Here is a 113,128-nt window from a genome sequence, read left to right as displayed (position 1 = left end):
GCCCAGTCCGCCACCGCGCGGGCCGCCGCGACGGCCACCCCCTGACGGCGCGCCCACGGCGCCGTCCAGTAGCCGATCGCGGCGTGGTTGCGCGACGGCCCGACCGGCAGCATGCTCGCCCCGCCGAGCAGGCGGTCGGTGGCCGGGTCGACGACCGCCCAGGCCGCGCCGCCCGCCTGCCAGGTCGCCGGGGCACCCTCGGCGATCCACCGGCGGGCGTCGTCGGTGGTGTGCGGCGACGCCAGATCCGGCAGGTACCGCGCGATCTCCGGGTCGTCGCAGGCCCGCGCCCTGTCCTCGATGTCCGCGTCGGTCCACGGGCGCAGTCGCACCGCGCCCCCGTCGACGACCGCCTCACTCATGCCAGGTCCTCCCGCACCAGCGCCGCGGTCCACGCGTCACGCCGCTCGCCGCGGTGCGCGCACCCGCTGCGCTGCACCCCTTCGAAGCTGAAGCCCGCCTTCTCCGCCACGCGGCGCGAGCCTTCGTTGCCGACGTGCGCCTTCCACTCGACGCGCACCACGCCCAGCTCGCGTAGCCCGTACTCGGCCGCGGCGCGCAGGGCGGCGGTCATGTAGCCGCGGCCGCGAGCGTACGGCGCGGTGACGAAGCCCACATCGGCGACCTCGGGGTCCTTGCCGATGCGCAGGTCGAGCTGCCCGACGTAGGTGTCCTCGGCGTCGGCGACGACCCAGCAGGCGCCCTCGTGGCGCTGCCACCAGCCCGGCGCGTACTCGGTGGCGAAACCGGCCGCCATCTCGTGGTCGTAGCCGAGCGGGACGGTGGTCCAGCGCAGGGTCTCCGGGTCGGTGCAGGTGGCCAGGACACCTGCGGCGTCCTTCAGCTCGGCGGGGCGCAACGTGATCTTCTCGCCCGCCTCGGTGACTGTGTGCAGCACGGGCTGGGGCGCGTCGTAACGGAAAGCCATGGCGGCAACCCTGACATACCCGGGGCGCTGGGCGCACGCTGGTTCTAGGGCGATGACGTGCGGGAACTTTGGGACTTCTTGTCCGATCTTGGTGGCTCTCTCCCCCAGGGGTGACGATTCCGCGTCCGATGCGCCTACGATGGGTCGGCAGACTGTCTAGGGAGCGTTGAACACCCGTGTCGATTTTCGAGAAGATCCTGCGTGCCGGCGAAGGGCGCATGCTTCGTCGGTTGAAGGCTATCGCTGAGGCCGTGAACTCCATCGAGGAGAACTACACCGACCTCACCGACGCCGAACTGCGGGCGCTGACCGACCAGTACCGCGAGCGTCTGGCCGACGGGGAGACCCTGGACGACCTGCTCCCGGAGGCTTTCGCCACGGTGCGGGAGGCGGCCAAGCGGGTGCTGCACAAGCGGCACTACGACGTCCAGATCATGGGCGGCGCCGCGCTGCACTTCGGCAACATCGCCGAGATGAAGACCGGTGAGGGCAAGACCCTGGTGTCGACGCTCCCGGCGTACCTCAACGCGCTGTCGGGCAACGGCGTCCACGTGATCACCGTGAACGACTACCTGGCCCAGCGCGACGCCGAGTGGATGGGCCGGGTGCACCGGTTCCTCGGCTTGACCGTCGGCGTGGTGCTGCCCAACCGCCCCGCCAACGAGCACCGCGCGGCGTACGAGTGCGACATCACCTACGGCACGAACAACGAGTTCGGCTTCGACTACCTGCGCGACAACATGGCCTGGTCCGCCGCCGACATGGTGCAGCGCGGCCACGGCTTCGCGATCGTCGACGAGGTGGACTCGATCCTCATCGACGAGGCGCGGACGCCGCTGATCATCTCCGGCCCGGCCGAGCAGTCGCAGCGGTGGTACGGCGAGTTCGCGGCGGTCGTCGCCCGGCTGGAGCGCGGCAAGGACGGCTCCGGCGACTACGAGGTGGACGAGGCCAAGCGCACCATCGCCGTCACCGAGCGCGGCGTGTCCCGCGTCGAGGACCGCCTGGGCATCGACAACCTGTACGAGTCGGTCAACACCCCGCTCGTCGGTTACCTCAACAACGCCATCAAGGCCAAGGAGCTCTACAAGCGCGACAAGGACTACATCGTCTCCGAGGGCGAGGTCCTGATCGTCGACGAGTTCACCGGTCGCATCCTGCACGGCCGTCGTTACAACGAGGGCATGCACCAGGCGATCGAGGCCAAGGAAGGCGTCGAGATCAAGCAGGAGAACCAGACCCTCGCGACGGTCACCCTGCAGAACTACTTCCGCATGTACGAGAAGCTCTCCGGCATGACGGGTACCGCCCAGACCGAGGCGGGCGAGTTCAACAAGGTCTACAACGTCGGCGTGGTGAGCATCCCGACCCACCGGGCGATGGTCCGCCAGGACAAGTCGGACGTCATCTACAAGACCGAGAAGGCCAAGTTCCAGGCCGTGGTCGAGGACATCGCCGAGCGCCACGCGACCGGCCAGCCGGTGCTGGTCGGCACGGTGTCGGTGGAGAACTCCGAGATCCTGTCGCAGCTGCTGCGCCGCAAGGGCATCCCGCACTCGGTCCTCAACGCCAAGTACCACGCCCGCGAGGCGGAGATCGTCGCGCAGGCCGGCCGCAAGGGAGGCGTCACGGTCGCCACCAACATGGCCGGTCGTGGTACCGACATCCTGCTCGGCGGTAACCCGGAGTTCCTGGCCGCGGCGGAGCTGCGCCAGCGCGGGCTCACCGAGGAGGAGCACGGCGACGACTACTACAAGGCGTACGAGGAGATCCTCCCGGGCTGGGAGGAGGCCTGCAAGGCCGAGGCCGAGGAGGTGCAGGCCGCGGGCGGTCTGTACGTGCTGGGCACCGAACGCCACGAGTCCCGCCGTATCGACAACCAGCTGCGCGGCCGTTCCGGCCGTCAGGGCGACCCGGGCGAGTCGCGGTTCTACCTGTCGCTGCAGGACGACCTGATGCGGCGCTTCCGTTCCGGCGCGGTGGAGGCGGTCATGGACCGCTTCAACATCCCCGAGGACGTGCCGATCGAGTCGAAGATGGTGACCCGTCAGATCCGCAGCGCGCAGACGCAGATCGAGGCCCAGAACGCCGAGATCCGCAAGAACGTGCTCAAGTACGACGAGGTCATGAACAAGCAGCGTCAGGTGATCTACGCCGAGCGCAAGCGCGTGCTCGACGGCGAGGACCTGAACGACCAGGTCCAGAGCATGATCGACGACGTCGTGACGGCGTACGTCATGGGCGGCACGGTCGGCACCGGCAAGGAGTACGCCGACGACTGGGACCTCGAGCAGCTGTGGACCAACCTCAAGCAGCTCTACCCGGTCGGCGTCTCGCTCGACGAGCTGGAGGAGGAGAGCGGCAGCACGCGCAACACGTTCGACGCCGACTTCCTGCGTGAGCGGCTCAAGCAGGACGCGCACGAGGCGTACGAGCGCCGCGAGCAGCAGCTCGGCTCGGAGGCGACCCGGGAGCTGGAGCGCCAGGTGCTGCTGGCCGTCATCGACCGCAAGTGGCGCGAGCACCTGTACGAGATGGACTACCTGCAGGAGGGTGTCGGCCTGCGCGCGTACGCCCAGCGCGACCCGCTGGTCGAGTACCAGCGCGAGGGCTTCGACATGTTCGCCCAGATGATGGAGGGCATCAAGGAGGAGGCGGTCGGCTTCCTGTTCAACCTGGAGGTCCAGGTCGAGCACGAGCACGCCCCCGCCCCGCAGCAGGAGGGCGTGCCGCTGCCCGACTCCGAGTCCCACGTCGAGATCAAGGCCCGTGGTCTGCAGCGCCAGCAGAGCCGTGGGCTGCAGTACACCTCGCCGACGATCGACGGTGCCGCCGGCGCCGGCGCGCCGCAGGTGCAGCAGGCTCCGGCCCTGGGCATCGGCAACAACAACAACGGCGACCGCCGCCCGTCCCCGCGCGGTGGCCGTGGCGCGGTGGCCGCGCCGGCCTCCCGCAACTCGCCCTGCCCCTGCGGCTCCGGCAAAAAGTACAAGCGCTGCCACGGCTCCGCCGAATAGCTGGCGCCCGCCTCCGCGGGCGCGGCGATCGGCTCTGCTGCTGGCGCCCGCCTCCGCGGGCGCGGCGATCGGCTGTGCTGCCGGCGCCCGCCTTCGCGGGCGCGGCGATCGGCCTTTGAAGCCGACCGCATCGGCGCGTCGCTACATCGCTGCGCGATGTCACGCTCCTTTACCGATGCGGTCGGCGGCCGATCGCGGGTCGGTGGTTGGGGCTGAAGACGAACGGGAGGACCGCCTGGATGGCGGTCCTCCCGTTTTTGTGCGGCGCCCGACTGCCCCTGCCGTGCGCGCCGCACTCCTCCCCTCCAGTGGTGGTGGAACCCGGAACGGCCGCCGCCTGGTGCCGTGCGGGCAGGCGTCCGCCCCGGGAGTCGTGGCTGGAGGAGCCGGTCAGAGCAGGACGGTGAGGGCGGTGCAGCGCCAGGTGGTGCCGTCGCGCTCCAGCCGGTACGCGATCGACCAGGTGCTGTGGCCGTCGCTGAGCACGGCGGCGACCTCGGCGACGCCGGGCCGGGGCTCGCAGGTGCGCAGCTGTCGGCGGCGGACGGGAGTGCGCGCGGTGGCGTTGCGCCGCGACAGGCGCATCTTGGCCAGGCGGCGCACCGCGCGGCTCAGCTCGTCGAGCACGTCGTTGGCCTCGGTGACGCGCAGCAGCGGGCGCAGCTGGCTGGGGGCGCGGAAGCCGTTGAACAGCTCCAGGCACAGGTTGAGGAAGCGCAGCGCGGTGGTGTGGCACTCGGGCGAGGCCCCGGCGATCGCCTCGGGCGGGATCACCTCGCGTGGCTCGGGCCGGACCGGCCGGTAGGTGGTGGGGCGCAGTTCGTCGTCGAACGGCGGGTCGAGCAGCGGCGCGCGGTGGATGCGGACCGCGCCCGGCGCGATGGCGGGCGGCGACGCTAGCACCGTCATGGGTTCACCACCTAGATCTTGAGTTTGCTTGAGTTTGCCTCCGTTTGAAATTCTGTGGCTACGGATGGGGCACGGTCAATGCCTGTGGATAACTCTCAGTCCTCGCCGCCGGACAGGGGGTTGTCCTTGACGTACTGCTGCGTCTCGTCGTAGAGCTTGCCGATGAACTCCTCCAGCCGGGCGCGCTCCACGCGCCACTGACCACGGCCGCCGAGCCTGATGGCGGGCAGCTCGCCGCGGCGCACCAGCGCGTAGATCTGCGCCGCCGACGTGCTCAGCTCCTCGGCGACCTGCTCCAGGGTGAGGAAGCGCGGCTGCGGCTGATTCATGGCGGGGTTCTCCTGAGGGGTCTGATGCTTCAACTTGCTTTAGTTTGCCATCGGATGGCGGGTGACGGTGTGCCCGGTGCCGGACATGCGAGACTGTCCCCGACAGGTCGGACGAGCCGGAGGTGACCGAGTGGCGGCAGAATTCGTACGGGTCTATCTGCCCGCGACCGTGCCGCTGGTAGCGGCCCTGCAGGAGTCGGGCGAGCTGGGCCGCCCACCCGTCGCGGCACACGCGGTCACCCCGGCACTGCGCGAGTGGTACGCCGAGGGCGACGAGGAGGAGCTGGAGTTCGTCGCCTTCCTGCGGGCCGCCCAGGACGCCCTGCGCCTGCTGCGCGACGATCCGAGCGCCCCGCGCCGCCGCGTGGTGGTCTCCGTCGACGTGCCCGCCGACCAGGTGACCGCCGACGGTCGCGAGCTCGGCACCAGCACGGTGCGGCTGCGTGACGCGGTCCGCCGGTCCGCCATCGCCTCGTTCCACGTGGACGAGCCGGAGGCCGAGCCGGTCGTGGCGGCGGCCGCCGAGGTGGTCGAGCGGGCTGCCGGGGGCGACCCGGACGCCCAGTTCACCGTGGACTCGGCCGAGGATCTGGACCTCCTCTGGTACGCCCCCGAGGAACTGGCCGACCTCCTGGCCTCCTGACCGGTAGCCACCGCGCTGCCACGCCCGCCGGCCGACACACCCGTTTTAAATCGACGCTGGCCTATCTAGAGGACTGGAACGGAAAATCCGTCCTCTAGATAGGCCAGCGTCAATGCTAGGTGGGGGCGGGCGCCCCGTCAGTTTGCGTCGGCGGTGACCTTGGGCAGGGTACGGCCGTAGGCCACCATCGCCGTGATGGCGCCGACGAAGAACACGACCAGGCAGGTGTTCAGCCGCGAGTCGGCCGCCATGTTCTCGAACAGCTGGTCGCCGGTGACGTCCGTGCTGGCCATGCTGAGCAGCCACGGCGCGCCGAGGCGGGTGAACAGCTCGGCGATGGCCAGCATGAGCCCGGCCGCGCCGCCCGCGAGCAGGTAGACCGGCCAGCGGGGCGGCTGCCCGGCCTGGCGCGACAGCGCCCGCAGCCGCCAGAACGCCAGCAGCCCGGCGGTGATGCCAGAGACCAGGGACAGGGTGAACGCGACCCAGCCGTTGGCGGCGTACCGCCCGGCGGGGGTGCCGTCGTCGCCGAACAGGCGCAGCAGCGGGTCGGCGAAGCGGTGCGCCACGAACGCCAGGACCATGACGGACAGGGCGGCGATGACCCCGGCGCGCAGCAGCGGGCGGTTGCTCCAGGCACCGAGCGCGCCGCCGAGGGCGCCCGCGAGGCCGACGGTGAGGGCGAGCACGCCGCCCGCGCCGGCGGGGACGCCGAAGACCAGCAGCGCGGCGGAGGTGGCCACGGCGCCGGCGAACAGTCCCGCGCCGATGCCCGCGGCGAAGCGTACGCCGGTGGACGGGGCCTTGCCGTGGGCGTCGAGCCAGCCGGTGGTGAACAGGGAGACGGCCACGCCCGCGACCAGGCTGGCCTGGACCAGGCCGGGCAGGGCGACGGCGGCCAGGGCGAGGTTGAAGTCGGTGCTGCCCGGCGTGAACGCGGTCCGGTTGACCAGCAGCGACAGCAGTAGCCAGGCCAGCGCGGAGAAGGCGAGCCAGGTCGGCGCGGGTGCCACCGGCACGGCCGGGGTGGGCGTGGCCGGAGTGCCCCGCCGCTGTGCCGGGGCGGGGGTGTCGACGGGCTCGGATGTGGCGATCGCTGGCTCGGTCATCGTGGTCTCCTGACGGGCGGCGGTGGGCCGGTCGCGGCCGTGGTGCACGCCGCCGCGGCGGGCCCTGGTCGCGGGGGCCTGGGACGGCAGGCGAAGGGGGTCGGGGTGCTCTGGCGACCTAGCCTAGCCATGCCGGAAGGGTGGGTATCGTGGACCGGGAGGGCTGGCCCGGCCACGTGGAACGGATCACATGGCAGCGCTCGCCCGATGTCACGGGCGTGCTTTGCATGCGAGTATGCAAACGACGTTGACATCCCTTCCGATCGAAGGAGCCATCGATGGATGCCGTATCCCTGGTGCCCGACCCGCACAACGAGCCGGTGCGGACCTACGCCCCTGGCTCCAAGGAGCGGGCCAACCTGAGCAAGCGGTTGAAGGAGCTGGCCGCCGACCGGGTCGACCTGACGATGACCATCGACGGGCAGCAGCGCATGGGTGGCGGCCAGGCGATCGACGTCGTCCAGCCGCACAAGCACTCGCATGTGCTGGGAGTCACCCACAATGCCACCAACGCCGATGCGGTGGCGGCGGTGACGGCCGCGAAAAAAGCCGCCCCTCTTTGGCGTGATATGTCCTTCGACGACCGGGCGGCGATCTTCCTCAAGGCGGCCGACCTGCTCGCCGGACCGTGGCGGGACACCCTCAACGGCGCCACCATGCTCGGTCAGTCCAAGACCGTCCAGCAGGCCGAGATCGACTCCGCCTGCGAGCTGATCGACTTCCTGCGCTTCAACGTGCTCTTCGGCCGCAAGCTGCTGGCCGAGCAGCCGATCTCCTCGCCCGGGGTGTGGAACCGCTTCGACCACCGCCCGCTGGAGGGCTTCGTCTACGCGATCACCCCGTTCAACTTCACCGCGATCGCGGGCAACCTGCCGGCGACCCCGGCGCTGATGGGCAACACCGTGCTGTGGAAGCCGGCGCACACCCAGCAGTTCGCGGCGCACTTCATCATGCGGCTGTTCGAGGAGGCGGGCCTGCCTCCGGGCGTGATCAACATGGTCACCGGCGACGGCCTGGCCGTCTCCGACGTCGCCCTGGCCGACCCGGACCTGGCGGGCATCCACTTCACCGGCTCGACCAAGGTCTTCCAGCACCTGTGGAAGCAGATCGGCGACAACATCGCCGGCTACCGGTCGTACCCGCGCATCGTGGGTGAGACCGGCGGCAAGGACTTCGTCATCGCGCACCCGTCGGCCGACCCGGATGCGCTGGTCACCGCGCTGGTGCGGGGCGCCTTCGAGTACCAGGGCCAGAAGTGCTCGGCCGCCTCGCGGGCGTACGTGCCGCGCTCGCTGTGGGAGGCGGGCGTGCGCGATCAGCTCGAGGCCGACACGCGGTCGCTGACCTACGGTGACGTGAACGACTTCGCCAACTTCGGCGGCGCCGTGATCGACGGGCGCGCGTTCGCGCGGCACGCGGCGGCGATCGAGAAGGCCAGGGCGTCGGAGTCCTGCGAGATCCTGGTCGGCGGCACCGTCGACGACAGCGAGGGCTTCTTCGTCTCGCCGACGGTCATCGTCTGCGACGACCCGGCCAACGAGGTCTTCACCACCGAGTACTTCGGGCCGATCCTGGCCGTGCACGTCTTCGACGACGCCGACTTCGAGGCCGTGGTCCGCCAGGCCGAGAGCGTCGCGCCGTACGCGCTGACCGGCGCGATCTTCGCCCAGGACCGCCGGGCCCTGGAGTGGATGGCCAAGGAGCTGCGCTTCGCGGCGGGCAACTTCTACCTCAACGACAAGCCGACCGGTGCCGTGGTGGGCCAGCAGCCCTTCGGCGGCGGCCGGGCCTCGGGCACCAACGACAAGGCGGGCTCCTGGCACAACCTGGTCCGCTGGATGTCGCCGCGGACCATCAAGGAGACCTTCGTGCCGCCGAAGGACCACCGGTACCCGCACATGGACACCGACAACCCGCGCGCCTGACCTGCGCCGATACGCCGCACCCGCCCCACCGGGCGGGTGCGGCGTGGTGCTATGCGGACAAATCGGATGAAGGTTACGGTTGATGGGTGACCTACCACCCGTCAGGTGACCGGGCCGGTCCGCACGTGGGCGATCCCCGCGCTCGCACCGGCTCTCCCGAGGACGGGGCGGCCGTCGCCGAGGGCGAGCGCAGCTTCGGCGAGCAGGGCGGGCGACTCACCTACGGGCGGTACCTGCGGATTCCGCAGCTGCTGGCCCAGCAGCAGCCCGAATCGGACCCGCCGGCCCACGACGAGCTGCTGTTCATCACCATCCATCAGGTGTACGAGCTGTGGTTCAAGCTGCTGCTGCACGAGTTGGCCGACGCGCGCGACCATCTGCTGGCGGGGGAGACCTATGTGCCCCGGGTACGGCTGGAACGCTGCCAGGTGATCGAGCGGTTGCTGATGCAGCAGGTCGACGTGATCGACACGATGACCCCGCAGGACTTCCTGACGTTCCGGACAAACCTCGCACCTGCCTCGGGCTTCCAGTCGGTCCAGTTCCGGGAGATCGAGTTCCTGTCCGGGCTGAAGGACCCCGGCTTCGTGGAGCGGCTGCGCGACCTGGATCCCGTGGAGCGGCGACGGCTGCGCGCCCGGTTGGCTGAGCCGAGTCTGTGGGACGGCTTCCTGTCACTGCTGGCCGCGCACGGTTTCGCGGTGGACACACCGGAGCGGCGACTTGCCTCGCTGGCGGCCGTCGCCCACGATCGGGGGCGCTATGGGGCGCTGTGGGACGTCGCCGAGGCGCTGCTCGCGCACGATCAGGCGTGGGCGCTGTGGCGGGCGCGGCACGTGCTCATGGCAGAACGGCAGATAGGCACCAAACCGGGCACCGGGGGCTCGGCGGGGGCGCCGTATCTCAGGTCACGACTTGATCTCAGGTTCTATCCGGACCTCTGGGCGCTGCGCGCCACCCTGTGAAACGGGCCGAATACGCTACGTGCGAGAATATGTCCGATTAGTCGGATGTGGTGGCGCCTAATCATGGAAGATCACCCACAAGGCGTCGGCAGTCCGACAAGATCGACACGCCGAAGAAATATGCGGCTTTTGCGCGATCCCGCCAGGCAGGCAGTCCGAGGCAGGAAACGGACATATTACTGTCTGATCAGACAGTCGAAGCTGGACTGTCCGGCGCGAACAGTCCACTGTGTATGAGCGATATCCTGGACAGAAGGCTGCGGAAGTGGCAGCGTTGAGACATGGCAGAGGTAGGAATCAACGCTACTGCGGCGGCCGTGCTCGGTCTGCTGCACGATGGCCCGATGACCGGTGGCCAACTCATGGCCGCGGCCGAGCGCAGACTCAGCCCGTACTGGTCCATGACGCGGTCTCAGGTCTACCGCGAGCTGCCGGTCCTCGCCGAGCTCGGCTATGTCAAGCTCGGCAAGCCCGGCCCCAGGGCCAGCCAGCCCTATGCGATCACCGCGTCGGGCAAGCGGGCCTTCGCCCGCTGGCTGAACGAGGAGCCCGGCCGCGAGCTGGTGCGCAACCCATACGCGCTGCGTGTCGCGTTCGGATCCACGCATGCGACCAACCAGTTCGACTCGTTGCTCAACAGCGCGAACACCCACCACACCGAGGCCCTGGCGGAAGCCCGCGAGCAGGCCAAGGAGGCGAAGAAGGAAGGCGACGAGTTCACCGCGGCTGGGCTGGAGTTCGCCGTCGCCTACCACAAGGCGGCACTGAACTGGCTGAAGAGCGCGATCGCTAAGTGAGCTGAGGTCGCGCCGTCGCCAGCGCCGCGCGCAGCCCGGCCGCGGCAGCAGACGTCGCACCCAGCGCATCCAGGGCGAAGAGGCCCGCTCCCACCACCGGCGGCGCAGCCACCACGGCTAGCCGAACAGCCGACGAGTGGGCCTTCACCCCTTCGTAGACCGCGTCGTTGAGCAGCGCGTGACCGGCCCGCAGCACCCCGCCGCCGAGGACCACCTCGTATGGCAGGTCGCGCAGGCCGAGCCGGTCCGCGGCCACGGTCGCCAGGGCCGTGATCTCCGACGCCTGCCGGGCCACCACCCGCCGAGCCACCGCGTCACCGGCGGCGGCCACCGTGAACAGCACCTCGCTCAGGCTGTCCAGCCGCGCCGACGGCAGCTCGCCCAGGTGCACCCCGGCGATCACCGCATGGACCGTCTCTCGGCCGAAGTGCGCCGCCACCGCCTCGACCAGCGCGGTGGCCGGGCCCCGGCCGTCCTCGCCGCGCGCGGCGTGCCACATCGCCAGCGACGCCAGGTGCTGGCCGCCGCCCCAGTCGCCGGAGATCATGCCGAGCGCGGGGAAGCGCGCCGTACGCCCGTCGGCGGCACGCCCGACGCAGTTGATCCCGGCCCCGCACACCACCGCGACCGCGTCAGGGCTGTCGGTGCCCGCGCGCATCAGCGCGAACGTGTCGTTGTCCACCCGGTACGACTGCGCCCAGCCGGTCGCCGCGATCGCCGCCGCGGCGACGTCGACCTCGATCGGCAGATCGACGCCGGACAGGTACACCTCGGCGCGGGCCACCGGCACCGTCGGCGGCATCTCCGCCGCCCGCAGTGCCGCCGCCACCAGCCCGTCGACCAGCTTCACGGCCGCGTCGACGCCGAGGGTCTGCGGCGACGAACCGGGGCCGCGCACGAAGCCGTGCACGCGACCGTCGGTGTCGGCCAGCACGACGTCGGTCTTGGAGTTGCCGCCGTCGACGGCCAGGAACAGTTCGGTGGAGTTCATCGGGCCCACGCCAGGTGCGCGGAGTTGGCGGCCAGCAGCTTGTCGGTCAGGGCCTCGGCCTGCTCGTACTGCCCGACCAGCGGGTGGGCCAGCAGCGCGTCGTAGACGCGGTCCCGACCGCCGTGCACCGCCGCCCGCACGGCCAGCTCCTCGTACGCGGCCACGCCGGAGATCAGGCCCGACATCAGCGGCGGCACCGGCGGGGCGGCCAGCGGCACCGCACCGTCGTGGTCGACCCGGGCGCTCACCTCGATCACCGCCGCGTCGGGCAGGAACGGCAGGTGGCCGTCGTTGCGCAGGTTGACCGCGTGCACGCCGCCGTCGCCGGTGACCAGCGAGGTGATCAGGCCCACCGCGGCCTCGGAGTAGAACGCGCCGCCGCGCTGCGACAGCAGGTCGGGCTTGGTGGAAAGGGTCGGGTCGGCGTACATGGCCAGCAGCTGGGACTCCATGCCGGCCACCTTCTCGCCCCGGGTCGGGGCGCCGCGCTCCTCGCGCACGACCAGGTCGTGGGCGTAGAAGTAGCGCAGGTAGTACGACGGGACACTGCCCAACCGGGTCAGCAGGTCGGCGGGCAGCTGCACCTGGTCGGCCAGCGCGGGCAGGTGGTCGCGCAGCAGCTCGGGCAGCCGGTCGACGCCGTCGACGTACGCGGCGCGCTCCCAGGTCAGGTGGTTGAGGCCGACATGGTCCAGGGTGACCTGCGCCGGGTCGACGCCGAGCAGCGCGGCGAAGCGCCGCTGGAAGCCGATCGCCACGTTGCACAGGCCGATCGCCCGGTGCCCCGCGTCCAGCAGCGCCCGGGTGACGATGCCGACCGGGTTGGTGAAGTCCACGATCCACGCGCCCGGGTTGGCCAGCCGGGCGGCGCGCTCGGCGATGTCGAGCACGACCGGCACCGTACGCAGCGCCTTGGCCAGGCCGCCCGCGCCGGTGGTCTCCTGCCCGACGCACCCGCAGTCCAGCGGGAACGTCTCGTCGCTGATCCGGGCGGCCTGCCCACCGACCCGCAGCTGGAGCACCACCACGTCGGCGCCGCTCAGCCCCGCGTCCAGATCGGCGGTCCAGGTCAGCGCGCCGGGGTGGCCGTGGTGGGCCAGCAGCCGCCGCGCGTACGGCCCGATCACGTCGAGCCGGTCGGCGGCCGGGTCGACCAGCGCCAGCTCGGTGACGGCGAGGCTGCCGGCGAGCCGGGCGAACCCGTCGACCAGCTCGGGGGTGTAGGTGGAGCCTCCACCCACGACTGCGATCTTCATGTGGCTACTCCAGGTTGCGGGGGTCAGGCCGGGGTCAGCGCGTAGCGCAGCGAGTCGATGAGGGCTTCGCGCACGGCGCGCAGCCCGGCGTCCGTGGCGCCCAGCAGCACCGCGTCGTCGGGCAGCGCGGTCACCGCCACCGGGGTGCGCAGCGGGGTGTCGCGGTGGAACGCCTCGACGACCAGGTCGCGCAGCGTGTCGCCACCGGCCTGGGCCACCTCCCCGGCGAGCACCACCAGTGGCGGGTCAAGCAGCGCGGCCACCGCCGCCAGCGCAACCGCGATCCGGTCGGCCAGCGCCGTCAGGAAACCCGCCGCGTCGGCGCCGGAGTCGGCCACCGCGGCGGCGACCGCGTCCTCGGCCGTGGCTCCCGTGATGCCGTACGTCGCCGCCAGTGCCAGCACCGCCGGGCCGCCGACCAGCTCCTGCATGTCGCGGGGCTGGCCGCCCAGGCCGACCGGGACGTAGCCGATCTCGCCCGCGCCGCCGGTGGCGCCGCGCAGCAGCGACGGCCCGAGGTCGATGGCGCAGCCCAGGCCCGCGCCGAACCACAGCAGCACGAAGCTGTCGGTGCCCTTGCCCGCGCCGCGGTGGCGCTCGGCGATGGCGGCCAGGTTCACGTCGTTCTCGGCGGCCACCGTCAGGTCGAGCCTGGTGGCGAGGTCGCCGACCAGGCCCGGCCGCTGCCAGCCGGTGAGGTCGATGTGCCGGATCGTGTCGGTGCCCGGGTGGTACGACCCCGGCACGCCCAGCTGCAGGTGGGTGAGCCGGTCCGGGGTCAGCCCGGCGGTGGCGCACAGGTCGGCCAGGATCAGCCGGACGGTGTCGACCGGGTCGTCGGCGGCCGCGGCGAGCCGCTCCTGGGTGAACTCGGCCTGGGCCAGCACCGCCCCGGTGAGGTCGCACAGCGCCGCGTCGTACGGCGCGTGCGCGGTCTCGGTGGTGTCGCGCACCGAGATGGCCGCGACCACCGCGGCGCCCGGGTTGATCGCGTAGACCTCGGCGTTGGGGCCGGGGCCGCCGCTGGTGTGCCCGACGACCACGGCCAGCCCGGCCTCGGTGAGGGTGCGCAGCACGTCGGAGGTGGTCGGCTTGGACAGACCGGTCAGTTCCCGTAATTCGCCCCGGGTGAGGGTGCCCCGATCGAGCAGCAGCGCCAGCGTGGCACTCTCGTTCATGGCGCGTAGCAGCTTCGACGATCCAGCCAGCCGTGACACAGCCCGCCCCCTGGGTTCACTGATCGTTGGGTCTACTGATCATTGGGTGCACTGATCGGTTGAAGAACGTTCACAATTGGCAACCAACTTTACTATCTTGGTTGCCTGCCGCGTTGTCAAGCGCGGTCCCAGGCGGCGGGCCTCGGGCGGTTATCGGTAGCGGTCCCTACTAGTCTTGTCCTGTGACTGCCGACTACGCCGATCAGCTCAAGTCCCTCGACGCGACCATGCGCAACATCGAGTCCGTGCTCGACATCAACCGGCTGCGCCGCGACAAGGAGCAGCTCGAGCAGGAGGCTTCGGCGCCCGACCTCTGGGACGACCAGGCCAAGGCGCAGGATGTCACGTCGCGGCTGTCGTACGTCAACGGCGAGATCGGGCGGCTCGAGCGGCTGCGCGGCCGCCTGGACGACGCCGAGGTGCTGCTGGAGCTGGCGCAGGCCGAGGGCGACGCGGGCTCGCTGGCCGAGGTGGGCACCGAGCTGACCTCGCTGGCCAAGGCGATCGAGGAGCTGGAGGTGCGCACCCTGCTCTCCGGCGAGTACGACTCCCGGGAGGCGCTGGTCGCAATCCGGGCCGGGGCCGGCGGCGTGGACGCGGCCGACTTCGCCGAGATGCTGCTGCGCATGTACCTGCGCTGGGCCGAGCGGCACGGCTACCCGACCGAGGTCTACGACACCTCGTACGCCGAGGAGGCTGGCCTGAAGTCGGCGACCTTCGCGGTCAAGGTGCCATACGCCTACGGCACGCTCAGCGTCGAGTCGGGCACGCACCGCCTGGTCCGCATCAGCCCGTTCGACAACCAGGGACGCCGCCAGACCAGCTTCGCCGGGGTCGAGGTGCTGCCGGTGGTGGAGCAGACCGACCACATCGACATCCCCGAGGGCGAGATGCGGGTGGACGTCTTCCGCTCCAGCGGCCCCGGCGGGCAGAGCGTCAACACGACCGACTCGGCGGTGCGGATCACCCACCTGCCGACCGGCATCGTGGTGTCCTGCCAGAACGAGAAGTCCCAGCTGCAGAACAAGGCCTCCGCGCTGCGGGTGCTCCAGGCGCGGCTGCTGGAGCGCAAGCGCCAGGAGGAGAAGGCCAAGATGGACGGGCTGAAGACCGACGCGGCCGGGTCGTGGGGCGACCAGATGCGGTCGTACGTGCTGCACCCGTACCAGATGGTCAAGGACCTGCGGACCGAGTTCGAGACGGGCAACCCGACCGCCGTCTTCGACGGCGAGATCGACAGCTTCGTGGAGGCGGGCATCCGCTGGCGCAAGCAGCGCCAGCTCGAGACGGCCTGATCAGCTCGGCGGCACCGGTTTTAAATCGACGCTGGCCTATCTAGAAGACGGATTTCGGTTCTCCGTCCTCTGGATAGGCCAGCGTCGATGCTAGGGCGGGTCGGCGCGTCGGGGGGATCACCCCGCATGAGTGCGCACCATCGTCTGGACGGACCGATTGACTACTCACCGTAAGCGTTGATCACGAGTCGATCACGGAATTTTCCAGGAACATTCACGGCAATACCGTCAAGCGAGCCACGCCGGACTTGGCGAAGCCGCAACACCGCGTAGACTCTCGCCCGTGATTCGACTTGAGCACGTGACCAAGACCTACCCGAAGGCGTCCCGGCCCTCACTGGACGACGTGTCGGTCTCGATCGAGAAGGGAGACTTCGTCTTCTTCATCGGTCCGTCCGGCTCCGGCAAATCAAGCATCGTCAAGCTGATGCTGCACGAGATCAAGCCCAACAAGGGCAAGGTCTTCGTGAACGGCAAAGAGATCAGCTCAATGCGCTCCTGGAAGATCCCCAGCTTCCGGCGTTCCATCGGCTGTGTGTTCCAGGACTTCCGCCTGCTGCCGAACAAGACGGCGTACGAGAACGTGGCGTTCGCCCTCGAGGTCATCGGCAAGTCCAAGGCGGTCGCGCGCCGGGTGGTGCCCGAGGTGCTGGAACTGGTCGGCCTGGGCGGCAAGGAGCACCGCTACCCGCACGAGCTCTCCGGTGGTGAGCAGCAGCGTGTCGCGGTCGCGCGGGCGTTCGTGAACCGTCCGCTGATCCTGCTCGCCGACGAGCCCACCGGTAACCTCGACCCGGACACCTCCATCGAGATCATGCGGTTGCTCGACCGGATCAACCGGACCGGCACGACCGTCGTCATGGTCACCCATGACTCCAACATCGTGAACCAGATGCGCCGCCGCGTCATCGAGATCGAGGGCGGCCGGATCGTTCGTGACCAGGCTCGAGGCGTCTACGGCTGATCGGCCGCGGGCCGTCTCCCGGCCCGCCCGCTGCCTGTCCTGACGATCTGACCGTATTTACCGGAGGAATCCCCCCGATGCGTGCGAAGTATGTGCTGGCCGAGGTGCTGGTCGGCCTGTGGCGCAACGTCACGATGACGGTCGCCATGATCATCACAATGATCGTGTCGCTGACCATGCTCGGCGCCAGCCTGCTGATGTACCTGCAGGTCGACGAGATGAAGGGGCACTACTACGAGCAGGTCGAGGTGTCCATTTACCTCGACAAGGGCGTCGCCGAGGACAAGATCGCGGCGATCAAGGCCCAGCTCGACAGTGACCCACTGGTGAAGCCCGGCGGCGTCATCTACGAAGACCAGGCGATGGCGTACGAGAACTTCAAGGAGCAGTTCCACGACACCCCCGACCTGGTCGCCGCGATCGGCCCGACCGAGCTGCCCGCCTCCTTCCGGGTCAGCCTGAAGGACCCGCAGCAGTTCGAGCAGATCAACACGAAGTACGCCGGCCTCGACGGCGTCGACAACGTGGTGGACCAGCAGAAGCTGCTGCAGAAGATCTTCGACATCCTGGGCTCGATCCAGACCATGTCGCTGGTCGTCGCGGGCGCCATGGGCATCGCCGCGCTGCTGCTGGTCGCCAACACCATCCAGGTCGCCGCGTACAGCAAGCGCCGCGAGGTCGCCGTGATGAAGCTGGTCGGCGCGTCGAACTGGTTCATCCAGGCGCCGTTCGTGCTGGAGGCCGTCTTCGCGGCGGTGCTCGGCTCGCTGCTGGCGTACGGCATGCTGGTGATCGGCAAGATCGTGCTGATCGACCACAAGCTGGCCGCGCTCACCGACCTGCTGCTGCCGGTGAGCTGGGGCAACGTCAACCTGATGCTGCCGATCCTGGCCGGTATCGGGTCGGTCGTCAGCGCCGTCACCGCCTGGGTCACCCTGCGCTTCTACATCCGCGTCTAGTTCGCGGACCGCACCGGAAACCGGCCCGCCGACGGGAGTCAGCTCCCGCGGCGGGCCGGTTTTTTTGTCACTCGCCCTGCTCGGTATGCGTTTTTATGACGATTCACCCTTTATATGCGAAGTAGGGTGTTTCCAGGCGAGACGCAGGAGGTTCCGTGGGCTGGCGTCGACTCATACCGGTGCTGCTGTGCACCGTGGCAGTGGTGCTGACCGGGCTGCCCGCGGTCGCCGCGCCCGACGACCCGAGCGGCGACATGAAGCGCATCGACAAGGAGCTGGCCAAGACTGGCGCGCTGCTGGAGTCGGTGTCCGAGCAGGCGCGCACCGCGGCCCGGCAGCTCGCGGAGACCAACGCGGCGCTGCCCGCCGCCCAGGAGCGCATCGTGAAGGCGAAGACGGCGGTGGTCGTCGCCGAGACGAAGGCCGCCACCGCGCGGCGTAAGGCCGACGCGGCCACTGCCGCCTGGCAGGCCACCGACCAGCAGTACCAGCAGTCCGTGCAGCAGGTGCAGGCCGGCCGCGACCGGATGGCCCGCTTCGCCGTCGCCACCATGCACGGTGCCAATGTGGCCGAGTTCAACCTGCTGCTGGCCGCCACCCGGCCGCAGGAGTTCCTGATCCGGGGCGACCTGATCCGCCAGCTCGGCCAGATGCGCAAGGAGGCCATCGACGGCTACATGCTGGCCCGCCGAGACGCCAAGCAGGTGACCAACGAGGCCGAGCTGCGCCGCCGCACCGCCGAGGAGGCCAACCGGGTCGCGCAGACGACGCTGAAGGAGGCGCAGGAGGCCCGCGCCGAGGCCGAGCAGGCCGAGCGCGATCTCCGGGACCTGTCCGAGCGCCGGGAGAAGGCGGTCGCGGCGGCGGAGGCGCAGAAGGCGGACGTGCAACGCCGCTACGAGGAGGTCAAGCAGCAGAGCGAGGAGATCGCCGCGCAGCTGCGGGCCTGGCAGGAGCAGTACGGCCAGTTCGTGCCGGTGCTGCGCGCGGGCGCCAAGCTGCTCATGCCCACCCGGGGCTGGAAGTCCAGCGACTATGGCATGCGCTTCGACCCGTACTACCACACCTGGCAGCTGCACGCCGGGGTCGACATCGCGGCCGACGGCGGTCAGCCGATCTACGCCGCGGGCGGTGGCACCGTGTCGACGGCTGGTTGGAACGGCGGCTACGGCAACTACACCTGCATCACCCACGGCCGCACCGACGGCCACGTCATCTCGACCTGCTACGGGCACCAGTCCAAGATCCTGGTGTCGGTCGGGCAGAAGGTGCGCGGCGGTCAGCTCATCGGCCGCGTCGGCACCACCGGCGCCTCCACCGGCAACCACCTGCACTTCGAGGTACGCCGCGACGGCGACCCCATCCAGCCGCTGAACTGGCTGCCCGGCTGTCTGTGCTGATGGCGCCCGCCTCCGCGGGCGCGGCTTCCGTCCCCGGAAGCCAGTGGCAGCCGCGCGTGGCCACATCGCTTCGCGATGCCACGCTCCTTTACGGCAACCACTGGCGGACGGAAGCGGTCGGTGGGTGCGGTCGGGGATATCTCGATCGCGGGTCGGTGACGGTGATCGGTATTGTTGTCGGGTTGCCCGAACCGGTGAGAGGAGGCGGTTATGCCGCGGGAGCAGGGACGCAAGGTCATCGCGTCCAACCGCAAGGCGTACCACGACTACACCATCCTCGAGACCGTCGAGGCGGGCATCGCGCTGATGGGCACCGAGGTGAAGTCGCTGCGGCTGGGCCGCGCCTCGCTGGTCGACGCGTTCGGCCAGGAGCGCGACGGCGAGCTGTACCTGCACCAGCTGCACATCCCTGAGTACGCGATGGGCACCTGGACCAACCACGCCCCCCGGCGCACCCGCAAGCTGCTGCTCAACCACAAGGAGATCGTGCGTCTGATCACCAAGACGCGCGAGGGCGGCCTCACCCTGGTGCCCCTGTCCATGTACTTCAAGGACGGTTGGGCCAAGGTCGAGCTGGGGCTGGCGAAGGGCAAGAAGGAATACGACAAGCGCCAGGACATCGCCAAGCGCGATGCCAACCGTGAGATCAGCCGGGAACTCGGCCGTCGGATCAAGGGCCGCAGCTGATTACTGCCCGGTTACCCGCGGGTGACGTGGTGACCGACTGGATTGGGTCGGATAGCTGATCGTGGCGGTGGCGGCGGGGCGGTAGCGTCGCCGGACGTGAGCAAGCATCGGCTTCGCGAGGACGACGACACCACGCTGCTGCCGCCGACCGTCGAGGAGCTGGCCCGCAGCGAGCACCGCGGCACCCGTTCCCGGTCCGGCCGCCAGCCGGTCATCATCGCCCTGGCCACCGCCGCGTTGCTGGTCTCGGGTGCGGCCGCCTGGGCGCTGGTCAAGCCGTCCGCCGACCCGTCGCTCGAGTTCCCGATGACCGGGCCGTCCGCGCCGGGCGGCGCCGGCTTCGTCGACGGGTTCGGGGTGGTCACGCCCAGCCCGCTGCCGACCCTCAAGGCGCAGCCGTCCGGCGCTCCGTCCGCTCCCACCTCGCCTACCACCGCGGCCAGCCCGTCGGTCGGCGCCACCGCCTCGGGTGCACCGCTGGTCAGCCTGTCGCCGTCGAGTGCGGCGGGGGTGGAGGCACCCGGCGCGGGCAATCCCGGTGGCGGCGGCACGACCACGGCGCTGGCGGCGACCTACTCGCTGGACCCGTGGTGGCGAGGGTTCACGCTCGAGGTCACGGTCAGGAACAACGGCAGCGCTTCGGCCGACTGGCGGGTGCGTGTCCAGTTCCCGGCCGGCACCGACAACCAGAACTGGGCGGTCTGGTCGACCGTGGCGACCACGGCACCGGACAACGTATGGGTGTTCGCCCCGCTGTACGGCAAGCTCGCCCCGGGCACCTCCGTCAAGTTCGGCATGACCGGGCTGCGCGCCGGCACCGGCGACGACTTCACGCTGCTCTCGTGCACGGTGGAGGGCGGCAGCTGCACCGGGAGCTGAAGGCGCTCCTTAACAACACCTGAAGTGGTAACCGATTACCCCTCGGGCGTCTTACGATTCCCGCCGTGACCGTGCTGCGGCTCGACGTCGAACTCGCGTACCCGGTGGAGCTGGTGTGGCAGGCGCTGACCGAGCGCCGCCTGCTCAGCGAATGGTTCCTGCAGACCGACCTGGCCCCGGTGCCCGGCGCCACCTACCACGCCTATCCCGCGCCCGACCTGCCCGGCTTCACCGCCCCGTTCGAGGTTGACGTGGTCGACGCCGTGCCGCCACACCGGCTGGTGCTGCGCTGGCGCGGGGAGCAGACCCACTCCGACGTGGTCTGGGAGCTGTCCACCAGCCTCACCGGCTGCCGCCTGCGGATCAGCCAGGGCGGCTTCCTCGGCCTGGGTGGCCAACTTCGCCGAGCCGAGCTGCATCGGGCGTATCAGCTGCTGTTCGAGCAGCGCCTGCCCGAGCTGCTGGAACGGCTGAGCGCGGACGAAGCGGCCGGTCCGGTCCGGCGTCGCCGCAGCGTCGACATCTACGATGCCGCCGACATGCCGCGCCGCCCGCCCGCCGTGATGACGGTGGCCTTCGACGAACCCACCGAGGACGCCCCGCCAGCCGCGACGCCACTCACCGAACCGGCGCCCCTCGCCCCGGACGAGTTCGCTCTGGACGAGTTCAATCCGGGCAAGTTCGCTCTGGACGAGTTCGCCCCGGACGAGTTCAATCCGGGCAAGTTCGCTCCGGGCAAGTTCGCCCCGGACGATTTCGATCCGGGCGATTTCGATCGGGGCGAGCCGCCCGTCCCGCCGCGCGGCGGTCTCGTCCGGCAGGCGCTGAGTATGCCCGTGGACCGGCGGCTGCGGCTGCTGTCGGTGGTCGCGGCGATGGTGCTGACCATCCTCGCAGTCACCGCCCTGGCCACGCTGATCCTGCGCCCGCCCGGCGGTCCCGCGGTGGCGACCGGCCCCGGCCGTGGCCCCGACACGGGCGTGCAGGCCGGTCCGTCCACCAGCGGCTCCGACGGTACGGGCTCACCCGCGCCGTCGACCGCGCCGACCCCGTCCCCGAGTGTCGCCGCGTCACCGTCTCCGAGCGCCGCGCCCAGCAGCGCCACGGCGCCACCGACACTGACGGCCACCTACCGGACCACCGAGGACTGGGGCGACGGTTACATCGGCGCGGTCACCATCGAGGCGGGTTCGACCGCGGTGGACGGCTGGACGGCCGTGCTCGAACTGCCGGACGGCGCCGAGGTGACCAGCGCATGGGACCGGGTCCAGTTCCAGCAGTCCGGACGACGGGTGGTCTTCACTCCGCAGCCGGTGCACCGGCGCATCGAGGGCGGGACGACGTTCACGTTGTCGTTCCAGGTGGGCCACGCGGCGAACCGGGGCCGCCCGGATTCTTGCAGCGTGGACGGGGTGCCGTGCGGATGACCATCGGGCGCCTGACAGCCGCCGATCGGGGGCTACGGTGATCATCGTGACGCTTCTATAGTCGGAGCGTGACTGAGCTGACCATCGATGTGGACCTGGCCCACCCGCGGTCTCGGGTGTGGCGGGCGCTCACCGACGCGCGCCTGCTCAGCGAGTGGTTCATGCCCACCGACCTGGTCGCCGTGCCAGGCCACACATATCGCGCGTTCCCCCCACCGGGGCTGCTCGGGTTGGCGTCGGCCTTCGACACCGACGTCGTCGAGGCGGTGGAGGCCGAGCGGTTGGCGATGCACTGGCGCGACGACCACACCCATACCGAGATGACCTGGACGCTGTCCGACGCCGACGGTGGCTGCCGACTGACGGTCCTGCAGACCGGCTTCTTCGGGGTGGACGGGACGCGTCGTCGCCGCGAGCTGCGCCGGACGTACCAGCTGCTGTTCGGTGAGCGGTTGCCCACCGCGCTGGACCGGCTCGCCTCCGGCGAGGTCGACCTCGGCGGCGTCGTCGCCACCCTGCACACCGCGATCCCGCGCCGCCGTGACCCGGTCGCTCCCGCACCGGTCGCGCCGCCCGCGCCCAACCGGCGGATGCGGCTGCTCTCGCTGATCGGGGCCGCGGTCCTGGTGGTGCTGGCCAGCAGCGCGGTGGCCGTGATGATCGGCAACAGCGGCGGCGGTGAGCCGGTCGCGGTCGGCGAGGAGCAGTACGGCCTGGGCGTCGGCGTGCAGCCCGCCGGCTCACAGCCCGCCGCCACCGCCACCCCGTCCGTCACCATGACGCCCGGCACCACCGTGGGCAGCACCTCCCCGTCGCCGTCCGGGCTCCCGGCCAGCGGCAGCCCGGTGCCCGAGGTGACCGTCACCACCGGGCCGAACGCGCAGCTGACCGCCGGGTACAAGACGATCGCGCTGCTGGGGCTGGGTGGCTTCGACACCGAGGTGACCGTGCGCAACCCCGGCACGCTGGCCGCCGACGGCTGGACCGTGGTGCTGACCATGCCCAGCGACCGCACCGTCGAGAACCGGACCACCGCGAAGGTCCAGTCGACGCAGGCGGGCGCACAGGTGACGATCGTGCCGGTGGCGGCCGCCCGCAGCCTCGCCCCGGGCGCCAGCGTCACCTTCTCGATCCGGTTCCCGGCGCTGCTGGCCGTCGGGCAGTCCGCCAAGGGCTGCACGATCAACGGGTTCGCCTGCGCCGCGGGCTGACACCCCGGGGATACCGGAATGACAGCGCCCTCGGGGGGCGTTAGGCTTGGGGTACACGGTGATCGTCGCCGTGCGCACCACTACGGGGGTGACAGGTTTCGACATCGTACGTTGAGGCAGGAGAAGCGAGCCGAGGAAGCCGACGTCGTCTCGAAAATCGTCGTCGGAAACGTATAAGCGCCAACGCTAAGCGCGCTGACTACGCACTCGTCGCCTAAGACGAGTAGCTAGTCTGTCGGTCCAGGAGTGCCCATGGCCTGGTCACCGGCATCAGCTAATGGGCTGGCCGAGTTGGCCCCGTCGCGGGGCTGCCGAGGCGAGATCAATCGCGACTGGGCCCGTCACACCGTCTTGCTCATGTGATCGGTGGGGCCGAGTAGAGACATAGTGAGCTGCGCTCGGAGAAGCCCTGGCAATGCGGCGATGGACCCGGGTTCGATTCCCGGCACCTCCACCCGTCGAGGCCGGTGCCACCACACGGTGGCACCGGCCTCTGCCGTTCCCCCGCCCCTGCCCCCGCCCCGCCCTCGGCCCCGCCCCGCCCCGGTCCCGTCCGTCCCGCCCGAGATCGGCGCGATTGCCGGGCAATCGGGGGGTGGGAGCGTTTACATACCCACGATTGCCGGGCAACTTAGACGATCTTGGGGACGGTCAGTGGGCGGCGGGGCCGGTGGTGCTGTCGTCGAGGTAGGCCAGGACGGCCAGGACGCGACGGTTGTCGTCGTCGGACTGGGCCAGGTCGAGCTTGGTGAAGATGCTCGCGATGTGCTTGCCGACCGCGCCCTCGGAGACGTACAGGCCGCGGGCGATCGCGGTGTTGGAGCGCCCCTCGGCCATCAGTCCGAGCACGTCGCGCTCGCGGGCCGTCAGGGCCGCCACCGGCGCCTTGGCCCGGCCGCCCGACATCAGCCGCGCGATCACGTCCGGGTCCATCGCGGTGCCCCCGGCGGCCACCCGGCGCACCGCGTCGAGGAACTGCTCGGCGTTGAGCACCCGGTCCTTGAGCAGGTAGCCGATGCCACCCGAGCCGTCGGCCAGCAGTTCCCGGGCGTACAGCTGCTCGACGTGCTGCGACAGCACCAGCACCGGCAGCCCGGGGATCTCGCGCCGGGCGGCCAGCGCGGCACGCAGCCCCTCGTCGGTGTGCGTGGGCGGCAGCCTGACGTCGACGACGGCCACGTCGGGCCGGTGCGTGGTCAGCGCGGTCAACAGCTCGGGGCCGGTCTCGACGGCCGCGACCACGGTGGCACCGTGCGCCTGCAGCAGCTGGATCAGGCCCTCTCGGAGGAGGTAGAGGTCCTCGGCGAGGACGACGCGCATGGGATCTCCATGGTGAGCCGGGTGGGGCCGCCGGGCGGGCTGTCGACGGTGAGGACGCCGTCGAACATACCCAGGCGGCGCTCGATGCCGCGCAGTCCGCTGCCGCGAGCGGGGTCGGCGCCGCCGGTTCCGTCGTCGGCGACGGTGATCCGCAGCACCGCGTCGGCGGTCAGCTCGACGGCGACGGCGTTCGCACCGGCGTGGCGGGCCGCGTTGGTCAGCGCTTCGGCCACGGCGAAGTATGCGGCCGACTCCAGCGGCGCGCTCAGCCGCTGCGGCAGGTCGGCGGTGACGGTCACGGGCAGCGGGGTGTCCAGCGCCAGCGCCCGTACGGCGTCGGCCAGGCCGCGCTCGGCCAGCACCGGTGGATAGATCCCGCGTACCAGCTCGCGCAGCTCACGCAACGCGGTCTGGGCCGACTCCCGACCCCGCGCCAGCAGCGCCTTGGCGGCGGCCGGGTCGGTGTCGACCAGCTGCTCGACCGCGCCCAGCGTCATGCCCAGCGCCACCAGCCGGGCCTGGGCGCCGTCGTGCAGGTCACGTTCGATCCGGCGCAGCTCGGCCGCCTGCGCGTCGACCGCGTCGGCGCGGCTGCGGGTGAGCGTCGCCACCCGCTGCGCGAGCTGGGCGCCCCTGGTCGGGGCGAGCAGCAGCGCGGTCCAGCGGCCGTGCAGGCGCAGCACCAGCGGGGACAGGCGGCCGCCCAGCCAGGCCAGCAGCAGGCCCGCCGGGATGGCCGCGGCGGCGGAGCCGCCGAGCTTGCCGTACCAGTCGTTGCCGTAGTCGGGGATGGGCAGGAGCGTCATCCACAGCCGCGGCATGGCCAGCCCCCAGATGCCGTACACCACCAGGAACGTGGGCGGGACCAGCAGCAGCAGGGCCACGATCGGGTCGGTTTCCAGCCAGAGGATGTCGCGCCAGGTGGCCCGGTCGCGCGTCAACCACAGCAGCCGCTGGTGGAACGCGGCCATCTGCTCGGTCTGGTACAGGTGTTTGCCCACCTGGTACATGCCGTCAGGACGGCGGACCAGTGGCGGCCGGGGCAGATAGGGGCGCGGCACCGGCACGTCCGACCAGGTCCCGGCGAGGTGGCGGCGCCAGTTGGCCAGCCAGCGCATACAGCTCAGCGCGGGGGAGATCAGGAAGATGAGTCCCAGCCCGTAGCCGAACAGCAGCCCGAGCACGGTCAGCACCAGCAGCGGCAGCCCCAGCAGGCTCAACCCGAGCAGCGAGAGCACCCGCATCCCGGACATGCCCTGTCGTTGGAACCAGCCCTTGGCCCGGCTGCCCAGCGTCTGCCGCCACCGCCCACCCCGAGTGAGCAGCGCGCGGCTCAGGTACCCGGAGGCCCGCACGGCGGCCGGTGCGAGCACCGGACCGAGCAGCAGCGCGAGACAGCCGAGCACCCCCGCGGCGACCCCGCGGTCCACGCCGGGCACCGCTGCCCAACTCGGCAGCCCACGCCACAGCAGCACCGGTCCGCCGATCAGCAGCGCCGCCGGAAGCAGCGCGAGCAGTCCGCCGGTGAGCGGGTTCAGCAGCTGCCAGCGCAGGTCACGGAAGGTGGCCATGTCACCGAGCACCCACTCCAGCCGCTGCATGAACCGGGGCAGCCGGGGTCCACGGTAGAGCTGCCGGTCGTGCCGGTAGTAGCCGTCGGGCTGCCGCTGCGGGGGCGGCGGCTCGGGCACGTAGTCGGCGGGGGCGGCCACGCCGGTCCAGCGGTCCAGACGCGTGCGGGCGTACCCGGTGAAGCGGCGCGCCAGCAGGATCGGGCCCGGCAGCAGGAAGATCATGCCCAGGCCGAACCCGGGCAAGAACGCGGCCAGCTGTCCGATCAGCACCAGCAGCCCGGCGGCGGCGAGACCCGCCAGCTGCAGGCCGCGCAGCATCGCCAGCCCGTGTACGGCAGCCCGCTGTCTCATCACCCGGCCAGTCTGGCGGCCGCCGCGCCGCGCGCACAGTGCCCGTGAGACCCGTCATGGGGGTGGGGCTGGCACCACCCCCATCGTGGTGCCGGACGCATTGCCGCCCCGCGTCGCCGTCCCTAGCGTCGTCGCCATGACCGTCATCGAAGTAACCGACCTGACCAAACGGTACGGCGACCGTACCGTCGTGGACGGGGTGAGCTTCACCGTCGCCGAGGGCGAGATCTTCGGCATCCTGGGCCGCAACGGCGCGGGCAAGACCACGACCGTCGAGTGCGTCAGCGGCCTGCGCCGCCCCGACGGCGGCACGGTGCGCGTGCTCGGCCTCGACCCGCACCGCGACGCCGACCGCGACGGGCTGCGCCGGGTGCTCGGCGTGCAGCTGCAGGAGGCGGCGCTGCCCGAGCGACTGCGCGTCGTCGAGGCGCTGGACCTGTTCGCCTCGTTCTACCCGAACCCGGCCGACCCCCGGGCGCTGCTGGCCGAGCTCGGCCTGGAGCAGGTGCGCGACACCGCGTACGGCAAGCTGTCGGGCGGTCAGAAGCAACGGCTGTCCATCGCGCTGGCGCTGGTCGGCTCGCCGCGCATCGCGATCCTGGACGAGCTCACCACCGGCCTGGACCCGCAGGCCCGCCGCGACACCTGGGCGCTGATCGAGCAGGTACGCGCCCGAGGCGTGACCATCGTCCTGGTCACGCACTTCATGGACGAGGCCCGACGGCTGTGCGACCGTATCGCCGTCATCCACGAGGGCCGCGTCGCCGCCGTGGACACCCCCGAGGGCCTGGTCGCCCGGGTCGCGGCCGGGCAGCGGGTGTACTTCCGCGCCCCGTCGACCGTGGACGAGGCGGCGCTGGCCGCCCTGCCGGGGGTCGACTCGGTCGGGCACGAGGGCGGCGAGCTCGCCGTCGCCGGGCGCGACGTGCTGCTGACCGTCGTCACCGAACTGGCCCGCCAGGGCGTCACCCCCACCGAGCTGCGGGTCGAGCATGCCGGGCTGGAAGACGCGTTCATCGCACTGACAGGAGCGACGGCATGAACAAGCTGGTACGGATGGAGGCGCGCCTGTTCCTGCGCGACCCCGCCGCAGTGATCTTCGGCATCCTGCTGACCCCGCTGATCCTGGTCATCCTGGGCAGCATCCCCGGCTTCCGGCAGGCCGACCCGGCCCTGGGCGGCCACCGCGTCATCGACCTGTACGTCCCGATCCTCATCGCCATGGCCCTGGGCATGATCGCGCTGAACATGCTGCCCGCGCAGCTGGTGACCTATCGCGAGCGTGGAGTGCTGCGGCGGCTGTCGGTCACCCCGGCCCGGCCGCGTGACCTGCTCGCCGCTCAACTGCTGGTGCACCTGGTGCTGATGGCGTTCGGCACCGCGGTGCTGCTGGCACTCGGGCGGCTCGCGTTCGGGGTGGCGCTGCCGGACGACCTGGTGGCGTTCACGGTGGCGCTGGTGCTGTCGGCGGCGGCGCTGTTCGGCATCGGGCTGCTGGTCGCCGCCGCCGTACCGGGCGTCAAGGTGGCGCAGGGGATCGGGTCGGTGCTGTTCTTCCCGATCCTGTTCTTCGGCGGGCTGTGGGTGCCGCGCGAGGTGATGCCGTCCGGCCTGCGCCACGTCAGCGACCTGACCCCGCTGGGCGCCGGAGTGCAGGCGATGGCCGACGCCGCGGCAGGCCACTGGCCGCAGCCCCTGCACCTGGCGGTCCTCGCCGGGTACGTGCTGGCCACGTGGGTGCTGGCGATCCGCCTGTTCCGCTGGCAGTAGGAGCGGCGCGTCCCGCCGGGCGGACTCCCGCCCGGCCGGCCCGCTCGGCCGTGTTGCTGCAGTTTCGGGGAAGCTGCAGCAATGCGTCCGTGAATTCGTGCAGTTTCCCCGAAACTGCACGAGCCAGCGTGGCACAGCACGACCCAGCGTGGCACAGCACGACCCAGCGTGGCCCAGCACGACCCAGCGTGGCCCAGTGTGACGCGGCTGGGGCCCTCGCGCTTGGCTGAACGATCGTTCAAACCTGGGCAAAGGGTAGACATGCCCGCGAACCGGCGTGACCATCGAACGTAAGGACGTTTCGCGGTCCCGGGGGTGAGCTATGGCCACCGATCCACTGGACGAGATGAGAGCCGCCGTACTGGGGCCCGCACAGGGGCTCGGCGAGGTCGTCAAGGACGCCCCGCGCCTGGTCCACCGGGTGCGGGCGCTGGAGGACGACCGGCGCGCGCTGCTCGACGCGGTCTCCGCCCGTCCGCTGGACCACCGCAGCGAGGAACAACTCGCCCAGCGGCTCACCGAGTACCGGCAGCACAGCGCCGACGTGCTCTACCAGGCCTACGGGATAGACCTGGGCGGGGAGACCTAGGCCCGCGCCAGCCAGGCGCCCAGCGCCTTCGAGCACTCGGTCACCGCCGCGGACCAACTCACGTTCGCCTGCCCGTCAGCTTCGTCGCTGACGTGCTTGACGACGCGCACCGGCACCCCGAACGCCGCCGCCGCGGCGACCACCGCGTAGGCCTCCATGTCGACCAGCCCCGCGGTACGCGCCAGCGCCTCGCGCAGGTCCGGGTCGGCCACGAACACGTCGCCGGTGGCCAGCACCGGACCTTCGTCGGCCAGGTCGATCGGCGCGCCGAAGACCTGTCCGGTCAGCGCCGCGATGGTGGCGGAGTCGAAGTCGTGCTGCACCACCCGGCTGATCAGGTGGATCCCGGACAACCCGGGGTGCAGCGCACCGGCCGTACCCAGGTTGATGATCTCCTTGGGCAGTGGACCCGCGGCCAGCGCCCGGGTCACCGACATCGCCGCGCACACCTTGCCGACCCCGGTCAGCAGCACCGGGAACGGTGAGTCGAGGTGCTCCGCCTCCTCCGGCAGGGCGACGGCGAGCAGCGGCAGATCGGGGCGGACGACGCCGGAGAGAAGCATCCGCAGATTCTAGAAGCCGTCGGTGACGCCCGCGTGACGGGCGGGTCAGACAGTGTCCAATCGCCGACAGTGGCCATATCCGTCGCAGAAGCCGTGCCGAGACCCTAACCATGTCGGGTCCGGGCGGATATCGTGCCAGTCATGGCGTCGGGAGAGCCACACACCACGTGGCATGACAAGGCGGGGAAGGGTTCGGGGCGATACGGGGTGGAGTCACTGACCGGGCACCTGCTCGTTGCCCTGCCCACACTGAACGACCCGAACTTCGAGCGTACGGTCGTCTTCGTGCTGGCCCACGAGGCCGACGGAGCGCTGGGGGTGGTGCTGAACCGCCCCACCGAGGCGCCGGTGGGCGACGTCCTGCCGGGCTGGGAATCGCTGCTGCGCGAGCCCGGGGTGCTCTTCGAGGGCGGCCCCGTGGGCACCGACTCGGCGATCTGCGTGGCCCGTGCGCGGGCCGGGGTGGCCGGTTTCGTCGGCTTCAGCCGGGTGATGGGCCAGATCGGCACGGTGGACCTCAGTCGCGACCCGGCCCGCGTCGGCCAGCGCCTGGAGTGTGTCCGCGTCTACCACGGGTACGCGGGCTGGGCCGCCGGCCAACTGGAGCAGGAGATCGCCGAGGGCTCCTGGTTCGTCTTCGAAGCCCTCCCCAGCGACCCCTTCCGTACCCAACCGGAAGACCTCTGGCCCCTCGTCCTCCGCCGCCAGGGCGGCCTAACCTCGGCCCTGGCCAACTACCCCCCCAACCCCACCCTCAACTGACCCACCCCACCCACCCGGTTGATCATGAACTTATGGTCGGGTTCGACGGTGTGTCATGCCCCCGACGCCGTGATCAACACGCGGGGGGATACCCGTTTTTGCAGGGGGGCCGGGGCCGTGTACTATTTCGCAGGTGCCCGAGCGACGGAAACGGCAAACGGGGACTTACCAGTAACAAGGGGCCGTGGCGCAGCTGGTAGCGCACCACACTGGCAGTGTGGGGGTCAGGGGTTCGAGTCCCCTCGGCTCCACCTAGGAAACGCCCAGGTCGAAAGACCTGGGCGTTTCGCTTTTTCTGGGCTGTGATCTCTGTCGTGCCACATCCGTGCCACATCCATGCCACATCGCAGCGGCTGAAGCCCCACGATTCCGCCGAACGGGGTCAGGCCCTGGCCCTAGCCAAGCGGACGCCAGACGTGACGTCGCCGCCACTCGTCAGTACCGGCGCGGAACTCCTGGAAGAACCGAACGGCTTCGACAACGTCAGTGGTCTCCGTGCGGAAATGCCGTTCGGCCGACCCCTCGCGATGCTCCAGCGCATAGGTGCCGGTCGGTACGCCAGCCGACCGCCCGTAGCCGACCTGCGCGTACCAGCCGTCAGCTCGCTCCAGCACGGCGTAGAAGTCGCCTGCACTGAGCCGCCGCACCGTCCAGTCCAACCGCTTGTCGTCAGGATCGGGAACAGTGGGCGATACCGCAGAGGACAGGGTGAAGGGCGGGGCGTAGCCAGGGGCGTTGGGGTTCAGGACGTGAAAGCCGGGCTCGTAGCAGACCAGGCCATGTTCTGCCGCTAGCCGCAGGACGGCACTACCAACCTCATCTGCTCGCGACCACACACACGAGATGGCGAGTACGTAGTCAGATGGTTCTGGTGTGTAGCTCCAGACGCCGAGATCATCGATGTCGTCGATGCTCAGGTTTTCGAGCGGTGGGAACATCTCAAGCAGCGCGGCCCGCAGTGCTGGCACGCGGGAGTGCGCGTCGAAGACGTCCGGCTGTCCGTCAGCCCACCGTTCAAGTTTGATGCGTGCATCGTCGGCGGTAATCGACTCGGACTCGTGCCAGACGTAGAGGTCGAAGCTCATGTTGCCTTCTGCGGTTGTTGCCGGTGGGGCGCTCATAGTAAGGCTCGTGCGGCAGATGGAAACTGCCCTGTCGGCAAACGCAAAAGCCGCCGACCCGTGGGCTTGCCTTGGGCAAACCACGGATCGGCGGCCAGTTTAGCCTTTGATCAACTTCAGTCGTTCCCCGCGCCTCCTCAATCAGCATGTCCAGCGCTGCGACCGACCCGGCCGTAGCCGAACACGCGCTGGTCGGACGGATCGATCTACAGCCCGATGCGCCGATGGCAGTACTCAGCGACGGTGCTGCGCGGGCCATCGACTTCGACCTCATGACGTGGGCCGAACTGTTGTCGGCTGCTGTGCGCGGCCCGGCCTAGACTTTCGATTCGGCTTCGCGGTCAGCGGCAGATCTCGGCTGCATGCCACGGCATCTGTCGATTCGAGCCTGCGCCGGTGGGCGGTTCCGGTAGAGGGCCGTCATTGACGTGTACGCTATTCGCGTTCCAATCGATCCAGGCGAAGTGTCGGCGGGTACCTTCCCAACCAGCCGACATGACAAGGGGATCACGTGCGGTGCCAACAAACGTCTTACGTGCTTGGTCGCCAGCGAGGTAATCGATCACTACTCCCCATTCGTAATACCCCCGACATGCCGCGACTTGAAAGACAAGCTCGGCCGGATCGCTTCGCGACACGATGAATGTGCGGCCGAGCGGCTCGGTTCGTGGCATAAACGTAGGGTCGGCTATCTCTCCCGACGTGTCGCCGTACACCCCTCGATCGAGCACGCTGCCCCGATCGAGCAACACTTCAAAGAGTCGTACTGGCGGACCACCACCGCAGCCAGGATTGAATTCCAACCCCCAGGATGGATTTTGGGTCGAGCGCTCATGTATGACGACACTTACGCCAGTTACGTAGACTGGCCGATCGTCTGGTGTGGTGAGATTGATGCGTAACTCACCTTTGTACCAAGGGGCCGCCTTGACCTGCTCCACTACCTGCAAGAGGGGATCGCGGCTTGGGGTTAGGCGTTCGGCAAGTTTTACCAGGTCCGGAGCATTCCCGAATCCGGCGACGCCCATCGAGGTCAGGCACGAAAGTCCTTCGCCACCCGGCATGGGCCATGAGCTGGAGACCACGAGTGTGGTTTCGCGTCTGGGCCAGATCGCATCAATCAGCTTTTGGCCTAGTGGCGTGACCAGTGCCGTGACAACGATAAGGAGGAGGGCACCGCACGCCGATAGCACCTTGGCATTGGGGCCAAGTTTCGAGCGGTCAGACCTGGGTGTCGACGATCGCCCTTTAGCCTTGGCCACACTATCAAGTTAGCTCCATTGGGCCTGCAGGGATGCCGTATCGCCAGCCATGACTGGCTAGTCCGTGATCGCAAACATTCACGGTGTTGGCCGCCGGTAGTGTCGGCATCGTGACCGGGGATGGTTTCACGATCAAACTGACCATGACCAGGCGCTTCACTCGTAGAGATCTTCTCACCCCGATTATGCTGCTCTTCTGGCAGCCGCTCGGGATCGTTTACTCGACACGCTAGGGAAGTGGGTCGGCCAGTCGCGGACGACGGGCAGCCGGGGGTTGACCGACCAGCAGCGGCGGCGGATGCGGCAGATCGTGCGCCGGGGCAGCACCAGTTCGGTGGGATGTCGCGCCCGAACGGCACGGTCTGATCCGACGGGACAGGGTCGCTGCGGCTGTCGGAGCCGGGTGCGTTGAGCGTGGTCGGGCCGGCGCGGCGGGCAGCGCACGCATGTTTCTCTGAACCACACCATCGCTCTGGCTCGCGGCAGTCACCGAAGATCCGCTGCTCCGCGTTCGGCTCTTGCTGCCAGCAGCGAAGCGCTTGACCCTCACCTGGCGTCAGGCTGCATAGTCGGTCGCGTGGAAGAGCACTGGACCGTAGGACGCGTGGCCGAGTTGGGCGGCGTGAGTGTCCGCACGCTGCATCACTACGACGAGATCGGGCTCGTACGGCCGTCGGCACGGACCGCGGCCGGGTACCGGGCCTATTCGGCGGGCGACGTGGAGCGGCTGCGCGAGGTGCTGGCCTACCGTCGGCTGGGGTTCGGGCTGCGGGAGGTCGCGGACTTGGTCGGCGACCCGTCCACCGACGCGGTCGCGCACCTGCACCGACTGCGCGGCCTGCTGCTGGAGCGGCGCGATCGCGCTGATGCCATGGTCGCGGCCATCGACAGGGAACTCAGGGCACGAGGGAAGGGACTGACGGTGACACCAGAAGAGCAAATGGAGATGCTCGGTGCACGGCTGTACGACGCGATCGGCGGTGCCTACACCGCGACGCGGCGCACCGAGCCGCGGATCGCCGCGCAGATCTGGGACGCGCTCGGGGACGCACAGACAGTGCTGAACGTCGGGGCCGGCACCGGCTCCTACGAGCCCTCTGATCGTGACGTGACCGCGGTGGAGCCGTCGGCGGTCATGCGGGCGCAGCGTCCCGCGGGCGCGGCTCCGTGCGTGGCTGCCGCTGCGGAGAGCCTGCCGTTCGAGGACCAGTCCTTCGATGCCGCGATGGCCGTCTCCACCGTCCACCACTGGGGGGACCCGATCGCCGGGCTGCGCGAGATGCGGCGCGTGGCCCGTCGCGTGGTGGTGCTCACGTTCGACACCGACGAACCCGGATGGCAGGACCGGTTCTGGCTGACCCGCGACTACTTGCCCGAGTTCACCACCGTCCTCGCAGAATTTCCCTCGCTTGCCGGGATGGCCGACGCAATCGGCGCCCGCGCGGAGCCGGTCCCCGTTCCGTGGGACTGCGCCGACGGCCTGTTCGAGGCGTACTGGCGCCGACCGAGGGCGTATCTGGAGGATCACGTGCGCCGTGCGATGTCGGTATGGACGAGGGTCGGGCCCGACGCCGAGCAGCGGGCGATGCGAAGCCTCGACGACGACCTCGCCTCCGGTCGGTGGGCCGAGCGCAACCGCGACCTCGCCGACCTCGACGCGGCAGATCTCGGCCTCCGCCTGCTCGTAGCTTGACCCGGACCATCGTGCCAACATGATCTGTGCGGGGCTGAGCCGCGACGCCATGATCTGTGCGGGGCTGAGCCGCGACGCGATAATGACGCGATGATCAACCGAGAGCCGCGGTGGCTGGACCGCTATCAGAACGGGCAGCACGACCAAGTCTGGTACGAGTTCAGGCAGCTGGGCGGCACCATCCGGTCGCACCCCGAGCTCCTCGACGAGGCGCAGCTCGTGTGTGACGAGATGGCCCGCCGCGCCCGGCACAACATCGAGCTCATCGTGCGACGTCTGACCGACGAGGGCTACCGGTTCCACGGCAATGACGACCAGGAAACCCCCTGCGTGGCCCACCATCCGCCGACGCCGGCCGCCGACGAGCACGCGAGGTGGTTGGAGCGGCGATTCGGGGCCGTACCGCTGACCCTGCTGTCATGGGTCCGGCTCGTGGGGGACGTATGGCTCGTCGGGACACATCCGGAATGGACGAGTTCGGCCGACGCCGACCCCCTCGTGTTGGAGGTGGAAGGGACACGGCACAGCGACGAGTCCATCCGCGAGTACTTCGACGACGCCTGGAGCGCTCGGCGGGACTCACGACTGTTCGTGCTGCCGCTGGCACCGGACAAGTTCCACAAGCAGAACGTCAGCGGGGGCAGCCCCTACGGGATCGTGCTGCCGGACGGGTGCGTCGAGGGGCTGTTCTCCTGGGAAACCACCATGCCGTTCGTGGCCTACCTCAACTGGGTCTTCGGCGAAGGCGGCTTCCCCCTGCCCTCGGGCGACCGCGATCAGTGGCGTGTCAGGCACCGCCTGGTCAAGGACATGCTGCGACTGTAGGCCGGTACGAAACCGCTGGCCGTAGCTGTCCGCGCGTTCCTCGACACTCTCTAGCAGCGCTGGTCAGGCCGACTACGACTCGTATCCGGACCCCGGCGGGACGTCCCCGGCACCGCGGGAGCCCAGCGTTCCGGTCCTGCTCGGGCGTGCCTACTGCGCGGTGGATTCGCCCGTCGCGGCGCGGGCCCGCGCCACGAGTGCCTCGATCCGTTCCGCGTAGCGCCGCGCGTCCTGCTCCGTCGGCGCCGACTGCCACGGCACCAGTACGCCCGCGGTCGGCCGCTCGCCCGACGGCGTCGCCCGCGATGCGACCGGGCGCGGCTCGGCGGTGACGTAATACATGATCACTGGGGCGAAGTAGCGGCCGCCCCGGCCGTTGGACTGCTCGACCACCGGCACCCGGGCCACATCGGCGGCGGGGATGCGCCAGGTCCGCGCCATACCGCGGACCACCAGGACGGACTGTTCGGTGTACACCCCGAGCCGGACCGCCCGTACGGCGAGGACCGTCATGGCGGCCGCCCAGAGCAGCGCCGCCATGACGGCGAGCAACTTCGATTGCGGCGCTACCAAGGTCAGCAGCACCCACGCCCCGATCACCGCCGCGAGCAGCGAGGTCGCCGCCAGCACGCCGTTCTGCCAGCCGCTGCGGGCCGTCTCGTCGGTCATGCAAGCCAACGTACCGACGGTGTGCGACCCTGTCCCTCCCCAAGGGCCGCGCGCTGGTGCCCGCCCGCGCCGCGCTGGTCGACACCGTCTACGGCGGGTCGTCCACGGTCTGACGCACCGCCCGGCGCGCCGCGGGTGCCTGATCCGGCCGCGTCAGCTCACGGAGTGCCCGTGCCCGGATCCGTGCCCGGTGCCTTGTCCTCGGGGCCACCGCTGTCGCGGGCGTCGCTGCCGAAGCGGCCGCGGATGTCCTGGCTCGCCTTGCCGAGCGTGTTGGAGACCGCGTCGGCCAGCAGATGCCCCACGTCACGGACATCGGCGCGTACGGCCTCGTCCTGTACCGCGTTGCTCGTGGTCTTGAACAGGTCCTCCACGGCCGTGCCGAGCTTGTTCAGCGCGTCGGGCCACGCGTCGGGGCCGGACTGCTCGAAGTGCAGCTTGAGCTTCAGTCCCAGTCCCTGGAGTCGGTCACCGATCTCGTTCCACTCGTTCGCCATGGTTCCAGCATGCCCCGCCAGGACAACCGCCAACCGGCGCGCGGGGGACGGCGGGGTGAACGGGTGCGCCGTACAGTCGGGCGATGTGAGCAGACATGTCCCGTTCCAACGGGTGCACAATTTCCGTGATCTCGGCGGCTACCGCACCGCCGATGGCAGGACGGTGGGCTGGGGTCGGCTGTACCGGTCGGACTCCCTGAGCAAGCTCGACGACGCCGACTGGGCCGCGTTCCTGGCGCTCGGTGTCCGCACCGTGATCGACCTGCGCTACCCATGGGAGATCGAGCGCAACGGCCGGGTTCGCGGGCACGACAGCTTCACCTGGCACAACCTGAGCATCGAGCAGCGGCCCTACCGTCAGGCGGAGCTGGGGCCGGAGGTCGACCCGGTGCCCTTCCTGGCCGGGAAGTACGCCGAGGTGGCCGAGGACGGCGTGGCCGAGCTGCGCGTTGCGCTGGAGCTGATCGCGGCCGCGGACGGCGCGCCCACGGTGTTCCACTGCGCCTCGGGCAAGGACCGGACCGGGATCGTCGCCGCGCTGGTGCTGTCGTTACTGGAGGTGCCCGAGGACGTCGTCGTCGCCGATTTCGCGCTGACCGAACTGGCCACCGAGCACCTGGTGGCCGACATCACGGCCCGGATGGGGCGCCCGCCGATCTGGCCGGGGTACGGCCGGGCGCCGGCGGAGATCATGCGGTTGTTCCTGGCGGACCTGACCAGGGCGTACGGCTCCGTGCGCGGCTACGCGGAGCAGCGCCTGGGCGTGGACGAGACGATGGTTCAGGCCCTGCGCGACCACCTGCTCGAACCTCGGCCCTGACGCCTGACGCCTGACGCCTGACGCCCATCCTGGGTGCGGAGCACGGGCGCCGAGCGCGGGCGAGGGCGCTCGAGGCACGCGTCAATGCATTGACGCTGGCCTATCCAGGGGACGGATTTCGCGGAATGTCCTCTGGATAGGCCAGCGTCAAGGTAAGAGCGGGCCGGTCGGCCGAGTCAGCGGGTCACGGGGTCAGCAGTGAGCGGACTCGCTCCGGCCCCACCGCCAGCAGCAGCGTGGGCAGGCGCGGGCCGGTGTCCCGGCCCACCAGCAGGTGGTACAGCAGGGCGAAGAACTCCCGCTGCGCCACCTTCAGCTCCGGCGTCGGCTTGACGTCCGGCGGCAGCCCCAGCATCACCTTCGGCACGCCGTACACCAGCGTGGTCAGGCCCTCGAGTGACCAGTGCTCGTCCAGCCCGGCCAGCAGCAGCCGCAGCGACTCCCGCTCGGTCTCGCCCAGCGCCGCCAGCCGCTCGGCGTCGGGCGCGGCCAGCACCCGGGTGCGCTGGTCGGCGGGCACGTGGGTGGTGATCCAGCGCTGGGCCTTGTCCAGGCGCGGCCGGGTCTCGGCCAGGGAGGCGACCGGGTCGGCCGGGTCGAGGTCGCGCAGGATGCGCAGGGTCTGCGCCTCGTCGCCGGTGGTGACGTCGACGATCGAGGCGAGCGTGCGGTACGGCAGCGGGTGCGGCGTGACCGGCAGCAGCCCGGCGGCGGTGCCCACGGCGCGGGTGTACGCGGCGGCGTCGGCCGGGGTGGCGGTGTCGTCGCCGACCTTGCGGCCGAGGGTGTCCCACTCGTCGTACAGGCGCTGGATCTCCTGGTCGAACGCGATCTTGAACGACTGGTTGGGGCGGCGGCGGGCGTACAGCCAGCGCAGCAGCGGCGGCTCCATGATGTCCAGCGCGTCGGCCGGGGTCGGCACGCCGCCCCGCGAGCTGCTCATCTTGGCCATGCCGGAGATGCCGACGAAGGCGTACATGGGGCCGATCGGCTGCTCGCCGCCGAAGATCTCACCGACGAGCTGCCCGCCGACCTGGAACGACGAGCCGGGGGAGGAGTGGTCCACGCCCGAGGGCTCGAAGACCACGCCCTCGTAGGCCCAGCGCATCGGCCAGTCGACCTTCCACACCAGCTTGCCCCGGTTGTGCTCGGACAGCCGGATCTGCTCGGTGTGCCCGCACACACAGGTGTAGGCGAGCTCGGTGGTCTCGTCGTCGTAGGCGACCACGGTGGTCAGGTCGCGGTCGCACACCGAGCAGTACGGCTTGTACGGGAAGTACCCCGCCGCCGTGTTGCCGTCGTCCTCACCGGCGGCGCCCGAACCCTCGGCGGCCTCCGCGGCGGCGGCCGCCTCCTCCTCGTCGAGCTTGCCCTGCTGGGCGCCCGCCGCGCGGTTCTTGGTGCGGTAGCGGTCCAGCACCGCGTCGATGCGGGCCCGCTCGCGCATGGCCAGCAGGATCTGCTCGCGGTACTTGCCGGAGGTGTACTGCTCGGTCTGGCTGATCGGGTGGTACTCCACCCCGAGCTGCGCCAGCGACTCGATCATCGGCGCCTTGAAGTGCTCGGCCCAGTTGGCATAGGTGCTACCGGCCGGGGCGGGCACCGAGGTCAGCGGCTTGCCGATGTGCTCGGCCCAGGACTGGTCGATGCCGGGGACCCCGGCCGGGACCTTGCGGAACCGGTCGTAGTCGTCCCAGGAGAGGACGTGCACGCACTCGTACCCGCGGCGGCGGATCTCGTCGGCGACCAGGTGCGGGGTCATCACCTCACGCAGGTTGCCCAGGTGGATCGGGCCGGACGGGCTCAGGCCGGACGCGCAGACGATCGGTTTGCCCGGCGCGCGACGCTCCGCCTCGGCGATCACTTCATCCGCGAAGCGGGAGACCCAGTCGGCCTCGGGGCTTACAGCCACGACCAGCACGTCCTTTCCGTGAGAACGCTGGTGGGAGGCGTCGGCGGTCCGCCGTCCAGGCGGGCCGTCAAGGCGAGCCACTAGCGCAGAGGTGTTTCCACCATTCTCCCGGATGGCGTGAACCGGTTTTACGCCCGCCCCGGGCTCATCCCACCAGGGCGTGTGCGGGCAGCACCACCGAGGCGGCGATGCCGCGCTCCCCGGCCGGCTCCAGCTCGACCCGGATGTCGTGCCGCTGCGCCAGCCGCCCGACCACCCCGATGCCCATCTGCCGGACCGTGACCGCGCCGACCTGGACCGCCGGGTGGGCCAGCCGCTGGTTCAGTTCGCGCAGCCGCGCCGGTGGTATGCCGATACCCCGGTCCTCGATCAGGATCACCGCCCGGTCGGTCACCCGCCGCACCTCCACCAGCACCTTCGTGTCCGGGGCGGAGAACGCGGCCGCGTTGTCGAACAGCTCCGCCAGCAGGTGCACCAGGTCGTTGACGACCGGGGCGGCCACCACGAACCCCGGCTCGACCACGCCGAACTCGATCCGGCGGAAGTCCTCCACCTCCGAGCAGGCGCCCTGCAGCACCTCCTCCAGCGGGACCGGGTCGCGGCGGATGCGTGCCGACTCGCCGCCCGCCAGCACCAGCAGGCTCTCGTCGTTGCGGCGCATCCGCAGGGCGAGGAAGTCCAGCTCGAAGAAGTTCTTCAACCGCTCGGGGTCCTGCTCTTGCTGGCCCATCCGGTCCAGGCAGCCGATGAGCCGGTCGACCATGGCCTGCGACCGCCGCGACAGGTGCAGCAGCATGTCGACCGTCTCGAGGTGAGCTTCCTCGTTCGCGGGATCGGTCGGGGCGGTCATGGTGATCACTCCAGTGACGGTGACGGTTACCGGGGCGCTATAAGTGCTGGCGCAGACTCAACCACGTCGGGGGCGGGTCGACAAGCGGCCCGGCGACCGGTCAGGCTGGTGCCATGGTGGCGGTACCGGATCGGGATCGGGTCAGCGCGCTCCTGCTCGACGGACCGGAGCTGATCCTGCTCCGCCGCACCCGCCCCGAACTGGACCAGCCATACTGGGTGACGCCCGGCGGTGGCCGCGACAAGCACGACGCCTCGCTGATGGCGGCGCTGCTGCGCGAACTGGACGAGGAGCTGCGCGCGGTGGTGACCCCGCCGGTGCCGCTGACCTTCCGGGACAGCCCCAGCCCTGACGGCCGCCTGATCCGGCACCACCTCTACGCCTGCCGCCTGGTCTCGATGGACCCCGCCAACCGGTACGGCACCGAGTTCGCCAACCCGGCCAAGGGCACCTACGACGTGGACCGGGTGCCGTTCACCCTGTCCGCGCTGGCGGCGCTGAACCTGCAACCCGAGGTGCTGCGCGCCTACCTGGCCGAGGGGGTGGACCGGGTCGGGCAGGCGGCCCAGCACGGGCGGGCGGCGTACCGCCTCTGTTTCGCCCCGGACGCCTCGCCGGAACGCCTGCGTGCCGCCCTGGCCGAGGCGTACGGCGTCGAGGACGTGTCCATCGGATCCGCCGAGGAGTCGGCCGGGCCGCCGCCGCGGGTGGTGTTGCGGCTGGAGCCCGCCGCCGTCGTACTGGTCGCCGGGGACGCGCTGGCCCGGGTCACCGGCGCCAGCGAGCTGGAGCTCGCCACCCGGCTGTGCCGCCTGGCGGACACGTCCGCCCTGGTCGACGAGGGTCCGGGCCGCCGGTGGTCCGTCGCGCCGGACGGCTCCTACGCCCCCGCACACACCTGACCGCGCGGACCCACCCTGCAGTTTCGGGGAAAGTGCAGGAATCTTGGCCCGCTTTCGTGCTGTTTCCCGAAACTGCACCCTCCAGTGTCGCGGGGCGGCGCGACCCCCAGCGGCGCGGCGGCGTGGGAAGGGGCGGGTGGTCAGGGGAGGATGCGGTCGGGGCGGGTGTAGACGTTCATGGTCTGGCCGCGCAGGAAGCCGACCAGGGTCATACCGGCCTCCTCGGCCAGGTCGACGGCGAGCGTGCTCGGCGCCGACACCGCCGCCAGCACCGGGATTCCGGCCAGCCACGCCTTCTGGGTCAGCTCGAAGCTGGCCCGGCCGGAGACCAGCAGCACGTGCCCGGCCAACGGCAGCCGCCCGGCCTGCAGCGCCGCGCCGATCACCTTGTCGACGGCGTTGTGCCGCCCCACGTCCTCGCGCACGCTGACCAGTTCCCCGGCGGTGGTGAACAGCCCGGCCGCGTGCAGGCCGCCGGTGCGCTCGAAGGTCCGCTGCGCCTTCCGCAGCCGGTCGGGCAGCTCGGCGAGCACCGAGGCGGCCAGGAGCAGCGGATCGGCGGTCACGTCGTGCCGCGAACGGACCCGGATGGCGTCGATGCTGGCCTTGCCGCATACGCCGCACGAGCTGGTGGTGTAGAAGTTGCGCTCCACCCCCGCCTGCGGCTCCGGCACGTGATCAGCCAGCACGACGTCCACCACGTTGTATCCGCCGCTCTGCTCCGTCTCCTGCTCCGCGAGGTTAAGAACGGGCCCTTCACCTACGGAAAGCGATAACAGGGGGCCCTTCCTTACCTCGGGGCCGGCGCAGAGCTGGGCGGTGATCACGTCGCTGGGCGACGTGATCACACCTTCGGTGAGCAGGAAGCCGAGCGCCAGGTCGAGTTCGTCGCCGGGGGTACGCATGGTGACGGCCAGTGGACGGCGGGGGCGGCCGCGGTGACCGACCCGGATCTCCAGCGGCTCCTCGGCGGCCAGCATGTCCTGGCGGCGCGCGGACGAGCCGGACAGGTCGATCCGGGTGACGGTGCGGCGGTCGCTGGCCCGGCCCATCAGCGCGGCCGCAGCCGGACGATGACCTGCTTCGAGGTGGGTGTGTTCGACTCGGCGGCGGTGGAGTCCAGCGGGACCAGCACGTTCGCTTCGGGGAAGTAGGTCGCGGCGCAGCCTCGGGCGGTCGGGTAGGCGATCACGCGGAACGACTCGGCGACGCGCTCGCCGTCGGCCCACTCCGAGATCAGGTCCACCATGGTGCCGTCGGCGAGGTCGAGTTCGCGCAGGTCGTCGGGGTTGACGAAGACGACGCGGCGGCCCGCCTTGACGCCGCGGTAGCGGTCGTCCAGGCCGTAGATGGTGGTGTTGTACTGGTCGTGGCTGCGCAGCGTCTGCAGGAGTAGGCGGCCAGGCGGGATCGTCAGCACCGCGAGGGTGTTGGCGGTGAACCGGGCACGGCCGTCGGGGGTGGGGAAGCGGCGGCTGTCGCGGGGCGGGTGCGGCAGGGTGAACCCGCCGGGTTCGCGGACCTTCGCCTCGAAGTCGGTGAAGCCGGGCACGGTGTCGGCGATCAGGGCGCGGACGGAGCGGTAGTCCTGGGCGTACGACTGCCACGGGATGGTGGAGTCGGGCAGCAGGTGCTCGGCCAGGCCGGACACGATCGCCACCTCGGAGCGCAGCTGCGGCGAGGCCGGGGCGAGGCGGCCGCGTGAGGCGTGCACGCACGACATCGAGTCCTCGACGGTGACGAACTGGTCGCCCGCGGCCTGGGTGTCGCGTTCGGTGCGGCCCAGGCAGGGCAGGATCAGCACGGTCTGCGGGTCGGCGGTGACCACGTGCGAGCGGTTGAGCTTGGTGGACACGTGCACGGTCAGCGCGCAGGAGCGCAGCGCCGCCTCGGTGACGTCGGTGTCGGGCGAGGCGGCGGCGAAGTTGCCGCCCAGGGCCATGAACACGGACGCTTCGCCGTCGCGCATGGCGCGGATCGCCTCGACGGTGTCGTACCCCCGCCGGGACGGCATGGGCAGGGAGAGTGAGTCGCCCAATCGGGCCAGCCACGACGGCGGCTCGTGCCAGATGCCCATGGTCCGGTCGCCCTGGACGTTGGAGTGGCCGCGCACCGGGCACAGGCCAGCGCCGGGCAGGCCGATCATGCCGCGCAGCAGCTGCACGTTGACGACCTCGCGGATCGTCGCGACCGAGTCGCGGCCCTGGGTCAGGCCCATCGCCCAGCAGACGATGGTCGCGGGCGAGTCGGCGAACAGGCGAGCCGCGGCCTCGATCTGGTCGCGGGTCAGGCTGGTCGCGGTCGCGACCAGGTCCCAGTCCAGCTCGCGCACGGACTCGGCATAGGCCTCGAAATCCGCCGTGTACGAGGAGACGAAGCTCTCGTCCACCGCGCCCCACGACAGCAGCAGCGACCCGATCGCCTGGAACAGCGCCAGGTCTCCGCCGACCCGGATGGGCAGGTGCAGGTCGGACAGCGAGGTGCCGCCGCCGACCAGGCCGCCGACCTGCTGCGGGTTCTTGAACCGCATCAGCCCGGCCTCGGGCAGCGGGTTCACCGAGATGATCCGCGCGCCGTTCCGCTTGGCGATCTCCAGCGCGCTGAGCATGCGCGGGTGGTTGGTGCCCGGGTTCTGGCCCACCACCGCGATCAGCTTGGCCTGGTGGATGTCCTCCAGCGTCACCGAGCCCTTGCCCATGCCGATGGTGCTGTTCAGGGCCACGCCGGACGACTCGTGGCACATGTTCGAGCAGTCCGGCAGGTTGTTGGTGCCGTACGCCCGCGCCATCAGCTGGTAGAGGAAGGCGGCCTCGTTGGAGGTGCGGCCGGAGGTGTAGAACAGCGCGCGGTCCGGCTCGATCGCGCGCAGGTGGCTCGCGGCCAGCGCGAACGCCTCGTCCCAGCCGACCGGTGTGAAATGCGTCGCGCCTGGCCGCTTCACCATCGGCTCGGTCAGCCGCCCTTGCTGGCCCAGCCAGTAGTCGCTGCGCCCGGCCAGGTCGGCCACGGCGTGCTCGGCGAAGAACGCCGGGGTGATCCGCCGCAGCGTCGCCTCCTCGGCCACCGCCTTGGCGCCGTTCTCGCAGAACTCGAAGTGGGTGCGGTGCGCCGGGAGCGGCTCGGGCCAGGCGCAGCCGGGACAGTCGAACCCGTCGGCCTGGTTCATCTTGAGCAGGGTGAGCGCGGAACGGCGTACGCCCATCTGCGCCCCCGCGGCGCGCAGGCCGTGCATCACCCCGGGCAGGCCGGCCGCGCTGTCCTTGGGCGCACGCACGGTCAGGTCCTGGTCACCGACATCGTCGCGGGGAGGCTTCTTCGCCATACCTATGACCCTCTCACGTTTCTCGCGGTGCGTAGCCGCCGGTCGGCGTCTAGCCTGTGGCGGTCACACCGGCACCCCGGCCGGTGCGATCCCATCCCCTGGGGAGGACGATCGATGAAGGACTGGATCGCCGGTCTGCTGGCCGTACTCGGGACACTGCTGATTCTGGCCGGTGCGACGGTGACCGTCGTGAAGACACTCACCCCCGATCCGGGTGCGACCGCGGTCACCACCGACCCGCTGGGCGGCACGGCCGTGGTCGCGGGCAGCCGGTTCACCCGCTGGCTGCACCGCATCAGCGCGGCCGACCGGCTGATCGCCTGGGGCGTGGTGCTGCTGGTGCTGGCCGCGGTGGCGGCGGGTGCGATCTCGCTCAATCTCAGCGCCGCGGCGGGCACCCGCTGACCAGCGGCCCGCCGAACGTGAACGGCGGCCCGGCCCGCGTGACCGGGCCGCCAACTTACACCGTTCGGCGCGGCTAGGTGCACCCCGCGCTCCCTGGCCACCTGCGAAGGATTATTCTGCCTCCGAGGTACGCCTCAACTGATCAATCCGGGCGGCGGCGCGCAGGCGTCGTGGCGGCCGGGCCAGCCACAGGAGGCCACACGTGACCACCGTCGCACCGCAGCCGATCGCGACGCGGCCCTACCCCGTGCGAAAGCAGATCAAGGGTTCGGCGATCGCGCGACTGCTGCGTACCACGGACGCGAAGCAGATCGGGATCATGTATATGGTCACCGCCTTCGTGTTCTTCCTGATCGGTGGCCTGCTGGCGCTGCTGATGCGCGCCGAGCTGGCGCAGCCGGGGATGCAGTTCCTGACCCCGGAGCAGTACAACCAGCTGTTCACCATGCACGGCACGATCATGCTGCTGTTCTTCGCGACGCCGATCGTGTTCGCGTTCGCGAACTACGTGGTGCCGATCCAGATCGGCGCACCCGACGTGTCGTTCCCGCGCCTGAACTCCTTCGCGTACTGGCTGTACCTGTTCGGGGCGAGCCTGGCCACCGCGGGGTTCATCACGCCGGGCGGTGCCGCGGACTTCGGCTGGTTCGCGTACGCGCCGCTCAACGACGCGATCAACTCGCCCGGCATCGGCGCGGACATGTGGATCGCGGGCCTGGTGCTGTCGGGTCTGGGCACCATCCTCGGCGCGGTCAACATGATCACCACGATCCTGACCCTGCGCGCGCCCGGCATGACGATGTTCCGTATGTCGATCATGACGTGGAACATCCTCGTCACCAGCCTCCTGGTGATCATGGTCTTCCCGCTGCTGGCCGCCGCGCTGCTGGCCCTGCTGGCCGACCGGCGCCTCGGCGCCCACGTCTTCGACCCCGCCACCGGCGGCCCGATGCTGTGGCAGCACCTCTTCTGGTTCTTCGGCCACCCCGAGGTGTACATCGTCGCGTTGCCGTTCTTCGGCATCATCTCCGAGGTCATCCCGGTCTTCAGCCGCAAGCCGATCTTCGGTTACACCGGTCTGGTCGCCGCGACCCTGATGATCGCCGCGCTGTCGATGAGCGTGTGGGCGCACCACATGTTCGCCACCGGCCAGGTGCTGCTGCCGTTCTTCTCGTTCCTGAGCTTCCTCATCGCCGTACCCACCGGCATGAAGTTCTTCAACTGGATCGGCACCATGTGGCGCGGCCAGATCACCTTCGAGACACCGATGCTGTTCGCCCTCGGCTTCCTGGTGACCTTCCTCTTCGGCGGCCTGTCGGGCGTGCTGCTGGCCAGCCCGCCGATCGACTTCCAGGTGTCGGACTCGTACTTCGTCGTGGCGCACTTCCACTACGTGCTCTTCGGCACCATCGTGTTCGCCGTGTACTCGGGCATCTACTTCTGGTTCCCGAAGATGTTCGGGCGGATGATGGACGAGAAGCTGGGCAAGGTCCACTTCTGGCTGACCTTCATCGGCTTCAACGCCACCTTCCTGGTGCAGCACTGGCTCGGCGCCGAGGGCATGCCCCGCCGGTACGCCGACTACCTGCCCTCGGACGACTTCACCTTCCTGAACGGGTTCTCCACCGTCGGCGCGTTCATCCTGGGCGCCTCCACGCTGCCGTTCATCTACAACGTGTGGAAGTCCTACCGGACCGGTCCGATCGTGACCGTGGACGACCCGTGGGGCCACGGCAACTCGCTCGAGTGGGCCACCAGCTGCCCGCCGCCGCTGCGCAACTTCGACAGCATGCCGCGCATCCGCTCCGAGCGGCCCGCGTTCGACGCCAAGTTCCCGCACCTGGCGGTGAGCACGGGTACGAAGGCTCCGGTTATCGAGGCGCCCAGCTACTCGCACGGGCGGCAGGGCGGGGAGCACGAGGTTTAGTTTGTGGGCGCGCTTACTGAGCGCGCTGAGCTGAGGGCGGGGTGGCTGCGTACGCAGCCACCCCGCCCTCGCTCGTTGCGCGGTAAGGAAGGGCCCCTGCTTATCGCTTTAGGTAGAGGAAGGGCCCCTTCTCAACGCCGACCGTCGCGGGTCGACGTGATGGGGATTACTCCAGTTCACCTGGTAAATGGATTGCCCCGATGTCGGTGGGGTCAGGCACCATGGTCGGCTGGAGGTAACAACCGCAATGACCATCGAGCCTTACCGCAAGATTCTCGGCCTGCCCGGCGTACGCGCGTTGCTGCTGGTCGGGCTGGTGGCTCGGATTCCGGTCATCGCCACCGGCATCGTGCTGACGCTGCACGTCGTCAACACCCTCGGCCTCGGCTTCGCCCAGGCGGGCCTCGTCGGCACCGCGTCCACCATCGGCTCCGCGATCGGCTCGCCGATCACCGGCCGCATGATCGACCGGTACGGCCTGCGCCCCGTCCTCATCATCACCACCACCGCCCAGGCCCTGTTCTGGCTGGCCGCGCCGAGGCTCGGCTACGCGGCCCTGCTCGGTGCCGCGGTGACCGCCGGTCTGCTGGGGCTGCCCGTGTTCACGATCGTCCGGCAGAGCCTCGCCGCGATGGTCCCGGCCGACCAGCGCCGCCCCGGGTTCGCGCTGGACTCGATGGCGGTCGAGCTGTCATACATGGTCGCCCCGGCGGCGGCGGTGGCGGCGGTGAGCCACTTCGGCAGCCGCCCGGTCATGATCGCGGTCGGCCTCGGTGTGGTGCTGGCCGGGCTCGCGCTCATCCTGCTCAACGCGCCGACCCAGGCCCCGACCGAGGACGGCGTGGCCGAGGTCGCGGTGCCGCGACGCCAGTGGCTGCGCCCACGGGTGATCGCACTGTTCGCGCTGACCGCGTCGCTCACCTTCGTGCTGACCGCCTCCGACCTGTCGCTGATCGCCGTGCTGAAGGGATCCGGCCAGCAGAACTGGGCCGGGGTCGTGATCGCGATCTGGTGCCTCTACTCGCTGATCGGCGGCTTCGTCTACGGAGCGCTGCACCGCAACGTGTCTCCGGCGCTGCTGGCGGGCGGCCTGGCCGCGCTCACCGTACCGGTCGGACTGGCGGCCGGGGCGCCCTGGTGGGCGCTCTGCCTGATCCTGATCCCGTCGGGCGTACTGGTCGCGCCGGCGCTGTCGGCCACCATCGACACGCTCAGCTCGTGGGTTCCGGCCGGTTCGCGCGGCGAGGCGATGGGCCTGCACGGCACCGCGCTGACCATCGGCGTGGCCGCGGGCGCCCCGTTCGCCGGGGCGATCATCGACTCGGCCGGTCCGGGCTGGGCCTTCGCCGCCGCCGGAGCGGTCGCGCTGCTGCTCCTGGCTGGGGCGCTGCCCTTCTGGCGCTCCGCCGCGGAGCCTGCCCCCGCCTCCGTTCCCGCCGAGCCTGCCCCTGCGGTCGTTCCCGCCGAGCTACTGCAGCACGACACGCCTGCCGAGCTCGCCCCGAGCCTGTCCGCGTGATCGCGCCGGGCCGCGCTGCCGCTGGGCCGCGCTGCCGCTGGGCCGCGCTGCCGCTGGGCCGCGCTGCCGCTGGCGTGGGGCGGCTGCAGTTTCGGGGAAACTGCTGGAATCCGCGCCAAGATTCGTGCACTTTCCCCGAAACTGCAGCATTACTCCCGTGCCCGTCGGCGTCGCGTCCTTACCTCAATGCGGGGTGGGGGAGGGCTGGCAGCGGGGGCACCAGTAGGTGATGCGGTCGCCCTCGCCGTCCTTGCTGATGGGGCTGTTGCAGTTGCGGCAGGGCTGGGCGCGGCGGCCGTACACGTAGCTGGTCTCGCCGCGGCGCAGTGAGCCGGTGGTGGTCTGCGTCCAGCGGCCGCGGTTGTGGGCGAGCAGCCGCTGCGCCAGGTCGACCAGGCCGGGCAGGTCGGGCACGTCGCCGATCGGGGTCCACGGCCACACGCCGCGCAGGAACAGCACCTCGCACTTGTACAGGTTGCCGATCCCGGCCAGGTTGCGCTGGTCGAGCAGCGCCGACGCGACAGGGGCGGCCGGGTCGCGGGTCAGGCGGCGTACCGCCTCGGCCGGGTCCCAGTCCGGCCCGAGCAGGTCGGGGCCGAGATGGCCGACCAGGCGCTCCTCCTGCGCGGTGGGCACCAGCGACAGGTCGTGCAGGTGGAAGCCGACGGCGGTACGGTCGCCCGCCCGCAGCACGACGCGGATGGTGTGGGCGGGACGGGCGTTCCAGCGCTGGCCGGGGCCGTACACCCGCCAGGCGCCCTCCATCCGCAGGTGGGAGTGGAGGCTCAGGTCACGGCCGCCCGCCGTGCGTAGTCGCAGCAGCAGATGCTTGCCTCGGCTCAGCGATTCGACGACGTCGGCGCCGGTCAGGTCGATGGTGGCCAGCTGCGGCACCCGGAACTGCGAGCCGGTCAGGGTGCGCCCGACCAGCCCTTCGCGCAGCACCTGCGCGGTGTTGTAGACGGTGTCGCCCTCGGGCATGCCCCCATACTGCCGCAAAGGGGCGGGGCCCCGGTCCGGACGTCGCGGTCCGGGCCGGGGCCCCGTTCAGCGGGCCTCGCTGGATCAGGCAAGGCCGTTCTTGATGGCGGTGATCAGCTCACCGTTGCTGGTGTCGCCGAACAGCTCCCAGAAGAACGCGCCGCCCAGGCTCTGGCTCTTGGCCCAGGACATCTTGGACGCGATCGTCGCCGGGGTGTCGTAGCTCCACCACTGGCCGCCGCTGAAGCAGTACGCGGTGCCGCCGACGGTGCCGTTGGCCGGGCACTTGGTCTTGATGGTGTGGTAGTCCTCGATGCCCGCCTCGTAGGTGCCGGGGGCGGCGCCGGTGGCGGAGCCGCCCGGGGCGGCCTGGGTCACGCCGGTCCAGCCGCGGCCGTAGAAGCCGATGCCGAGCAGCAGCTTCGACGAGGGCACGCCCTTGGACTTGAGCTTGGTGATGGCCGCCTCGGAGCAGAAGCCCGCGGTCGGGATGCCCGAGTAGCAGTTCAGCGGCGAGTGCGGCGCGGTCGGACCGGTGGTGGCCCAGGCGCCGAAGTAGTCGTACGTCATCGGCATGTACCAGTCGACGTACTGCGCGGCGGCGGCGTAGTCGGTGGCGTCGATCTTGCCGCCGTTGCTGCCGTCGGCGGTGATCGCCGCGGTGATCAGGTAGCTCGAGCCGAACCGGGTCCGCAGCGCCGACATCAGGTTCTTGAAGGCGTTCGGGCCGCTCGTGTCGCAGGTCTCACCGCAGGCGTTCGGGTACTCCCAGTCGATGTCGATGCCGTCGAAGACGTCAGCCCAGCGCGGGTCCTCGATCATGCTGTAGCAGGAGTTGGCGAACGCGGTCGGGTTGGCCGCGGCGGCCGGGAAGTTCTTCGAGTACGTCCAGCCGCCGATCGAGAACAGCACCTTGATGTTCGGGTACAGCTTCTTGAGGCGGCGCAGCTGGCCGAAGTTGCCGCGCAGGGCGCCCGCGTCCCAGGTGTCGGCGACGCCGTCCACGCTGCCGGCGGCGTCGTAGGCACGGTCGTAGTCGTTGTAGGTGTCGCTGAGCACGCACTGGCCGCCGGAGATGTTGCCGAAGGCGTACACGATGTGGGTCAGCTTGGCGGCCGAGCCGCTGGTCACGATGTTCTTCACGTGGTAGTTGCGCGCGTACTGCGCCCAGTTGGTGAAGTAGCCGATGACCTTCTGGCCCGGGTTCGGGTTGGTCGGGCTGGTCGACGGGGTCGGCGAGGCCGACGGCGAGGTGCTCGGGGAGGTCGACGGCCGCGGGCTGGCGCTGGGGCTCGCGCTCGGGCTCGGGCTCGTCGGCGTGCTCGGCGAGGCCGACGGCTGGCCGCCGGTCGAGCAGTTGGCGCCGTTGATGGTGCAGACGGTCGGGGTGCCGGAGCCGGCGGTGTTGAAGCCGAAGGAGGCGGTGCCGCCCGCGGGGATGGTGGCGTTCCAGGTACCGGTCGCGGTACGGGTCTGGCCGGTGCCGCTCAGGCTGGCGTCCCAGAAGGAGCTGACGGTGGTGCCCGCCGGGAGCGTGAACGTCAGCGTCCACGTGGTCGAGGCGCTGGTGCCGTTGGTGATGACGTACTTGCCCTCGGCGCCGGTGCCCCAGTTGCTGGTCTGGGTGTACGCGGCGGTGACCGTGCCGGCCGCGTTGGCCATGGTGACGACACCGATGGTGGCGGTGGCGACCATGACTACCGCGCCGGCGAGCAGCCGGGCCCGTAGCTTGAACATGGTTCTCCTCATTGATTGACGCCGGTCCCCCCGATGGCGCCAAACAATAAGTTAAGTTTCCTTAAAAAGGAATAGGCCCTACCTAAAACCGGACCTAAATGGTCTCCACCAGGTGCACACCCGCAGCTCGGAGCTCTTCGACGGCCCGCTCTGTCGTCTCCGGAGCGACGCCGGCGGTGTACCCGAGCACCACGGTGGTGTCGAAACCCTCCCGGACGGCGTCGAGCGCGGTCGCCCGTACACAGTGGTCGGTGGCGATGCCGACGACGTCCACTTCGGTCACGTCGCGCTCGCGCAGCCAGGTCGCCAGGCCGACGCCGGCGGTGTGCCCCTCGAACCCCGAGTAGGCCGCCGCGTACTCGCCCTTGCGGAACACCGCCTCGACCCGGTCGGTGTCCAGCTCGGGGTGGAACTCGGCGCCGAACGTGTCGGCGACGCAGTGCACCGGCCAGCTCGACGCGTAGTCCGGCGGGTTGCCGAAGTGGTCGCCCGGGTCGGTGTGGTGGTCCTGCGTGGCCACGACGTGCTGCCAGCGGTGCTCGCCCGCGGCGTCGTCCGACAGCTTCGCGGACAGGTTCGCGGCCACGGCCGCACCGCCCGCCACCGCCAGCGATCCGCCCTCGCAGAAGTCGTTCTGCACGTCGACGATGATCAGTGCCCGGGTCATGGCCCGCCTCCCGCTAGCGTCCTCGGTCAGCACCCATGCTGCTCCACTGCCGCAACCGGCGCAATGATCTCTCGGTCACGCGGTCGGGGCGACCGTCACCGGGATGGCCGGGTCGCCCGCCGACAGTTTCAGGCCCTCCCACGGAATCGTGATCAGACAGTCGCGCAGGTGGGCGCGGCTGTCCTCCAGCGTGGGCAGATCCGGTGCCGGCTCGCCGCCGCGCACCAGCGGGCGCTGCAGCAGCCGGTCGCCGGGCTGCAGGTCCGGCTCGCCCTGCGACAGCACGATCTCCTCGATCGCGGTGCCGGTGGGCTTGTGCCGCCGGTACGCCGTCTTGCGCCCGCCGACCGTCGCCTTGTTCTCCGACCGCTTCACCACCGGGCGGCCCTCGACCTCGACCAGCTTGTAGACCAGGCCCGCGGTCGGGGCGCCGGAGCCGGTGACCACGGCGGTGCCCGCGCCGTACACGTCGACCGGCTCGGCGGCCAGAGCGGCGATGGCGTACTCGTCCAGGTCGCCGCTCACCACGATCTTCGTGTCGGGCGCGCCCAGCTCGTCCAGCAGCGCGCGCGAGTGCGCGGCCAGCACCGACAGGTCGCCGGAGTCGATACGGACCGCGTTCAGGCCGGGACCGGCCACCGCGATGGCGTTGCGGATGCCCTGGCTGATGTCGTACGTGTCGACCAGCAGCGTGGTTCCCTCGCCCAGCGCCGCCACCTGCGAGGCGAACGCCGCCTTCTCGTCGTCGTGCAGCAGGGTGAACGCGTGCGCGGCGGTGCCCCGGGTGGGGATGCCGTAGCGCATTCCGGCGGCCAGGTTGGAGGTCGAGCTGAAGCCCGCCAGGTACGCCGCGCGCGCCGAGGCGACGGCCGCCTCCTCGTGTGCCCGGCGCCCGCCCATCTCGATCAGCGGGCGGCCCCGGGCCGCGGTGACCATGCGGGCCGCGGCGGCGGCCACCGCGCAGTCATGGTTGAACACCGACAGGATCAGCGTCTCCAGCACCACGCACTCGGCGAAGGTGCCGGTCACGGTCAGGATGGGGGAGTTGGGGAAGAACAGCTCGCCCTCCGCGTACCCGTCGACGTCGCCCGAGAAGCGGTAGTCGGCCAGCCAGGCGGCGGTCTGCTCGTCGACCACGCCGGTGCGGCGCAGGAAGTCGACCTCATCCGGGTGAAAACGGAAGGCCGTGAGCTGCTCCAGCAGGCGTCCGGTGCCCGCCACCACGCCGTAGCGGCGCCCGAGCGGCAGCCGCCGCGCGAAGACCTCGAACACACTGCGCCGGTGCGCGGTGCCGTCGCGCAGCGCCGCGCTGATCATGGTCAGCTCGTAGTGGTCGGTCAGCAGGGCGGGCGCACCCGCACCGGCGAAATCACCCATGGCGCCACCCTAAGGCCGTCGCGCCCACGCCGCCGTTCCCGGCGGGCGCGACGCGGAACACACCGAGATCATCAGAGGTCGGTGTGGCCGCCGAGGTCATACCGGATAAGTCCGCATCTGGTAGGAGGCGGCCTCATCCCGGCGGTGCGCGAGCCTGTGTGTTGCCCGAATCAACTCGTAGGATGGGGAACGTGACCGCCGCCCCGCAGACCACTCCGGTAGATCAACCGGACGTAGACGAAGCATCTGAGTTCGCCCGTCCCTGGGTGACGATCGTGCACAACGATCCGGTGAACCTGATGAGCTACGTGACCTGGGTGTTCCAGCAGCTCTTCGGTTACAGCCGGGACAAGGCCGAGCTGTTGATGCTGGACGTGCATCAGAAGGGCAAGGCGATCGTCTCCCATGGCGCCCGCGAGCGCATGGAGCACGACGCCACCCGGCTGCACTCGTACGGCCTGTGGGCCACCGTCGACAAGCAGTGAGCAGCGAATGACGATGTTCCGCCGCGTGGGCGGTGAGTGCGTGGCGGATTTCCGCGAGGACGAGGTCCGGGTCCTGCGCAAGGTCGCCGAGGAGGTCGTGGGCCTGCTCACCGAGGGATTCGAGCGCGACGACCCGGTGGTCGAGCGACTGTTTCCCGACGTGTACCCGGACCTGCCGCGCGACTCCGCCGAGTTCCGCCGGTTCACCGAGGGCGACCTCAAGACCGCCAAGATCGACCAGGCGGCCGCGGTGCTGGCGGCGCTGCCCGAGGACGGCCGCGGCGAGGTCCGGCTCGACCCTGAGGCGGCCGAGTGCTGGCTGCGGGCCATCAACGACGCGCGGCTGGCGCTGGGCATCCGGCTCGAGCTCACCGACGACACCATCGTCGAGTACGAGCTGGAGGAGGCGCTCGCCGTGGACGCCTCGTCGGCCCGGGTGTTCCAGCTCAGCGTGTACTCGTACCTCGGCTACCTGCAGGAATCCCTGCTGGACGCCATCATCGGCTGATTGTTCCCGCTGCGGCACGGATCACTCGACCTGTCGCGCCGTGAACGCGGTTGGGTAGGCTTGTCGGCGTGCTGACCATCCAACGGGAGATCATCGAGGCGATCGTCGCCCATGCCCGCCGGGACCACCCGGACGAGGCGTGTGGAGTGGTCGCCGGGCCCATCGGGTCGGACACCGCGGTGCGGCACATCCCCATGGAGAACGCCGAGCGTTCGACCACCTTCTACCGCTTCGACGCCGGTGAGCAGCTGCGCGTCTGGCGGGAGATGGACGACCGCGACGAGGAGCCGGTGGTCATCTACCACTCGCACACGGCCACCGAGCCGTTCCCGTCGCGCACCGACGTGTCATACGCGGGGGAGCCCAACGCGCACTACCTGCTGGTGTCGACGCGCGACCCGCAGACTGCGGAGATCCGCTCGTTCCGCATCGTGGACGGGCAGGTGACCGAAGAACCGGTCCGGCTCGTTGATGAGAGCATGCAGTCCATGCGGTCCACGGAGAAGAGCGGCGACCCGCACGCCGTGCAGTCGTACATGTTCGGGCAGAGCCCGACGGCGGTCGAGTATGAGTGTCAGCCCCTGAGCTGACCCAACCCTGACCGACCTTCGTCCGACCCTTTCTTCTTCCAGGAGTGACCCATCATGGCGATCGACGTCCGCATCCCGACCATCCTGCGCTCGTACACCGGTGGCGCCAAGGCCGTGTCCGGTGCCGGTGACACGCTGGCCGACCTGCTCACCAACCTCGACGGCAGCTACCCCGGCCTGCGCGGCCGCCTCATCACGCCCGAGGGCGGGCTGCACCGCTTCGTCAACATCTACGTCAACGACGAGGACGTGCGCTTCCTCGGCTCGCTCGACGCCAAGGTCAATGACGGCGACACCGTGACCATCCTGCCCGCCGTCGCCGGCGGGGCCTTCGGCCTGGCCGCCGCGGCCGCCGTCCTCGGCCGCTGAGCCTGCCCGACCCACTGCGCGCCAACGGCGGCCAGGCACCCTTCGGGGTGCCCCGGCCGCCGTTCGCGCCTGTGTGGCCGATCTTCGTGATAGGGAGCTGACATGGCACGTTTCGACTCGCTGCTCGACGTCTGCGGCGATACCCCCTTGATCGGTCTGCCCCGGCTCAGCCCGGTCGTGCCCGACGGCGCGCCGCCGGTGCGGCTGTGGGCCAAGCTGGAGGACCGCAACCCGACCGGCAGTGTCAAGGACCGCGCGGCGATGTACATGGTGCGCGCGGCCGAGGCGGCCGGGCGGCTGCGGCCCGGTGACACGATCCTGGAGCCGACCAGCGGCAACACCGGCATCTCGCTGGCGATGGTGGCCAAGCTGCGCGGCTACCGGCTGGTGTGCGTGATGCCGGAGAACGTCTCCACCGAGCGGGTGCAGCTGCTACGCATGTACGGCGCGGAGATCATCTTTTCGCCCGCGGCGGGCGGCTCGAACCAGGCGGTGGCCACGGCCAAGCAGATCGCGGCCGAGCACCCCGACTGGATCATGCTGTTCCAGTACGGCAACGAGGCCAACGCCCGCGCCCACTACGAGACCACCGGTCCCGAGCTGGTGCGCGACCTGCCTACGATCACGCACTTCGTGGCCGGGCTGGGCACCACCGGCACGCTGATGGGCACCGGCCGCTACCTGCGCGAGAAGCTGCCGGAGATCCAGATCATCGCCGCCGAGCCCCGGTACGGCGAGCTGGTCTACGGCCTGCGCAACATCGACGAGGGCTACGTCCCGGAGCTGTACGACGCCTCGGTGCTGACCCGCCGCTTCTCCGTCGGCACCCGCGACGCGGTCCTGCGCACCCGCCAGCTGGTCGAGGTCGAGGGCCTGTTCGTGGGCTTCTCCACCGGCGCCGTGGCCCACGCCGCCCTGGCCGTGGCCCACGAGGCGGCCAAGGCGGGCCGCGCCGCCGACGTGGCCTTCCTCGTCGCCGACGCCGGCTGGAAATACCTCTCCACCGGCGCCTACACCGGCACCCTCACCGACGCCGAGTCGGCCCTCGAAGGCCAACTCTGGGCCTGACCCCACCCACCCCAGCCCGGCCAGCCACCCCCACCCCCCAGGCTGGGCTGGCAAACCCCGTCGATCATGAACTTATGGCACGGCTCGACGGTGTGTCGCCTGCGCAATCTCCTGTTGACCATGGCTGCCCAGCGGGCCGCCGATCCTGCCACACGGGCAGTTGATCAGGAAGTTGTGCACGTGACACGCCGACGAACCGTGCCATAAGTTCATGATCGACGAGGTTGGTGGGGGTGCGGTCAGAGGGCGGTGTAGGCGAGGATGATGTTGGTGAAGAGGAGGAAGGTGGCGAGGGAGAAGAGGTAGGTGGGGAGGCGGTCGCGGTGGATGGCGGCGAAACCGGCGACCATCGCGAGGATGCCGAGCACGCCGAGGGCCAGCGTCACCGGGGCGTACCAGGCGGGTGCGGCCAGGCCGAGGGCGAGCGTCACGCCGAAGCGGCCGCCGGGGATCAGGCCCAGGAAGGCGAGCACGGCGGCCCACAGCGACAGGCCGACCAGCCGCTTGGTGCGCGGTGCCGGATCGTCCTCGGCGGGCAGCCGGAATCGGGCGGAAACGGCCGAGCGCAGCCGCCCCGGCGTACGCGCCGAATCCTCGTCGGGCGCGGTACGAGCCGCGGGCATGGCGCTGTGATCGTTACCGGCCGTGGTCGCCGCGTTGCTGGACGCGTCAGCGGGGTCGGCGGTGGCGAGAGTGCCCTCGCCGTCGCGCTCGGAGTCTGACTCAGTACGCACTGTGCTCGCTATTCTCTGCCTGACCTGCCCGTCCACCGGGCCCTGCACTGAGTGCAACGGTTTTCGGCGACCGTGCGTAACGGCACGCTCGCATCGGTGTCACGTTGGCGACATCTCGGAAGGGACTGTTCCCCTGAGGGGGGTTTGGCCAAGTAGGCTGCGCAGCGTGACGGACGCGCCGATCGGCATCTTCGACTCGGGGGTCGGCGGGCTCACGGTTGCCCGCGCCATCCTCGACCAGCTGCCACATGAGCGCGTCGTCTATCTCGCCGACACCGCGCACATGCCGTACGGGCCCAAGCCGATCGCCGACGTGCGGTCGTACGCACTGGCCTGCCTCGACCAGCTGGTCGAACGCGGCGCCAAGATGCTGGTGATCGCCTGTAACACCGCCTCGGCCGCCTGCCTGCACGACGCGCGCGAGCGCTACTCGGTGCCGGTGGTCGAGGTGATCCGACCCGCGGTCCGGCGCGCCGTGGCGGCGACGCGCAACGGGCGGGTCGGCGTGATCGGTACGGCCACTACCATCAACTCAGGGGCCTACCAGGACTCTTTCGCGGCCGCACCGCACCTCAAGGTGACCGCGACGGCGTGCCCGCAGTTCGTCCCGCTGATCGAGCGGGGCGTCACCTCCGGCCGGGCCCTGCTCGGCCTGGCCAGTGCCTACCTGGAGCCGCTACAGCAGGCCCAGGTCGACACGCTCGTGCTCGGGTGCACCCACTATCCGCTGTTGACCGGCGTGATCAGTCTCGTGATGGGGGATCAGGTGACTCTGGTGTCGAGCGCGGACGAGACGGCGCGGGACGTCTTCCGCGTGCTCGTCGAGGGCGACATGGTACGGCCGGACGACGCCCCGCTGCCCGAGCACGAGCTGCTGACAACGGGCGACCAGGAGATCTTCGACCGGCTCGCGCGGCGCTTCCTCGGCTCCGCGCTGGAGCAGGCGGGAGCACGGGCATGAGCGAGCGAAGCGAGCGAATCGTGAGGCACAGCGGCTCTGAGCCTCATCGCGAATCTTCGCGGAGCGGAGATTCGCGATGAGACTGACTGTGCTGGGCTGCGCGGGCAGCTTTCCCGGGCCGGAGGCGGCCTGCTCGGCGTACCTGGTGGAAGCGGACGGGTTCCGGCTGCTGATGGACTTCGGCACCGGTTCGCTGTCGGCGCTGCAGCGCTACGCCGGGATCAAGTCGGTGGACGCGATCCTGCTCAGCCACCTGCACTGCGACCACATGCTCGACGCCTGCTCATACGTGGTGGTTCGCCGCTACGCCCCCGATGGGCCGTATCCGCCGATCCCGGTGTACGCCCCGGCCGGGGCGCCCGAGCGCATCGCCACGGCGTACAGCCTCGACGAGGGGCCGCTCGACGACGTCTACACGTTCTACGCGCTGCAGCCGGGCAGCTTTCCGATCGGCCCGTTCCAGGTCAGCGTCGACCGGGTGAACCACCCGGTGGAGACGTACGGCGTGCGACTGGAGCACGAGGGGCGGTCGCTGGTGTATTCGGGCGACACCGCGCCCTGCGACGCGCTGCTGCGCCTGGCCGCCGGGGCCGACCTGTTCCTGTGCGAGGCCAGCTACCTCGACGGCGTCGACAACCCGCCGGACCTGCACCTGACCGGCGCCGAGGCGGGCGAGATCGCCACCAAGGCGGGAGCGCGGCGGCTGCTGCTGACGCACCTGGTCACGGCCTGGGGTTCGGAGGCCGAGACGTTGAACAACGCCATGGCCACCTTCGCCGGTCCGGTGGAGATCGTCCGCCCTGGGGCGCGCTACGACGTTTGACCCCCTCACGGGCGAAAAGAGACAGTGCCACCCCTCGCGGGCGAAGCCTGCGGCAGCGCCATAGGGTGGGCGCATGACCCGACCTGACGGCCGCGCCGCCGACCATCTCCGACCGGTCAAGCTGACTCGCGGCTGGAGCATGCATCCCGAAGGCTCCGTGCTGGTGGAGTTCGGCAACACCAGGGTGCTGTGCACCGCGAGCGTGACCGAGGGCGTGCCGCGCTGGCGCAAGGGCACCGGCCAGGGCTGGGTCACCGCCGAGTACGCGATGCTGCCGCGAGCCACCACGACCCGGTCCGACCGGGAGAGTGTGAAGGGCAAGATCGGTGGCCGTACCCACGAGATCTCCCGCCTGATCGGCCGCGCGCTGCGCGCCTGCATCAACCTCAAGGCGCTGGGCGAGAACTCCATCGTGATCGACTGCGACGTGCTGCAGGCCGACGGCGGCACCCGCACCGCCGCCATCACCGGGTCGTACGTGGCCCTGCACGATGCGGTGAGCTGGCTGGCCGCCAAGAACATGCTGACCCGCAAGCAGACCGTCGAGACCACGCTGCACCGGTCGGTGGCCGCGGTGAGTGTCGGCATCGTCGCGGGTGAGCCGCGGCTGGATCTGTGCTACGAAGAGGACGTGTCAGCGGAGGTGGACATGAACGTCGTGTGCACCGGCACCGGCGACTTCGTCGAGGTGCAGGGCACGGGCGAGGACGGCGTGTTCGACCGCGCCCAGCTGAACGCGCTGCTCGACCTCGGGGTCAAGGGCTGCGAGGAGCTGACCACGCTGCAGCGCCAGGTGCTGGGACTGCCCACCCTGGACGCGGCCGGGCTGCTGGAGGTGTTCCGCAAGTGAAGGTCCTGCTCGCCACGCGCAACGTCAAGAAGCTCGACGAGCTGCGCCGCATCCTGGCGTCCTCGCCCGAACTGCTCAAGGTCGAGCTGGTCGGCCTCGACGACGTCCCCGAGTACGCCGAGGTGCCCGAGACCGGGCTGACCTTCGCCGAGAACGCGCTGATCAAGGCGCGGGAGGGGGCCAAGCACACCGGCCTGCCGACCGTCGCCGACGACTCCGGCCTGTCCGTCGACGCCCTCAACGGGATGCCGGGGGTGTTCAGCGCCCGGTGGGCGGGCAAGCACGGCGACGACCGGGCCAACCTGGAACTGGTCCTGGCGCAGATCTCCGACGTGCCCGACGAGCACCGCGCCGCGGCGTTCGTGTGCGCGGCCGCGCTGGTGCTGCCCGGCGGCGGCTCCGCAAACGGGCGCGAGCACCTGGTCAGCGGCAAGATGGGCGGGCGCGTGCTGCGTGCTGCGCGCGGCGAGGGCGGGTTCGGGTACGACCCGATCTTCGTGGCCGAGGGGCAGACGCGTACCAACGCGGAGCTGTCGGCGGCGGAGAAGGACGCGATCAGCCACCGGGGCAAGGCGTTCCGCGCCCTGGCCGCCGTGATCGCCAAGACGCTGGCCTGAGTTCGATGGACTGCCGGGTCTGCGTCGTCGGGGCGGGCCCGGCGGGCATGATGCTGGGGCTGCTGCTGGCGCGGCAGGGCATCGAGGTGGTGGTGCTGGAGAAGCACGCGGACTTCTTCCGCGACTTCCGCGGCGACACCATCCACCCCTCCACCCTGGACCTGCTCGACGAGCTCGGGCTGGGCGAGGCCATCGAACGGCTGCCCGGACGTCGCGAGCGCGGCGTGATGGTGTCGTTCGCCGACGGCGACTACCAGCTCGGCGACTTCACCCGGCTGCCGAAACCGCACAACTACCTGCTCATCCTGCCGCAGTGGGACTTCCTCGACCTGCTCGCGGCGCAGGCGGCCGAGCTGGCGAACTTCACGCTGCTGCGCTCGACCGAGGCGGTGGACCTGCTGCGCGACGACAGCGGCCGGGTCGTCGCCGTCGCGGCGGTCGGCCCGGACGGCGAGCCGGTGACGGTACGGGCCGAGCTGACCGTCGCCGCCGACGGGCGGGCCTCGGTGGTCCGCGACCGGCTCGGCCTGACGCCGGTCGACTTCGGGGCGCCGATGGACGTGCTGTGGTTCCGCCTGTCCAGGCGCCCCGACGATCCGGAGGGCCTGCTCGGTCGGGTCGGCGCGGGGGCGCTGTTCATCATGATCGACCGGCACGACTACTTCCAGTGCGGATACGTCATCCCCAAGGGCGGCTTCGACCAGGTCCGCGCCGGCGGGCTCGACGCGCTGCGGGATCGGATCGCCACGCTGGCCCCGATGCTGGCCGACCGGGTCGGCGAGCTCACCTCGCTGGACCAGATCCACCTGCTCACGGTGCAGGTGAACCGGCTGGAGCGCTGGCACGTGCCGGGTGCGCTGTGCATCGGCGACGCCGCCCACGCGATGAGTCCGGTGGGCGGCGTCGGGGTCAACCTGGCGGTGCAGGACGCCGTCGCGGCGGCGCGGTTGCTCGGGCCGAAGCTGGCCGCGGGTCGGTTGCGCACCGAGGATCTGGACCTGGTCCGCAGGCGCCGGATGTTCCCGACGCGGGTCACCCAGCGGATGCAGCGGATCATCCAGGCCCGCCTGGTCGGCGCGGTGCTCAAGGCCGACAAGCCGGTCCGGGCGCCCCGGGCGGTCAAGCTGTTCCAGCGCTTTCCCGTCCTGCAGGGCATCCCGGCCCGCCTGGTCGGCCTCGGCGTACGGCCCGAGCACCTGCGCGGCTAGCGCAGCGCGCCGACCTCCGCCTCGATCGCAGTCAGCAGGTCACGGCCGCCGACGACGGCGCGCACCTGCTCCAGCACCGGCGCCAGGAAGATGTCCGGGCCCGGGGCACCCGCGAACGGGACGAGCGCCGCGATCGCCAGCCGTCCGGCCGGGGACGGGGCCAGCGGGGCGCGCAGCTGCAGACCGCGTACGGCGGCCAGCAGCTCCACCGCGAGCAGGCTGGTCAGGTTGTCCAGCACGGTACGCAGCTTCTTGGCGGCGGCCCAGCCCATCGAGACGTGGTCTTCCTGCATACCGCTGGTCGGGATGGTGTCGACGCTGGCGGGCGAGGCCAGGCGGCGGTTCTCGGCGACGATCCCGGCCGCGGTGTACTGGGCGATCATCAGCCCCGAGTTGACCCCCGCGTCGGGGCTCAGGAACGGCGGGAGCTGCCGCGAGCGGGTCACGTCCAGCAGCCGGTCCACCCGGCGCTCGCTGATCGAGCCGATCTCGGCGGCGGCGATGGCCAGGAAGTCGGCGGCGAAGCCGAGCGGGGCGCCGTGGAAGTTGCCGGTCGACTCGACCCGCCCGTCGGGCAGCACGACCGGGTTGTCGGCCAGGCTGATCAGCTCGCGGGCGGCGATCGTACGGGCGAACTCCAGGGTGTCGCGGGCCGCTCCGGCGACCTGCGGGGCGCAGCGCATCGAGTACGCGTCCTGCACCGCGTGCTCCAGGTCGTCGCGGTGGCTGTCCATGATGGCCGAGCCCTGCAGCAGCTTGTAGATGTTGGCGGCGCTGACGCCCTGGCCGGGGTGCGGCCGGATGTCGTGGATCGAGTGGTGGAACGGCTTGTCCGTGCCGAGCATCGCCTCGATCGACAGCGCGGCGGTGACGTCGGCCATGGTGCACAGGTGCGCGAAGTCGTCGCAGGCCAGCTGCAGCATGCCGAGCATGCCGTCGGTGCCGTTGATCAGCGCCAGGCCCTCCTTGGAGCTGAGCGTGATCGGGGTCAGCCCGGCCGCGTGCAGCACGTCGGCGCCCTCCAACCGGGCACCGTCCTTGCCCAGCACCCAGCCCTCGCCCATCAGCACCAGGGCGCAGTGGGCCAGCGGGGCCAGGTCGCCGGAGGCGCCGAGCGAGCCGTGCTCGGGCACCCACGGGGTGATGTCGTGGTTGAGCAGGTCGACCATGGCCTGGGCGACGAGCGGGCGTACGCCGGAGTGGCCGAGGGCCAGCGAGCGCACCCGCAGCAGCATCATCGCCCGGACCACCTCACGCGGCATGGGCGCGCCGACGCCGGAGGCGTGTGAGCGGATCAGGGCATGCTGGAGTTCGGCGCGGCGCTGCGGGGCGATGAACGTGTTGGCCAGGGCGCCGAAGCCGGTGGAGACGCCGTACACGGGCCGGCCGTCGCGCTCGATGTCGTCGACGATCGCGCGGCTGACCTGCATCGCCTCGACCGCGGCCGGGCTCAGTTCCACTCGCGCGTCCGCGCGGGCGACGGCGGCGATGTCGGCGGGTGCGATCCCGTTCGGCTCGACGATGACGTTCATTTCGGCACTCCCTTGTGCGGCAGTTCGAGTTTCGATGAGGCGTTGAGAAGGGGCCCTGCACCTACGGAAAGCGAGTGATCCGGCCACTGCTCGTCTCGCTGACGCGAGACGACGGTGCCCTTCCTTACCACCAGGCGGGTGAGGGGGACGGCGGGGCGGTAGGCGAGGTGGAGGTGGGAGGGGGCGTCGAGGAGTTGCAGGTCGGCGGCGGCGCCGACGGAGAGTTGGCCCAGGTCGGGGCGGCGCAGGGCGCGGGCGCCGCCGGCGGTGGCGGCCCAGACGGCCTCGCTGGGGGACATCTTCATGTCGCGTACGGCGACCGCGATGCAGAACGGCATCGAGGACGTGTACGACGAGCCGGGGTTGCAGTCGGTGGCCAGCGCGACGGTCGCCCCGGCGTCGAGCAGGCGGCGGGCGTCGGGATAGGGCGAGCGGGTGGAGAACTCGGCGCCGGGCAGCAGCGTCGCCACGGTGTCGGAGTCGGCCAGCGCGTCGACGTCGGCGTCGGACAGGTGGGTGCAGTGGTCGGCCGACGCGCAGTCGAGTTCGACCGCGAGCTGCACGCCGCCGCCCATGGTGAGCTGGTTGGCGTGGATGCGGGGGCGCAGTCCGGCCGCGATGCCCGCCTTGAGCACCGAGCGCGACTCCTCGACGTCGAAGGCGCCCCGCTCGCAGAACACGTCCACCCAGCGCGCGTACGGCGCGCAGGCGGCCAGCATCTCCCCGTTGACCAGCGACACGTAGTCCGGCGGCCCGTCGGCGGGTTTCACGTGCGCGCCGAGGTAGGTGACCTCGTCGCTGAACTCGGCGGCGATGCGCAGACTGCGGGCCTCGTCGGCGGTGCTCAGGCCGTACCCACTCTTGATCTCGATGGTGGTGGTGCCCTGCCGCAGCGCCTCGCCGACCAGGCGCGCGACGTTGGCGCGCAGCTGGTCGTCGGTGGCGGCGCGGGTGGCCGCCACGGTCGTGCGGATGCCGCCGCCGGTGTACGGCTCGCCGCTCATCCGGGCCGCGAACTCCGCCGCCCGGTCCCCGGCGAACACCAGGTGGCTGTGGCTGTCCACGAACCCGGGCAGGGCGGCCGCGCCGAGGGCGTCCAGCCGCTCGTCGGCGGCCGGGGCGGCACTGGCCGCGCCGATCCACTCGACCCGGTCGCCGACCACGATCGCCGCGTCGCGGACGATGCCGAGCGGGCCCTCGCCCAGCGCCGGGTCGTTGGTGACCAGCTCGCCGATGTTGGTGATCAGAACGCGCACGCGATCGCCTCCCGAGAGTCGCCCGCCGGGCACCGGCCCGTGCTGCTCAGAACAGGCATCTGATCGCCTCCCGCAGTTCGCGCGGCACGTCGATCGCGGTGTGCCGCCCGTCGCGGACGATCTCGCGGCCGCCCGCCACCACGTGGGTGACGTCGGCGGCGCCCGCCGCGAACAGCACGCCCTCGGGCTCGATCCCGGCGGTGCGCACGCTGTCCAACGAGACGGTGACCAGGTCGGCGCGCATGCCGACCGTGATCTTGCCCGCGTCGGGCCAGCCCAGACTGGTGTGGCCGGTGGCCGCGTCGCGCAGCTCCGCCGGGGTGAAGTGCCCGCGCCGCTGCGTGGCCAGGCGTTCGTTCAGCTCGAGCGCCCGCGACTCCTCGAAGAAGTCTATGACCGCGTGACTGTCGCTGCCCAAGGTCAGCCGGGCGCCCGCGTCGGCCAGGGTCCGGGCCGGGCCGATGCCGTCACCGAGATCGCGCTCGGTGGTCGGGCAGAAGCAGGCGTACGAGCCGGACAGCAGCGCGATGTCGGAGTGGGTCAGGTGCGTGGCGTGCACCGCCGAGAACGTCTCATGCACCGCCCCGAAGTCGGCCAGCACCTGCGTCGGCGTACGGCCGTGCTCGGCCAGGCAGGCCTCGTTCTCGGCGACCTGCTCGGACACGTGCGCGTGCAGCGGCCGGCCGCCCGCCCAGGCGGCCACGGTCGGCAGTTGCGCGGTCGGCACCGCGCGCACCGAGTGGATCGCCGCGCCGACCACCAGGTGCGGCTGGTCCTCGATGGCGTCGACACGCTCGGCCCAGCGCAGCGCGTCACCGTCGCCGAAGCGCAGCTGCGGCCCTTCCAGCGGCTTGCCGTCGACCGACGCGGTCAGGTAGAGCGTGTCCAGCAGGGTGATGCGCAGGCCCGCGTCCTTGGCGGCGGCGATCAGGGCGTGGCCCATCGCGTTCGGGTCGGCGTACGGGGTGCCGCCGACGCCGTGGTGCAGGTAGTGGAACTCGCCGACGGCGGTGATGCCGGACAGGGCCATCTCGCCGTAGACCGCACGAGCCAGCCGGTAGTAGGAGTCGGGGTCGAGGGCGCGGGCGACGGTGTACATCTGGTCGCGCCAGGTCCAGAAGTCGCCCCGGCCCGCGTGGGTGCGGCCGCGCAGGGCGCGGTGGAACGCGTGCGAGTGCGCGTTGGCGAAGCCGGGGATGGTGAGGCCGGGTCGCCACTCGGCGGCTTCGCCGCCCCGGTCATCCATTGACGCTGGCCTATCCAGGGGACTGTTTTCCGATATCCGTCTTCTAGATAGGCCAGCGTCAATGCTAAGGGGGGTGGGGGCGCCGGTCGCCACGCGGGCGATGCGGCCGTCGCGGATCTCGATCAGCACGTCGGCAGCCACCCCGTCGGGCAGCCAGGCGTACTCACAGCGGATCAGCACGCCAGCTCCTGCAGCACGTCGGCCAGTGCCCGTACGCCCGCCTCGCAGTCGGCGTCGTTCGCGTGCTCGGCGGGGGAGTGCGACACCCCGGTCGGGTTGCGTACGAACAGCATCGCCGTCGGCAGCACCGCGCTCAGCACCCCGGCGTCGTGCCCGGCCCCGGTCGGCAGCACCGGCGCGCTGTCGAGCACCTTCGCCAGCCGGTCGCGCAGCCCCACGTGGAACTCCGTCTCCGGCGACACCGACTCGGCGGTCAGCTCGACCTTCGTCCCGTCCTCGCGGGCTCGGGCGCGGGCGGCTTCGTACACGGCCGCGACCACCGCGTCGACCGTCTCCGTCGAGTCCGCACGGGCGTCGAGCCACGCGCTGACCAGTGACGGGATCGCGTTGGTGGCGTTCGGGGCGACCTGCACCCGGCCGATGGTGGCGTGCCCGCCCAGCCGCCGGGCCTCGGCGTTGGCGGCCAGCACGGTCGCGGCGAAGGTCAGCATCGGGTCGCGCCGGTCGGCCATCAGCGTGGTCCCGGCGTGGTTGGCCTCGCCGTGGAAGTCCAGCCGCCACCGGCCGTGCGGCCAGATCGCGCTGGCCACGCCCACGGCCCGGTCCAGGTCGACCAGGGCCCGGCCCTGTTCGACGTGCAGCTCCACGTAGCAGCCGAGCCGGGCGACCAGCTCCGGCCGAGCCCCGGCCGGGACGGCGCCCATGGCCTGGGCCAGGGTGACGCCGTCGCGGTCGGTCAGCGCGGCGGCCGCGGCCGGGGCGATCGCGCCGGTGAGCAGCCGCGAGCCGAGGCAGGCCAGCCCGAACCGGGAGCCCTCCTCCTCGGCGAAGACGGCGACGCCGATCGGACGGGCCGGGGTGACACCCCGTTCGCGCAGCTCGTCGACGGCGAGCAGGGCGCTGACCACGCCCAACGGCCCGTCGTACGCGCCGCCGTGCGGCACCGAGTCCAGGTGCGAGCCGGTCAGCACCGCGTCACCGGCAGCCGGGTCGCCCCACCAGGCGAACAGGTTGCCGTTGCCGTCCTCCTCGACCGTCAGGTCGCGGTCGGCGGCCTGGTCCAGGAACCAGGCCCGCAGCCGCGCCTCGGCCGGGGTGTACGCGTACCGCAGGTAGCCGCCGGTGCCGGGGTCGCGCCCCACCGGGGCCAGCTGCGCCCACAGTTCGGTGAAGGTGCTCGCGCCGCGCCCGGTTTCGCTGTCGTGCGCCATGACCGGCCCGCTCACGACTCGCGCATCGGCACGCGCACGCCACGCTCGGCGGCGACGTCGACGGCCTGGTCGTACCCGGCGTCGACGTGGCGGATCACGCCCATGCCCGGGTCGTTGGTGAGCACCCGCTCGATCTTCTGCGCGGCCAGCGGCGTGCCGTCGGCGACGGTGACCTGGCCCGCGTGGATGGAGCGGCCGATGCCGACACCGCCGCCGTGGTGGATCGACACCCACGAGGCGCCGGACGCGGTGTTGACCAGCGCGTTCAGCAGCGGCCAGTCGGCGATGGCGTCGGAGCCGTCGAGCATCGACTCGGTCTCCCGGTACGGCGAGGCGACGCTGCCGCAGTCGAGGTGGTCGCGGCCGATGACGATCGGGGCCTTCAGCGTGCCGTCGGCGACCATCTCGTTGAACCGCACCCCGGCCTTGTCCCGCTCGCCGTAGCCGAGCCAGCAGATCCGGGCGGGCAGGCCCTGGAAGGCGACCTTCTCCCCGGCCATCCTGATCCAGCGGGCCAGCGACTCGTTCTCGGGGAACAGGTCGAGCACGGCCTTGTCCGTGGCGGCGATGTCGGCCGGGTCACCGGACAGCGCCGCCCAGCGGAAGGGCCCCTTGCCCTCACAGAACAGCGGCCGGATGTACGCGGGCACGAACCCCGGGAAAGCGAACGCCCGCTCGTACCCGCCGAGCATGGCCTCGCCGCGGATCGAGTTGCCGTAGTCGAACACCTCGGCACCCGCGTCCATGAACCCGACCATGGCCTCGACGTGCTTGACCATGCTGGCGCGGGCCCGCGCGGTGAACTCCTCCGGCTTGTCGGCCGCGAACGTCTGCCACTGCTCGACGCTCACGCCCTCGGGCAGGTACGACAGCGGGTCGTGCGCACTGGTCTGGTCGGTGACGATGTCGATGGCCACGCCCCGCCGCAGCAGCTCGGGGAAGATCGTGGCGGCGTTGCCGACCACGCCCACCGACAGCGGGCGGCGCTCGGCCTTGGCCGCCAGGGCCAGCTCGATGCCGTGGTCGAGTGAGTCGGCCACGACGTCGAGGTAGCGCTGCTGCACCCGGCGGTCCAGGCGGGTCTTGTCGACGTCGATGATGAGGCAGGCGCCGCCGTTCATGGTCACGGCCAGGGGCTGGGCACCGCCCATACCGCCGCAGCCGCCGGTCAGCGTAAGGGTCCCGGCCAGCGTGCCGCCGAACTTCTTCTCGCCCACGGCCGCGAACGTCTCGTAGGTGCCCTGCAGGATGCCCTGGGTGCCGATGTAGATCCAGGAACCGGCGGTCATCTGGCCGTACATGGTCAGGCCGAGGGCCTCCAGGCGGCGGAACTCCGGCCAGGTGGCCCAGTCGCCGACCAGGTTGGAGTTGGCCAGCAGCACCCGGGGCGCCCACTCGTGGGTGCGGAACACGCCGACCGGGCGGCCCGACTGGACCAGCATGGTCTCGTCGTCCTTGAGCGTGGTCAGGGTGCGGATCAGCGCGTGGAAGCTGGGCCAGTCGCGGGCGGCCTTGCCGGTGCCGCCGTAGACCACCAGGTCCTGGGGGCGTTCGGCCACGTCCGGGTCGAGGTTGTTGCTCAGCATCCGGATCGCGGCTTCCTGCTGCCAGCCCTGGGCGGACAGGGTGGTGCCGCGGGCGGCGCGAATGATCTGGTCCATGTCTGCCTACTCCATGAAGACGGCACGGCGGGTGGCCGAGCTCTCGAAGTGTTCGAGCCGACGCTGGGTGGCGGCCGGATCGATGTCGCTCATCGCCTGGAGCAGCACCATGGTCAGCACCATCGGCGCAGTGTGCAGGTCGAAGACGAGCTGGGAGCCGACCGCGGCGGTGAGCGCCACGTCGGCGAAGTCGGCGGCCGGGCTGACCGGTGAGTCGGTCACCACGACCAGCGCCAGGCCCAGGGACCTGGCCTCGGCGAGCGCGTCGCGCAGCTCGCGCGGATAGCGGGGCAGCGCGTACGCCAGCACGGCGCGCGCGCCCGAGTCGGCGGCCTGCTCCAGCCGTTCGATGAGCAGGGTGCCGCCGCTGTCGAGCACCCGCACCTCGGGGTGGATCTTGGCGGCGAAGTAGCCGAAGTAGCCCGCGAGCGGCGCGGCGGCGCGCAGGCCGAGCACCGGCAGCGGGCGGCTGGCCGCGAGCAGCCCCGCCGCCGCGTGCACGGCGGCCGGGTCGGCCAGGGTGTCGGCGAGCCGGTTGAGGTTGGCCATCTCGTCCCGTACGGCCCGCTGCAGATCGTTGGCCTCGTCCTCGACCACCGGGGCGCCCGCGCTGAGTTCGCGCAGCCGCCGCCGCAGCGCCGGATAGCCGTCGAAGCCCAGCGCCATCGCGAACCGGGTCACCGACGGCTGGCTGACCTGCGCCATCTCGGCGACCTCGGCCGCCGACAGGTACGCGGCCGTGTCAGCGTGATGCACCAGCTCGCGAGCGATGCGCCGCTGGGTCGGGGTGAGCCGGGCACCCTGCACGAGCTCACGCACGCCGGCTGCCGCCCCGGAAGTAACCCCAACATTCACCACGCCACTGTATGCAAGTTTTCATTCAGGCGCTACTGGCACGTGACCTCCTGATGCCAACTCGGGACATCTGGTGACGGGCCGCTGGGGATGATAGAAAGCGCACAGCGATTCATGTTCGTGGAAGGTGCGCCGATGCCCGACCGCAAGACGAGGATCAGGCGCGCCGTGTCGCGCACCCCACTGGCTCCGCTCGCCGCCCTGCCCAAGCGTCTGGTCAGGGTCGCCAAACACGACGCCGGGGTGCTGCGCGAGTCCGCCCGCTGGCTGGTCAAGTCCCGCGAACACCACAACTACACCTACGATCTGACCGCGCTCAACCGCGAGCACCTGGCCTGGTTCGTCAGCGTCGTCGGCGACGCGCCCGTCGCACTGGTGCGGCAGTGGATGGCCGAGATCGAGGCCGACGCGGTGCTGCGTACCCACATCGAGAAGACGACCGCGACCGCGGCCCGGCGCGGCCTGGCCGACAAGAAGGTCCGCTACGCCCGGCGCCTGGGCTGGTACGCCCTGATCCGGGCGGCCAAGCCCGCGCACGTGGTCGAGACCGGCGTCGACAAGGGCCTGGGCACCTGCGTGATCGCCTCGGCGCTGCTGCGCAACGCCGCCGAGGGGCATCCGGGGCGGGTCACCTCGCTGGACATCAACCCCGAGGCCGGATACCTGGCCACGGCGCAGCCGTGGGCCGCGGTGGTCGACCTGGTCATCGGCGACTCGATCGCCTCGATCAACGCGCTGGACCGGCCGGTCGACCTGTTCCTGCACGACAGCGACCACAGCGCCGCGCACGAGCTGCGCGAGTTCACCGCGGTCGAGCCGAAGCTGTCCGAGCGCGCGCTGCTGCTCACCGACAACGTCACCGTCACCCGGGTGCTGTCCCAGGTCGCCGAGAAGACGGGTCGTCGGTTCCTGGCCTTCCGCGAGCAGCCCTCGCACCACTGGTACCCGGGCGACGGCATCGGCGCCGCCTGGCGCTGACGGTCTCAGCACGTTAAGAAGGGCACCTTCTATATCGCAAAGCGATAAGAAGGTGCCCTTCTTACTTGCGGTCAGTGGTTCAGGAGGTGGTGGAGGGCTCGGTTGATCAGGTCGTTGCGCTCGGTGGGGGACAGGCCCTCGATGCCGAAACCGGTGAAGACCGTGTCGCGGGTCGTCACGATGCTGCCCTCCTCGAAGGCCAGCTGGCTGCGGGCGAAGTCGCTGCTGTTGCCGGGCGAGCCCGCGGGCGGGCCCGCGATCGTCCAGCCACCCAGGTCGCTCTCGAACGAGGTGTCGGCGACGGTCGCGCCGTCGGCCTTGACCGTCACGTCGTCGACGAAGACGCCCAGGCCCTGGGTGCCCCAGTCGGAGGCGTACGAGATGGACAGCTCGACCTGCTTGCCCGCGTACGGCGTCAGGTCGAATGCCAGCTCGGTCCAGCCGCCGGAGGCGCCGGTGAGCGCGTTCCAGGAGCCCGTGCTGCCCGTCGCCGAGCAGTCCCAGCCCTGGTAGTGGGCCAGGAACGGGTGCACGCCGTCGACCCAGCCCGCGGCGCAGCTCTCGCCGGTGCCCTGGGTGCTGTGGCCGGTGGTGTCCGGCAGCGTCGTCCAGTCGTCGGAGCCCACCACGTGCGCCTCGACGAACAGGTAGTCCCAGTCCGGCTCGGTGTCGAACGATGACCAGAACCGCAGCTCACCGCTGGTCTTTCCGGTCAGGTCGACGGTGTGGGTCAGCCGCTTGTAGCTGGAGTCGGCCCGGCCGCTGTAGAGGTACCAGCCGCCGGTGTGCGGGTCGTACGGGGCGGCGCCGGGGCGCAGCCAGTCGGCCGGGGCCGAGCTGCGGAACTGCGGGAACGCGGCCGGGGGCAGGAAGCTCGAGGTGCTCAGGAACGAGGCGGTGTGCCCCTGGTTCTCGGCCGACCCGGTGCCGTTGAGGGTGCCGGTGAAGCCGTTGAAGGCCCCCGCGTTGCCGCCCAGCGGGTACGGGTTGGCGTCCGGGTCGCTGCCGCCGCCGTCGACGTAGCTGTACGCGCCGAGCCAGTACTGCAGGAAGTCGTTGAGCACCGGCAGGCACGGGTACTCGCGGACGGTGCACTCGGGCTCGGTCGGCACGTTGGGGTTGTAGAAGTAGGCCCCGTCGGCCGACTGGGCGTACTCGGCGTACTGCCCGGAGAGCAGCAGCTTGCCGCCCTCGTTGAGGTAGTCGCGCACGGCCAGCTCGATGTCGAGCGAGGCCTTGGCGGTGGTGCCGCCGGGCTGGCCGAGCTGGCGCAGGATGATGTCGTCGCCGGTCTCCCACACCACCGCGTCGTAGTGCGACAGCACGCCCAGCGGGTGCGGCGCCCGCCGACCCATGGTGTCGAAGTCGTACACGTCGCTGGTGTAACCGGCGGCGGTCAGCGCAGCGGCGTAGGAGTCGGTGTACTTGGCGGCGGTGCCGGTCTGCGCCGGGCTGGCGCCGGTGACGTCCTCCGCGGCCAGGATGAGCACCCTGCCGCCGATGTCGTCGTGCACCTTGTAGGTGAAGTGCTCGCTGGCGACCGGCCCGCTCTTGCCCTTGCCGGTGAACCACACCTCGACCTGGTCGCCCGGCTTGGTGCCGGTGACCTTGCCGCGGAACTCGCCGTAGTAGTCGTTGTTGGTGTCGCCGTAGCGTTCGCCGCCGCGCCACTCCTTGACCCCGCCGGTCTTGGTGTAGCCGCCGTTGACGCGCCAGTGCACCTGCACGTTCTTCAGCGAACGCCGGATGGTCGCGGCCACCGGCTGGGTGCGGCCGTACGACACGTCGAAGGAGTCGACGACGAAGTCGGGGGTGGTGCGCCCGACCGCCGAGACCGGGTTGGCCGGGTCGGCGGCCGACTTGGCCAGCGACAGCGCGAACGGGATGTTCTTCAGGAACTCGTCCTGGATCAGCTGCTCGTCGTCCGGGAAGTTGAAGACGCTGGCGCAGTCCTCGGCGTTCCACGGGTCGTCGGGGTCGATGTTGGACGCGGTCTCGCAGGTGCTCATCTCGGGGGTGAAGCCGAGCGTGCCGTACTTGACGGCCATGTGCAGGTCGGTGTCGCCGTTGGTGGTGTACAGCTCGGCGGAGATGTCCGGGTCGTAGCCGGGGATGGCCGAGTGCGCGTCGTCGCCGGCCAGGGCCTCGTAGATGACGTCGTCGGGCGTGGGGGTGCTGACCTGCCAGCCGGCGCCGTACAGCAGCAGTTCGGCGGCGGAGTGGTAGTTGACGAAGAAGTCGAACTTGACCCGCTTGAACAGCGCGTCCAGCGCCTTGGACTCCGGCTCGGAGTTCGGGCCGCTGCCCCGGAACGTCTCGCTGGCCGGGTCGTCGGAGGAGCCCTCGTTGTCGTAGCCCCACTTGGTGGCGTAGTTGCGGTTCGGGTCCACGCCGTCGCCGGCCCCGATCACGCCGTCACCGTCGTTGTCGTGCAGGTTCTTGCGCCACAGCCGGTTCTCGCCGGTGAAGGTGAAGTCGTAGCCGTCGGGGTTGGCCACCGGCACGAACCACAGCTCACGGGTGTTGACCAGGCTGGTCAGCTCGGGGTCGGTGCCGTACCCGTCGAGGAAGTGGTGCAGCAGGCGGCGCACCATCTCCGGGGTGATCCACTCGCGGGCGTGCTGCGCGCCGAGGTAGATCACCGACGGGCGGCTGCCGTCCTTGACCGAGCGGGCGTTGCGGGTGACCTTGACCGCCGTGATCGGCTTGCCCTGCACGGTGTAGCCGATGGTCTCCAACTTGGCCAGGTCGGGATGGGCGGCGGCGGTCTGCACCAGCTCCTCGCGCAGCCCGCCGGACCCGCTGTAGGGCCGGAACACGGCCGGACCGGCCAGTCGACGCGGCGACTGCGAGGCGGGCCTGCCGTCGATCGTCTTGACCGACAGCTTGACGCCCTGGCTCGCCAGCCGGGCCGCGTCGCGCCGGGTGAGCACGACCTCGACCGACAACTTGTCGCCGGACCCGGGCTTGACCGCCACGTCCTCCCGGTCCAGGCCCAGCGCGCGGAGTCGGGCGAGTTCGTTGGCGGCGATCTCGCCGACATAGACCTCGAGCGGGTTGGCCTCGCCCGTGGCCTTGACGGTCGTCGGCGGTGCCGCCGAGCCGACCGCCTGCGCGCTGCTCGGCAGGATCAGCGCGATCGCGCCTACCACGCCGAGGCCCGCGGCCACGATCCGTGATCTTGTCATCTGTGCTCCCCCTGGGTGTCGAAGGACTTCCGAAAGAAAGCCTTCGGGTCACCGTCACATATGTCAATAGATAAGACCACGATCGAATGGGCGGAGGGGGCGCCGCTCGTCTGTACGCCACAGGTTAAGGCGCGTAGGCGGCGTGGCGGCTCAGTTCCGGCGCGTGGCGTCGGTGGCGACCAGGCGGTAACCGACGCCGCGGACCGTCTCGACGGCCAACTCGCCCTCGGCCACGGCGAGCTTGACCCGCAGCCGCTTCACCGCCGAGTGCAGGATGGACGTGTCGCCCAGGTAGGCGCCGCCCCATACGGCCTGGAACAGTCGCTGGTAGGTCCACACGGTCGACGGCGGACCGGCCAGGCAGCCGAGCAGTCGCCGTTCCAGCCGGGTCAGCGACAGTGGCGCGCCCTGCCAGCTCACCCGGTGCCCGCCCGCCTCGATGACCAGGCTGCCCAGCTGCACCCGCTCCGCGTGCACGGCGGTGACCGCCGGGGTGGGCGGTGCCTCGACGGCCGCCGGTTCGGGAAACAGGATGCCGCGCAGCTCTTCGAGGTCGGCGCAGATGAGTACGGCGCCGCAGGAGTCGAGTCGGCGCACCAAGCGCTCGCGTACCGCCAGATCGGACGATACGCAGACAACCAGCGGCACATCGGCAGCGATCACCGCAACCTCCCCAGTGGTTGCTCAAACGCCTACAGACAACCCGTTCGCATAGATCAAGTCAACTTTCCGTCGGGCAGATGGGCGACGCTGACGGCATTCTGCCCGGATCGACGGAGTACTGACAGGGACTTGCCCGCACGTGGCCATTGATAGCCGCCATTGGCTGACCGAAGCATGGCATGCAATGGCCTGCGCGGGACATCCCCGTCGCGGGCCGCTCATCCAGGGGAGGACGAGATGTCGCAAGCCAACCGGCGTAACAGCCGGTCGCGGTGGCCGCAACGCCTGGCCGCCGTATCGGTACTGCTACTGGCCGCGAGCAGCGCGCCCGCGGTGGCGCAGGCCGCACCCGCACCGGCACCCAAGGCAGAGGTCAGCGCGGCGGTGCGCGCCGCGGTGGCCGGCGGCGGGACCACCGGGTTCCTGGTGTACCTGCGCGCCAAAGCCGACCTGAGCCCGGCGGCGACCGCGCCCGGCTCGACCGAGCGCGCCACCCGCGTCTACGGCGCGCTCACCGCGACAGCGGCCAGCAGCCAGCACGACGTGCGGGCGCTGCTGGACGAGCGCAAGGTGAGCTACAAGTCGTTCTGGATCGCCAACGCGCTTTACGTGTCCGGCGACCAGTCGGTCGTCGACGCGCTGGCGGCGCAGCCGAGCGTGGCCAGCATCGTCCCGTCCAAGACGTACCCGCTGGTGCAGCCGATCCAGGGCACCGACCCGGCGACCGTCAACGCGGTCGAGTGGGGCCTGGACAACATCCAGGCGCCGCGCGTGTGGTCGGAGTACGGCGTACGCGGTGAGGGCGTCGTCGTGGCCAACATCGACAGCGGTGTGCAGTTCGACCACCCGGCGCTGGTCGGCAAGTACCGGGGCAACGTCGGCGGCTCGTTCGACCACGACTACAACTGGTTCGACCCGACCGGCATCTGCACGGGTGGCACGCCGTGCGACAACAACGACCACGGCACCCACACCATGGGCACCATGGTCGGCGACGACGGCGCCGGCAACGTGATCGGCGTGGCGCCCGGGGCGAAGTGGATCGCGGCCAAGGGCTGCGAGGTCAACACCTGCTCCGACGCGTCGCTGCTGGCGGCGGCGCAGTGGGTGCTCGCCCCGACCGACCGGGCCGGCAACAACCCGCGTCCCGACCTGCACCCCGACATCGTCAACAACTCGTGGGGCGGTGGCGGCGGTGACCTGTGGTACGAGGACTCCGTCGACGCCTGGATCGCCGCGGGCATCTTCCCGATGTTCTCCAACGGCAACGAGGGCCCGAACTGCGGCACCGCGGGCTCGCCCGGCGACTACCCGCAGTCGTACTCCGCGGGTGCCTACAACAGCAGCAACGTCATCGCGGGCTTCAGCAGCCGCGGCGCGTCGGGGGTGGACGGCAGCATCAAGCCGAACATCGCCGCCCCGGGCGTGAACGTGCGCTCCAGCGTCCCCGGCGGCGGATACGACTCCTTCAGCGGCACCTCGATGGCCTCCCCGCACGTGGCGGGCACCGTCGCGCTGCTGTGGTCGGCCGCCCCGGCGCTCAAGGGCGACATCGACGCCACCAAGGCGCTGCTGGACGACACCGCCATCGACACCGACTCGCTCGGCTGCGGCGGCACCGTCGACGACAACAACAACTTCGGCGAGGGCCGGCTTGACGCGTACGCGGCGGTCACGGCCGCCCCGCGCGGCCCGCACGGCACCGTCACCGGCACCGTGACCGACGCCGCGACCAGCGCCGTACTGTCCGGTGCCACCGTCTCGGTGACCGGCCGCACCGTCACCACCGCGGCGGACGGCTCCTTCTCGCTGACCGTCCCGGCGGGCGCCAACGAGGTCACCGCGAGCAAGTACGGCTACCACGCGTCGACCCAGACCGTCACCGTCGCCGAGGACGCCACCGTCACGCAGAACTTCGCGCTGACCCCGGCGCCGATGGTGACCGTCAGCGGCAAGGTGACCGACGGCTCCGGCCACGGCTATCCGCTGTACGCCCGCATCGACGTCGCGGGCGGCCCCGGCGTGCCGGTCTTCACTGACCCGTTCACCGGCCGCTACAGCGTCAACCTGCCCGGCAACGCCACCTACCAGTTCAGCACCGCCCCGCTGTACCCCGGCTACCGCACCGCGACCACCTCGGTGGTCCTGGCCGCGGCGGCCAAGACCGTGAACATCGCGGTCGGGGTCGACCCGGGCTGCACCGCCGCGGGCTACGCCTCGGCGTTCACCGCACCGCTGCTGGCGCAGGACTTCAGCGGCGGCAGCCTGCCGACCGGCTGGACCACCGCCGCCCGCACCGCGGACGGCAACTGGTCGTTCAACGACGCCGGGGCGCGCGGCAACCTCACCGGCGGCACCGGCGGCTTCGCCATCCTGGACAGCGACAACCTGGGCCAGGGCAAGACGCAGGACGCCGACCTGATCACCCCGGTGGTCGACCTGTCCGGCTCGGGCGCGCCGTACCTGCGGTTCAACAGCGACTACCGCGCGTTCTCCAACAGCATCGCCGACGTGGACGTCACCACCGACGGCACCACGTGGACCAACGTCTGGCACCAGACCACCACCAACCTGCGCGGCCCCCGGGTCGAGCAGATCGCGCTGACCTCACTCGCGGGTGCGGCCACCGCCCAGATCCGGTTCCGGTACAAGGGCACCTGGGCCTGGTGGTGGGAGGTCGACAACGTCGAGGTGGTCAACCGGACCTGCTCGCCGGTGCCTGGCGGCCTGGTCGCCGGGATCACCACCGACGCCAACACCGGCGCCGGGCTCAACGGGGTCACCGTCACCAGCACCGACGTGCCCGGTGACAGGGCGGCCTCGGCGGCGACGCCGGACGACCCGGCGCTGGGCGACGGCTTCTACTGGCTCTTCTCCACGGTGACCGGGACGCACCCGTTCGCCGCGACGAAGGCGCCGTACGCCACGCTCAGCAAGAACGTGGCCGTGGTCGGCGACGGGATCAAGCGGGCCGACTTCGCGCTGAAGGCCGGGCGGTTGACCATCGCGCCGACCGACGTGCAGTCGTTCCAGCCGTACAACAGCACCCGCAAGACCACGCTGACCGTCACCAACACCGGCTCCGCCGCGGCGACGGTGCAGGTGCTGGAGCGCGGCGGCGCGTTCGAGATCCTCGGCCGGGCCGGTGCCCCGCTGGTGGAGACGAAGCTGCCCGGCGGCAAGGCCTCGCGCGGGATGACCGGCGTGGCCGGCAACCGGGCGCCGGCCTCGACCCCGGCGGTGGCCGGAGCCTGGGCTCCGATCGCCGACTACCCGGTGGACGTCTTCGACAACGCGGCGGCCTCGCTGGAGGGCAAGATCTACTCGGTCGGTGGCGGTAGCGGCACCGGCAACGAGAACAAGGCCTTCCGGTACGACCCGACGACCGGTGCGTGGACGGCTCTGCCGAACCTGCCCACCGGCCGGGCCAAGCCGCAGGTGGCGGCCGTCGGTGGCAAGATCTACGTGCTGGGTGGCTGGAACAGCAGCGGCACGCCGATCTCCAGCGTCGACGTGTTCGACCCGATCGCCGGGACGTGGAGCACGTTGTCCGGGGTGATCAACCCGAAGCCGCGCTCGGCGGCGGGTATCGCCACGGCCAACGGCAAGATCATCCTGGTGGGCGGCTGCACCGACAGCAGCTGCACCGACTCCACCGACACGGTCATCTTCGACCCGGCGACGAACGTGTTCACGCTGGGCGCGGCCTACCCGCAGGGCGTCGCGTGGATGTCCTGCGGCGGCATCGGTGACAAGGTGTACTGCGCCGGTGGCAGTGGCGACGCCGACTTCGACAACGGCTTCGGCTACGACCCGGCGGGCAACAGCTGGTCGCCGATCGCGGACCTGCCGTTCGACCTGTGGGGTTCGGCGGGCACCTCCGCCGGGGGCCTGCTGGTGCTGGCCGGTGGCGTCACCGACGGCTCCACCACGGTGACGAACAAGACCATCGCCTACGACCCGGCCGCCAACGCCTGGCTCACCCTGCCCAACGCCGCCAACGCGGTGTACCGGGCCGGGGCCGCCTGCGGCGCGTACAAGATCGGCGGTTCGCCGACCTCGTTCGTCGGGTCGAAGAAGTCGGAGTTCCTCGGCGACCTCGGGCAGTGCGACGAGGCCACCGAGATCACCTGGCTGAGCGAGAACCCGGCGTCGTTCACCCTGGCCGCGGGCAAGTCGCGCACCATCACGGTCACCCTGACCGCGACCCCCGAGGCGGGCGTACAGCAGCCCGGCAAGTACGAGGCCCAGCTCGCGCTGCGCTCGGACACGCCGTACCCGGTGTCCGGGGTCGACGTCGAGATGAACGTCTCGCCGCCGCCGAGCTGGGGCAAGATCCAGGGCACCGTGCTCGGCCAGCCCTGCTCGGGCGGCCCGGTGGGCGTGCCCGCCATCGTCCGGGTGAACCTGCTCGACCTCCCGGACACCGGCTGGACCCTGCGCGCCGGGGCCGACGGCTCCTTCGCGTACTGGGTGCCGAAGGGCAACTACGAGGTCATCGTCGCCAAGGACGGCTGGATCCCGGAGGCCACGCGGCTGAAGATCGAGGCGGGCATCGTCCGCACCGCCAACTTCACCCTCGACCCCCTCGACCCCTGCTGACCCCGCTCTCGGGTGACCTGAGGTAAGGAAGGGCACCTTCTTATCGCTTTGCGATGTAGAAGGTGCCCTTCTTAACTCCGCTCGGCGCGGGTGTCGGTGGGCGGGGCTAGCGTTTCGGGCATGGTGACGCTGGAGGACGTACGGGCGATCACGCGGACGCTGCCGCGCACCGAGGAGGCGCTGGTCCGCGACTACGTGAAGTTCCGCGTCCGGGGCATCGTCTACGCCTCGGTCTCGCCCGACGAGACGATCATGGGGTTCGGCTTCCCGAAGGAGGAGCGGGCCGACCTCGTCGCCGCCGAACCGGACAAGTTCCTCCTGCCCCGCGAGTCCGACCTGCGCTTCCACTGGGTGCAGGTGCGCTTGGCCGTCATCGACGAGCAGGAGCTGTACGAGCTGGTCACCGAGGCGTGGCGGATGTGCGTGCCGAAGAAGGTCTGGCTGCCCCGCCTGGGCCTGGCGGCCGGTTGAAGCCCTGGGTTCATCGGCGCCGACACCGTACGCACTCGGTAGGTCCGGCGTTCGTCGATCTTGCTCGACACACAGGCCGCATGCTGCAGAAACGTTCCCGGAAGCGGCATGATCGCCGTATAACGGCGTGATCGCGGCATTCGGGGCAGGCCGATTGTCGCAAGGGCTTGGACAAGGGGCGCACATTGACAGCCACCACGGGCGGTCGCCGGTATGGCCGCTGGTTCTGGGCATTAGGCGCCGCTGTCGCGGTGGTGCTGATCGGCACGGCGGCAGCCGCGGGCAGCGGGCAGGAACAGGACCACGTCTCGTCGTGCGTCGTCCGTTCCGGTGACGGCCGCGGCAGCATGCGGATCGTCCGCGAGAAGGAGGGCTGCGGCAAGCACGAATACCCGTTGAGCTGGCAGGAGCGCGGTCCGGCCGGCCCGCCGGGTCCGCCTGGGCCGCCCGGAGTGCCGGGGCTTCCCGGCGTGCCTGGATTGCCGGGACTACCGGGTGTCGCCGGTCCTGCAGGTGCCGCCGGTCCTGCAGGTGCCACCGGGCCGCAAGGTCCGCCGGGGCCAGCCGGCCAATCCGGGTCCTTGGGACCGGCCGGGCCCTCGGGACCGCCCGGGCCTTCAGGGCCTGCGGGACCGAAGGGTGCTGGCGACGCATGGGTCGCGGAGCCGAGCGGCAACGCCACCCTCCCGCCGGACGGCCAACTGGAGGAGGTCGTGAGTGTCACCCTGCCCGCGGGTTCCTATCTGCTCATAGCGCGGGGGGCAGCGGGCGGCACAAACAACTACGCGCAGGTCAACTGCAGCCTTCGTACCAGCGACGGGCCGCTCACGGAGATGCGGGTCGACATTCAGGAATTGCCGCATAACTTCACCCCGTTCACCCTGACCGCGGGTGCCGTGCTCACCGACCCCACCACCGAGATCAGCCTGGCCTGCCGGTTCGCGGAGGGAGACACGCCCGACTTCGCCGGTGTCGTGGACTCGCAGTTGAGCGCGATCCAGGTGGGAACTCTGCACCAGTAGCCATGCCGCGCGCTGTCGGATCCGATCCGCATCGGATCCGACAGCGCACAGCCGCGCTCGCTCGACGGCGATCTGTATCCGGGATCAAAGGCCGCGGGCGGCGAGCCCATGCCGAGCGCCAGCAACGCGCTGTTGATCACCCCGACCGTGCCGGCCAGGCTCATGACGTCGCGGAGCACGCTGGTGCGCTCACGATAGGTCGTGCCGATCGCGCCGAGGTCGCCGATCACCGGCATGAGCAGGTAGGGCGCCACCGAGGTGGATCGCCGCGCCAGATAGGTACGCGGCGCGTCGGTGGCGGCCGCGTAGCGGTGGCCGCGCTGGCTGAACTCCACCTGCCGCAGGAACGTGGAGACAAGCCCCGTGGATTCCTTGGTGCGTGTTGTCGCGGAATCCTGGAACGCCGGCGCCAGGCTCGCCGACCGACCTACGGGCCCGACCTCGGCTGCCATCGTGGCCAGGGTTTCTGTGGCCGTGCTCCCGCCGATCACCGGGGAGATGCGGGCATCGTACGAATCCAGGCATCTCCGATGGAATGCCATATGAGTAGGGCCGGCGGGACTCGAACCCGCACTGGCGCGGACCTAAACCGCGTGCCTCTGCCAATTGGGCTACGGCCCCAGTGCAAGCATTGTCGCCCATCGCCGGACCCGGCGCTGACCCAGGTCCGGCGCGTCGGCAGCGACACGCGGCGGTCAGTCCAACTTCAGGTCCCGGCGCAGCTTGGCGACGTGCCCGGTGGCCTTCACGTTGTAGAAGGCGTGCTCGATCTGCCCCTTCTCGTCGATGACGAAGGTGGAGCGGATGACGCCCTGCACGGTCTTGCCGTAGTTCTTCTTCTCGCCGTAGGCGCCGTACGCCTTCAGCACGGCCTTGTCCTCGTCGCCGACCAGCGGGAACGTCAGCGCGTCGCGCTCGACGAACTTGGCGAGCTTGGCCGGGCCGTCGGGGGAGATGCCGACGACCGCGTAACCGTGCGCGGTCAGCGAGGCGATCGAGTCGCGGAAGTCGCAGGCCTGGGTGGTGCAGCCGGGGGTCATCGCCGCGGGGTACGCGTACAGGATGACCTTCTTCCCGCGCAGGCCGGACAGGCTGAGCGTGCCGCCGTCGGCGGTGGGCAGGGTGAAGTCGGGGGCGGTGTCCCCGGGCGCGAGCCGAACGTTCTCCGTCACATTCGCCACCCTAGCCCTTCGCCCCGCCCCGCCCCGCCGCCCCGCCGCGCCGCACCCCCAGGTGGTCCGGGACGGGGCCCACCGTTGGCGAGTTGCCGGGCAACCGGGCAGATGACCTCGCAAGATACGCCCGGTTGCCCGGCAACTCGAACGATCTTCCCGGCCCTGACCCATCCGAATGGGGAGCTGGGGACGAAGCATCTTCGAGAGCGCTGTTCTTATTGCAAGTATTTTGCAACAAGGCATAGGCTGGCCGAGTGAATCTCGCGATGCACATCAGCAACGGCATCATCGACGGACCGGTATCCCTGGCGTACGGCGTGGTCGCCGTCGCGCTGCTCGCGTACTGCCTGGGCAAGGCCCGGCACGACCTCAACGACCGCCTCGCGCCGATGGCCGGGCTGGTCGCGGCGTTCATCTTCGCGGTGCAGATGCTGAACTTCCCGGTGCTGCCCGGGGTCAGCGGCCACCTGCTCGGCGGCACCCTGGCCGCCGCCCTGGTCGGCCCGTGGGTCGGCGCGCTGTGTGTGTCCGTGGTGCTGATCGTGCAGGCGCTGGTCTTCGCCGACGGTGGCATCAGCGCGCTGGGCCTCAACATCTCCAACATGGCGCTGCTGGGCACCGCCGTCGGGTTCCTGGTGCTGACCGCGCTGATGAAGCTGCTGCCGCGCACCGCCGCCGGGCTGGGCCTGGCCGTGTTCCTCGCCTCGATCATCAGCGTCGCCCTCGCCTCGCAGGGCTTCGTGCTGCAGTACTTCCTCGGCGGCGACGTCCCGCTGACCATCGGGTACGGGCAGATCTCGGCCACCATGGCCGGGGTGCACGTCCTGATCGGCATCGGCGAGGGTCTGATCGCCACGGTCACCGTCACCACCGTCGCCAAGGTCCGCCCCGACCTGGTGTACGCGCTGCGCGGGCAGCGCCTCGACGCGGCCGTCCGCGGGACGTTCCCGCGCAGGTTCGTGCTCGCGGGCCTGGGCGTGGCCGCGGTGCTGGCCGGTGGCGTCAGCTACCTGGCCTCCAGCTCCCCGGACGGCCTCGACGCGACCACGCTCGAAGGCTGCACCGTCAACGACGCCGGCGAGATCATCGGCGGCAGCTGCATCGCCCAGCGGGCCGGGGGCCACGAGCTGGGCGGCTCGGTCCTGGCCGACTACGGCATCAAGGGACTCGACGGGTCGACCGGCTTGGCGGGCCTGATCGGCGTCGTGCTCACCTTCGCGATCGGCCTGGGCGTGTTCTGGCTGGTCCGTCGGCGTCGCGCGGCGGCCACGGCGCAGGCTCCGGCCGAGCGGGTCGGCGTGGAGGGCTGAACGATGGGCGCCGGACACACTCACCCGATGTACGTGCACAGCCACTCGGCCGTGCATCACCTCGCCCCTGAGGTGAAGATCGCCGCGGCGGTGCTGTTCACCATCGTGGTGGTCGCGACGCCCCGCGAGTTGCTGGGCGCCTTCGCGGCGTACGCGGTGATGATCGGAGTCCTGGCCGTGCTGGCCCGGGTTCCCGCCGGATGGCTCGCGCGGCGCAGCCTGATCGAGCTGCCGTTCGTGGCGACCGCGCTGCTGCTGCCGTTCTTCGCCGCCGGCCCACGCACCGACGTGCTCGGGCTCAGGGTGGCCGTCGAAGGGTTGTGGGGCGGCTGGAACATCCTGGTCAAGGGCACGCTCGGGGTGCTGATCGCGCTGCTGCTGGCGGGTACCACGCCCGCCCGCGACCTGCTGGTCGGGCTCGACCGGCTGCGCACCCCCCAGGCGATCACGCAGATCGCCCTGTTCATGCTGCGCTACCTGGACGTGCTCGCCGACGAGGCGCGGCGGATGCGGCTGGCCCGCATCTCGCGGCTGGACGACCCCCGCTTCCTGTGGCAGCTGCGCGGCTTCGCCGCGGGCCTGGGCACGCTGTTCCTGCGCGCCTTCGAACGCGGTGAGCGGGTCTACCTGGCGATGCGCTCGCGCGGCTACACCGGGCGGCTGCCCGCCGCGCTGCACGAGGGCAGCGCCGCCACCGCGGGCCAGTGGGTGGTCGGCGCGATCGTGCCCGCGGCGGCCGCCGCGGTGCTCCTGCTCGGAAGGATCGGCGTATGACCACCGCCGCACTGCACCTCGACGGCGTCCAGTACGCCTACCCTGACGGCCACCAGGCCCTGCACGGCGTCGACCTGCGCGTCGAGCCCGGCGAGCGGGTCGCCCTGCTCGGCCCGAACGGCGCGGGCAAGACCACCCTGGTGCTGCACCTCAACGGCATCCTGCCCGGGTCGGGCGCGATCGGGGCGCAGGGCGCGGTGCGGGTCGGGGACCGTGCCGTCGATCCGCGCGACCGGGCCGGGCTGGCCGAGATCCGGCGTCGGGTCGGCATCGTCTTCCAGGACCCCGACGACCAGCTGTTCCTGCCCACGGTCGGCGAGGACGTGGCGTTCGGCCCGGCCAACCTCGGGCTGCGCGGCGCGGAACTGGCCGCGCGGGTGGACGAGGCCCTGGCCGCCGTGGGCATGGCCGACATGAAGTCGCGCGCCCCGCACCACCTGTCGCTCGGGCAGCGCCGCCGCGTCGCCGTCGCCACGGTGCTGGCGATGCGCCCCGACCTGCTGGTGCTCGACGAGCCGTCGTCGAACCTCGACCCGCAGGCGCGCCGGGAACTGGCCGAGATCATCCTCGGGCTGGACGTGACGGTGCTGATGGTCACCCACGACCTGCCGTACGCGCTGCAGCTGTGCGAGCGCTCGGTGATCCTCGACAGCGGCCGCATCGTCGCCGACGCCCCCACCCGGGACCTGCTCGCCGACGACGACCTGCTCGCCCGCCACCGCCTGGAACTCCCCTACGGCTTCGCCATCCCCACCGCCCGCTGACCCGCTCGGCGGCCCCGGCGTCAATGGTCCCGGCGTCAACGGCCCCGGCGTCAACGGCCCCGGAGTTAAGAAGGGCACCTTCCTCTACGCAAAGCGATAAGAAGGTGCCCTTCCTTACTTCGACTGCTCGGCGAGGGTGGGGGGAGCGGGGACGGGGGTGGGTGGGGTGGGGGTCAGGCCGCGGAGGCGGAGCATGCCCGCGGCGGCGACGCCGACGCCCAGGGCGACCACGGCCGCGATGACGATGCGGGCCAGGTCGTCCGAGGGCTTGCCGGACAGCTCGGGCAGCGGGGCGATCGAGCGGTGGAAGACGGCGGCGTTGACCATGCCCGCGAACAGGCCCGCCGCCGCGCCGCCCAGGGCCAGCGCGAAGTCGCCCGCGGCCTTGCGGGTCAGCGAGTAGATCCCGGCCGCCAGCGCCGCGATCGCGCTGACGGCGGGCCACAGCTGCACCGTGAACAGCTGGCCGAGGATCGCGCCGACGCTGGTGTTCCCGGCGTCGATCTCGCGGCCGACCGCGTACGCCAGGGCGAGGGCGCCTGCCGCGATCGCGGCCGCGGCGAGCGTGACGGTGACCCAGCGCGGGCGGCGCGGGATGAAGCCGAGCAGCGCCACCAGCACCGCACCGGCGACCGCGATGGCCCACCAGGTCACCGGCGACGGCGGCGGCACATAGTCGAGGGTGCCGGACAGGTTCAGCGGGGTGACCTCGGTGCGCATCGGCACGGTCCAGTCGCGGATGCGGCGGGGCTGGTCGGGCGCGGCCTGGACCTCGGGCGGGTCGGTCGGTTCTGTCCAGATGACGCGCTGGTCGTGCCAGCGGTAGACCGGGTCGTCGGTGACCTTGCGCCACTCCGGCGGCAGTGTCGGGTCGGCGGTGGGGGGCGGGTCGACGTGCGCGATGGTGATGTTGAGCCAGGTGGCGGGGGAGTGGATGTTCTCGTACACCCCGTCGGGGCGTACCTCCAGGTAGGGCTCGTTCTGGTAGCCCAGCACCTCGACCGGCTTGCCGCTGTGGTTGGTCAGCTGCAGCCGCGCCCCCGCCTCGATGCTGATCACTTCGAGGCCGGGCAGGTCCGGGCTGACCGTGATGGTGGTGCGGAAGTTGGTGGCGTCGGGCGCGTCGGCGCCGTGCGCGAAGGCGGGGGTGGCGGTGGCCAGGAGCGCCGCGAGCGCGGTCCCGAGGACCGCGCCCGCGCGTCGTACCAGGAGGGGTGTCATCTGACCTGCTCTAACTCGCGGTGGGGGTGGGTCCCGTCCCGGACGCCGCGGCGACTGCCGCCGCGATGGCCGGGCCGGTGGCCTGGACCGGCTTGCCGTTCACCAGCACGGTAGGCGTACCGCTGACACCGGCCTTGCCCGCCTCGGTGGTGACGTGGTCGGTCCAGCTCACGAACTTCTTGTCCTTGACGCACTGGGCGAAGGAGTCGCCCAGGCCGACGCTCTTGCCGAGCGCGATCAGGTCGTCGTCGCTGGGTCCGGCGGTGCCCTCGGCGGGCTGGGCCGCGAACAGCGCGTCGGCGTACTCGCTGAACTTGCCCTCGTCGGCGGCGCAGCCGGCGGCCGCCGACGACCTGGTCGAGTAGCGGTTGGTCGACGCCCCGTCGAGGTAGGCCACCGGGTGGGTGACCAGGGTGATCTTGCCGTCGGTCGCGAGCTGGTTGACCTGGGCCGCGTAGTCGTCGTGGAACGCCTTGCAGTGCGGGCACAGGAAGTCGACGTACTCGTCGACGGTGACCGGGCCCGAGCCGGTGACCACGCCGCTGCCCGCGCTGTTGGTGTTGCGCGGTGCGGTGTAGCCGGTGCTCTTGTTGGACGCGTAGATGCCCCAGCCGATCAGACCGGCGATGACCAGCGCCGACACCGCGGCGATGGAGATGTACATGGTGCGCTTGCGGCGCTTCTCGGCGGCGATCTGCTCGCGTACGAGTCGTGCCGCCGCGTTCTGGTCCTTGCGGCTGCTCATGCGGTCACCGCCGTGGCGTCAGGGCCGCTTCTGGCGTGCCGCGGGTGCGGCAGGCTCGTCTTCCCCGTTGTCATGGTCATACTCCTCAAACGCATCGTCCGTGGTGGACGGTTGATCCAGTCGTGCGTCGAGGGAGAAACGGCTGACCGGGTAGATGATCAAAAAGATGGCCATCGCCAGGAAGGCCACATCCCGGAGGAGCTCCGGAACGTAGTTGGGGGTGACACCGGGCGGCAGCACGCCGCCCTTGCTGAAGCAGCCGCAGTCGATGTTGAGACCACGGGCCCAGGCGGAGGAGATGCCCGCGATGAACGCGACCATCATCACCGCGCTGATCCAACCGGCCAGGCGGGTGGCCAGGCCGACGAGCAGGAGCAGGCCGAGGGCGATCTCCACGAACGGCTGCGCCGCCCCGAAGATCATCGCGGCGTCGTACGGCAGGATCTGGTATGCGTTCACCGCGCGCCCCGACGCCGCCAGATCCCCGACCTTGAGCAGCCCCGCGGTGAGGAAGATGCCCGCGAGGGCGAGCCGGATCACCAGGCTCACCCACGGCTGTGCTCTGTGCCAACCGCTCATGGTCTCCTCCTTCACGCCCGAGGCATCCCCGTTCAGGCGGCTAGTGCGGTAACGACGTCGGCCACCAGTTCGGCGCGGGCGCGCGCGACCCGGGACCGGATCGTGCCGACCGGCACCTCCAACACCGCCGCCGCCTGCTCGTACGGCAGCCCCAGCAGCTGGGTCAGCACGAACGCCTCCCGGCGCTCCGGGGACAGCCGCTCCAGCAGCTGCGCCGCGCTGATCTGACCTGCCGGGTCGGGGTGGGGTCCACCCGTCGCCGCCTCGCCGGCCAGACGGGTGTCCAGCCGACGCTGCCTTACCACCGTACGCACATGGTCGGCGCAGGTGCGGCGGGCGATTCCCAGCAGCCACGTGCGCACCGTCGACCTGCCCTCGAAACCGGGCAGCGCCCGGAACGCCCGCAGGTAGGTCTCCTGGGTCAGATCGTCCGCGCTGCCCGGATCCACCAAAGCCGCCACGAACCGCCACACCTCGGCCTGGGTGGCCCGCACCAGCGCGGCCTGCGCCAACGGGTCACCACCGCGCGCCGCGAGCGCCCACGCGGTGGCGAGGTCGGCGGCCGGGAGGGCGGCATCGGATGGCTGGGGGGACACGGGGAGCAAGCCTAACGGCCCATCGGGCCGTCACGGAATGGTCACGCTGCGCGTGTCCCACGCCACGCTGATTCCTTCATGACGCCGGGAACCGAACGGCACCGAGCGCCGACTACCCGCCCATGAGCATCTGCGACGAGGTACGCGAAGGGCTGTCGGCCCGGCTGGACGGTGAGGAAGAAGGCTGGGCGGCGACGTCGGCGGTGTCCCTGGACGGGCACCTCGCCGGGTGCGCCGACTGCCGCACCTGGCTGCGCGCCGCGGAGCAGTTGACCCGCGCCGTACGGCTGCAGTCCGTCGAGGTGCCCGACCTCACCGCCCCGATCCTGGCCGCGGTCGCCGCCGAGCAGACCGCCGCCGAGCGGGCCCGCCGCGAGCAGGTGCACGGTCGCCGCCAGATCCTGCGGATCGCGCTCGCCGCGACCGCGCTGGTGCAGCTGCTGCTGGCGCTGCCCGCGCTGCTGGCCGGGGTCGGCGAGTTGCACACCGGCCGGGAGGCGGCCTCGTTCGACATCGCGCTGGCGGTCGGGTTCGCGCTGGCCGCCTGGCGACCCGAGCGGGCGCGGGCGTTCCTGCCGGTCGCCTTCGTGCTGGCCGTCTGCCTGATCCTCACCAGTGCCTTCGACGTCGCCGACGGCATGACCGCATTCGCGCACGAGATCGGCCACCTGGCGGCGCTGGCGCAGGCGGGGCTGCTGTGGGCGCTGAGCCGTACTCCTGGCACCTCCCGCTCGGGTCACCACCCGGCTACGGTCGCCGGGTGACCGATGTGACGTCCCCTCGATTTCTCGCGCGCCCGGTGCGCGCGCTGCTGGCGCTGGCGGCGTTCGCGCTGCTGGTGCTGCTGCCCGGCAGTCCGGCGTATGCCCACGCCGCGCTGCTGCGCACCAACCCCCCGGCCGGGTCGGTCGTGCCGCAGGCCCCCGCGGAGGTGCAGCTCACCTTCAGCGAGCCGGTGACCCCGGTCACCGACAAGATCCGCATCATCGGCCCGGACGGCAAGCGGGCCGACGAGGGCACCCCCACCGTCAACGGCAACGTGCTGCGCATCGGGCTGCGCGACAAGGCGCTGCCCGGCACGTACCTGGTCAGCTTCCGGGTCATCTCCGCCGACAGCCACCCCGTGCCCGGCGGCTTCACCTTCTCCGTCGGCGCCCCCTCGGCGACGCCCACCACCGAGGTCGTGGACGAGGTCGACACGACCATCCAGACGCTGATCGCCATCGCCAAGGTCATCGGGTACGTCGGCCTGATCCTGATCGTCGGCCCGGTGCTGGTGCTGGCCCTGCTGTGGCCCGCCCGCCTGGACCGCCGCGGCCCGCGCAGGCTGGTGTGGACCGGGTTCGGCCTGGTCGCCTTCGCCACCCTGGCCGGGCTCTACCTGCAGGCGCCCTACACCACCGGCAGCTCCCTGTTCGGGGCCACCACGGGCGACCTCGGCGACGTGCTCGGCAGCCAGCTCGGCATCGCCTTCCTGGTCCGGTTGGCCTGCCTGGCCGTCGCCGCGATCCTGGTCCGCCCGCTGCTGGTCGGGCGGGACGGTCCAGTCGACCGGGTGCTGCTGCTGATCGTCGCGGGCATCGCCGCGCTGACCTGGCCGCTGGCCGGGCACCCGGCCGCGTCGCCGGTGCCGCCGGTCTCGGTCGCCGTCGACGCGCTGCACCTGGCCGGGGCCGCCGTCTGGCTCGGCGGCCTGCTCATGCTCGTGGCGTACCTGCTGCGCCAGGCCGACGCCCGCGAGCTGGGCGCGATCCTGCCGATCTGGTCCCGCTGGGCGGCGCTGGCCGTGTCGACGCTGCTGCTGGCGGGCGTGGTGTCCGGGCTGATCCAGGTCGGCACGCCGCTGGCGCTGGTGCAGACCACGTACGGCCGGGTGCTGTTGGTCAAGGTCGGCCTGGTGGTGATCGCCCTGGTCGGGGCCTGGCTCGCCCGCCGCCACGTGGCCAACGGCGCGGCCGACGGGCCGAAGCCGCTGCGCAAGGTGGTCGCGGTCGAGCTCTCGATCGCGGTGGTGGTGCTGGGGCTGACCGGGGCGCTGACCCAGACCACCCCGGCCCGCACCGCCGCCGAGACCACCCAGGGCGTGGCACAGCAGCAGCTGTACTCGGCCACCCTCACCACCTCGCTGTACCGGCTCCAGGTCGAGATCGACCCGGCCAAGGTCGGCGACAACCTGGTGCACCTGTACGCCTACACCCCGGCCGGTGATCCGCTGCCGGTGGTCGAGTGGAAGGCCACCGCGGCACTGCCGTCGGCGGGCATCGAGCCAATCACGTTCACCGTGCTGAAGCTGACCGACAACCACGCCAGCGGGCAGGTGTCGCTGCCCACCAAGGGCGACTGGCAGCTGAAGTTCACCCTTCGTACCTCCGATATCGATCAAGCGTCGGTCACCGCCACGGTGCCGATCTCGTAGCGCTCGCGCCGCGAGCCGTAGGAAAGGTCCAGACATGAAGACGATGCGTCGCCTCGGCGTGGTGGCCGCGGCCGTGCTCGGCCTGGTGGCAGTCGCGGTGCCCGCCTCGGCCCACGTGACGGTCAACCCGAACACGGCGGTGCAGGGCGGCTACGCCCGGCTGGCGTTCCGGGTGCCGACCGAGTCGGACACCGACAGCACCACCAAGCTGGAGGTGCACCTGCCCGACGACGCACCGGTCGCCTCGGTGATGACCTCGCCGGTGCCCGGCTGGACCGCCACCGTGACCAAGCGCAAGCTGGACAAGCCGATCGACGTGCACGGCAGCCCGGTCAGCGAGGTCGTCTCGGTGGTCACCTGGACCGCCTCGGCCGACGCCGCGATCAAGCCGAGCCAGTTCCAGGAGTTCCCGATCTCGCTTGGGCCACTGCCGAAGGTCGACCAGATGGTCTTCAAGACGCTGCAGACCTACTCCGACGGCACCGTCGTGCGCTGGATCGACGAGCCGACCAACGACGGCACCGAGGCGGAGAACCCGGCCCCGGTGCTGAAGCTGACCGCGGCCGCCGCGGGCGAGCAGGCCGCGCCGACCACGGCCGCGACCGTGCCGCTGGCCCAGGACGCCAAGGCCGACGGCGGCAGCGACTGGACCGGCGTGGCCGGGCTGGTCGCGGGCGTGCTCGCGCTGATCGTGGCCGGGCTGGCGCTGGCCCGCACCCGCAAGCCGACCGGCTCGGCGTAGCCACCACCGTCCGAGTGACCAGGGCCGGGCCCCGCATCCGCGGGGCCCGGCCCGCGTTGTCCCCGGTGGAACGGCGCCGCCCTCGCCGACCCGCGGGAGGTCGTCGGCGGCCGCCCGGTCGGGAGGAACACGCGGATGCGCTCGCTGCGGTGGATCATCGGTCTGCTGGCCCTGCTCATCGCGGTTCCGGCCGCGGCCGCCGGGGTGGCCGCCTGGTGGGTGATGCGCCATCCGAGCCCCGACGGGGCCTTCCACGCCGACCTCACGCCGGTCGAGCGGCCCGACCGGGTGCTGGTCGTGCCGGACCTCGACGCGCTGCTGCGCCGCGACGCGCCGTACACCCGCGTGGGTCAGACCACGCTGCGGCTGAGCGCCAGCTCCGGCGGCACCCCCGCCTTCCTGGGCGTGGCCGACCCGGACCAGGCCGCGGCCTATCTCGCGGGGGTCCGCTACACCGAGATCGCGCAGGTGGACCTGGGCCAGGGCCTGCTGCCGGTGCGGACCGTCCGGATGGACGCCCAGGGCGGGGACCCGGGGGACCCGCAGGCGCAGGGAATCTGGCAGCGGCAGGGCCTGGGCTCGCTGTCGTGGCGGCCGAGCGAGGACCGCAACCGCCGGGTCGCGCTGGTCATCGTGCTGCGCGACGGTACGGCCACCACCGGTGACCACGCCGCCCGGCTGGAGGTCGCGCTACATGCCGACTGGCTGGGAACCGCCTCGTGGGGGCTGCTGATCCTCGGGATCGTCGCCCTCACCCTCGGCTTCGTCCTCCTCGCCTGGCCCACGGACAGAGAAAGGAAGGGCACCTTCTTATCGCATTCCGACGAAGAAGGGCCCCTTCTTAACCCTGTGCCGACGAGTCGCGTGTCGACGGTGGAGTTCGCACCGGTCGGTGTCGGATCCGGCGGTGGCCGCAGCGCCGGTGGCGGCATCGGGCCAGGTGGCGCGGGTCCGGCACCGATCCTGCCTGGGTTGGTCCGCACCCGAGGTGCCGAACCGACGGTGGCGGGGCTCGGCCTTGGCGCCGTCAGCGTTGCCGAGATGGTGACGGCGCCGGTGGGCGTGCCCGCATACGTGGCCGAGGCACCCCCGACCGTGCGGCTGCCATTGCCGCCCGCGTCGGCCGACGAGACACCCTGGGCGGGTATGCCGCATCGGGGCGCGCCACCGCTCGCGGTCGTGTTCCGGGCCGGGGCTCACGGTGGTCCGGCGCCGGTGGCAGCACCATCGGAGCTGGTATGGCCACCGCGCCGTCCCGCCGAGCCGCCCACCACCGCACCGGTCCGCGAGGTGGCGACCGAGCAGTTCCCGCCGGTGCCGTACCTGCCCCGCCCGGCGTGCGCCGTGCGCCTGGACCGGGACCGCCTGACCACCCGCTGACAAAGTCCGCTGACGAAGCCCGCTGACGAAGCCCGCTGACGAAGCCCGCTGACGACGCCCGCTGACGAAGCCCGCTGACGAAGCCCGCTGACGACGCGCGGCCCGGACGCTGCGCGTCCGGGCCGCTCTCACCGGGGGAACGGTGTCACCACTGGGGACTGTCCCGGGGGAGACGTGTCCCGATGCGTTCCACGGTACGCCAAAACCGTCAGAACGGACAAGTATGTCTAATCGACCCTTGACATGAGATAATCCGATGATCTGTCTCGGATCGGCAGGAACGCCACCAGCGCCAGGCTGGCCAGCACATAGGCGTTGCGGGCCAGGAACAGCCCCGGCGTGTCCGTCGGCACCGCCGCCACGCCCCAGTCGACCAGCGACACCACCCCGAGCAGCGGCACCGCGTACGCGGCGGCGGCGAACGCCAGCCAGCCCCAGCGGCGCGCCCCGGTGGCGTCCAGCCCGGCGGCGACCAGGGCCACGATCGCGGGCACGAACCAGTACAGGTGGTGCGGCCAGGTGATCGGGCTGATCAGGGCGGACAGCAGGCCGGTCAGTGCCAGTCCGGCCACCGCGTCTCCGGCGCGACCGGCCCGCGCGGCCCGCCACAGCCCGAACGCGAGCACGGCGAGCGCGAGCAGCAGCCATACCCACTTGGTCGGCTCATGCGGCGCGACCAGCCGGGCCAGCAGGCCCTGCAGCGACTGGTTGCCGGTGTAGTCCAACCGCCCGACCCGCGCGGTGTCCCACAGCGCCGAGGTCCAGAACTGCCACGAGGCGCGCGGCGCGATCGCCGCCGCCAGCAGCGTCGCCCCGGCCGCGGTGACCGTCGCCGTCGCCGCGGGCCGGAACCGGCGGGTGACCAGCAGGTACACGATGAACAGGCCGGGGATCAGCTTGATCGCGGTGGCCAGACCGATGCCGACCCCGGTCCAGCGCGACCCGCGCGGCCCCAGTACCAGCAGATCCATCATGATCAGGACGATCAGCAGCATGTTGATCTGGCCGAAGGTGAGCGTCTCGCGCAGCGGCTCGATCAGCAGCACCAGCGGCGCGGCCACGCCGACCGCGAACCAGGCCGGCTGGCCCCACCGCCGCGCCAGCGGCGCCACCAGCCAGTACGTGGTGAGCAGCACCGCCGCGACGGTGCCCAGCGTGAACAGCGCCGCGACCATCCCGGTCGGCAGCAGCCCGAACGGGAACAGCAGCGCCGCCGCGAACGGGGGATAGGTGAAGTACAGCGCGCCCTGCACCCGGTCGGGCTGGGCGTAGTCGTAGAGCTCGTTGCCGTCGCCCCACCAGCGCACCGCCGACAGGTAGATCTTCAGATCGAAGAAGTCGTGGGTGACCCGCAGCCGCTGGAACAGGAACGCGGCGACGGCGACCACGACGACCACGATCGCGACCCGGATCCCGGTGGCCGCGCCGGTCCGGTTCGCGGCGGTCTGCGCCGGTGGTGTGGACATGGCCGCAACCCTAGTCGGCCAGCCGACAGCGCTTCCGACAGGAGCGGTGACCGTTTCGGGTCCGCGCCGGGAGCGGGCGTAGGCTGTGCCGGTGGGAGATCTTCGTAGCGCCGACCATCTCGTGTGGATCGACTGTGAGATGACCGGCCTCAATCTGGGCGGTGACGCGCTCGTCGAGATCGCGGCACTGGTCACCGATGCCGAGCTGAACGTGCTCGGCGATGGTGTCGACGTGGTGATCCACGCCGAGGACGCGCTGCTCGACGGAATGCTCGACGTGGTGAAGCAGATGCACGAGCGCTCGGGCCTCACCGAGGCCGTGCGCGCCTCCACCGTCACCGTCGCCCAGGCGGAGGACATGGTGCTGGAGTACATCTCCAAGTACGTCACCGAGCCGCGTACGGCGCCGCTGTGTGGCAACTCGATCGCCACCGACCGGGGCTTCATCGTGCGCGACATGCCCCGCCTCGACGCCCACCTGCACTATCGCATGATCGACGTGTCGTCGGTGAAGGAGCTGTGCCGCCGCTGGTACCCCCGGGTGTACTTCGGGCAGCCGGAGAAGGGGCTGGCGCACCGGGCGCTGGCCGACATCCGCGAGAGCATCCGTGAGCTGCGGTACTACCGCGAGGCGATCTTCGTGGCGCAGCCCGGCCCGGACGTCGACGAGGCCAAGCGGATCGCCGCCACGATGGTCCTGCCGTAACACTCCCCATACCCGCTCGACGAGAGGCGGGGGGGACCCGCTATCATTTAGCGGTCGCCGCGACTGCGAGGTCAGCGGTGGACAATGGTGGTCGTAGCTCAGCTGGTAGAGCACCGGGTTGTGGTCCCGGGGGTCGCGGGTTCGAGTCCCGTCGATCACCCCATGAAGAAGCCCCGGCGGGTTTTCCCGCCGGGGCTTTCTGCTGCTCTGTCTGTCCTGATCAGGCGCTGGGCGCCACGGACGGCACGGCGGGCGACGCCGACGGGTCCGGGGTGGCCGACGGGTCCGGGGTCGGCGTCACTGGCGGCGTGTACGGGATCGCGCTGCCCTTGACGTACTCCTCCCACGGCTTGTCCCAGTCGGTCCAGCCGTTGCCGTACTCCAGCTTGCGCGGGGTGCCGCCGGTGGTCACCGGGGTGCCGACCAGGGTGTTGTCGAACAGCCACTTCGCGTTGGCCATCGACACGTTCACGCAGCCGTGCGACACGTTGCGCTTGCCCTGGTGCTGCACCGACCACGGCGCGGCGTGGATGAACTCGCCGCCCCAGGTCAGCCGCTGCGCGAAGTCGATCTCCGTGCGGTAGCGGTTGGCCGGGTCGGGGTTGTCCATGGTGTCGAAGACGGTGTGCGACTTCTTCTCGATGATGATCATCGTGCCGCTGGAGGACGGCATGCTCGGACGGCCCAGGCTGACCGGGATCGTCTTGATCGACTTGCCGTCCTTGACCACGGTCATCATGTGCGTCTTGTCGTTGACCTTCAGCACCAGGTCCGCGCCGACCTTGCAGACCAGCGTCGAGTCGCGCTTGCCGTAGTAGCCGTCGCCCAGCGGCAGGCCGCCGGCGCGCACCTTGACGAAGATCTCGGTGCCGGACTTCCAGAACTCGCGCGGACGCCAGTGCAGTTCGGTCGCGTTGTACCAGGTCCAGATGCCTTCCTGCAGCGGCTGGGTCTCCACCAGCAGCCGCCGCTGGAACGCGGCGCGCTGCGCCTTCGGGATGGCCCGGCTGGTCCGGAAGATCAGCGGCATGCCGACGCCGATGACGGCGTTGTCGGCCAGGAAGCTGCTGACGCCGACCACCTTGCCCGGCTTGGCCATCGTGGTGAAGGTGGTGGTGGCCGAGACGGCCTTGCCGTCGTCACCGGTCGCGGTCACGGTCGCCGTGTACGCGGCGCCGTAGGCCAGCGCCTTGTCCGGCAGCCAGCCCGCGCCGTCGGGGTGCATCGCCCCGGGGACCTCGGTGCCGGCCTTGTCGGTCAGCACGACCTTGGTCTCCACCGCGTCGGTGGTGGTGAACACGATCTCCGCCGAGGCGGGCACGTTCTTGGTGTCGGTGGCCGGGCCGGTGATGGCGACGGTGGCCTTCGGGGGCGTCTCCTGCGGCTTGTCGTCGCCGGAGCCGTTCCAGACCGGGGCGTCGTCGCCGGTGCAGGCGGCGAGGCTGGCCACACCGGCCGCACCCACACCGGCCAGGCCGAGTGCGGTCAGCGCGCGCCGGCGGCTCAGTTGCAGCCGGGTCAGGCGGTCGGGGGTGGGCATTGCTCTCCTCACCAGGGTCGAGGGGGGATCACCAAGCAGGCGACCCATCCATCCTGCCCCAATGACGCGCGGGGCGGGCGGATGAGTTGCCTGCCGTGAGTCTTCCCACCGTACCTCGGCGTGAAGCCTGCCCTACTGTCCAGGTTCGTCAGCCGGAGACTCCTGCTGTGCCGTCCCGTCCTCATCGGCCGGGTCGGCGTCGCCCGAATCGGTCGGTTCCGGACCCGCGGCGGCCGGTGAGGCCTGCGGGGTGGCCGCAGCCGCCGTCGAGGACGGGCTTGGTGTGACGGCCGCCACAGCAGAGGGCTGGAGTGCGGCCGGGACCGGCAGGGCGCTGCCCTTGATGAAGTCCTTCCAGCTCAGATCCCAGGCGGTGAAGCCGTTTCCGGGCTCCAGTGCGTGGCCGGTGCCCTTGACCGTGACCGGGTCGCCGACGTGCGTGTTCTCGAACAGCCAGACCGCGTTGCCGGGGGAGACGTTCAGGCAGCCGTGCGAGACGTTGCGCTGGCCCTGGTCGCCCACCGACCACGGCGCCGAGTGGATGAACTCACCGCCCCAGGTCAGGCGCTGGGCGTACTGGATGGTGACCCGGTAGTGGTCCACGCCCGGCTCGCGGGTCGTGTCGAAGATGGTGGACTCCTGCTTATCCATGATCACCATGGTCCCGCTGGACGAGGGCGTGCTGGACTTGCCCAGGCTGACCGGCATCTCCTTGACCATCTTGTCGTTGCGATACACCTGGATCTGCTTGGTCGAGTTCTTGACCTTCAACTCCACCTTGTCTTTGGTGATCTTCGCGGTGGCGCGGCGGTCGTCGTCGCCGAAGCGGCCCTCGCCCATCGGCGCGCCCTTCAGTGCGGTCCGCACGCTCAGCGTCGTGCCCGGCTGCCAGTACTTCGGCGCCCGGTAGGTCACCTGCCGCGAGCTCATCCAGTGCCACACCCCCGGCTGCGGCGGCTGGGTGGTCACGAACAGCCGTGACTCCACCGCCGCGCGGGCGCCGGCCGGGATCTCGTCGGAGAACTCCACCACCACGGGCATCGCCACGCCGTAGGTCAGCCCGTCGAACAGGTACAGCCCCGTGCCGACCTGCCTGGTCGGCTCGGCCATGGTGCGGAAGTCGGTCGACTGCGTCACCGCGTGCAGCCCGTCGGTCGCCACCACGGTCGCCGAGTAGCGGCTCGCGAAGGCGAGCGGCCGGTCCGGCACCCAGGCGGTGCCGTCCGCGCGCATCCGCCCCGGCACGATCTTGCCGTCGGGCCCGGTCAGCACCACCGAGCGCACCGAGGCGTTGGCCACGGTCACCCCGATCTCGGTGCTCGCGGGCAGGTCCTTGGCCTGCGCGGCCGGTGTGATCGCCAACGTGAGCGGGGGCGGCGCCGGGGCCGCGACCGGCGCCGCGGCCTGCTTGCGCTCACCGTCCGAACAACCCCCGAGCAGCACCGGTACGGCCAGAGCCAGCGCCGCTGCCGCGGTGGACACCCCCCGTAGTGCACCCATGACGAACCCATCCCGCCGAAATAGCTCCCGTTATGTCCCCTTCACATCCTGCCGCAGCGAAACGTCCTTCGGGGCACTATCTGGCGTAATACGGGAAGATTCGCCGGTAAACGAGTGAAGCCGGGAACCGCGACGCGGCTCCCGGCTCCGATCCGGCACTGATACCTCAGTAGCGGTAGTGGTCAGGCTTGTACGGCCCGTCCACGTCCACGTTCAGGTACTCGGCCTGCTTCTTGGTCAGCGTGGTCAGCTGCACGCCCAGCGCGTCCAGATGCAGGCGGGCCACCTTCTCGTCCAGCAGCTTCGGCAGGACGTAGACCTTCTTCTCGTAGTCGCCCGGCTTGGTGAACAGCTCGATCTGCGCGATCACCTGGTTGGTGAACGACGCCGACATCACGAAGCTCGGGTGACCGGTCGCGTTGCCCAGGTTCAGCAGACGGCCCTCGGACAGCACGATGACCGAGTGCCCGTCCGGGAAGCGCCACTCGTGCACCTGCGGCTTGATCTCGACCTTCTCGACGCCCGGCCACTTGGCCAGACCCGCCATGTCCACCTCGGTGTCGAAGTGGCCGACGTTGCCGACGATCGCGTTGTGCTTCATCTTCGACATGTGCTCGGCGGTGATGATGTCCTCGCCGCCGGTGGTCGTGATGAACAGGTCGGCCTGGCCGACCACGTCCTCCAGCCGAACCACCTGCAGACCCTCCATCGCGGCCTGCAGCGCGCAGATCGGGTCGACCTCGGTGACCAGCACCCGGGCGCCCTGGCCGCGCAGCGACTCCACCGCGCCCTTGCCGACGTCGCCGTAGCCGCAGACCACGGCCACCTTGCCGCCCAGCATCACGTCGGTGCCCCGGTTGATGCCGTCGACCAGCGAGTGGCGGATGCCGTACTTGTTGTCGAACTTCGACTTCGTCACCGAGTCGTTGACGTTGATCGCGGGGAACAGCAGGCGACCCTCGGTGGCCAGCCGGTACAGCCGGTCGACACCGGTCGTGGTCTCCTCGGACACACCGCGGACGTCCGCCGCGATCCGGGTGAACCGCTTCGCGTCGCCCTCCAGGCTGGACCGCAGCGTCTGCAGGATCACCTGGTACTCGTGGTGGTCGTTCTCGCTCGGGGCCGGGACCGCGCCCGCCGCCTCGAACTCCACGCCCTTGTGCAGCAGCAAGGTCACGTCGCCGCCGTCGTCGACGATCATGTTCGGGCCGCGGCCGTCACCGAAGTCGAACAGCTGCATGGTGCACCACCAGTAGTCCTCCAGCGTCTCGCCCTTCCAGGCGAAAACCGGAGTGCCCGACGGCGCCGCCACCGTGCCCTTGCCCACGACCACGGCCGCGGCCGCCTCGTCCTGCGTCGAGAAGATGTTGCAGGACACCCAGCGGACCTCGGCGCCCAGCGACACCAGCGTCTCGATCAGCACCGCGGTCTGCACCGTCATGTGCAGCGAGCCCGCCACCCGGGCCCCGCGCAGCGGCTGCGCCTCGGCGTACTCGCGCCGGATCGCCATCAGGCCGGGCATCTCGTGCTCGGCCAGGCGGATCTGGTGCCGGCCGGCCTCGGCCAGCGACAGGTCCGCGACAGCGAAGTCGACGCCGTTGACGTGCTGCAGTTTCGCGCTCATGAATCCTCTCCCATGAAACGTGAACGGGTTATCGGAGCCGAGCGGGAGGCGATCCGGTCACCGGCACGGCACAGCGTGATGGCAAACAAAAAAGGCACCTCCTCGATCGGAGGCGCCCTTGACAGTGAAGGCCGGGTCGAGCGTGGCGGGTGTCACCCGTCGCAGCGCCTCTCGACCTCGACCGCGCATAACGCGTTCACGAAGACTATCACGATTTCGCCGTACGACGACCCTCCTGCGCGGGTGCCGACTTCGCCGCCGTCTTGCCCTCCAGCGCACTGACCAGGACAGGAACGTGGCTGTGCGCGACGTCCTTGGCCGAGGTGAGCAAGGTGACAGGACCCTCGCGCAGTTCGGCGCGCAGCAGATCCAGCCCGGCCCGCTGGGCGGGGCCGTCGAGTTCGCGCAGATAGCGCTCGGTGAACTCGGCCCGACGGCCGTCCGGGTCCTCGTGGAACCACTTGCGCAGCTCGTTGGAGGGCGTGACGTCCTTGAGCCATTCGTCGACCCTGGCCGCTTCCTTGGTCAGACCACGCGGCCAGAGGCGGTCGACCAGAATGCGGCGGCCGTCGTCGGCGGCCGGTGGGTCATACACCCTCTTCGTTCGCGGCACGAGTCAACTCAACCACAATCAGCCGCCGCGACCGTGCAACCCGAACATGCCGGGGGCCGGTCGTGCGGGGGGAGGTGAGAGATGACGAAAACCGCGGAGGAACTGTTCCGGGCGTTCGTCGCGGCGCGGATGGACCGCCGGCTGCGTACCGCTCGCGGCGACGGGTGTCCTGGTCGTGGCGCTCGGCACCGTGATGGTGCTGCGCCAGGCCGCGCCCCCGGTCTGGTCTTCACCGCGGACGGGAAGTTCACCGCGACCAAGAGGCCAACGCCGCGTACGCGGGGCGGCTGGGCAACCTGCGGTTGTGGGTCCAGACCATGCCCCGGGACAAGATGGTCTGTGCCGCCCACCCGCTGACCGACTGCGACATCCGCACCGTGGCGGCAGGTGGCCTGTCCGTGCGGGTCTCCCGGTTCCTGGCGGCGGACGGGTTCGCGCGGTTCAGCGCGGACGCCACGCTGCCCGACGGTCGCTGGATGATCATCGAGGTGACGAACACGGCAGCGACGACCCGGCGGTATCGGACTCGCCCGCCCAGGCGGCGCCGCCGCTGAGCCAGGACCAGTCGGCTGCCATCCTGGCCCGGATCGCCTCGAAGATCACCAGCTGAGGTCGCCGCGCTCCGACTGCGATACGGGCCGTCGGCACTTTGTCGGCTGACGGCCCGTGTCGTCGTCACGGGGCACCCGGCCGGCGTGCTTTCACCCAGAATGGGGACAGCCCAAGATCCCCTATGGAGGTACCGGTGAAGTACGTCCTCGCGGAGTTGAGTGGCCTGGGCGACGGCCGATACGCGGCCGTGGTCGAGCGGGACGGTGAGGTGCTGCACTACACCTTCACGGTGACCTACCACGATCCGTTCTATGCGCTCAATTCGGACACGAACCACTACAGCGACTTCGTTGACGGTGAGGAAGGGTTCGCGGCACTGGCGAGGCTGCACAGCGTCGTCCACGCCCACCATCGCGGCGCGCGGGCTGACACGCCGATGCTGCTCGAGTGACTAGCCATGTGCCAGTGTGTGCGCCAACGCCCGATACGGCAGCAGGCGGCCTTGTCCCACCAGCTCATCCCAGGCATCGCGCTGTTTCTTCGTGGAGGTCTGCACCCCTTGCGCAATCTCGTGGAATAGCAGGTGGTAAACGGCGTCGATCTCACCGGTACCTCTGGCGATCGACAGCAAACGTGTCGGCAGCGGCTCCGCAGTCACCAAAACGAGGTGGGGTAACCGTCCACGTCGGTTGCGAACCAGCATCCCGAACTCGTGCCTGACGTTCTGTGCTCGGTCCGAGCGAAGTGACCACTTGCTCGATACGGCAGCGTGCAACAGTTCTCCGCCGGCCGGCCCACCCGCGGGCAGACCCACACAGACATCGGTCTGCACCTGGTAGTCCTGGCCGACCGCCGCACGCAGCTCGGGCTGCTTCACGAACAGTTCCTGTAGGGCGTCGAGGTGGGAGAACTGCCGGTAGGACGATGCCTTGCGGCCGCACTCCACCGTCCAGCCGCGCTCGGACGCGCCGGCCGCCAACACCGTGGCGAGGTCGTCTCGGATCAGGCGCTCCAAGGCGATGCCCGAACTCTTGCCGCGAGGCTTTGCGGTGCCGGGCTCCTCGTCTTCGGCTGATTCGTCCGCTTTTGAGAGGTCGGCGGCGTCAGTCTTGGAGATCTTCAGCATGTCGTAGGCGATGCCCGCGATCCGAGTGCTGACAGCGCTCGTCGCATCGGCGATGTTCGGCGCGTGTGCGTGGCCGAACAACTTCAGGCACAGCTTTCGCTGCTTCTCGGTTGCTTTGCGATAACCCAGGAGCGGGATCAGCCAGGACGGAGCCTCGTCTTCGGTCGCGGTCACGCGGCGACTCTAGCCGTAGCCGGGATGTGGCCGGTCACGGTGGCGAGCACTCCTCGAATGCACGGCATTCATGCCGATCGCGTGGCGATAGCATTGGATGCCGACTTCGGCGACCCGAATATCCGGAACAGCATCGATGCGGCGGCGGTGAAACGATGAGGGCTGAGCGGGACCGCGAGCCGACGGCGCCTGCGGCAAAATTGCAGGCCACCGACGCTGTGCGGGCGCGGATGAGTCGCCAGCGTGCCCGCGATACAGCGATCGAACTCGTCCTCCGACGTGAGCTCCACCGAATGGGCCTGCGATTTCGTGTCCACCGCCGGCCCCTGGCCGGTGTGCGCCGCGAGGCCGATGTGATCTTCACGCGTGCGCGGGTCGCCATCTTCGTGGACGGCTGCTTCTGGCATGGCTGTCCCGAACATGCCACGTGGCCGAAGAACAACGAGGAGTTCTGGCGCACCAAGATCGAAGGGAATCGCACCCGGGATGCCGACACTGACGCGAAGCTGGCAGCGGCCGGCTGGCTGTCGATGCGGGTCTGGGAGCACGAGGCGGCGGTGGAGGCGGCTGCCAGGGTGGCCGCAACGGTTCGGAGTCGACGGGATCACGATCGGCCGGGCGTTCGGACGGCTGTCGGGGGCTTGGCCTAACCTGTCTCCATGCCCAGTCCCATCACCATGATCGACTTGTTTGCCGGGTGTGGCGGCATGACCCAAGGCTTCGTGAGCGCCAAGGGCTACCGCCCGATCATGTCGGTCGAATGGGATTACAGCGCGGCGAGCACATATGCGGCCAACTTCGGCGAGTCGCACACGCGCTGGGGTGACATCGCCCACATCCCCGATGAGGAGATTCCGCCCGCCGACTTGATCATCGGTGGGCCGCCGTGTCAGGGCTTCTCCAACCTGGGCAGCCGTGATGTGAACGATCCACGCAACAAGCTGTGGAAGGAATACATCCGTTTCGTTCGGCATGCCCGACCCAAGGTGTTCGTGATCGAGAATGTCGACCGCTTCAGGTCATCCTCGGAGTTCGAACTCCTGCTGGCGGAGGTCTTGCCCGGAGGGCTGCTGGAAGGGTACGAACTCACGCACGACCTTCTCCTCGCGGCGGATTTCGGCGTGTCCCAGCGACGAACACGGGCCATCGTCATCGGTTCGCGCATCGGCAAGATCCCCATGCCGGAGCGGACCCACGCCAAGCCCGACACGCTGGACAGCGTGCGGCTCAAGCCGTGGGCGACCGTTCGTGACGCGATCGAGGGGCTGCCCGCGACGCCCACGACCACGGAACTGCCTGCGTCGAAGGCGAACTACTTTGGCCGGGAGGTCGCCGGTGTCTTCAAGGGCCTGGACCTGCACATAGGCCGTAATCCCACTGATCGATCCTTGGAGCGCTACGATCACATTCCGCCGGGTGGCGGCAGGTTCGATCTGCCCGATCACCTGCTGTCGGATTGCTGGCGGAACAAGAAGACCGGCACCACCGACGTCATGGGGCGGATGCGCTGGGACGCGCCGTCATTGACCATCCGGACCGAGTTCTACAAGCCGGAGAAGGGGCAGTATCTGCACCCGCACTGGCTGGAACGCGAGCATCCTGGCAACGTCAATCGCCCCATCACGCAGCTGGAGGCGGCGAAGCTCCAGTCATTCCCGGACGAGTTCATGTGGTGTGGCAGCAAGATCGAGATCGCCAAGCAGATCGGCAACGCGGTTCCTCCTCGCCTGGCGGAGGCCATCGCGCGGCACATCAAGCCATATCTGCTGGGTCAGAACGCAACCGCTGAGTCCGGTAGTACGACGGGGCAGGTTCCAGCGGCTCGCCGGGCAGCGCGACAGCGTAACGGCAGCCCCCGATGACGACGGTTCGGTCGGGATCCCCGGCCGGGTGACGTACAAGACGAGTGGCCACCCATGAGCCCTTCGCCGGCACGGGCAGTCGTAGCGCCTGGGCAATGCGAGGGTGATCTTCCTGGTGCCCGAGCACGACGATGCCCTCCCCGCGCAGGTGGTTGCGCGCGTCGCGTACTCGTTTGGGGCCATCCAGTTGGCGTGCGACGGTGACCGCGGTGGTGCGGTCGATGATGCGGCCGTGAACCCGGCGGAGCAGTTCGTTGATGCGCAGCTGGCCGCCATTGCCCGAGCCGCGGTAGCCGTCGGAGGCGGAGAAGATCGCCTTGCGGTCGGCGGGCGGCATCTGCAGCAGCAGGTTCTCCGGTAGCGGCCGATCGCCGACCAACCAGCGAATCGACGCGCGCCCCTGCTGGGACACCGTGCGCTTGCCGTCCTGGTTGGTGCCGGCGTTCAGCGCTTCGTTGGTGATGCGCAACAGACCTACGCGGAACCGTGAACGCTCGTCATCGGCAGCCATGAGCAGGCACATGTGCCCCACTGCCTCTCGCGGGATCGTCCAGTTGCCACCGCTGGTGAACTTCGCGTCAACCTCATGTCCGGCAACGATGTAATCCATGGCCGCACCGCGTCCGAGGTCGAACTCGTCCCGCAACACGATCTCCACCTTCGTGCCGAGGTAGGTCTTCTCGGTCTTTTCCAAGCTCGCCACATCGAAGCGTCCGGTGCGCTGTCCGTCGAGAACCTCGTCGATGGACTGGCGGAGACAAGCGGCGAAGCGTGACTCCATGTCCGATTGACTGCGGAACCAGAACTCGACCTCCGCCAAAGCCTCATCGCCCGAGATCGGCGTATCGGCCGAACGCTGCTGGGGCAATGCTGTCTCGTCGGTTCCCGAGACGTCGAAGAGTGTCGGCTCATCGCGCATTGCCGCACGGTAGCGGAGGTGTGTTCACCGCCGCAATGCGGGCGGGGCCGTGGCTGTCGCACCCGACCGATACCGTACGGCCATCCATATCGGACAGGGAATGCTGGAGGAATTCCATGGATGCGGTATCCGCCACTCCGGCTGGGGCGACCACCATCCAGGACGTGCGCACACATTTCGACAGTCCCGGCACTCGGCGTGCCTTTGCCGCCTGGCAGGTCGACCCTCGCTACGGACAGGTCGTCTCCCACCTTGAGCAGCACGTGACCGAAGTGCTCTACCAGGTCACCGTGGCGGATGTCGCCGACGTGTGCAGGCGCACCGAGCACGCCTTGGGTGAGGTTTCGCGCGCCGTCGCCGAGTCGGTCAAGCCGGTCGTCGACTGGAACCCGGCTTTCGCCTTCACCCATGTTCTGCACCATCTCCTCGAGGAGTCCGAAGCCATCCCGACGTGGCGCGACTTCATCACGTTCTTCCGGTCGGACCGCACGGGATACGCCATGCTTGGCAGGGCCATTGCGGAGAAGTCGGAGGAGTTGCTCGCAACCGGGCTGCCGAGATCATCGGTGGATGACGCCATGCACTGGCGCGTCGGTAACGCGTACTACTCGTTCCTGCGTGAACTGTGGGTCGTCGCCAATCTGCGCGCTGCCGGCGTGGATGTGCGGATGCATCCAGTCGCCGATGCGCTGTTCCGGGTTGATGCCTGGTTCGAGCGGACCGCGCTGATCGTGTATGTGGCCAACGCGAAGTTCCGCGATCAGCACGCCGGTCGAAAGGTGCGTGCCGAGCAGTTGTTGAGAGGTGCCGAGCCGGGGTTCGACATCGACACAGTCCAGCTCCGTACGGCAGCGGCCTTCGGCAGGGTGCACCTGCCATCGCAATCCGACATCAAACAGGTTGCCGAACGCCTCAAGCGTGGTCGACCCGGTCCCGTGGCCGAAAACAGGCGGACGTGAGACTGCTGCCGCCGGTTGCCTTCACTTCTCGATCATGTGTTCCGGTATGGGCTGAGCGCGTGAGGGCTTCCCGTGGCCTGCGTCTGTCCGGGATAACGAGTTGAGGCCGACCGGATCGGACGCGCACACTCAAGCGATGATCGCCGATCACTTTCCGCTGCTGGGCCTGCGGATCGAAGTGGCCGACCTGCAGCTGCGGCTGCCGAGCCCGGAACAACTGGGGCAGCTCGCCGATGTGGCCGCTGATGGCGTGCACGAGCCGGGCATGATGCCGTTCGGCGTGCCGTGGACCGAGCAGAGCGCGGCGGACCGGGCCCGGTCGGTGGTGACCCACCACTGGGCGACACTCGGCCGGTGGACACCCGAAGCGTGGTCACTGCCGCTGGTCGTGCTCCACCGCGGCACGGTCGTGGGACAGCAGGCCATCAGCGCCAAAGAGTTCGCGATCACCACCGAGTGCTCCACCGGCAGCTGGCTCGGCCTGCGCCACCACGGCCGGGGCATCGGCACACTCATGCGTACCGCTGTGGCACACCTGGCGTTCGAGCACCTCGGCGCGACCGACCTCGTGTCGTCGGCATACCTGGACAACCCGGCGTCGCTGCGCGTGTCGGCCAAGCTCGGCTACCAGCCCGACGGCATCGCCCGCTGGGCCGTGCAAGGCCGGTTGCGGATCTCCCAGCGGCTGCGGCTGACCCGACACGACTGGCGGACCACCGCCCGCCCACCCGTGCAGGTGCACGGCCTTCAGCCATGCCTACCGCTGTTCGGTCTGGCTGAGTAGACATCGGTGTGATCCATGAGCGGCAGGCGGGCGCGGGATACCTCATCGAATTGCCGGGCTGGTGTCCCTAGCCGGCTGAGGGTCACTCTCATTACTGCATTTTGAATGCCTCTTGTTCGATTGATGGGCATGGAAGTCCGGGAAGTGTCGCGCGTTTCGGCAGGTAGCGGGAGCGGCCGGGAAGTGACGAACCCGACGGCGTCGTTGGCGACAAACGCGATCACCGGCTTCGTCGATTCCTGCCGGATGGTGCTGGGAGCGTACGCGACGTACGAGCACGCACCGAGCACGCACGCCGGCTCGATCGGCGGCGACCTCATTCCGTTAGATGAGCGACCACCACCGCGCATGCGCGGTGGTGGTCGCGAGGTCGGCCGCATCGGCGCTTTGGAAGGATCGGCCGCCTGTGCGCCGGGCGGGGGTGTCGGCCCGCCCGGCGTGATCGGAGTCGGCCGCGGTCGTGCATCGGGGCATGTGCTGTCTACTGAACTGCAGCGGTGCCCTGGTCGGAAATGCGCTGCTGATATTTGACTGCCGTGAGCCGCTCTCGGAAGAGCTCATACTCAGGGACGGGGGATGTGGGTTCGGTCTCCAGCCTGAAGTCCCTGCGCAGCTTGGCGACGGCCTGCCGGACGTCGTCGGTGGCGTTGGAGTCGTCCAGTGTCGCGTCGATGTCGCCGATGAGCTGCATGGCGCGATCACGAGTGACGCCGGTCTGGTAGTCGGCGAGGAAGTTGTCAACGGTGCGCTGGAGCCGGTTGTCGCGACGGGCGTCTTCCTCACGGCCGCGCGTGACGCGAAGGGTTCTGGTCAGGTGCGCCAGCAGGGCGCTGAAGTTAGCCTCCAGCGCCTTCACGCCCGGCGGCCGACGCGTGTCGGCCTTGGTCTTGTCGAGGAAAGCGATAATCGCCCTTGGCGAACCCGATCTTCTCGATGTGCGCGCCTTCGCCATACTTGGCCGTGAAGGCGGCCTCGACGGCATTCCACACCGCATGGTTGTCGTCTGTGAACTGAGCCTTGATGTCGGCTTCTTTAAGTTCTTTGGCCTGCTCCTCGCCGAGGCCGAGCATGTGCGTCGCGTCGCCGAGCTGGCACCACCCTCTCCGAAGGCCGCTATGCTGCGCCGACGCGGCGCCGCTTCCGCTTACCGTCGAATACCTGCGGGCCCGATCACGGGGCCGCTGACCCGGGCGTTCGACAACGACTGGCGCTCCGTCGCCCCGTAGGCGGGTCAGTCGAAGTCGAAGATCGAATTGCGGTCGTAGAAGTGCAGCACATACCGGCAGCTGTCGCAGATCAGCAAGGTCATCTTGTGTGAGGTGAAGCCCCACTTGCTGTCCAGGCGCCCCTCGTGCTGGGTGAAGCTGGTTGCGTGGCACAGTGGGCAGGCCAGTGTGGGGCGGTTCGCGGTCGTCATAGCCCGGCATCGTAGGTGCGCCGCGCCAGTGGTGCCCTTCGCCGGGGTGTGCAGGGCGTTCACGTGGTCGGACTTGTGGCCGACGATCATGATCTTCGTGGCTGATGCCCCGCGACGGGAGCGGTGGCGATACTGCCCGGATGGACGACAACGAAGACGGTTCCGTCGAAGTCACCGTCATGTGGGACCGCGCCGAATATCGGCGGCTGGCCTGGACTGCGCACCGGACCCGCAACCGCAACAACCTGATCGCGGCGGCGGTGGTCCTCTACGTAATCGCGGATGCCTTCACTTGGGACAAGCTCTCGCTGAAGGGAGTCGTGCTCACCTACCCGGCCGCTTCTTTCGCCGTATGGCTCCTGCTGTGGCTTACCTGCAACTGGTTGTGGCAGGCTGCCCGGACCGGACACAACTGGATCGAAGCAACGCCAGACTGGTGCTACGCCCCGATCACGGTCCGGGTCGACGCGGTGGGCATCCACCAGATCTCAGCCGCGGATGAGGCCTTGATCCGGTGGCACGCGATCACCAAGGTCGACCAGACCTCCGACTTCTGGATCGTCTCGGCGCCGGCCGCCGGGTCGGTATGGCTGCCCCGCCGGCTGATCAGCAAGGAGCGGGACGTGGCGATCGGGGCGGCTCTCGCCCGTTACCGCGGCCAGGTAGGACCTGCGCGAAAGGGGTGACGATCCTTGCCTCGGCCCGCTTCGCCGACTGCGGCTTTGACCGACTGTGGCATTTCTGGAACTCATCAATGGCTGGACCTAAGAAAGCGTGAACTCCTGGGTCGAGTCCAACCGCCGATCCGGAGATGTCTCGGCTCCCGGCCCACCTGCTCCCGTGGATGCAGTTGTAGCCCCAGACGCCGCTGACCCGCAGGCTGCACCTGCGCAAGCGGAAGATCGCGGTAGCGGCAGTTAACCCGAACATGAGCAGATCACCATGGCGGAGCCGGTCGACACCGGCGCCGACTGTCGGTGCCTGCTGATCTGGCGATATCAGTGTGCCAGCACCGTCTGTCGGAATCGCTGGGCGAAGTCGCGGTACCCCTTCGAGTAGGCGTCTTGCCCACCTGCGGTGCGGTCGAGTTCTTGGCGGATCAGGTGGTCGGCCTGCTCGCAGTCGCCGTTTACCGCGGCGACCGCCGGTAGCACCAGGTGACGGTCATGATCAAGGAGAAGTCCGGAGTCGGCGACGTCGCGGGAGAAGGCGTCCCAGTCCGACCACTTGTCGATGAACGGCTGGCCATAGGTCGCGACCGCGGTCGCGAGGTCCTCCGCGACTGCCGTCAGGTCGTCGGTGGCGGAGAAGTCCCACTGGAGGAAGGTGTTCTGCGGCGTGAGGTAGCCCAGAGGCCTGCACACGGAGGCCACTGGAGCCGGCCAGCCTGCGGTCGAGACGAGGATGGCCTCCAGCGACCTGTGCCTGACGCCAACCACTGGATTGACGTGCAGGACGTGAGGCAGCGACCACGTGGCGAGGTTCAGGCCCAGCCATCCCGACGTTTCTCCGGATCCGCTCGGCTGGAGCAGCAGGCCTCTACTCTTGGCGACGAACCGGTAGCGTCGAAGCGCCGTGGCACACGCGTCCTGACTTGCCCGCGTCAGGCTGGTCAACGTCTCGTTCCTGTCCTATATGTAGTCGGGCCTGACTCGGTCGGCGAACGAGGGTCCTACCTGCGCGCCATCTCCAGCCCCGCACTCTCGCCTCCGAACTCGCACGGCGGCGGGCTCACAGGTCTCGCTCATCCAAGACGCGCTCCCACTCACCGATCAAGCCGAAATTGAGCGATTCGTCCATACGGCCTTCGTAGACCGTGCCGATCGACTCTCCGGCGAAATCAACGACGAACGTGACATGACGCTCGCCAGAGATTCGGCAGATCTCGCCGAGCAACTCCTTGACCTCGCCCAAGTGGGCTCGGTCGAGCGTGCGATCCATCTGCTCGCCCCACGGTGGCCGCGCTGTGTAAATCGACAGTACGAACCCCATCGAGCGAACATCACGAACGTCTGTTTCATCGAATAGCTCGGGCGGCCCCAGGACCCACTGCCGCTGGCTGGCCAACTCCTGAGACAACACCCGCATCGAGTCGGCGACCGAGCCGGACACCGGTCCCTCGACCACGGCAACCAGACGGTCGATCGGGTGATCTTCTCGCATGAAGGCCTCCGGTAACCGGGCTACCGCCAGCCGGACGCCCACGACCTCCGCACCAGCATCGGCAGGATTGTAGAGCCCTTCGCGCCTGCACGATCAGGCGCACTGTTCCCGCAGACGTGAACGTGCCAGCACCCGTCGATCACTAACGGGGACCGACTCACTGCTCGGTGACATCGCCCTGCCGTTCGTTGCCGGTGTCGAAGAAAGCGTCGAGGTAGGCGTCCACGTCGAGGTTGCTGTCGCGGATCAGGGAGAACACCTCGGCTCCGTCGCCCGGCTCGTCACTGAGTTCGTATGCCTGAGCCAGACCGGTGTACTCGCCACCGACTGTGTCCGCGTACTCGCCGACCTCCGCTTCCGCACGGCGCACCGCCTCGTCGAAGTCTGCGGCCCGCCACAGCGTGATCCGCTCCTCGAACATGGAGCGCCGCTCGCCTGGGAACCGGACGATGCACCGCACCGAGAACCATCCGTCGTCGCCCATAACGGCCACACCCCTTCTCGGCTCCCGCCGCATCCTGCAAGTCCCCGCCGACCAGGCCGGTCCGGCGAGCCCACTCGCACCCGCTCTGGATGCCAACCGGAAAGCGTTACCGAAACGACACCGGCTGGTCCCGATCTTGCGCTCAAAACAAGATCAAAGAACGGGTGGTGACGGCGCCTACGCCATATATCGGCTGGTCATGGCGCATGCGAGCACACATTGAGCACATCAACACAAGCGTGCGATGAATCCGGACATGAAAAAGCCCCGCTTGACCAGGTCAAGCGGGGCTTTCGCCGTGCGCCGCCAGGGACTCGAACCCCGAACCCGCGGATTAAGAGTCCGCTGCTCTGCCAGTTGAGCTAGCGGCGCTCGTTGGCAACGGGAGAACATTAGCATGGCCCTCCGGCGGATCTCCAATCGGTTCCGCCTCACCGTGACCCGATGTGACCGGCGTCAACAAAAACTCGCACAAATGTTCTCAAATCCGCCCCACGGCGTCCTTCGGCATCACTGTTAGTCGATAAATTGGCCACCCCGCCAGGCCCGATCGCGCCGACAGCGGATCTTGTCCGGGTACGTCCGACTCGACGTCCCATCGCCAAGCCATCAGAACGGGTAGAGAACTCATTCTCAGCTAGCGCTGTGTTCACCCCGATGTGTCCCAGCCGCCCTGCTCCGTCCCTAAATTGCATTGTCGGTTGTCTAACCCGACAGCCATCACCCCCTAGAAAGGGACCACGTGATGGGCACCCGACACCTCCGCGCGGCCACGACCGCCGGGACGGCGCTCACGCTGATCGTCGCCGCGGTCGCGATCGTGCTGACCACCTCCGCGAACACGGCGGCAGCGGCGGTCACGACGTTCACCCCGGTCGCCGACACGTACGTGCAGAGCGACACCGCATCCACCAACTACGGCACCGCCGCCGAACTCGACGTCGACAACTCCCCGGTGCGGCGCCTGTTCCTCCGCTTCACCGTCTCGGGCGTCTCCGGCACGGTGACCGGTGCCAAGCTGCGGCTGCGGCACAGCGCGAGCAACAGCGGCAGCGACAACGGCGGCACGTTCAAGGCCGTGTCGAACACGACCTGGTCGGAGACCGGCACCACCTGGAACAACCAGCCCGCCCTCGACGGCGCGACCCTGGGCAGCCTGGGCTCGGTGTCGTCGAACGGCTGGTACGAGGTCGACGTGACCGCGCTGGTGACCGGCAACGGCACGTTCAGCGTCGGGGCGAGTTCGGCCAGTTCCGACGGGGCGTACTGGGACTCGCGCGAGAGCGGCGCGGACTCGCCGCAGCTCGTGGTCACCACCGGCACCGCGCCGTCGCCGAGCCCGTCCGCCAGCGGCGCCGCGGCGGCCGACCCGGTGCTGGTCGGCGCCGGTGACATCGCCACCACGGGGTCGGGGGACACCGCCACGGCCGCGCTGCTGGACGGCATCTCCGGCACCGTCTTCACCATTGGCGACAACGTGTACGACAACGGCACCGCCTCGGAGTTCAACTCGCTGTACGAGCCGACCTGGGGTCGCCACAAGGCGCGTACCCGCCCGGCGCCCGGCAACCACGACTACAACACCTCCGGCGCGACCGGCTACTACAACTACTTCGGGTCGGTGGCCGGGCCGTCGGGTCGTGGGTACTACTCGTACGACCTGGGCAACTGGCACATCGTGTCGCTGAACTCGAACATCAGCATGTCGGCGGGCTCGGCCCAGGAGAGCTGGCTGCGCGGCGACCTGGCGGCCAGCACCAAGTCGTGCACGCTGGCGTACTGGCACCACCCGCTGTTCACCTCGGGCGCCAACCACGCCCCGTCCACCTCGACCCGCCCGCTCTACCAGGCGCTGTACGACTACAACGCCGACGTCGTGGTCTTCGGCCACAACCACCAGTACGAGCGGTTCGCGCCGATGAACCCGGCGGGCACCCTCGACAACGCGCGCGGCCTGCGCTCGTTCGTGGCGGGCATGGGCGGCGCCGGCCTGTACAGCTTCGGCACGATCCAGCCGAACAGCCAGGCCCGGAACAACAACACGTTCGGCGTGCTGAAGTTCACGCTGCACGCCAGCGGCTACGACTGGCAGTTCGTGCCGCAGGCGGGCAAGACGTACAACGACAGCGGCACCGGCAGTTGCCACTGACGCCGTCCCTCCCTCGCGGGCCCGCGCCACGTGCGGGCCCGCACCCAAACGGGTTGACGCGGGTCCGGCCTGCGGCTACTAATGAGAGGACCGGCCCTTTCGGCGGCCGGATCGAGTGATCGGAACAGCGCAGATGATGTCGGGACGGCGAGCTAGCCGCGCCGAGCAGGAGTCCGAGGACCGCGTCCTCGCCTGACCCCTCGGCCCCGCTCGGCGTGTCCGCCTGCCATCTCCCATCGCGCTCCCAGACGTCTCAGCGGCGAGGGCCGGGCTGTGCCCCGGTTCTGCGAGCGCGGCACCGGACCTTTCCGACTGCGAGGCCGATCATGCGTTCCGACGACATCCGCCGTACCTTCCTCGACTTCTTCCAGCGGCTCGACCACCACCAGGTGCCATCGGCGTCGCTGGTGCCCGACGATCCGTCGCTGCTGCTCACCGGCGCGGGCATGGTCCCGTTCAAGCCGTACTTCCTCGGTGACCGGGTGCCGGGGCATCCGCGCCTGATGTCGCGGCAGCGCTGCGTGCGCACCGTGGACATCGACAACGTCGGGCACACCACCCGGCACGCGACCTCGTTCGAGATGCTGGGCAGCTTCGCGTTCGGCGACTACGGCCGGCGCGAGGCGATCGCGTGGGCGTGGGAGCTGCTCACCGACGGGTTCGGGCTGGATCCGGACCGATTGTGGATCACCGTGTATCGCGACGACGACGAGTCGCCGCGCCTGTGGCGCGGCGTCGGCGTGCCCGACGAGCGCATCCAGCGCCTGGGCATGGTGGACAACTACTGGTCCATGAGCGGGCCGGGCCCGTGCGGGCCGAACACCGAGATCTTCTACGACCGCGGCGAGGGCTTCGGGCCCGGCGGCGGCCCGGCGGTGAACACCGAGCGGTTCCTGGAGCTCTGGAACCTGGTCTTCATGGAGTACGAGCGCGGCGAAGGCGACGGCAAGGAGGACTTCCCGATCCTCGGCCCGCTGCCCGGCCGCAACATCGACACCGGGATGGGGCTGGACCGGATGGCGCTGGTGCTCCAGGACGTCCGGCACCTGTGCGAGACCGACCTGCTCGCGCCGACCCTGACCAGGTTGCAGCAGCTCAGCGGCGGCGACTACGCGGCGGTGGGGGAGCGGTTGCGGGTGTCGTACCGGGTGGTGGTCGACCACGTTCGGGCGGCGGCGTTCCTGATCGCGGACGGGGTGCTGCCGTCGACCGACGGCCGGGGGTATGTGCTGCGGCGGCTGCTGCGCCGGGCGATGCGGCACGCGCGCCAGATCGGCGTGGACGGTCCGGTGCTGGGCGAGCTCGCGGGCACCGTGGTCGACACGTCCGGCTCGGTGTGGCCGCAGCTGGTGGCGGCGCGGGAGCTGATCGGGCAGGTGGTGACGCGGGAGGAGCAGTCGTTCGGCCGTACGCTGCGGCGCGGCATGCACCTGCTCTACCGGGCGCTGGAAGGGGCGTCGGGGCAGCTGCCCGCGGCGGTCGCGTTCGAGCTGCACGACAGTCACGGCTTCCCGGTCGACCTGACCGCGGAGATCGCGGCGGAGGCGGGCCTGCTGTTGGACCGGACGGAGTTCGACCGCCTCATGGACGAGCAGCGCCGCCGCTCCCAACTGGCGCGCCACTGACACCCGCCCGCCTGGTGGCGTTGACGCAGTTTCGAGGAAAGTGCCGGAATCTTGGCCCGGATTCGCGCAGTCTCCACGAAACTGCCGCGTTGGCACGGGTGACGTCGCGGGCGGGGGCGTGCGTGTTGCGTCAGTGGGCGGCGCGAGGAGGGTGGTCTGGTGGCGGCTCACACGTGGGGGGTTGTGCGTACAACCCCACACGTGTGAGCCGCCAATCTCATACGTGTGAGCTGCGCGCGGTGAGGGTCAGGTCGGCGGCACCTTGGTGTCTGCGGGGTTGGGGTGCGGTGATCCGGGTCAGTGTTCGTGGTAGGTGGCGTGGTGGTAGTCGGCGTGGATGCCGTCGTTGCCGAGGTCTTGGA

The 113,128-nt window shown here is 70.4% G+C and carries 105 protein-coding genes, 4 tRNA genes, 1 other RNA gene and 2 pseudogenes (1 of these 112 only partly in view); 59 read left to right on the top strand and 53 right to left on the bottom strand.

The annotated features are described in order from the left end of the window. Both KUA19_RS28300 and KUA19_RS28295 read right to left on the bottom strand, forming a co-directional pair. On the bottom strand, nt 1-362 hold the beginning of the coding sequence (locus KUA19_RS28300) for a GNAT family N-acetyltransferase (RefSeq protein ID WP_217394905.1). It extends 748 nt beyond the left edge of the window; 362 of the gene's 1,110 nt are visible here — the first part of the coding sequence; its start codon is at nt 360-362; its stop codon lies beyond the left edge, outside the window. After that, nucleotides 359-928 (bottom strand): GNAT family N-acetyltransferase, encoded by a 570-nt coding sequence (locus KUA19_RS28295; protein WP_217394904.1) that lies wholly within the window; start codon nt 926-928, stop codon nt 359-361. Before KUA19_RS28295 ends, KUA19_RS28300 begins: the two co-directional genes overlap by 4 nt. A gap of 176 nt (nt 929-1,104) precedes the next feature. Between KUA19_RS28295 and secA the strand changes: the two genes are divergently transcribed. After that, nucleotides 1,105-3,945, top strand: coding sequence for a preprotein translocase subunit SecA (gene secA, locus KUA19_RS28290; protein WP_217394903.1), 2,841 nt, complete (start codon nt 1,105-1,107; stop codon nt 3,943-3,945). Nucleotides 3,946-4,335: 390 nt separating this feature from the next. Here secA and KUA19_RS28285 read toward each other — a convergent pair whose 3' ends face one another. Both KUA19_RS28285 and KUA19_RS28280 read right to left on the bottom strand, forming a co-directional pair. Then, nucleotides 4,336-4,854, bottom strand: coding sequence for an Rv3235 family protein (locus tag KUA19_RS28285; protein ID WP_217394902.1), 519 nt, complete (start codon nt 4,852-4,854; stop codon nt 4,336-4,338). 95 nt (nt 4,855-4,949) lie between these two features. Then, nucleotides 4,950-5,183, bottom strand: a complete 234-nt coding sequence (locus KUA19_RS28280) for a helix-turn-helix transcriptional regulator (RefSeq protein WP_217394901.1) — start codon at nt 5,181-5,183, stop codon at nt 4,950-4,952. 130 nt (nt 5,184-5,313) lie between these two features. On the opposite strand from KUA19_RS28280, the gene KUA19_RS28275 reads away from it, so the two are divergent. After that, on the top strand, nt 5,314-5,826 hold the full coding sequence (locus KUA19_RS28275) for a DUF6912 family protein (protein WP_217394900.1): 513 nt from the start codon (nt 5,314-5,316) through the stop codon (nt 5,824-5,826). 137 nt (nt 5,827-5,963) lie between these two features. Here KUA19_RS28275 and KUA19_RS28270 read toward each other — a convergent pair whose 3' ends face one another. Then, entirely contained in the window at nt 5,964-6,935 is a 972-nt protein-coding gene (locus KUA19_RS28270; protein WP_217394899.1) for a hypothetical protein, read from the bottom strand. Nucleotides 6,936-7,213: 278 nt separating this feature from the next. Between KUA19_RS28270 and pruA the strand changes: the two genes are divergently transcribed. The 3 genes from pruA to KUA19_RS28255 all read left to right on the top strand — a co-directional run bounded on the left by pruA (nt 7,214) and on the right by KUA19_RS28255 (nt 10,622). Continuing rightward, a complete protein-coding gene (gene pruA / locus KUA19_RS28265) occupies nt 7,214-8,860 on the top strand; it encodes an L-glutamate gamma-semialdehyde dehydrogenase (RefSeq protein ID WP_217394898.1) in 1,647 nt (548 codons plus the stop codon). 86 nt (nt 8,861-8,946) lie between these two features. Then, nucleotides 8,947-9,825: a tryptophan 2,3-dioxygenase gene (locus tag KUA19_RS44675; protein WP_308167337.1), complete on the top strand. Its 879-nt coding sequence runs from the start codon at nt 8,947-8,949 to the stop codon at nt 9,823-9,825. Nucleotides 9,826-10,106: 281 nt separating this feature from the next. Then, on the top strand, nt 10,107-10,622 hold the full coding sequence (locus KUA19_RS28255; RefSeq protein WP_217394897.1) for a PadR family transcriptional regulator: 516 nt from the start codon (nt 10,107-10,109) through the stop codon (nt 10,620-10,622). On the opposite strand, the gene KUA19_RS28250 is transcribed toward KUA19_RS28255, so the two are convergent. From KUA19_RS28250 to KUA19_RS28240, 3 genes are read right to left on the bottom strand one after another with little or no spacing between them, the layout of a single operon-like run. Then, on the bottom strand, nt 10,615-11,613 hold the full coding sequence (locus tag KUA19_RS28250; protein WP_217394896.1) for an N-acetylglucosamine kinase: 999 nt from the start codon (nt 11,611-11,613) through the stop codon (nt 10,615-10,617). The two genes, KUA19_RS28255 and KUA19_RS28250, sit on opposite strands and share 8 nt — an antisense overlap. After that, nucleotides 11,610-12,869 (bottom strand): 6-phospho-beta-glucosidase, encoded by a 1,260-nt coding sequence (locus tag KUA19_RS28245; RefSeq protein WP_217394895.1) that lies wholly within the window; start codon nt 12,867-12,869, stop codon nt 11,610-11,612. Before KUA19_RS28245 ends, KUA19_RS28250 begins: the two co-directional genes overlap by 4 nt. Nucleotides 12,870-12,892: 23 nt before the next feature. Further along, on the bottom strand, nt 12,893-14,047 hold the full coding sequence (locus KUA19_RS28240) for an ROK family transcriptional regulator (RefSeq protein WP_254548667.1): 1,155 nt from the start codon (nt 14,045-14,047) through the stop codon (nt 12,893-12,895). 221 nt (nt 14,048-14,268) lie between these two features. Between KUA19_RS28240 and prfB the strand changes: the two genes are divergently transcribed. The 9 genes from prfB (at nt 14,269) to ssrA (ending at nt 23,365) form a co-directional block, all read left to right on the top strand. Continuing rightward, nucleotides 14,269-15,381 (top strand): peptide chain release factor 2, encoded by a 1,113-nt coding sequence (gene prfB / locus KUA19_RS28235; protein WP_308167336.1) that lies wholly within the window; start codon nt 14,269-14,271, stop codon nt 15,379-15,381. Between the two features lie 283 nt (nt 15,382-15,664). Further along, entirely contained in the window at nt 15,665-16,345 is a 681-nt protein-coding gene (ftsE, locus tag KUA19_RS28230; protein WP_203689272.1) for a cell division ATP-binding protein FtsE, read from the top strand. Nucleotides 16,346-16,422: 77 nt separating this feature from the next. Next, complete coding sequence (gene ftsX / locus KUA19_RS28225; RefSeq protein ID WP_217394893.1) at nt 16,423-17,304, top strand: permease-like cell division protein FtsX; 882 nt, start codon at nt 16,423-16,425, stop codon at nt 17,302-17,304. Nucleotides 17,305-17,459: 155 nt separating this feature from the next. Then, nucleotides 17,460-18,704, top strand: coding sequence for a peptidoglycan DD-metalloendopeptidase family protein (locus KUA19_RS44085; protein WP_308167335.1), 1,245 nt, complete (start codon nt 17,460-17,462; stop codon nt 18,702-18,704). Nucleotides 18,705-18,914: 210 nt separating this feature from the next. Continuing rightward, nucleotides 18,915-19,391, top strand: a complete 477-nt coding sequence (gene smpB / locus KUA19_RS28215) for an SsrA-binding protein SmpB (protein ID WP_217394892.1) — start codon at nt 18,915-18,917, stop codon at nt 19,389-19,391. Between the two features lie 96 nt (nt 19,392-19,487). Then, the gene (locus tag KUA19_RS28210) at nt 19,488-20,270 is read left to right on the top strand and encodes a cellulose binding domain-containing protein (protein ID WP_217394891.1); all 783 of its coding nucleotides are present in this window, start codon (nt 19,488-19,490) and stop codon (nt 20,268-20,270) included. Nucleotides 20,271-20,335: 65 nt separating this feature from the next. Then, nucleotides 20,336-21,697, top strand: coding sequence for a cellulose binding domain-containing protein (locus tag KUA19_RS28205; RefSeq protein ID WP_217394890.1), 1,362 nt, complete (start codon nt 20,336-20,338; stop codon nt 21,695-21,697). A 68-nt stretch (nt 21,698-21,765) separates the two neighbouring features. Next, nucleotides 21,766-22,908, top strand: coding sequence for an SRPBCC domain-containing protein (locus KUA19_RS28200; RefSeq protein ID WP_217394889.1), 1,143 nt, complete (start codon nt 21,766-21,768; stop codon nt 22,906-22,908). Nucleotides 22,909-22,992: 84 nt separating this feature from the next. Beyond that, nucleotides 22,993-23,365, top strand: a transfer-messenger RNA (tmRNA) gene (gene ssrA, locus KUA19_RS28195). 194 nt (nt 23,366-23,559) lie between these two features. On the opposite strand, the gene KUA19_RS28190 is transcribed toward ssrA, so the two are convergent. Beyond that, nucleotides 23,560-24,228 (bottom strand): response regulator transcription factor, encoded by a 669-nt coding sequence (locus tag KUA19_RS28190; protein ID WP_217394888.1) that lies wholly within the window; start codon nt 24,226-24,228, stop codon nt 23,560-23,562. Next, a complete protein-coding gene (locus KUA19_RS28185; protein WP_217394887.1) occupies nt 24,180-26,153 on the bottom strand; it encodes a sensor histidine kinase in 1,974 nt (657 codons plus the stop codon). The genes KUA19_RS28190 and KUA19_RS28185 overlap by 49 nt, the downstream gene beginning before the upstream one ends. Before the next feature lie 136 nt (nt 26,154-26,289). Here KUA19_RS28185 and KUA19_RS28180 point away from each other — a divergent pair, with 136 nt between their 5' ends. The 3 genes from KUA19_RS28180 (at nt 26,290) to KUA19_RS28170 (ending at nt 28,512) form a co-directional block, all read left to right on the top strand. Beyond that, nucleotides 26,290-27,195: an ABC transporter ATP-binding protein gene (locus KUA19_RS28180; protein ID WP_217394886.1), complete on the top strand. Its 906-nt coding sequence runs from the start codon at nt 26,290-26,292 to the stop codon at nt 27,193-27,195. Further along, entirely contained in the window at nt 27,192-27,923 is a 732-nt protein-coding gene (locus tag KUA19_RS28175) for an ABC transporter permease (RefSeq protein ID WP_217394885.1), read from the top strand. The genes KUA19_RS28180 and KUA19_RS28175 overlap by 4 nt, the downstream gene beginning before the upstream one ends. A 322-nt stretch (nt 27,924-28,245) precedes the next feature. Continuing rightward, nucleotides 28,246-28,512: a hypothetical protein gene (locus KUA19_RS28170; RefSeq protein ID WP_217394884.1), complete on the top strand. Its 267-nt coding sequence runs from the start codon at nt 28,246-28,248 to the stop codon at nt 28,510-28,512. Here the strand turns inward: KUA19_RS28170 and KUA19_RS28165 are convergent. Next, the gene (locus KUA19_RS28165) at nt 28,509-29,075 is read right to left on the bottom strand and encodes a nucleosidase (RefSeq protein ID WP_217394883.1); all 567 of its coding nucleotides are present in this window, start codon (nt 29,073-29,075) and stop codon (nt 28,509-28,511) included. The genes KUA19_RS28170 and KUA19_RS28165 overlap by 4 nt on opposite strands. Before the next feature lie 141 nt (nt 29,076-29,216). On the opposite strand from KUA19_RS28165, the gene KUA19_RS28160 reads away from it, so the two are divergent. Then, entirely contained in the window at nt 29,217-29,837 is a 621-nt protein-coding gene (locus KUA19_RS28160) for a YqgE/AlgH family protein (RefSeq protein ID WP_217394882.1), read from the top strand. Between the two features lie 178 nt (nt 29,838-30,015). Next, a tRNA-Ala gene (locus tag KUA19_RS28155) sits at nt 30,016-30,088 on the top strand. 144 nt (nt 30,089-30,232) lie between these two features. Here KUA19_RS28155 and KUA19_RS28150 read toward each other — a convergent pair. Then, on the bottom strand, nt 30,233-30,922 hold the full coding sequence (locus KUA19_RS28150; protein ID WP_217394881.1) for a hypothetical protein: 690 nt from the start codon (nt 30,920-30,922) through the stop codon (nt 30,233-30,235). 182 nt (nt 30,923-31,104) lie between these two features. Between KUA19_RS28150 and KUA19_RS28145 the strand changes: the two genes are divergently transcribed. Beyond that, entirely contained in the window at nt 31,105-31,278 is a 174-nt protein-coding gene (locus KUA19_RS28145; protein ID WP_217394880.1) for a hypothetical protein, read from the top strand. A 21-nt stretch (nt 31,279-31,299) separates the two neighbouring features. Here KUA19_RS28145 and KUA19_RS28140 read toward each other — a convergent pair whose 3' ends face one another. Then, complete coding sequence (locus KUA19_RS28140) at nt 31,300-32,220, bottom strand: hypothetical protein (protein ID WP_217394879.1); 921 nt, start codon at nt 32,218-32,220, stop codon at nt 31,300-31,302. Nucleotides 32,221-32,797: 577 nt separating this feature from the next. Here KUA19_RS28140 and KUA19_RS28135 point away from each other — a divergent pair. Together KUA19_RS28135 and KUA19_RS28130 are read left to right on the top strand one after the other, a co-directional pair. Continuing rightward, a complete protein-coding gene (locus KUA19_RS28135) occupies nt 32,798-33,913 on the top strand; it encodes a MerR family transcriptional regulator (protein WP_217394878.1) in 1,116 nt (371 codons plus the stop codon). A gap of 90 nt (nt 33,914-34,003) precedes the next feature. Further along, nucleotides 34,004-34,738, top strand: coding sequence for a hypothetical protein (locus KUA19_RS28130; RefSeq protein ID WP_217394877.1), 735 nt, complete (start codon nt 34,004-34,006; stop codon nt 34,736-34,738). 150 nt (nt 34,739-34,888) lie between these two features. Here the strand turns inward: KUA19_RS28130 and KUA19_RS28125 are convergent, their stop codons facing one another. Beyond that, nucleotides 34,889-35,407, bottom strand: a complete 519-nt coding sequence (locus KUA19_RS28125; RefSeq protein ID WP_217394876.1) for a hypothetical protein — start codon at nt 35,405-35,407, stop codon at nt 34,889-34,891. Between the two features lie 158 nt (nt 35,408-35,565). Continuing rightward, nucleotides 35,566-35,904 (bottom strand): hypothetical protein, encoded by a 339-nt coding sequence (locus tag KUA19_RS28120; RefSeq protein WP_217394875.1) that lies wholly within the window; start codon nt 35,902-35,904, stop codon nt 35,566-35,568. 85 nt (nt 35,905-35,989) lie between these two features. Between KUA19_RS28120 and KUA19_RS28115 the strand changes: the two genes are divergently transcribed. Next, a complete protein-coding gene (locus KUA19_RS28115) occupies nt 35,990-36,724 on the top strand; it encodes a tyrosine-protein phosphatase (RefSeq protein ID WP_308167334.1) in 735 nt (244 codons plus the stop codon). Nucleotides 36,725-36,908: 184 nt separating this feature from the next. Here the strand turns inward: KUA19_RS28115 and lysS are convergent, their stop codons facing one another. After that, nucleotides 36,909-38,636, bottom strand: a complete 1,728-nt coding sequence (gene lysS / locus KUA19_RS28110; RefSeq protein WP_217394873.1) for a lysine--tRNA ligase — start codon at nt 38,634-38,636, stop codon at nt 36,909-36,911. A 145-nt stretch (nt 38,637-38,781) separates the two neighbouring features. Further along, nucleotides 38,782-39,486 (bottom strand): sensor histidine kinase, encoded by a 705-nt coding sequence (locus KUA19_RS28105; RefSeq protein ID WP_217394872.1) that lies wholly within the window; start codon nt 39,484-39,486, stop codon nt 38,782-38,784. A 113-nt stretch (nt 39,487-39,599) separates the two neighbouring features. Between KUA19_RS28105 and KUA19_RS28100 the strand changes: the two genes are divergently transcribed. After that, a complete protein-coding gene (locus KUA19_RS28100; RefSeq protein ID WP_217394871.1) occupies nt 39,600-40,388 on the top strand; it encodes an NUDIX domain-containing protein in 789 nt (262 codons plus the stop codon). Nucleotides 40,389-40,528: 140 nt separating this feature from the next. Here the strand turns inward: KUA19_RS28100 and fdhD are convergent, their stop codons facing one another. Then, entirely contained in the window at nt 40,529-41,440 is a 912-nt protein-coding gene (gene fdhD / locus KUA19_RS28095; RefSeq protein ID WP_217394870.1) for a formate dehydrogenase accessory sulfurtransferase FdhD, read from the bottom strand. Then, the gene (locus KUA19_RS28090) at nt 41,440-43,710 is read right to left on the bottom strand and encodes an FdhF/YdeP family oxidoreductase (RefSeq protein WP_217394869.1); all 2,271 of its coding nucleotides are present in this window, start codon (nt 43,708-43,710) and stop codon (nt 41,440-41,442) included. The genes fdhD and KUA19_RS28090 overlap by 1 nt, the downstream gene beginning before the upstream one ends. 114 nt (nt 43,711-43,824) lie before the next feature. Here KUA19_RS28090 and KUA19_RS28085 point away from each other — a divergent pair, with 114 nt between their 5' ends. From KUA19_RS28085 to KUA19_RS28075, 3 genes are all read left to right on the top strand, one after another. Then, nucleotides 43,825-44,115 (top strand): hypothetical protein, encoded by a 291-nt coding sequence (locus KUA19_RS28085; protein ID WP_217394868.1) that lies wholly within the window; start codon nt 43,825-43,827, stop codon nt 44,113-44,115. 202 nt (nt 44,116-44,317) lie between these two features. Next, entirely contained in the window at nt 44,318-46,042 is a 1,725-nt protein-coding gene (gene ctaD / locus KUA19_RS28080; protein WP_217394867.1) for an aa3-type cytochrome oxidase subunit I, read from the top strand. Between the two features lie 247 nt (nt 46,043-46,289). Further along, nucleotides 46,290-47,561 (top strand): MFS transporter, encoded by a 1,272-nt coding sequence (locus tag KUA19_RS28075; protein ID WP_217400766.1) that lies wholly within the window; start codon nt 46,290-46,292, stop codon nt 47,559-47,561. A gap of 183 nt (nt 47,562-47,744) precedes the next feature. Here the strand turns inward: KUA19_RS28075 and KUA19_RS28070 are convergent, their stop codons facing one another. The 4 genes from KUA19_RS28070 to KUA19_RS28055 all read right to left on the bottom strand — a co-directional run bounded on the left by KUA19_RS28070 (nt 47,745) and on the right by KUA19_RS28055 (nt 52,323). Then, nucleotides 47,745-48,542: a DNA-formamidopyrimidine glycosylase family protein gene (locus KUA19_RS28070; protein WP_217400764.1), complete on the bottom strand. Its 798-nt coding sequence runs from the start codon at nt 48,540-48,542 to the stop codon at nt 47,745-47,747. Between the two features lie 84 nt (nt 48,543-48,626). Further along, nucleotides 48,627-50,279, bottom strand: a complete 1,653-nt coding sequence (locus tag KUA19_RS28065) for a glycosyl hydrolase family 18 protein (protein ID WP_372451865.1) — start codon at nt 50,277-50,279, stop codon at nt 48,627-48,629. A 94-nt stretch (nt 50,280-50,373) separates the two neighbouring features. Beyond that, nucleotides 50,374-50,946, bottom strand: coding sequence for an isochorismatase family protein (locus KUA19_RS28060; RefSeq protein WP_217400760.1), 573 nt, complete (start codon nt 50,944-50,946; stop codon nt 50,374-50,376). Between the two features lie 75 nt (nt 50,947-51,021). After that, a complete protein-coding gene (locus KUA19_RS28055) occupies nt 51,022-52,323 on the bottom strand; it encodes a nicotinate phosphoribosyltransferase (protein ID WP_217400758.1) in 1,302 nt (433 codons plus the stop codon). Between the two features lie 182 nt (nt 52,324-52,505). Here KUA19_RS28055 and clpS point away from each other — a divergent pair, with 182 nt between their 5' ends. From clpS to KUA19_RS28030, 5 genes are all read left to right on the top strand, one after another. Continuing rightward, the gene (clpS, locus tag KUA19_RS28050) at nt 52,506-52,808 is read left to right on the top strand and encodes an ATP-dependent Clp protease adapter ClpS (RefSeq protein ID WP_217400756.1); all 303 of its coding nucleotides are present in this window, start codon (nt 52,506-52,508) and stop codon (nt 52,806-52,808) included. A 7-nt stretch (nt 52,809-52,815) separates the two neighbouring features. Next, nucleotides 52,816-53,316: a DUF2017 domain-containing protein gene (locus KUA19_RS28045; protein ID WP_217400754.1), complete on the top strand. Its 501-nt coding sequence runs from the start codon at nt 52,816-52,818 to the stop codon at nt 53,314-53,316. A gap of 68 nt (nt 53,317-53,384) precedes the next feature. Beyond that, nucleotides 53,385-53,906 (top strand): M67 family metallopeptidase, encoded by a 522-nt coding sequence (locus KUA19_RS28040; RefSeq protein ID WP_217400752.1) that lies wholly within the window; start codon nt 53,385-53,387, stop codon nt 53,904-53,906. Nucleotides 53,907-53,960: 54 nt separating this feature from the next. Beyond that, nucleotides 53,961-54,275 (top strand): MoaD/ThiS family protein, encoded by a 315-nt coding sequence (locus tag KUA19_RS28035; protein WP_217400750.1) that lies wholly within the window; start codon nt 53,961-53,963, stop codon nt 54,273-54,275. Between the two features lie 102 nt (nt 54,276-54,377). Further along, on the top strand, nt 54,378-55,343 hold the full coding sequence (locus KUA19_RS28030) for a PLP-dependent cysteine synthase family protein (protein ID WP_217400748.1): 966 nt from the start codon (nt 54,378-54,380) through the stop codon (nt 55,341-55,343). Nucleotides 55,344-55,582: 239 nt separating this feature from the next. Here KUA19_RS28030 and KUA19_RS28025 read toward each other — a convergent pair whose 3' ends face one another. Beyond that, nucleotides 55,583-56,077: a hypothetical protein gene (locus KUA19_RS28025; protein WP_217400746.1), complete on the bottom strand. Its 495-nt coding sequence runs from the start codon at nt 56,075-56,077 to the stop codon at nt 55,583-55,585. Between the two features lie 166 nt (nt 56,078-56,243). Between KUA19_RS28025 and murI the strand changes: the two genes are divergently transcribed. The 5 genes from murI (at nt 56,244) to KUA19_RS28000 (ending at nt 60,536) form a co-directional block, all read left to right on the top strand. Further along, nucleotides 56,244-57,038: a glutamate racemase gene (gene murI, locus KUA19_RS28020; protein ID WP_217400744.1), complete on the top strand. Its 795-nt coding sequence runs from the start codon at nt 56,244-56,246 to the stop codon at nt 57,036-57,038. A gap of 76 nt (nt 57,039-57,114) precedes the next feature. Then, nucleotides 57,115-57,861, top strand: coding sequence for an MBL fold metallo-hydrolase (locus KUA19_RS28015; protein ID WP_217400742.1), 747 nt, complete (start codon nt 57,115-57,117; stop codon nt 57,859-57,861). Nucleotides 57,862-57,934: 73 nt separating this feature from the next. After that, nucleotides 57,935-58,711 (top strand): ribonuclease PH, encoded by a 777-nt coding sequence (gene rph, locus KUA19_RS28010; protein WP_217400740.1) that lies wholly within the window; start codon nt 57,935-57,937, stop codon nt 58,709-58,711. Then, nucleotides 58,708-59,328 (top strand): RdgB/HAM1 family non-canonical purine NTP pyrophosphatase, encoded by a 621-nt coding sequence (gene rdgB / locus KUA19_RS28005; RefSeq protein WP_217400738.1) that lies wholly within the window; start codon nt 58,708-58,710, stop codon nt 59,326-59,328. The genes rph and rdgB overlap by 4 nt, the downstream gene beginning before the upstream one ends. Nucleotides 59,329-59,333: 5 nt before the next feature. Continuing rightward, a complete protein-coding gene (locus KUA19_RS28000) occupies nt 59,334-60,536 on the top strand; it encodes an FAD-dependent oxidoreductase (protein ID WP_217400736.1) in 1,203 nt (400 codons plus the stop codon). On the opposite strand, the gene hutH is transcribed toward KUA19_RS28000, so the two are convergent. From hutH to KUA19_RS27970, 6 genes and pseudogenes are all read right to left on the bottom strand, one after another. Next, on the bottom strand, nt 60,533-62,068 hold the full coding sequence (gene hutH, locus KUA19_RS27995; RefSeq protein WP_217400734.1) for a histidine ammonia-lyase: 1,536 nt from the start codon (nt 62,066-62,068) through the stop codon (nt 60,533-60,535). The two genes, KUA19_RS28000 and hutH, sit on opposite strands and share 4 nt — an antisense overlap. A gap of 116 nt (nt 62,069-62,184) precedes the next feature. Next, nucleotides 62,185-63,324, bottom strand: a pseudogene (gene hutI / locus KUA19_RS27990) (imidazolonepropionase); the annotation flags it as partial. Nucleotides 63,325-63,370: 46 nt separating this feature from the next. After that, complete coding sequence (locus KUA19_RS27985; RefSeq protein WP_217400781.1) at nt 63,371-64,744, bottom strand: formimidoylglutamate deiminase; 1,374 nt, start codon at nt 64,742-64,744, stop codon at nt 63,371-63,373. After that, nucleotides 64,744-65,961 carry an allantoate amidohydrolase gene (locus tag KUA19_RS27980; RefSeq protein ID WP_217400732.1) on the bottom strand — a complete coding sequence of 406 codons (1,218 nt, stop codon included), beginning with the start codon at nt 65,959-65,961 and terminating at the stop codon, nt 64,744-64,746. Before KUA19_RS27980 ends, KUA19_RS27985 begins: the two co-directional genes overlap by 1 nt. Before the next feature lie 11 nt (nt 65,962-65,972). Next, the gene (gene hutU, locus KUA19_RS27975; protein WP_217400731.1) at nt 65,973-67,622 is read right to left on the bottom strand and encodes a urocanate hydratase; all 1,650 of its coding nucleotides are present in this window, start codon (nt 67,620-67,622) and stop codon (nt 65,973-65,975) included. Nucleotides 67,623-67,628: 6 nt separating this feature from the next. Further along, nucleotides 67,629-68,477, bottom strand: a complete 849-nt coding sequence (locus tag KUA19_RS27970) for a MurR/RpiR family transcriptional regulator (RefSeq protein WP_217400730.1) — start codon at nt 68,475-68,477, stop codon at nt 67,629-67,631. A 135-nt stretch (nt 68,478-68,612) separates the two neighbouring features. Here KUA19_RS27970 and KUA19_RS27965 point away from each other — a divergent pair, with 135 nt between their 5' ends. Then, nucleotides 68,613-69,455, top strand: a complete 843-nt coding sequence (locus tag KUA19_RS27965; protein WP_217400729.1) for a class I SAM-dependent methyltransferase — start codon at nt 68,613-68,615, stop codon at nt 69,453-69,455. A 71-nt stretch (nt 69,456-69,526) separates the two neighbouring features. On the opposite strand, the gene KUA19_RS27960 is transcribed toward KUA19_RS27965, so the two are convergent. Continuing rightward, nucleotides 69,527-72,643: a M14 family metallopeptidase gene (locus tag KUA19_RS27960; protein ID WP_217400728.1), complete on the bottom strand. Its 3,117-nt coding sequence runs from the start codon at nt 72,641-72,643 to the stop codon at nt 69,527-69,529. Nucleotides 72,644-72,793: 150 nt separating this feature from the next. Beyond that, nucleotides 72,794-73,261, bottom strand: coding sequence for a winged helix-turn-helix domain-containing protein (locus KUA19_RS27955; protein WP_217400779.1), 468 nt, complete (start codon nt 73,259-73,261; stop codon nt 72,794-72,796). A 282-nt stretch (nt 73,262-73,543) separates the two neighbouring features. On the opposite strand from KUA19_RS27955, the gene KUA19_RS27950 reads away from it, so the two are divergent. Then, nucleotides 73,544-77,908, top strand: coding sequence for a S8 family serine peptidase (locus KUA19_RS27950; RefSeq protein WP_217400726.1), 4,365 nt, complete (start codon nt 73,544-73,546; stop codon nt 77,906-77,908). 120 nt (nt 77,909-78,028) lie between these two features. Beyond that, nucleotides 78,029-78,379 carry an MmcQ/YjbR family DNA-binding protein gene (locus KUA19_RS27945; RefSeq protein WP_217400724.1) on the top strand — a complete coding sequence of 117 codons (351 nt, stop codon included), beginning with the start codon at nt 78,029-78,031 and terminating at the stop codon, nt 78,377-78,379. 847 nt (nt 78,380-79,226) lie between these two features. Here KUA19_RS27945 and KUA19_RS27940 read toward each other — a convergent pair. From KUA19_RS27940 to bcp, 3 genes are all read right to left on the bottom strand, one after another. Further along, nucleotides 79,227-79,853 (bottom strand): hypothetical protein, encoded by a 627-nt coding sequence (locus KUA19_RS27940; protein WP_217400722.1) that lies wholly within the window; start codon nt 79,851-79,853, stop codon nt 79,227-79,229. Nucleotides 79,854-79,948: 95 nt separating this feature from the next. Further along, a tRNA-Leu gene (locus KUA19_RS27935) sits at nt 79,949-80,022 on the bottom strand. Between the two features lie 74 nt (nt 80,023-80,096). After that, nucleotides 80,097-80,573, bottom strand: coding sequence for a thioredoxin-dependent thiol peroxidase (gene bcp, locus KUA19_RS27930; RefSeq protein WP_217400721.1), 477 nt, complete (start codon nt 80,571-80,573; stop codon nt 80,097-80,099). 269 nt (nt 80,574-80,842) lie between these two features. Between bcp and KUA19_RS27925 the strand changes: the two are divergent. The 4 genes and pseudogenes from KUA19_RS27925 to KUA19_RS27910 all read left to right on the top strand — a co-directional run. Then, nucleotides 80,843-81,493: pseudogene (locus tag KUA19_RS27925) on the top strand (energy-coupling factor ABC transporter permease); the annotation flags it as partial. Next, nucleotides 81,473-81,886 carry a PDGLE domain-containing protein gene (locus KUA19_RS27920; RefSeq protein WP_308167692.1) on the top strand — a complete coding sequence of 138 codons (414 nt, stop codon included), beginning with the start codon at nt 81,473-81,475 and terminating at the stop codon, nt 81,884-81,886. The pseudogene KUA19_RS27925 and the gene KUA19_RS27920, both read left to right, overlap by 21 nt. A 3-nt stretch (nt 81,887-81,889) precedes the next feature. Beyond that, nucleotides 81,890-82,660 (top strand): cobalt ECF transporter T component CbiQ, encoded by a 771-nt coding sequence (gene cbiQ / locus KUA19_RS27915; protein WP_217400720.1) that lies wholly within the window; start codon nt 81,890-81,892, stop codon nt 82,658-82,660. Further along, nucleotides 82,657-83,424 carry an energy-coupling factor ABC transporter ATP-binding protein gene (locus tag KUA19_RS27910; protein WP_217400719.1) on the top strand — a complete coding sequence of 256 codons (768 nt, stop codon included), beginning with the start codon at nt 82,657-82,659 and terminating at the stop codon, nt 83,422-83,424. The genes cbiQ and KUA19_RS27910 overlap by 4 nt, the downstream gene beginning before the upstream one ends. A 114-nt stretch (nt 83,425-83,538) precedes the next feature. Here the strand turns inward: KUA19_RS27910 and KUA19_RS27905 are convergent, their stop codons facing one another. Genes KUA19_RS27905 through KUA19_RS27890 form a run of 4 tightly spaced genes read right to left on the bottom strand, consistent with a single transcriptional unit; the run spans nt 83,539 to nt 86,565 of the window. Beyond that, complete coding sequence (locus tag KUA19_RS27905; protein WP_217400718.1) at nt 83,539-84,645, bottom strand: hypothetical protein; 1,107 nt, start codon at nt 84,643-84,645, stop codon at nt 83,539-83,541. A 10-nt stretch (nt 84,646-84,655) separates the two neighbouring features. Next, entirely contained in the window at nt 84,656-85,390 is a 735-nt protein-coding gene (locus KUA19_RS27900; RefSeq protein ID WP_217400717.1) for a thioredoxin domain-containing protein, read from the bottom strand. An 18-nt stretch (nt 85,391-85,408) separates the two neighbouring features. Then, nucleotides 85,409-85,969, bottom strand: coding sequence for a DoxX family protein (locus KUA19_RS27895; RefSeq protein WP_217400775.1), 561 nt, complete (start codon nt 85,967-85,969; stop codon nt 85,409-85,411). Nucleotides 85,970-86,001: 32 nt separating this feature from the next. After that, complete coding sequence (locus tag KUA19_RS27890; protein ID WP_308167689.1) at nt 86,002-86,565, bottom strand: sigma-70 family RNA polymerase sigma factor; 564 nt, start codon at nt 86,563-86,565, stop codon at nt 86,002-86,004. Between the two features lie 122 nt (nt 86,566-86,687). On the opposite strand from KUA19_RS27890, the gene KUA19_RS27885 reads away from it, so the two are divergent. The 4 genes from KUA19_RS27885 to KUA19_RS27870 all read left to right on the top strand — a co-directional run bounded on the left by KUA19_RS27885 (nt 86,688) and on the right by KUA19_RS27870 (nt 91,103). Continuing rightward, entirely contained in the window at nt 86,688-87,329 is a 642-nt protein-coding gene (locus tag KUA19_RS27885; RefSeq protein WP_217400714.1) for a hypothetical protein, read from the top strand. Beyond that, nucleotides 87,326-88,981 (top strand): copper resistance CopC/CopD family protein, encoded by a 1,656-nt coding sequence (locus KUA19_RS27880; RefSeq protein WP_217400712.1) that lies wholly within the window; start codon nt 87,326-87,328, stop codon nt 88,979-88,981. The genes KUA19_RS27885 and KUA19_RS27880 overlap by 4 nt, the downstream gene beginning before the upstream one ends. Before the next feature lie 34 nt (nt 88,982-89,015). Then, nucleotides 89,016-89,723, top strand: a complete 708-nt coding sequence (locus KUA19_RS27875) for a YcnI family copper-binding membrane protein (RefSeq protein ID WP_217400710.1) — start codon at nt 89,016-89,018, stop codon at nt 89,721-89,723. A gap of 135 nt (nt 89,724-89,858) precedes the next feature. After that, nucleotides 89,859-91,103 (top strand): hypothetical protein, encoded by a 1,245-nt coding sequence (locus tag KUA19_RS27870; protein ID WP_217400708.1) that lies wholly within the window; start codon nt 89,859-89,861, stop codon nt 91,101-91,103. A 227-nt stretch (nt 91,104-91,330) separates the two neighbouring features. On the opposite strand, the gene KUA19_RS27865 is transcribed toward KUA19_RS27870, so the two are convergent. Next, entirely contained in the window at nt 91,331-92,569 is a 1,239-nt protein-coding gene (locus KUA19_RS27865) for a glycosyltransferase 87 family protein (protein WP_217400706.1), read from the bottom strand. A 91-nt stretch (nt 92,570-92,660) separates the two neighbouring features. Between KUA19_RS27865 and orn the strand changes: the two genes are divergently transcribed. Beyond that, complete coding sequence (orn, locus tag KUA19_RS27860; RefSeq protein WP_372451862.1) at nt 92,661-93,275, top strand: oligoribonuclease; 615 nt, start codon at nt 92,661-92,663, stop codon at nt 93,273-93,275. Between the two features lie 87 nt (nt 93,276-93,362). Next, nucleotides 93,363-93,438, top strand: a tRNA-His gene (locus tag KUA19_RS27855). Nucleotides 93,439-93,495: 57 nt separating this feature from the next. Here KUA19_RS27855 and KUA19_RS27850 read toward each other — a convergent pair. From KUA19_RS27850 to KUA19_RS27835, 4 genes are all read right to left on the bottom strand, one after another. After that, the gene (locus tag KUA19_RS27850; RefSeq protein WP_217400704.1) at nt 93,496-94,815 is read right to left on the bottom strand and encodes a L,D-transpeptidase; all 1,320 of its coding nucleotides are present in this window, start codon (nt 94,813-94,815) and stop codon (nt 93,496-93,498) included. A gap of 132 nt (nt 94,816-94,947) precedes the next feature. After that, complete coding sequence (locus tag KUA19_RS27845) at nt 94,948-96,315, bottom strand: L,D-transpeptidase (RefSeq protein ID WP_217400702.1); 1,368 nt, start codon at nt 96,313-96,315, stop codon at nt 94,948-94,950. A gap of 166 nt (nt 96,316-96,481) precedes the next feature. Further along, nucleotides 96,482-97,939 (bottom strand): adenosylhomocysteinase, encoded by a 1,458-nt coding sequence (gene ahcY, locus KUA19_RS27840; RefSeq protein ID WP_217400700.1) that lies wholly within the window; start codon nt 97,937-97,939, stop codon nt 96,482-96,484. A 208-nt stretch (nt 97,940-98,147) separates the two neighbouring features. Beyond that, nucleotides 98,148-98,534, bottom strand: a complete 387-nt coding sequence (locus tag KUA19_RS27835; protein WP_217400698.1) for a DUF488 domain-containing protein — start codon at nt 98,532-98,534, stop codon at nt 98,148-98,150. 335 nt (nt 98,535-98,869) lie between these two features. On the opposite strand from KUA19_RS27835, the gene KUA19_RS27830 reads away from it, so the two are divergent. Continuing rightward, the gene (locus KUA19_RS27830) at nt 98,870-99,106 is read left to right on the top strand and encodes a hypothetical protein (RefSeq protein WP_217400696.1); all 237 of its coding nucleotides are present in this window, start codon (nt 98,870-98,872) and stop codon (nt 99,104-99,106) included. Nucleotides 99,107-99,297: 191 nt separating this feature from the next. Then, entirely contained in the window at nt 99,298-99,555 is a 258-nt protein-coding gene (locus KUA19_RS27825) for a hypothetical protein (RefSeq protein WP_217400694.1), read from the top strand. Here the strand turns inward: KUA19_RS27825 and KUA19_RS27820 are convergent, their stop codons facing one another. Continuing rightward, complete coding sequence (locus tag KUA19_RS27820; RefSeq protein ID WP_217400693.1) at nt 99,556-100,404, bottom strand: NgoMIV family type II restriction endonuclease; 849 nt, start codon at nt 100,402-100,404, stop codon at nt 99,556-99,558. A gap of 155 nt (nt 100,405-100,559) precedes the next feature. On the opposite strand from KUA19_RS27820, the gene KUA19_RS27815 reads away from it, so the two are divergent. Then, nucleotides 100,560-101,054 (top strand): very short patch repair endonuclease, encoded by a 495-nt coding sequence (locus KUA19_RS27815; RefSeq protein ID WP_254550244.1) that lies wholly within the window; start codon nt 100,560-100,562, stop codon nt 101,052-101,054. A gap of 9 nt (nt 101,055-101,063) precedes the next feature. After that, on the top strand, nt 101,064-102,266 hold the full coding sequence (locus tag KUA19_RS27810) for a DNA cytosine methyltransferase (RefSeq protein ID WP_217400691.1): 1,203 nt from the start codon (nt 101,064-101,066) through the stop codon (nt 102,264-102,266). Here the strand turns inward: KUA19_RS27810 and KUA19_RS27805 are convergent. After that, nucleotides 102,157-103,185, bottom strand: a complete 1,029-nt coding sequence (locus tag KUA19_RS27805; RefSeq protein ID WP_217400689.1) for a NaeI family type II restriction endonuclease — start codon at nt 103,183-103,185, stop codon at nt 102,157-102,159. The two genes, KUA19_RS27810 and KUA19_RS27805, sit on opposite strands and share 110 nt — an antisense overlap. A 116-nt stretch (nt 103,186-103,301) precedes the next feature. Between KUA19_RS27805 and KUA19_RS27800 the strand changes: the two genes are divergently transcribed. Both KUA19_RS27800 and KUA19_RS27795 read left to right on the top strand, forming a co-directional pair. Beyond that, entirely contained in the window at nt 103,302-104,144 is an 843-nt protein-coding gene (locus KUA19_RS27800) for a hypothetical protein (protein ID WP_217400687.1), read from the top strand. A gap of 136 nt (nt 104,145-104,280) precedes the next feature. After that, on the top strand, nt 104,281-104,928 hold the full coding sequence (locus KUA19_RS27795; protein WP_217400685.1) for a GNAT family N-acetyltransferase: 648 nt from the start codon (nt 104,281-104,283) through the stop codon (nt 104,926-104,928). Nucleotides 104,929-105,409: 481 nt separating this feature from the next. On the opposite strand, the gene KUA19_RS27790 is transcribed toward KUA19_RS27795, so the two are convergent. The 3 genes from KUA19_RS27790 to KUA19_RS27780 form a co-directional block, all read right to left on the bottom strand. Continuing rightward, a complete protein-coding gene (locus KUA19_RS27790; protein WP_217400683.1) occupies nt 105,410-105,784 on the bottom strand; it encodes a hypothetical protein in 375 nt (124 codons plus the stop codon). Further along, entirely contained in the window at nt 105,765-105,998 is a 234-nt protein-coding gene (locus KUA19_RS27785; RefSeq protein WP_217400681.1) for a hypothetical protein, read from the bottom strand. Before KUA19_RS27785 ends, KUA19_RS27790 begins: the two co-directional genes overlap by 20 nt. Nucleotides 105,999-106,159: 161 nt before the next feature. Further along, nucleotides 106,160-106,345, bottom strand: a complete 186-nt coding sequence (locus KUA19_RS27780; RefSeq protein WP_217400679.1) for a hypothetical protein — start codon at nt 106,343-106,345, stop codon at nt 106,160-106,162. Nucleotides 106,346-106,449: 104 nt separating this feature from the next. Between KUA19_RS27780 and KUA19_RS27775 the strand changes: the two genes are divergently transcribed. Continuing rightward, nucleotides 106,450-107,031 (top strand): YcxB family protein, encoded by a 582-nt coding sequence (locus tag KUA19_RS27775; protein WP_217400677.1) that lies wholly within the window; start codon nt 106,450-106,452, stop codon nt 107,029-107,031. Between the two features lie 312 nt (nt 107,032-107,343). On the opposite strand, the gene KUA19_RS27770 is transcribed toward KUA19_RS27775, so the two are convergent. The 4 genes from KUA19_RS27770 to KUA19_RS27755 form a co-directional block, all read right to left on the bottom strand. After that, on the bottom strand, nt 107,344-107,961 hold the full coding sequence (locus KUA19_RS27770; protein WP_217400675.1) for a hypothetical protein: 618 nt from the start codon (nt 107,959-107,961) through the stop codon (nt 107,344-107,346). Between the two features lie 115 nt (nt 107,962-108,076). Then, entirely contained in the window at nt 108,077-108,550 is a 474-nt protein-coding gene (locus KUA19_RS27765) for a hypothetical protein (RefSeq protein ID WP_217400673.1), read from the bottom strand. A 115-nt stretch (nt 108,551-108,665) separates the two neighbouring features. Then, nucleotides 108,666-108,992: a DUF4288 domain-containing protein gene (locus KUA19_RS27760; RefSeq protein WP_217400671.1), complete on the bottom strand. Its 327-nt coding sequence runs from the start codon at nt 108,990-108,992 to the stop codon at nt 108,666-108,668. Between the two features lie 299 nt (nt 108,993-109,291). Further along, nucleotides 109,292-109,364: transfer RNA gene (locus KUA19_RS27755), tRNA-Lys, on the bottom strand. A 373-nt stretch (nt 109,365-109,737) separates the two neighbouring features. Here KUA19_RS27755 and KUA19_RS27750 point away from each other — a divergent pair. Together KUA19_RS27750 and alaS are read left to right on the top strand one after the other, a co-directional pair. Then, nucleotides 109,738-111,141 carry a CBM96 family carbohydrate-binding protein gene (locus tag KUA19_RS27750; RefSeq protein ID WP_217400669.1) on the top strand — a complete coding sequence of 468 codons (1,404 nt, stop codon included), beginning with the start codon at nt 109,738-109,740 and terminating at the stop codon, nt 111,139-111,141. A 326-nt stretch (nt 111,142-111,467) separates the two neighbouring features. After that, nucleotides 111,468-112,766, top strand: coding sequence for an alanine--tRNA ligase (alaS, locus tag KUA19_RS27745; protein ID WP_217400668.1), 1,299 nt, complete (start codon nt 111,468-111,470; stop codon nt 112,764-112,766). The last annotated feature ends 362 nt before the right edge of the window (nt 112,767-113,128 follow it).

The organism is Catellatospora tritici, assembly GCF_019083965.1.
GTDB classification, from domain to species: domain Bacteria; phylum Actinomycetota; class Actinomycetes; order Mycobacteriales; family Micromonosporaceae; genus Catellatospora; species Catellatospora tritici.
This window is presented reverse-complemented; position numbering and strand designations above follow the sequence as displayed.

Bases quoted from the DNA above. Each gene is read 5' to 3' on its own strand.
- KUA19_RS28295 (WP_217394904.1), bottom strand. From the start codon at position 928: ATGGCTTTCCGTTACGACGCGCCCCAGCCCGTGCTGCACACAGTCACC.
- KUA19_RS28285 (WP_217394902.1), bottom strand. From the start codon at position 4,854: ATGACGGTGCTAGCGTCGCCGCCCGCCATCGCGCCGGGCGCGGTCCGC.
- KUA19_RS28280 (WP_217394901.1), bottom strand. From the start codon at position 5,183: ATGAATCAGCCGCAGCCGCGCTTCCTCACCCTGGAGCAGGTCGCCGAG.
- KUA19_RS28270 (WP_217394899.1), bottom strand. From the start codon at position 6,935: ATGACCGAGCCAGCGATCGCCACATCCGAGCCCGTCGACACCCCCGCC.
- pruA (WP_217394898.1), top strand. From the start codon at position 7,214: ATGGATGCCGTATCCCTGGTGCCCGACCCGCACAACGAGCCGGTGCGG.
- KUA19_RS28255 (WP_217394897.1), top strand. From the start codon at position 10,107: ATGGCAGAGGTAGGAATCAACGCTACTGCGGCGGCCGTGCTCGGTCTG.
- KUA19_RS28250 (WP_217394896.1), bottom strand. From the start codon at position 11,613: ATGAACTCCACCGAACTGTTCCTGGCCGTCGACGGCGGCAACTCCAAG.
- KUA19_RS28245 (WP_217394895.1), bottom strand. From the start codon at position 12,869: ATGAAGATCGCAGTCGTGGGTGGAGGCTCCACCTACACCCCCGAGCTG.
- KUA19_RS28240 (WP_254548667.1), bottom strand. From the start codon at position 14,047: ATGAACGAGAGTGCCACGCTGGCGCTGCTGCTCGATCGGGGCACCCTC.
- ftsX (WP_217394893.1), top strand. From the start codon at position 16,423: ATGCGTGCGAAGTATGTGCTGGCCGAGGTGCTGGTCGGCCTGTGGCGC.
- smpB (WP_217394892.1), top strand. From the start codon at position 18,915: ATGCCGCGGGAGCAGGGACGCAAGGTCATCGCGTCCAACCGCAAGGCG.
- KUA19_RS28190 (WP_217394888.1), bottom strand. From the start codon at position 24,228: ATGCGCGTCGTCCTCGCCGAGGACCTCTACCTCCTCCGAGAGGGCCTG.
- KUA19_RS28185 (WP_217394887.1), bottom strand. From the start codon at position 26,153: ATGAGACAGCGGGCTGCCGTACACGGGCTGGCGATGCTGCGCGGCCTG.
- KUA19_RS28180 (WP_217394886.1), top strand. From the start codon at position 26,290: ATGACCGTCATCGAAGTAACCGACCTGACCAAACGGTACGGCGACCGT.
- KUA19_RS28175 (WP_217394885.1), top strand. From the start codon at position 27,192: ATGAACAAGCTGGTACGGATGGAGGCGCGCCTGTTCCTGCGCGACCCC.
- KUA19_RS28170 (WP_217394884.1), top strand. From the start codon at position 28,246: ATGGCCACCGATCCACTGGACGAGATGAGAGCCGCCGTACTGGGGCCC.
- KUA19_RS28165 (WP_217394883.1), bottom strand. From the start codon at position 29,075: ATGCTTCTCTCCGGCGTCGTCCGCCCCGATCTGCCGCTGCTCGCCGTC.
- KUA19_RS28160 (WP_217394882.1), top strand. From the start codon at position 29,217: ATGGCGTCGGGAGAGCCACACACCACGTGGCATGACAAGGCGGGGAAG.
- KUA19_RS28150 (WP_217394881.1), bottom strand. From the start codon at position 30,922: ATGAGCTTCGACCTCTACGTCTGGCACGAGTCCGAGTCGATTACCGCC.
- KUA19_RS28145 (WP_217394880.1), top strand. From the start codon at position 31,105: ATGTCCAGCGCTGCGACCGACCCGGCCGTAGCCGAACACGCGCTGGTC.
- KUA19_RS28130 (WP_217394877.1), top strand. From the start codon at position 34,004: ATGATCAACCGAGAGCCGCGGTGGCTGGACCGCTATCAGAACGGGCAG.
- KUA19_RS28125 (WP_217394876.1), bottom strand. From the start codon at position 35,407: ATGACCGACGAGACGGCCCGCAGCGGCTGGCAGAACGGCGTGCTGGCG.
- KUA19_RS28120 (WP_217394875.1), bottom strand. From the start codon at position 35,904: ATGGCGAACGAGTGGAACGAGATCGGTGACCGACTCCAGGGACTGGGA.
- KUA19_RS28105 (WP_217394872.1), bottom strand. From the start codon at position 39,486: ATGACCGCCCCGACCGATCCCGCGAACGAGGAAGCTCACCTCGAGACG.
- KUA19_RS28100 (WP_217394871.1), top strand. From the start codon at position 39,600: ATGGTGGCGGTACCGGATCGGGATCGGGTCAGCGCGCTCCTGCTCGAC.
- fdhD (WP_217394870.1), bottom strand. From the start codon at position 41,440: ATGGGCCGGGCCAGCGACCGCCGCACCGTCACCCGGATCGACCTGTCC.
- KUA19_RS28090 (WP_217394869.1), bottom strand. From the start codon at position 43,710: ATGGCGAAGAAGCCTCCCCGCGACGATGTCGGTGACCAGGACCTGACC.
- KUA19_RS28085 (WP_217394868.1), top strand. From the start codon at position 43,825: ATGAAGGACTGGATCGCCGGTCTGCTGGCCGTACTCGGGACACTGCTG.
- KUA19_RS28075 (WP_217400766.1), top strand. From the start codon at position 46,290: ATGACCATCGAGCCTTACCGCAAGATTCTCGGCCTGCCCGGCGTACGC.
- KUA19_RS28070 (WP_217400764.1), bottom strand. From the start codon at position 48,542: ATGCCCGAGGGCGACACCGTCTACAACACCGCGCAGGTGCTGCGCGAA.
- KUA19_RS28065 (WP_372451865.1), bottom strand. From the start codon at position 50,279: ATGTTCAAGCTACGGGCCCGGCTGCTCGCCGGCGCGGTAGTCATGGTC.
- KUA19_RS28060 (WP_217400760.1), bottom strand. From the start codon at position 50,946: ATGACCCGGGCACTGATCATCGTCGACGTGCAGAACGACTTCTGCGAG.
- KUA19_RS28055 (WP_217400758.1), bottom strand. From the start codon at position 52,323: ATGGGTGATTTCGCCGGTGCGGGTGCGCCCGCCCTGCTGACCGACCAC.
- clpS (WP_217400756.1), top strand. From the start codon at position 52,506: ATGGGGAACGTGACCGCCGCCCCGCAGACCACTCCGGTAGATCAACCG.
- KUA19_RS28045 (WP_217400754.1), top strand. From the start codon at position 52,816: ATGACGATGTTCCGCCGCGTGGGCGGTGAGTGCGTGGCGGATTTCCGC.
- KUA19_RS28035 (WP_217400750.1), top strand. From the start codon at position 53,961: ATGGCGATCGACGTCCGCATCCCGACCATCCTGCGCTCGTACACCGGT.
- KUA19_RS28030 (WP_217400748.1), top strand. From the start codon at position 54,378: ATGGCACGTTTCGACTCGCTGCTCGACGTCTGCGGCGATACCCCCTTG.
- KUA19_RS28015 (WP_217400742.1), top strand. From the start codon at position 57,115: ATGAGACTGACTGTGCTGGGCTGCGCGGGCAGCTTTCCCGGGCCGGAG.
- rph (WP_217400740.1), top strand. From the start codon at position 57,935: ATGACCCGACCTGACGGCCGCGCCGCCGACCATCTCCGACCGGTCAAG.
- KUA19_RS28000 (WP_217400736.1), top strand. From the start codon at position 59,334: ATGGACTGCCGGGTCTGCGTCGTCGGGGCGGGCCCGGCGGGCATGATG.
- hutH (WP_217400734.1), bottom strand. From the start codon at position 62,068: ATGAACGTCATCGTCGAGCCGAACGGGATCGCACCCGCCGACATCGCC.
- KUA19_RS27980 (WP_217400732.1), bottom strand. From the start codon at position 65,961: ATGGCGCACGACAGCGAAACCGGGCGCGGCGCGAGCACCTTCACCGAA.
- hutU (WP_217400731.1), bottom strand. From the start codon at position 67,622: ATGGACCAGATCATTCGCGCCGCCCGCGGCACCACCCTGTCCGCCCAG.
- KUA19_RS27965 (WP_217400729.1), top strand. From the start codon at position 68,613: ATGCCCGACCGCAAGACGAGGATCAGGCGCGCCGTGTCGCGCACCCCA.
- KUA19_RS27960 (WP_217400728.1), bottom strand. From the start codon at position 72,643: ATGACAAGATCACGGATCGTGGCCGCGGGCCTCGGCGTGGTAGGCGCG.
- KUA19_RS27950 (WP_217400726.1), top strand. From the start codon at position 73,544: ATGTCGCAAGCCAACCGGCGTAACAGCCGGTCGCGGTGGCCGCAACGC.
- KUA19_RS27945 (WP_217400724.1), top strand. From the start codon at position 78,029: ATGGTGACGCTGGAGGACGTACGGGCGATCACGCGGACGCTGCCGCGC.
- KUA19_RS27940 (WP_217400722.1), bottom strand. From the start codon at position 79,853: ATGGCAGCCGAGGTCGGGCCCGTAGGTCGGTCGGCGAGCCTGGCGCCG.
- cbiQ (WP_217400720.1), top strand. From the start codon at position 81,890: ATGGGCGCCGGACACACTCACCCGATGTACGTGCACAGCCACTCGGCC.
- KUA19_RS27910 (WP_217400719.1), top strand. From the start codon at position 82,657: ATGACCACCGCCGCACTGCACCTCGACGGCGTCCAGTACGCCTACCCT.
- KUA19_RS27905 (WP_217400718.1), bottom strand. From the start codon at position 84,645: ATGACACCCCTCCTGGTACGACGCGCGGGCGCGGTCCTCGGGACCGCG.
- KUA19_RS27900 (WP_217400717.1), bottom strand. From the start codon at position 85,390: ATGAGCAGCCGCAAGGACCAGAACGCGGCGGCACGACTCGTACGCGAG.
- KUA19_RS27895 (WP_217400775.1), bottom strand. From the start codon at position 85,969: ATGAGCGGTTGGCACAGAGCACAGCCGTGGGTGAGCCTGGTGATCCGG.
- KUA19_RS27885 (WP_217400714.1), top strand. From the start codon at position 86,688: ATGAGCATCTGCGACGAGGTACGCGAAGGGCTGTCGGCCCGGCTGGAC.
- KUA19_RS27875 (WP_217400710.1), top strand. From the start codon at position 89,016: ATGAAGACGATGCGTCGCCTCGGCGTGGTGGCCGCGGCCGTGCTCGGC.
- KUA19_RS27870 (WP_217400708.1), top strand. From the start codon at position 89,859: ATGCGCTCGCTGCGGTGGATCATCGGTCTGCTGGCCCTGCTCATCGCG.
- KUA19_RS27865 (WP_217400706.1), bottom strand. From the start codon at position 92,569: ATGTCCACACCACCGGCGCAGACCGCCGCGAACCGGACCGGCGCGGCC.
- KUA19_RS27850 (WP_217400704.1), bottom strand. From the start codon at position 94,815: ATGCCCACCCCCGACCGCCTGACCCGGCTGCAACTGAGCCGCCGGCGC.
- KUA19_RS27845 (WP_217400702.1), bottom strand. From the start codon at position 96,315: ATGGGTGCACTACGGGGGGTGTCCACCGCGGCAGCGGCGCTGGCTCTG.
- ahcY (WP_217400700.1), bottom strand. From the start codon at position 97,939: ATGAGCGCGAAACTGCAGCACGTCAACGGCGTCGACTTCGCTGTCGCG.
- KUA19_RS27830 (WP_217400696.1), top strand. From the start codon at position 98,870: ATGCCCCGGGACAAGATGGTCTGTGCCGCCCACCCGCTGACCGACTGC.
- KUA19_RS27815 (WP_254550244.1), top strand. From the start codon at position 100,560: ATGAGGGCTGAGCGGGACCGCGAGCCGACGGCGCCTGCGGCAAAATTG.
- KUA19_RS27810 (WP_217400691.1), top strand. From the start codon at position 101,064: ATGCCCAGTCCCATCACCATGATCGACTTGTTTGCCGGGTGTGGCGGC.
- KUA19_RS27805 (WP_217400689.1), bottom strand. From the start codon at position 103,185: ATGCGCGATGAGCCGACACTCTTCGACGTCTCGGGAACCGACGAGACA.
- KUA19_RS27800 (WP_217400687.1), top strand. From the start codon at position 103,302: ATGGATGCGGTATCCGCCACTCCGGCTGGGGCGACCACCATCCAGGAC.
- KUA19_RS27795 (WP_217400685.1), top strand. From the start codon at position 104,281: ATGATCGCCGATCACTTTCCGCTGCTGGGCCTGCGGATCGAAGTGGCC.
- KUA19_RS27785 (WP_217400681.1), bottom strand. From the start codon at position 105,998: ATGCTCGGCCTCGGCGAGGAGCAGGCCAAAGAACTTAAAGAAGCCGAC.
- KUA19_RS27780 (WP_217400679.1), bottom strand. From the start codon at position 106,345: ATGACGACCGCGAACCGCCCCACACTGGCCTGCCCACTGTGCCACGCA.
- KUA19_RS27775 (WP_217400677.1), top strand. From the start codon at position 106,450: ATGCCCCGCGACGGGAGCGGTGGCGATACTGCCCGGATGGACGACAAC.
- KUA19_RS27760 (WP_217400671.1), bottom strand. From the start codon at position 108,992: ATGGGCGACGACGGATGGTTCTCGGTGCGGTGCATCGTCCGGTTCCCA.
- KUA19_RS27750 (WP_217400669.1), top strand. From the start codon at position 109,738: ATGGGCACCCGACACCTCCGCGCGGCCACGACCGCCGGGACGGCGCTC.
- alaS (WP_217400668.1), top strand. From the start codon at position 111,468: ATGCGTTCCGACGACATCCGCCGTACCTTCCTCGACTTCTTCCAGCGG.